Source organism: Natranaerovirga pectinivora (genome assembly GCF_004342165.1).
GTDB lineage: Bacteria > Bacillota > Clostridia > Lachnospirales > DSM-24629 > Natranaerovirga > Natranaerovirga pectinivora.
Window position 1 is genome coordinate 1 of the sequence record NZ_SMAL01000001.1, and the last position, 115,343, is coordinate 115,343.

The window sequence follows — 115,343 nt, forward strand, 5'->3', positions numbered from 1 at the left end:
TTAAATAAGATGTTTTTTCTACTATTAACATGTAGCTTTATTAAGTGCACCCTAAAATGCGTATTATATTATAGAATACAAAAATAGCTCTAAAGCCAAGAATGGAGGGGAATTGAAACCAATCCCCCCCAACTATTGACAAAGAGCCTATAATGTAATAGGGTACTAATTATTCTTCATCTTCGAATTCAAAGTCTTCGCCTTCTTCAGCCATCATTGCCATAAATACCTCAGATACTTTTTCATATTCATCTTCAGAATCTATGTTATCTAATTGAATTTCTCCATCTTCTAGTTCTTGATAGCAATATAAGAATACTTCATCTTCATCAGTAGGTAACAAAGCTATATATTCTTTATCATCAACTTCAAAAATACCTACAACGAAACATTCAACTTCTTTACCATCGTCAAGTGTAAGTGTTATAGTTTGATGCTCGTCATGATCATGGTTACAATTTTCATCATGGATATGTCCATTATTACTCATAATAAAAACCCCTTTTCCTTTAAGATATGATACAACTGTAACAGAACAATTTCAAAAATGCAAGGTTATTTTTGGTAAAATTTTCATATTGATAAATTTAAGTTAATTAGAAGGTATAAAAGGTTCTAGTGTTTTATTTAATATGCCATTAACATAAGCAATAAAAACACCATAATTAACAATTGGAACATTGCTTTCTTTGGCTTTATGGATTCTATATAAAACTTCCTTTCTATTTAACATACAAGATCCACAGTGAATAATTAAAGCATAGTCAGATAAGTTTTTAGGGTACTCATAACCGCTCGTAAAATCAATAATAATATTTTTGCCTGTATATTTTTTTAACCAGTTAGGAATTTTTACAGTTCCAATATCATCTTTTTGGCGATGATGGGTACAGCCTTCTGAAATTAAAACACGATCCCCTTCTTTTAAGTTCTCTATCCATTGGGCACCTTTAACCAATTCTTTTAGATCCCCTTTGTACTTTGCAAATAATATAGAGAATGAAGTTAACATCACCCCATCTGGAACGATTTTTGATACTTTATCAAAAACTTGAGAATCAGTGATTATTATTTTGGGATTTTTATTTAAGGACATTAAGGTTTCTTCAAGTTCATTATCTTGGCATACCAAACAGATACCGCCTTTATCTAAGACTTCTCGTAATACTTGTTGTTGAGGTAAGATAATTCTACCCTTTGGCGCAGCACTATCTATGGGAATAACTAAAACAACTATATCTTTAGGAGAAACCAGGTTATCTAGAATTGTTATATCCATGTCTGAAGGAACTGCTTTTATAATACTTTCTTTAATTTCGTTAATGCCATATAAAGTTTTAGCAGAAGCTTTTATTAACGCTACATTCAATAAGCTTTCTAAGTCATAAACAATAGAAGGATCAGAGATCAAATCCATTTTATTTATAATACAAACAAAAGGCAAGTTTTTTTCTTTGATCATAGCAATAAGTTCTTTTTCGAATACATCAGCACCCTCTACTGGGTCTATAACAATTAACGCAATATCCGTTTTATTTAAGACCTCTAATGTTTTTTCTTTTCTTAAATGGCCTAATGGTGTGGAATCGTTCAATCCAGCAGTATCTATAATAACCACTGGTCCAAGGGGTAGTAATTCCATTGATTTATACACAGGGTCTGTGGTTGTACCATTAATTTCAGATACTAAGGATATATTCTGTCCAGTAATTGCATTGATAATACTTGATTTACCAGAATTGGTTTTCCCAAATAAAGCTATATGTAATCTATTACTTCTTGTAGTGTTATTATCTAAATTCATAAATACCTCCTTTAAATAAATTATAATTAATTAAAGTATACAATGATAAAAGTAAAAACAAAAGGATATTCTTATAAAATGTATATATATAATGCTACAAGGAGATAATACAATAAAGTAATATGAAAAATTAAATTTGGAGGTTTAATGATGACAACACCAAATAACGAAAAAAATGAAAAAGTAGATAATTTAGTAACATTAGATAGTGGTGAACGGGTGACATTGGATGAAGCCATTAATTCTGTTCAAAATGGTTACTTGGATAAAACAAATACTGGAAGTGGAAAGTATGAGAGAGAATATTTGAGAGATGAAGAGAAACAGAGTGAAAAAGGCAGAAAATAATTAATACTATATAAATATAGAAGATACAAAGACAAAGAGGTATATATAGAGACTATTATATATTTGACAATAAATAACCGTTCTAGTATAAATAATGTAAGAGCATTTTTTATACCTAAAGGAGGTAGAATTGGATGACAAAAAAAGTTTGTATTAGTGGAATGACTTGTGATCACTGTAAAGCGCATACCCAAACAACATTGGAAAATATTAAAGGTGTTGTAGATGTAAGTGTGAACTTAGAAGAAGGCTTTGCTTTAGTAGAAGCAGATTATTTAGATGACGATTTAATAAAAGAAAGAATTGAAGAAGCAGGATATGAAGTTACACATATTGCTCATATTTAGAATTAAATAGAATCTAGGTTAAAAAGCCTAGATTTTTTCGTTAATAAAACTTCATATTTAACAAATTCCTTCCTTGTATAAGTCCCCTTTTTTAAGTATAAAATATTTAAAAATATTTTATGAAAAATATTGACATTTATATTGAAGTTTGTTATTATTCAATTTGCAGTTTAGCAATAATAAACATATAGTTTAATATATTAAACAATAATTTGAGTTTGAATTGAATTCTAATATAAGATTATTTGTATTATAAATGCTAATTATTATATAATTAGGTATAATTATACTAATTAATAAATTAATATCCTGGGTATTAAAGGATACAATATAACTGCAACGCTATTACTGTAAACTTAATCAAATAAAGGAGCTGAAATAATGAATAATAATCCTTCTAAATTAGAATTACACGGATTTAATAATTTAACAAAAACACTAAGTTTTAATATTTATGACATTTGCTATACTTCTTCAGCAGAAGATCGTAAAAGATATATTGACTATATTGATGAGCAATATAATTCTGAAAGATTAACTGAAATATTAAAAAATGTTACAAATATGATTGGTGCAAGTGTTCTTAATGTATCAAAGCAAGATTACGATCCTCAAGGAGCAAGTGTAACTATTTTAATTAGTGAAGAAGAAGTTCCTTTATATTGTATAGATTCATCTTGTAATAGAGGTATATTAACGCCAATTCCACAACATATTGCAGGACATTTAGATAAGAGTCACCTTACAGTGCACACTTATCCGGAAAGTCATCCAGTTCATGGAATCAATACATTTAGAGTAGATATTGATGTTTCAACTTGTGGTCAAATATCCCCACTGAATGCATTAAATTATCTTATAGAAAGTTTTGAATCAGATATATTAGCACTTGATTATCGCGTTCGTGGATTTACTAGAGATAAAGATGGGACAAAACATTTTATTGATCATAATATTGGATCTATTCAAGACTATATTGATAAAGATATATCTAAAAGATATAATCTAGTAGATACAAATATGTTGCAACAAAATATTTTCCATACAAAAATGATGGTAAACGATTTTAAATTAAATGATTATTTATTTGAAATAAAAGAAGAAGATTTAAGTAAAGAAGAAGCTTTAGAACTTAGAAAACTGGTATACAATGAAATGCTAGAAATTTTCTATGGAACTAACTTTGAATATAAATACTAAACTAGAGGTTTATAATTACATAAATTTGAATTCTTAATATGAAAGTGTATTTTGCAAGAAATTGGCATTACATTTTCAGTGAAGTTTATATCTCTTAACGTAATAAGAGGCATAAGGTGAGTTAAGAATTCAAATTTAATTATTAAATCTCTTTTGTATATAATACTAAATAATTGGGTGATAAGAATGTATTTAAATCAAAATGAAACACCAATTGCAACAGGATTAAAAAATTATGCAAAAAAGAATGTAACGCATTTTGATGTGCCAGGACATAAAAAAAATTCAGAGTTAGGGTATTTAGCTGATTATTTTGGTAAAGATGTTGTTAATATAGATACAAATTCATCTAAAATAGTAGATTCATTAAGTCATCCTACAACAATAATCAAAGAGGCTAGTCAACTAATGGCAAATGCTTATGGTGCAGACCAAGCATTATTTTTGGTGAATGGTACGACAATAGGTGTACAAGCTATGATGATGAGTGTTTGTGGACCAAAAGATAAAATCATTTTACCAAGAAATGTGCATAAAAGTGCTGTTAACGCATTAATATTATGTGGGGCAACACCAATCTATGTACAACCTGAAGTAGATGATGAATTGGGTGTTATTACAGGTATGTCTTATAGCTCCATTGAAAAAGCAATGGCAGAAAACCCTGACGCAAAAGCAATTTTCTTATTAAATCCTACATATTATGGGTTTACTACAAATATCAGAGATATTGTTAATTTAGCACATAGACATGGGATGGCAGTATTAGTAGATGAAGCCCATGGCGCTCATTTGCCTTTTCATGATGAATTACCTATTCATGCTATGGGAGCAGGAGCTGATTTGGCTGTAACCAGTTTGCATAAAACAGGGGGGTCATTAACACAAAGCTCCGTATTATTTATAAGAGAAGGCATCGTAAATCCTAAAACTGTTCAGACAACTTTAAATTTACTTCAGACGACGTCAGCTTCATATTTATTATTAAGTAGTTTAGATTTAGCTAGAAAGAATCTTGTAATGAATGGAGAAGAAACCATCGATAAAGTACTAAAAATTGCCAGAAATGCTAGGTTAAAGCTTAAAGAATACGCTAACCTATATGTTTTTTCTGATGAGTTTAAAAACGGTGATACTGTTTTTGATTACGATGAAACAAAGTTTTGTATAAACGTTTCTAAGACAGGCTATACAGGATTTGAAGTATATGACATATTATTAGATAAGTATAATATTCAAGTGGAAATCGCAGATGCTAATAATATAATGGCAATATTAAGCATTGGCGATACACAAGAGAATATGGATAAATTGGTTGAAGCACTAATTGATATATCAACTCATCCAAAAGAAAAAACAGCTAAAAAACATAAGCTTATTGATCTAAATCCACATGTGGTTGTAACGCCAAGAGATGCGTTTTTTGCTCATAAAAAAGCAGTTAAGATACAAGATGCTGTAGGTGAAATTAGTGGTGAATCCATAATGGTTTACCCTCCTGGTATTCCAATTATAAGTCCAGGAGAAAAGATTACAAAAGAAATGTTAGAGTATATTGATTTTGTAAAAGAACAAAACTGTGTTATTACGGATTTAGCAGATCCGTCTATTGAATATATAAATATTTTAAGTTTATAGGAGGTTTTAATATGATTGATTTATGGTATACAGAATCACATACGGAAAATGTGAGATTTTCAATTAAAATTAATAAACATTTTCATAGCGAAACATCAGAATTTCAAAAAATAGATTTTTTTGAATCTACAGAGTTTGGTACATTTTTTACACTAGACGGATTAATGATGGTAAATGAAAAAGATGAATTCGTTTATCATGATATGATTTCACATGTGCCATTGGCTGTTAATCCATCTGTTAAGAAAGTTCTTGTAATTGGTGGAGGAGATGGCGGAACAGCTAGAGAATTAACAAGATATGAATCTATTGAAAGAATAGATATGGTGGAAATTGATGAAGCTGTAGTAAGAGCTTGCCAAAAATATCTACCTTTAACTGCTTCAAAATTAGAAGACTCAAGAGTGAATTTGTATTTTGAAGATGGTGTAGCATTTGTTAAAGATAAAAAAGATGAATATGATCTTATTCTTGTAGATTCTACTGATCCAATTGGACCAGGAGAAGGATTATTTACAAGAGCTTTCTACCAAGATTGTTTCGATGCATTAACTAAAGATGGCATTCTTGTTAATCAACATGAAAGTCCATATTATCAAAGAGATGCAATTGCAATGAAAAAAGCACATAGTAAATTAAAAGAGATTTTTCCAATAAGCAAAGTATATCAATTCCATATGCCAACTTATCCATCAGGGCATTGGTTGTTTGGTTTTGCATCAAAATCATTTGACCCAATAAAAGACATTAAAAAAGATGAATGGAATAAATTCGGATTAAAAACAAAATATTACAATACAGATTTACATGTTGGTTGTTTTGCACTTCCTACTTATGTTAAGGAGATGTTAGACAAAAATGAATAAAAATATATTTACTTTTATAAGTTGTGACTCTAATTATGATGAGGCAGATGTGGTTTTATTTGGGGCACCTTATGATGGTACTACTTCTTTTAGGCCAGGAACGAGATTTGGTCCTGACACTATAAGAAAAGATTCAGATGGATTAGAAACATATAGCCCTTATTTTGATAAAGATTTAGCTGATTATAATGTAATGGATGCAGGTGACGTACAAATATCATTAGGCAATACTCAAAAAGTATTAGATGAAATTTATCACTTTACAAAAAACATCGTTAATGACAACAAGGTGCCATTTATGATTGGTGGAGAACACTTAGTAACACTTCCATCTTTTAAAGCTGTATATGAGAAATACAATGATATTAAAGTGATTCATTTAGACGCCCATACAGACTTAAGAGATGAGTTGTTTGATGAAAAATTGTCTCATGCAACAGTTATTCGTAGAATATGGGATCTAATCGGAGATGGTAAGATATATCAATATGGAATACGATCAGGTGAAAAATATGAGTTTGATTGGGCGAAAGACCATACGTATTTAACACCATTTACTTGTAGACCGTTATTAGAGGACTTAGAGAAGTTTGGTGATACACCAATATACTTAACCATTGATTTAGATGTATTGGACCCTTCTGTATTTCCTGGAACAGGAACACCAGAGCCAGGTGGCATTAATTTTCATGAAATATTAGATATTATTAAAGGGATTTCATCATTAAATATAGTTGGTTTAGATGTTGTTGAATTATCCCCACATTATGACGCAAGTGGTGTATCTACTGCAGTAGCTTGTAAAATAATAAGAGAATTGCTAATTGGAATACTTAGTAATCAATAAGTTAGAAAAACACAGGTAACCCATACCTGTGTTTTTTGTACAAATAACATATTCCTTCTAGTTCTCAAAAAGACACAGGCTTCATTAAAATCAGGATGTTCAAATTCTTGGGAGCAATTTGGAAATTATACTTTCTATGCTTCTCACTCCGTAAGAGTCACAAGCTTTGTTGAAAGCATGATTTTTAAATCCTTGCAAGTAAGTTTGAAAATCATGCTTTCAAAATAATAAAATTATTATTAGGTGCTAAGAATATAATAATTATAAAGTTTCTTTTGGAGGTTTATTAGATGAATCAAAGATATGTAATCATTGGAGCAGGAATTGCTGGTATGTCAGCAGCTGTTAAAATTAGAGATTTAGTGCCATCTGCAGAAATAGTATTGATAAGCGAAGAAGAATATTATCCATATTATAGAATAAAGTTATCAAAAACCCTTTTGTCTTCTATAAAGGAAGAAGACTATTTAATAAAAGAAAAAAAATGGTATGCTGAAAAAAATATAAAAATCTATAAAGGTTATCAAGTCAAATCAATAGATTTTGCAAATCAAATAGTCAAATTTAAAAATTGTGAAATTAGTTATAATAAAATACTAATTGCAACTGGTGGAAAAGAAAAAAAACCAAAGATAGAAGGCATTAACAAAGATAATATTTATGGTCTTAGAACCATTAAAGATAAACATAGCATTTCTAAAGCAAGTCGTGACGCCCATAATATTTTAATTATAGGCGGTGGTATTCAGGGGTTAGAAGTGGCCTATGAGTTTGTTAAACAAGGAAAAAAAGTTATAGTCTTAGAAATAGCTAATAGATTATTGCCAAGACAATTAGATGAGGAAACATCTCAAAACTTTAAGGAATTGGTTAAAAGTAATGGGGTAAAAATATGTCTTAATACGGAAATAAAGGCTATTAAAGGTAAGAGCAAAATAGAAAGCATTATAACTGCTGCGGGAGAGGAATATCCCATTGATCTTGCAGTTTATTCTATTGGAATTTCACCTAATATTGAACTATGTAGGGGTAGTGATATTAATATTAATAAAGGCATTATTGTCAATAAATATATGGAAACCAATATTAAGAATGTCTATGCTGCAGGAGATGTTTGTGAATATAAGGGGAATTTATTTGGCATGTGGAATATAGCAAAAGAACAGGGTGAAATTGCAGGAGAAAACATGGTAGGTAATAAAGTAGAGTTCAAAGATTATGAGTATCCAACCCTTTTATCTGCTTTTAATACAAAATTATGTAGTATAGGCAGTCTAAATGATATGATAGCGTACAATACTATAAAATCTGGAAAAATAGAAAACAACGATTACAAAAATTTAATTTATGATAATGATAGGTTGGTTGGTGCAATTTTAATAGGAAATATAAAAGATATGAACCTGTTAAAAAGTAAAATAAATGAGTTGAAATTCCCGATATATAATTAAAATATCAAAGTATGATTGTAATTATTCAGACATATATATACTTAAATTTAACGGTAGAATTAAAGTAGAATATAAAGGTAAAAAAAATTAAAAAAATTTATAAATAATTAGAGCAAACATATTGACATTATTCATAAAATGAATAAAATATAAATTATGAATATCAATATGAGAGGAGCAACACTTGTGGCGGCTATAAAAGAAACTCAGCCAGATAAGTTAGAAAAAATTAAAAGGTTTGAAAAAGAAAAGAAAGCAATGCAAAAAAAACAGGAGGGAGCTACTAGTCGTAATATTGCGAAGACAGCTGCAAAAAATGGTTCCAAGCAAAAAAGGAACAACAAAAATTGGACAAAAGTCTATGAAGACGATTTGGTTGATGAGTATGATTTAGATTATAATATGTAATATATTGTTTATATATATTAAAAAGACATCTGTATAACAGATGTCTTTTTTAGTACCATTTATTTATTATCATTTTCAAAGCTTCCACAATCAGTTGCTTCTACAGTTTGTGCATTATTATGATGTTGTACGACCATAATATTGTCTAAACTACAGTATTGTTGGTCTTTTGCATGATATTTACAGGTTGTAACTTCACAGCCAATGCTTTTGTTAATATTCATATTAAATCACCTCCAATAATAGTATTTACAAGTGCACGATATTAATTCAAAAAAACAATACCAAATTAAATTCTCAATTATTCGAATTGCAAATACACATAATTATATTGTGTAATAACAATTAAAACTTAATAATTTTTATGATATATTTATAGTTACTAGAAGTTTTAAAAATAAAACTAGAGGAGGATTATATGGAAAAACAAAATGTGATTTCTCTAATTGTTGATAACATTGAGAAGGTTATTATTGGAAAGCGAAAAGTAATAGAAAGAGTTGTAATTTCATTAATTTGCGAAGGACATGTCCTTATAGAAGATGTGCCTGGTGTTGGAAAAACAACCTTAATTTCTGCATTATCAAAATCAATTTCAGCAAGTTACAATAGAATACAATTTACTCCTGATGTTATGCCTTCGGACATAACAGGTTTTTCAATGTATAATCCCAAATCCCAAGAATTTGAATATAAAAGTGGTTCTATTATGAGTAATATTATATTAGCGGATGAAATAAATAGAACTCCTCCAAAAACCCAGTCAAGTTTATTAGAAGCAATGGAAGAAGGTCAGGTTACTATTGACGGCAATACATATAAGTTGCCTAGACCTTTTTCTGTCTTTGCAACACAGAATCCAATCGAATATTTAGGGACTTATCCTTTGCCTGAAGCTCAGTTAGATAGATTTATAATGAAAGTTTCTGTAGGATATCCTGATCAAAAGGAAGAGGAGTTTATATTAAGGACATATAATTTAGAAAGTCCTTTAGCTCAATTAAAGGGAGTGGCAACTAAAGAGGATATTGTTGAAATGCAACAGGAAATAAAATTGATTTATATTAGTGACGAAATAAGAAGATATATCGTTCAACTCGTTTCAAAAACAAGAAAAGAGCAAGATGTTGTACTGGGGGCTAGTCCTAGAGGGTCATTGTTTTTAATGAGTGCATCAAAGGCTTGGGCCTATTATAAAGGTCGTCATTTTGTTACCCCTGATGATGTTCAGGAGCTATACTTACCTGTAATAGCTCACAGAATTACTTTAAGGCAAGAAGCCAAGTTAAAAGAAATTACCCCAGAGTACATACTAAGAAAAATACTAAGAGAAACTGAGGTGCCAACGGGGGTTAATAATGAAGAAAAATAGAATAACATATCTATGTTTATTAGGTTTCTTTTTATTAATGAGTATAATAAAACACAGTTATTTTTCGAATATAATACTATATACTTTATTGTTTTTGCCTATATTTTCATTGATACACATTATATTTACTTATTTTAACTTTAGGTTCAGCCATCAAGTAGATGAAAGAATTATTGTAAAGGGTGATTATATACAATACACCTGTGAAATCTATAATTCTAATAAAATACTTGTGTATTGCCCTATGAAAGTCAAATTTATAAATGAAAATCTCTTTTATAAAGAGGGTTCTAAAAGTCATTTTTTTACCTTATTTCCCGGGCAAGTTGAAAAAATTCAAATCCCCATAGAATGTAAATATAGAGGAAATTATAATATAGGCGTTAAATCTATTGTCATTATGGATTATTTTGGTCTTATTCATATAAAATATGATTTCATTGAGACCATTAAACTTCTAGTTTATCCAAACATAGAAAAGATAAGATACTACCCAATAAAACCTGTAATTTTTGAGAATTCCTTATCCCTACAAAAAAATCTTTTCCAAGACAAAACGAATATTTACGACGTTAAAGATTACAGTCTTGGAGATCCATTGAATCAGATACATTGGAAGTTAAGTGCAAAATACAATGAACTAAAAACAAAGCAGTATAGTAGTTCCTTGCAAAAAAAGACTTTTATTTTTTTAGACAATCAAAAGTTTGACAAGGATTCAGAAACTAATATTGTACTAGAAGATTTAATAATTGAGGCCCTAGTTTCAATTAGTGACTATCTTCTCAAACGACAGATACCCGTAGAATTATACTATCATGACAAAGATAATAATTTATTTGAAGGCATTAACTACAGTGATTGGGATACAATATATGAAGTTTTAGCAAAAGTTCAATTTTTGGCTAAAGCAGACATAGAAAGATTAATTAAAAATTTTTCTTTAGCCTCAAAATATTATAGTGATAACCATGGTGCTAATATTATATTTGCAAGCAATAGATTATCGGAAAGTATAATAGAACTTTTAAATGGTTTGAAGTTACAAGGATTTGAAATTACCCTTTTATTGGCAGTGAAGGAAGAAAAAATAGAAAATTCATTATTAGAAAAGATAGAAGATCTTAAAATTAAGATATTTACTTTAAAACAAGGAAAGACATTACAAACAATTATTGAAGGTGATTATTTTGTGTCTTGAGGAAAGAAAAAATAATAAAAAAAAAATATCATATGGCATTGTTAATTGGATATTAGCTCTTGCTATTATATTTCCTACAGTTTATGGATTTGTTCTTGCTTTTGGGTACTCATTAACCACTTCACAAGTATTATTTATATCCATTCTAGGTTTCTTAATTATAAATCTATTAGGTAAAAATTTTAAGGTTTTCATTATAGGCATTGTCTTATTAAGTATAATTTTGTTAATAAGCTATTATATAATAAATGATTTATTACAAGTGATAGATATAAATAAAAGACTTATAAAGTACTATCATGAGATATATATTTCTCTGAAAGGGTTGGAGTATATTAGTTTAGAAGTAGAAATTGCCATAACTTTTTTTGTCACCTTAGTGAATGGGTTTGTTATAAATAGGATATGGGTGAAAAGGAATGATTATATTAAGATCATAGTAATATATTTGACGTATTTCTTTTTATTGACACAAATTCGCTCATTTGGACTATATGGCAATAGAAATTTTTTGTTTTTTATATTTATTATGATAATCAATTATTATTTTTACTATCTTAAAAAATATGATTATAACACTTTGAATAAAAAATCAATTCAATATCTAGGTACAGCACTATTAGCAACTTCTTTATTAGTAATAACTGTTACTAATTTCTATAACTACTTACCTGATCCATTTTTTATATTTAAAGAAGTTATAGGTACTGGGATTGTAAAAGATGATGAAGATACGTTAAAAGATAAAAGTAGAACCCATTCAGAGTATGTAGCATTTGATAATAAGGAAGTTGATATTAATGAAATACCAGTGTTTTCTGGTCAGCAGATAGCTGTAGTAAAGGCAAAACATAAAGTATATCTAAGAGGTTCTGCCTTTGATACATTTGACGGAAGATATTGGATCAATACTTATGAAGAAAGCATAAAAAGCATTAATGAAGTAGGGAAAAATACCTTTGAGAATGATGAATTAAGTAATGTGTTTGAAAACATATTGGGATTGACGTTACTAAACATAGAGAAAGAAAAGGATATAGAGGCTACTTGGTTAATAAATGATTTTTTTTATGAAGATATTATTAGAGTCTCAAATAGTAGTATTCGTAGTAATACATTATTTGCACCATTAAACTTTAGGGAGATTAACTATCATAATCTATATAAATTTGATGATATGATCTTTACTAAAGATGAAATACTAATGAATAATAGAGTGATTAGAGAGAATTTTATTTATTATATAGATACATACATTCCCATATACAGCAATCTAGAAGAGCTATTAAGACAGAGTGAATTTGGATTGTATAAGCGTTATGAAGAGATTATTCCAGAATTCTTTCTTAATAAACAGGAAAATGTATATGGTATGTACACACAAGTGCCTAACAATCTTGATAAAAGAATTATAGGTCTCACAATGAATTTAATAGAAAATAAAGATAATAATTATGATAAAGCAAAGGCCATCGAAAGGTATTTAAAATCTAATTATGTATATACACAACAGCCATTAATAAATGATTACTATGATTTAAGCTATTTTTTATTTGAATCTAAAGAAGGCTTCTGTACTAGTTTTGCAACTGCTATGGTGGTAATGTTACGAAGTATTGGAATACCATCTAGAATTGTTAGTGGGTATGTGGCATCCACAATCCATGATTTGCAAAATCCTCAAGATAATCAAAAAATATTTGTGGTTAATGACAACAATGCTCATACCTGGGTTGAAGTTTATTTTGAAGGATTTGGGTGGGTGCCTTTTGAACCCACAAGTGGTTTTGAAATACAAGAGCTTAATGGTCCAATTACAGACATTGAAAAAGTAGAGTATAATATACCTGGTATTGATTTTAACTTTAAGATAAATTATTCAAGATTACTATTAGTAACAAGTATTATGCTTGTGGTCATATTAAGTATGATACATGTATACTTCTATAATAAGAGAAAGAAAAGATTGAATAATATAGAGTTAAATGAGATCTTTCAGGAGTATTATAAGATTATATATGAACTTATAAAATATATGGGTTATAAAAAGGAGCCACAACAGACCATCAATCAATTTGCAACAGAATATAACGAAAGGTTAAAAACAAAAAAGTTCTCATACGCATATATTAGCAATTTATATGAGGAAATCTATTATGGAAATAAAGTTGTAACAGAGGAGGAGTTAGAGAGTATAAAAATGTATTATAATGAATTGTCTAAAGATGCATGGCAATATGGGAATAAAGTGAAGTATTTTTGGTATTTATATTTAGGTAAAATCATCAGAATTAAGTGAGTGATATATTTAAGTTGTAAAGGCTATAATAGTTGATAATAGATAACTGGATTCTTAGTCTATAGATTAAAATGACTTCGTCACTCTCAAAAACACTTATTAACTTCTTGTCTAAAGTCATCTTTGTTCTTGCGCAACAAGCTTTTTCTAACTTAATCAGCTTTTTACCTATAAAGTAAAAAAGGGCTATCTCAACAAACAGAGATAGCCCTTCAAATTTAAAATATTAGATGTGCAATGGCTACTATAATTGGTAAAGTGATTAAAGTTCTTTGAATAAATATTATAATAAGATCTTTAAGGTTAATTGGTAATTTAGAACCAAGAAGTAAGCCGCCAACTTCTGACATATAAATAAGCTGTGTTACAGAAGTACAAGCAATTACGAATCTTGTAAGTTCACTTTCTATGCCGCTACCAATTAATGCTGGTAAAAACATATCTCCAAAACCAACTACAAATGTCATAGCTGCTTCACTTGCCTCAGGTACGCCTAGTAGATTTAGAATAGGAACAAAAGGGTAACCTAACCAAGTGAATATAGGTGTGAATTCTGTTATAATCAATGCAATTGTACCAAAGGCCATAACAATTGGCATTACGCCTAGCCACATATCTAACACGTTTTTTATACCACCAATGAAGAATGAAGAAATACTAGTGTTTTCATCGGCTTTTTGAGTTGCTTTTTTAATTCCCCAATTAAACATATTATAACCTGTTGGAATTTCTTCAGAGTTATTTGATGTAGACTCATCAATATAGGTATTGGCTTTTTTGGACAAAGGACGTATACGTGGAACAATTAATGCAGCTACAACGCCGGCAAAAGTAACAGTTAAGTAAAATGGAACGAAATAATTACCTAAACCAACGGTATTTATTACTACTAAACTGAAAGTTATAGATACTGCAGAAAAAGTAGTTGCAATAACTGCAGCTTCACGCTTTGTATAATGACCTTCTTCATATTGTTTGTTTGTTAAAAGAATTCCTAATGTACCATCACCTAACCAAGATGTAATACAGTCAATAGAAGAACGACCTGGGAGTTTAAAAAGTGGACGCATTACTTTAGTAAGAAGGGTTCCAAAGAACTCTAATAATCCAAAGTTTAATAGTAGTGGCAATAGTAATCCTGCAAAAAGGAATACTGAGAATAAAGTAGGAATTAATTCTTCTAATAGTAGGCCACCTGTATCTGCAGACCATACAAAACTTGGTCCAATTTCTAATAAAGTTAAAACTGCAAAAACCATCCCAAGGATTCTAAAAGTTAACCACATAGGGGATACACTAAATAAGTTGTTTAGGAACTTATTTTTTTGTATAATAGCTGGTTTAAAAAGAGTAGCTACAATACTTAGTAATACGGCAATAATAATAATAATAGTTGAAATCGCTGGTAAAGAGGCTTCAAAAGTATTTATTATGTACTTTGCTACAATAGCAATTGGAACAGTAATACCATCGTCATAAGGGATTGGTATCATAAATAAAAGTATACCAATTACTGATGGGATGATAAATTTTAGTAGACTTGTAAAGCTGTTTTTTTCTGGTGTTTGATTCTGAGGATTGTTAAAATCAATTTTCTTTTCTTCCATACTCATATCCAAGAACTCCTTTTAAATTATATTTTTATAAAATTACATTATAAACTTATTTTAATACATCTAGGCCTAATATGCAATGCAAAAGTAACAGTCAGATTATTGGTGAAATGTTGGTTAAATTGCAATATTTGCAATCAAATAAAAAAGAGTTATACCGTAGTAGAATATCAAGTGTTATCTTTAACAAAAAAACTTTCTAATACATTTAAATAAATATAAGAAGTTAAAAAAACTAAACACAAAAGACAAAATATGGTATGATATTCATAAGTCAAATAAAGGGGTGTGATGTAAAATGGCATGGTGTCCAGAATGTAAAACTGAGTATGAAGATGGTGTTTTAAAATGTTTTGATTGCGAAAAAGAATTGGTTGAAGATTTACAAGATGATTCATTGTATTGGATGGATTTAGTAGAGAGTAAAAAAGAAGAAGAAATAAATGAATTAAAAGCTTTTTTAGAATATAGTAAAATAGAAGATATCAATGTTATTGAAGATGAAGATCAGTTTATCCTTCAAGTTAAAAAGGATAGATTTGATGATGCAAGAAAATACGTAAATGTATATTTATATAATAAAAAGTTAGAAGATAAAGAAGAAGAGGAAGTTGAAGAGAAAATCCAACAACCTAAAAAGTTAGTTTATGAAGATAAGAATAAAAAAGTTGAAGATCTGAAGTCATCTGCTTTCGCTTTTATAACAGTAGGTATCTTAGGAATGATATTTGTGGGATTGGTCATGTTAGATTATATTTCTTTAAATATGGATCCAACATACAAAAATATTTTCTTTGCTTTCTTTTTCTTAGTAATGTGTGTATTTATAGGCGTAGGCATTATGTCGTATGTAAAAGTAAAAGAAGCTAAAAAAACTGCATTAGATTTTCAGAGTGAAGTAGAGGCCATTAAAAGTTGGATTTTATCCAATATAAGTTTTGCCCAAATGGAAGAAAGCATAGAAGATGAGTCGTCAGATGAAGAATTAAAATATTTTAATAGAGCAGAATATATAAAAGAACGTATAAACAGCCAATTTAATGATTTGGATGAGACTATTGTAGATGGTATCGTAGATGATTTATACGATGAGATTTTTGATAGAAATAATTAAAATGATTATTATAAATTAAGAATCTCAAAATGCCATTGAGATTCTTAATTTATTAAAATAAATGCTACCCTTTGATTAAGTCAATAAAAGCTTTTGCTGCTTGAGAGAGAGGGATTTGATCACTATAGGATAACCCAATATGCCTTTTAGGGACATCTTCTTTTACTTTTATTGTGAATAATTCGTTAGATTCAGGTGGTAAACAATAGTCCGGGATAAAAGCGATGCCTAAGCCAATCTTTGCTAAATCTATTAATAAATCGTTACTACTGATTTCTATTTCTGGTATTAAATCTAATCCATATTGTTGAAAAAGATTGTGTAAATATTCACTAGTAGTACTATTCTTATCTAACATTAGTAAAGGATATTTTTGAAGTTCTGCTAATGTTAATAAAGAATCTTTAAGTTTTAGATATTTAGACCCTCCGATAAATACATCATAGAATTCCTTTAACATTATGGTTTTCGTGTTATCCTGAAGTCTACGATTTGGAAAATTGGTAACAATAAAGTCAACACTACCATTTTCAAGTAAAGAAACACATTCTATAGAAGTACTATTGGTAACTTTAATATGTACATTAGGGTATTTTTTATGAAACTCATTTAGAAATGGGACTAATAAATAACGACATATTGTATCACTTGCACCAATTCTTAATTGACCACCATTTAATGTATGGGTTTCCATTAGATGATTTTCACCGCGCATAATTAGGTTAATGGCAGGTTCTATATGCTTAAAGAGCATATTGCCTTCAGGTGTTAATTGTACCTTTTTGGTGCTTCTTATAAATAAATGTTGGTTAAGCTTTTTTTCCAAAGTTTTAATAGATTGACTTACTGCAGATTGTGATATATATAACTCTTTAGAAGCTTCAGAAAAGCTTAATGTTCTAGCTACAAAATAAAACACTTTATATAGTTCATAATTAATATCCATCATTAGCACTCCTTATAATTGGTATTAATATTATTAATTTTATTTCTTAATTCTAACATGGTAATATAAAAATGTAAACTAAAAGATCGATATAATATATGATATTTCAAATTTATTAAGTAAAAAAAGACGGAGGACTGTCAAATGCAAGTAAAAAGAGTATATGTTGAGAAGAAAAAGGACTATCAAATCTTATCTTTAGAACTTTTTCATCAAGTTAAAGAATATTTAGAAATTAAAAGTGTTGAATCTATAAGAGTTTTAACATGTTACGATATAGAGAATATCTCAGAGGATACTTATAATAAAGCATTGGTAACAGTTTTTTCTGAACCACCACTTGACTATGTTTATGAAGAGTTTTTTCAAATAGGTGATGATGAAGTAGCTTTTGGTGTAGAGTTCTTACCTGGACAATTTGATCAAAGAGCAGATTCAGCTGTTCAATGTATGAAATTATTAAATGAAAATGAAGAACCCATAATCAGAAGTTCAATGATCTATGTTATAAAAGGACAAGTTTCTAAAGAAGAAATTGAAAAGATTAAAAATTACTGTATCAACCCAGTAGATTCAAGAGAAGCTTCATTAGAAAAACCCACATCATTGGTTCAAAATTTTGTTGAGCCTGATGCTGTAGAAATTATTGATGGTTTTATATTAAAGGAAAAAAAAGAAATTGATGCATTGTATAAGTCTCTTAATTTAGCAATGACTTATGATGATTTTGAGCATATATACAATTATTATAAAAATACTGAAAAAAGAAATCCTTCAATCACTGAAATTAGGGTATTAGATACTTATTGGTCCGATCATTGTAGACATACAACTTTTTTAACAGAATTAAAGAATGTAACTTTTGAAGATGGTTTTTACAATGCACCTATTAGAGAAACTTATGAAAGTTATTTGAAAGCTAGAAAAACAGTATATAAAGATAGAGCTGAAAAAGACATCTCCTTAATGGATATGGCTTTAATGGCTATGCGTGAATTAAGATTGGCAGGAAAACTTGAAGATTTAGAAGAATCAGATGAAATTAATGCATGTAGTATCATTGTACCTGTAGAAATTGATGGAAAAACTGAAGAATGGCTAGTGATGTTTAAAAATGAGACACACAATCACCCTACAGAAATAGAACCATTTGGTGGGGCAGCTACTTGTTTAGGTGGTGCCATAAGGGATCCTTTGTCAGGACGTTCTTATGTATACCAAGCAATGCGTGTTACTGGAGCGGCAGATCCTACTGTAGACATTAAAGAGACTTTAAGTGGTAAATTACCACAAAGAAAAATCACGACAGAAGCAGCAGAAGGATATAGCTCATATGGTAATCAAATTGGGTTAGCGACAGGTCTTGTTTCTGAAGTATATCACCCCAACTATGTGGCTAAAAGAATGGAAATTGGAGCAGTCATAGCAGCAGCACCAAGAAAAAATGTTATTAGAGGAAAAGCAGAGCCAGGAGATATGATCATCTTACTTGGTGGAAGAACGGGAAGAGACGGTTGTGGTGGCGCAACAGGTTCATCTAAAGTGCACACAGAAGAATCAATACTCGCTTGTGGTGCTGAAGTTCAAAAAGGGAATGCACCAACAGAGCGAAAAATTCAAAGATTATTTAGAAAAGAAGAAGTAAGTCAACTCATTAAAAAATGTAATGACTTTGGTGCTGGTGGTGTTGCTGTTGCCATTGGTGAATTAGCAGATGGTTTAAATATTAATTTAGATTTAGTACCTAAAAAATACGAAGGATTAGATGGCACAGAATTGGCTATATCTGAATCACAAGAGCGTATGGCAGTTGTTGTAGATAGAGAGAATGCTGAGCAATTTATTGCCTTTGCGGAAAAAGAGAACTTAGAGGCAAAAGTAGTGGCTCAAGTAACAGAAGAGCCAAGATTGGTAATGACATGGAAAAATAAAATAATTGTTAATTTAAGTAGAGCTTTTTTAGATACCAATGGTGCCCATCAAGAAGCAGAAGTGGAAGTACTATTACCATCTGAAAAAGAAAATTACTTTGCAAGTAAAGACATTAACAATGTTAGAGAAGAATGGTTAAAGACTGTTAGCGATTTAAACGTTTGCTCACAAAAAGGAATGGTTGAGCATTTTGACAGTTCTATTGGTGCTGGATCTGTTTTAATGCCTTTTGGAGGAAAATATCAGAGAACGCCAGTTCAAGCTATGGTAGCAAAAGTACCTGTATTAAACGGGGAAACCACAACAGCAACCATGATGAGTTATGGATTTGATCCTGCACTTAGTTCTTGGAGTCCATACCATGGCGCAATGTACGCTGTAATAGATTCAGTTGCTAAAATCGTTGCAACAGGTGGAGATTATAAAAATATTAGATTTACTTTCCAAGAGTATTTCAAACGCCTCAATAACGATCCAAAAAGATGGGGAGAACCATTTAGTGCATTACTTGGTGCATACAAAGCACAAAAAGCATTTGAATTGCCATCTATTGGTGGAAAAGACAGTATGTCAGGATCATTTAATGATATAGATGTACCACCGACATTGGTTTCTTTTGCAGTAACAACAACCCATATCGATAATATAATAACACCAGAATTAAAGGAAGCGGATCATAAATTAATAAAAGTAACATTAATTAAAGACAACTATGATTTACCAGACTTTGAAGAACTTAAAAAGAATTATGATGAAATCGTTAAATTAACTGCAGGTGGAAAAGTTTACGCTGCTTATGCTCTAGGATATGGTGGTATCTGTGAAGCAATTAGTAAAATGGCTTTTGGTAATGAAATTGGTGTTACACTTAACGAGGCAATTGCAGGGAATAGATTATTTGAAGCAGATTACGGTTCAATTATTCTAGAAATAGATGAAACAACATTAGAATTATTAAATGAAGTATCTTATGAAGTCATTGGAACAACTATTAATGAAAAAGTAATTCAGTACAATGATATGATTATTCCATTAGATGATGTGTTAAATAAATGGGTAGAAACACTTGAAGAAGTTTTCCCAACAAAATCATCAGATAATAAAGAAATATTAGATACACCTGTATATGAGGAAAAGAGAGTAAACATTGGCAATCCTGAAAAAGGGAAGCCACAAGTATTTGTGCCTGTATTCCCAGGAACCAACTGTGAATATGACACCTTAAGAGCTTTTGAAAAAGCAGGGGCAAATGTTAAAACCGTCGTATTTAAAAACTTAAACCCAAGTGACATTAGAGAGTCAATTGAAACATTTACTAATAGCATAAATGAAAGTCAAATATTAATGATACCTGGTGGCTTTAGTGCTGGGGATGAGCCTGAAGGATCAGGAAAATTCATTGCAACGGTTTTTAGAAATGAAAAAGTAAAAGAAGCGGTTATGACTTTATTAAATAAAAGAGATGGTTTAGGACTAGGAATTTGTAATGGATTCCAAGCATTAATAAAATTAGGTTTAGTTCCATATGGTGACATTAGAGATCAAAAAGATGATTCACCAACATTGACTATGAATACAATTGGTAGACATATATCATTAATGGCCAATACTAAAATTGTGTCTAATAAATCGCCATGGTTTAGCAATTGTAAAGTAGGAGATATTCATACAATTCCATTATCACATGGTGAAGGAAGATTTGTTGCTAGTAAAGAGTGGATTGATCAATTATTTAAAAATGGTCAAGTAGCAACACAATATGTTGATTTTGATGGAAAGCCAACAATGAATGAAACGTTTAACCCAAATGGTTCATACTATGCAATAGAAGGTATAACAAGTCCAGATGGTAGAATATTAGGTAAAATGGGACACTCAGAAAGAATTGGAACAGGCGTAGCAAAAAATATAATAGGCAACCAAGATCAAAAGATATTTAAATCTGGTGTAGAATATTTTCTGTAAATAGTATACAATAGAATATGAACAATTAAAAAAGACACTCAATTAAAAAGAGTGTCTTTTTTAATCCAATTAATTTTATGGTTTGTTTTGAAAATAAAATTAATAACGATGATTGTAGGAGAAAATATTAAAGTGCAATAAAATTAATAGGATTATTCTAGGGGGGGCTTATGAAAAAGAGATTATTATTGATGATTTTTGTAATACTTATTTTATCAAGTTGTTATGGCAGGGGAAATAATAATATTCAATATAGAGGTCGTACTTATGGGTTAGAGAAAGTGACTAATAATTCGTATGTATTTAAAAGTAGCTCGGGAGGAGGGGCTATTACAATTAATACTTTTGATAGATCTTCTTCAATGAAACGGTATGATGTATATATAGGAAGTAATGTATACATTCTAAATGGTGATACAAATAGAATTAATGTCATATACCCGAATGGTCAAAAAACTTTTGCTATGAGAAATGGTGGTGCTGGTAAGCTTGTTGAGGGTTACCCTTGGCCAATAGATTTTATGCATTTAATTATTAGTTTTGAAGAAATGATAAATAGGCCAAAAACAAATAATGAACATTTTTTTTATGGTATTATTTTTATAGGAATAGGGATTTATTCTTATAAAAATCCTGAATTAGGTTGGTATCTAAAGCATGGATGGAAATACAGGAATGCAGAACCAAGTGATTTTTATATTGCTGGTATTAAAGTTTTATGTGTTATTTTAGTGCTTATAGGTTTGTTTTTATTTATTAATGGCTTAGGCATTATTTAGATTTTTTGATGAATCAGTTGTGAAAGTTGGGGTTATTCTTAAGGGGTAACTTATGCTAACCCAGTAGCAGGATTTCAGTGGAATTTCGGCTGGATATATAAAAATGCAGAACCAAGTGATTTGTATATAGAAGTTACTAAATATAGTGGAGTTGCTGTAATAATAATAGGTATTAATATTTATAGCAGGGATTTTATAAGGTTGTGTAAAGAAATTTTACACTAACGTAAAAATAATGGGGGATTATAAATGAAAAAGCTATTGATTTGGGCAATGTATGCATATCCAGAATTTGGATGGGAATTAAACCATGGATGGAAATATAGGAATGCAGAACCTAGTGACTTTTATATTGAATCCACTAAATTTTTTGGTGTTTTAACAATGATTGTTTCTACAATACTTATCATCATAGGTCTGTTTTAATAATTAGATTCATTTACATTATAATTAAAATGATAGTTTGAGGTGCTTATGAAAAAAATAGTTATTTATCTAATATTATTAACAATTTTAATTTCGGGATGTTCTAAAAGGATTCGATCTTTTGAATACAGGGGCGTTAATTATAGGTATGAGGAAAAGCTTCATGACGGTACATTGGTATATACGGCGGAAAATGAGAACAAATCACCTATTACCATTAAGCCTGGCCATAATGAGAATTATGACCGAATGTATGAAATTCAGATTGAGAATGAAGAGTACACTGTTACTAAAAGAATAAGTGGAAAAATAGATATTAAATATCCAAATGGTCAAGAAGGTTATTATCATAGAACTGAAAAGGGGATACAAAGGCAAGGTGTTACAGGGTATGAAACGCCTGATACAATAGTTAGGTTTGTAGTGAAAGATCAAGAAAAATCAAGAAGAAGTATTATTAAAATTAACTGGCAATTCCTTTTTTATGGATTAATTACAACAGGGGTTGGGTATATAGCTTATGTTTGTCCAGAAATTTTTTGGTATTTAAATAGTGGATGGAAATACAAAAATGCAGAACCAAGTGACTTCTATAAAACATTAACGAGCACTTGTGGCATTTTAGGTATGGTTGTTGGAGGATTAATGTTTATAATAAGTTTTTTTACATAAATATTGTGGCGCTAAGTTAAATGAATGATACTAGAGGTAAGAAAGAGGTAGGGTGTTATATGAAAAATTTAAAAGTATGTCCAAAATGCAATGGTATAGATATAATCAGAATTCCAGGGAAAGCAGGAGCCTATGGAACAGGCAATAATATTATGACAGGATCAACGATATTTAGTGCAGTAAAGGTAACAAGATATTTATGTTGCGACTGTGGGTATACAGAAGAGTGGATTGATAATAAGGAAGATATAAATAAGCTAAGGAAGAGTTTTTAGAATAACCAATAAAATAAAAAAGAATTTCTATCTTGACTAAAGCATATTATTAGGATTATAATAATATTAAATAAATTAAGTCATAGTAAATAATAATAATAAAAGACAATGGAGTCTTTTTCAGTTTGTTAACTGAAAAGGGCTCTTTTTTGCTTTCTTTTTATAGAATGGTGTTGATCACATGTATACAGTAGGTATTTTAACAGCAAGTGATAGTGGGTTTAAAGGAATAAGAGAAGATCTAAGTGGATGTTTAATTAAAGAGTTTATGGCTCAAAGAAACTATGAAATTCAATATTATAAAGTATTGCCTGATGAGATAGAAGGGCTAAAAGACACAATGATATATCTTTGCGATACGCTAAAAGTAAATTTAATACTGACAACAGGTGGTACTGGATTTAGTAAAAGAGATGTGACCCCAGAAGCAACAAAAATGGTTATTGAAAAAGAAGCTATGGGAATTAGTGAAGCAATAAGATATTATGGCCTTTTAAAAACCTCTAGAGCGATGTTATCAAGAGGGGTATCTGGTATAAGAAAAAACACATTAATAGTTAATCTACCTGGTAGTCATAAGGCTGTTAGAGAATCATTAGATGCCATAATGGACGGATTACACCACGGTTTAGAAATACTAAATGGAGATGTAAAAGAGTGTGGACAAAATAAGTAGGTGATTACTATGAAAGACAGTTATGGAAGAGAAATCAATTATTTAAGAGTTTCAATAACAAATCGGTGCAATTTGAAATGTCGGTATTGTGTACCAGAAGGAGAAATATTTCAAGAAAAAGAAAGCAATCTATTAACCTTAGATGAAATGTACTGTATTATAAAAGCTTTTACAAAAGTAGGTATCAATAAAGTTAGAATAACAGGTGGAGAACCTTTAATAAGACCAGGAATTATAGAATTTGTAGAAAAGATATCTAAACTAGAAGGCATAAAAGATTTAGCAATGACAACCAATGGTATTCTTCTTAAGAAATATGCAAAAGACCTAAAAGAAACAGGATTAAGTAGATTAAATATTAGTTTAGATACTTTAAATGCTCAGGATTATACTTCTATAACAGGAGGGGGTCAACTAGAGAAGGTATTGGATGGGATTAAGGAAGCAAGGGCTGTGGGTTTAGGTCCTATTAAGATCAATACCGTTCTTATAAAAGGGTTTAATGATCATATGATAGAAGAATTTGTGGAATGGTCCATAAAAGAAAAAGTTGAACTAAGATTTATTGAGCTAATGCCAATTGGACATGGTATTTCATGGGCAAAGGAAAAGTTCATATCGGCAGAAACCGTATTAAAGACCGTACCAGACCTTAGAGAAATAAATTCTACAGATAAGTCCTCTCCAGCTCAATACTATGAATTATCCGATGGAAAAGGTAAAATAGGGTTAATAAAACCTGTATCTTGTAAATTCTGTAATCATTGCAATAGAATACGAGTAACCTCTCAAGGAGATATAAAATTTTGTTTGCTTAATAATGATAAGGTTAATATAAAAGACATACTTAGAAATTCTACAGAAATACGTAGAATAGAGGATATTATAGAATATTCAATTATGGAAAAACCAGAGTTTCACCAATTAGAAAACAATCAATATATGAAAACCAACATGTATAATATAGGAGGGTGATAATGATGACATTTACTCATTTTAACAAAGAGGGTAGAGCAAGGATGGTAGATGTAAGTGGAAAGGAAGATACAACAAGGGTTGCAATTGCTCAAGGTATTATTCAAATGAAACCGTCCACCATCCAAAGAATAAAAGATGGTTATATAAAGAAAGGTGATGTCCTTTCTGTTGCACAAATTGGGGGCGTAATGGGTGCAAAACAAACAGGACAATTAATCCCTATGTGTCACCCCCTCTTTCTTTCAGGAGTAGATTTATCTTTTGAATTAAAAGAAGAAGAAATTATTATTGAAGGAAAAGTTAAAACTGTTGGGAAAACAGGTGTTGAGATGGAAGCATTAACAGGGGTGTCTATTACAGCTTTAACTATTTATGATATGTGTAAATCAGTTGATAAAGATATGGTGATAAAAGAGGTTAAATTAATAAGTAAAACTGGCGGAAAATCAGGGGACTACATAAGGAAGTGATAAAATGAAGGAAAGAATAGGAAAAGTCATTTCTATTAATTATAGTGATAAGAAAGGCATTTTAAAAACACCCACTCATCAAGGCATCTTCAAAGAAAATTTTGGATTGCTAAATGATGCCCATGGGGGAGCACCTATTAGACAAGTAAGTTTACTCGCCAAAGAAAGTATTGAAAAAATGGAAAAAGAACTTGGTAAAAAATTGCCCCTTGGTAGTTTTGCAGAGAATCTAACCATAGAAGGAATAGAACTATTTACATTGCCCATTGGGACCAAAATGATCATTGGTGACACCATACAAGAGGTATCACAAATAGGAAAAAAATGTCATAGTGCTTGTGAAATAGGAAAACAAGTCGGTAAATGTATTATGCCCATAGAAGGTATATTTACGATTGTCAATAAAGGTGGTACGGTTAAAGTAGGTGATGTTATAACCATTGTAGAGGCATGAGAGTAGGTGATGATATGAATTCAGATATAGAAGGTGTTATTCTAGCAGCAGGTTTTTCTAGTCGTGCCAATGCTTTTAAAATGGCTCTTGATTTTGATGGGAAAAGCATCTTACAAAGAAATATTGAAGTGATGTATCCTTTTTGTAATCGGATCATTGTTGTAGGTGGTTATAAAGTTGAAATCATCAAAGAATTAATAAAAGATTATGATAAAGTAGAGTTGATATACAACGAAGAATACGAAAAAGGTATGTTCTCATCAGTAAAGGCTGGTATTGCCAAGGTAAAAAGTGCTAGGTTTCTTTTTACACCTGGAGATTACCCTTTATTATCCGAAAGAACATATAATTCTTTATTAGAGGTGGATGGAGAAGTTGTTATTCCTATTTATAAAGGACGAAAAGGTCATCCAATAGTCCTTCATAATAAATTGATTCCTTTAATACTAAAGGAACCAATGGATTCAAACTTAAAAGCCTTTATCCAAAATAGAGAAATTCAATTGGTAAAAGTAGAAGAAAAAGGAATCTTAATGGATGTTGATACAATAGAGGACTATGAAGCAGCTAAAGCCTATTTTGATAAGAACAATTGAGTTATTGACAAAGTACATCAAGATAAATTATAATGTGATTAAACAAATTTTACTTATACTAAAATATTTGGGGCAAAGAGGTCCTATACCAAAGAAAACCTTTGGCTATAGGATCTTTTTGTTTTTTAGACTTAATGTATTTAAGTATAGCAAAAGGATAATAAAAATTCATTATAAAATTTAGGAGGCGTAAGAATGGATAAGAAAATAAAATGGGTAATGAATTCTATTAAGGAAAGTAAAGAAGATAGTAATAATCAGTTGATGAATTCAGAGATAAGTGAGGAAGTTATAAACTATCATAAAAGTTTTGAAGAATATGAAGTAACGCCTTTAAGGGATTTAAAGCATTTATCTTCATACTTAGGGTTAGGTGGGATTCTTGTAAAAGATGAGTCTTATAGATTCGGTCTTAATGCTTTTAAAGTACTTGGAGCAGCATATGCTATGGGGAAAACCATTGCAAAAAGGTTGAGTAGATCCATTGATGAATTGCCTTTTTCAGTATTAAAGTTATCAGAAATCAAAGAGCAATTAGGAGATATAGCATTTGTTTCAACAACTGATGGGAATCACGGCAGAGGGGTTGCTTGGACAGCCAATCAACTTGGTGTTAAGGCAAGTATATTCATGCCCAAAGGATCAACACAAAATCGACTGAATCACATACTAGATTTAGGTGCTACAGCAGAAATAAAAGAATTTAACTATGATGACACAGTACGTTGGATGGTAGAAGAAGGAAAAACAAAAAATGTAGAAATCATTCAAGATACGGCATGGGAAGGTTATGAAGACGTACCACGTTGGATTATGCAAGGATATTCAACGGTGGCAAAAGAAATATTAGACCAGTTAGAAGGTAAAAATCCAACTCATATATTTTTACAGGCTGGTGTAGGGGCATTTGCAGCAGTAATGACATCTATTTTTGTTGAGGCATACAAAGAAAATACTCCTAAAATAGTTATATTAGAAGCTGACAAAGCAGATTGTTTTTATAGATCCATCTGTGAAAATAAGGTAACCCCTGTATCAGGTGATCTTAACACTATAATGGCAGGTCTTGCTTGTGGAGAACCCAATCCGTTGGCTTGGGAAATCCTAAGTGTTTATGGGGATATGTTTTTATCTGTACCAGATTGGGTAAGTGCAAGAGGGATGCGTATCCTAGGAAATCCTTTGGGATTAGATGAAAAAATTATATCAGGAGAATCAGGGGCTGTTGGTGTAGGTGTGTTAAGCCTTTTGAATATGGATGAGTATAAAGAATTAAAAGAAGCTCTTGAGATAGATGAGACTTCTGTAGTGTTGAATTTTAGTACTGAAGGAGATACAGATGCAAACACATACAGAGAAATTGTTTGGGACGGTAAATATCCTATGGAATAGAAAGAAGGGAATGATATGATGGATAGTAAAGTTCAAGAACTAATAAGCGTATGTCAAAAGCTCATCAAAATACCAAGTTATTCAGGTGAAGAAGGTGAGTTGGTAAAAGAATTAGTGGATATGTTTTATACATACGGTTTTGATGAAGTCGTTGTTGATGAGTATGGCAGTGTTGTTGGTAAAATTATTGGTAAAAAGCCAGGTGCGAAAGTACTGTTAGATGCCCACATAGACACAGTGGTTGTTCATGACCCAAGTAAGTGGCAATACAATCCCTTTGGAGGAGAACTCTCAGAGGGAAAAATTTTTGGTAGAGGAACATCTGATATGAAAGGCGCTCTTAGTGCTATGATAATGGCAGGTGTTTATTTTATAGAAGTTCTAGAAAAAGATTTTAAAGGTGAGATTTATATTGCCGGTGTGGTCCATGAGGAATGTTTTGAAGGGATTGCAGCAAGGAAAATAAGTGAAAGATTTAAACCAAATTATGTCATAATAGGTGAAGCATCTGAGTTAAATATCAAATGTGGTCAAAGAGGTAGGGCAGAAATAGTTGTTGAAACTTTTGGTAAACCGGCTCATTCTGCTAACCCTGAAAAAGGGGTGAATGCAGTTTATGGTGCATCCCAATTGATTAATGAAATTAGAGAAATCCCTTATACAACCCATGACATTTTAGGCAAAGGGATTCTAGAACTTACGGATATTATTTCATCACCATATCCAGGAGCCTCTGTAGTGCCTGATTATTGTAGAATTACCTATGATAGAAGATTATTAGTAGGAGAAACAAAAGAAGAGGTTATAGGGCCAATTAAAGAAATTATAGAGAAATATACCCATATTAATGGAAAAGTGCAATTTGCAGATGGAGAAGAGTTATGCCATACAGGTAATAAAATAAAAGGCACTCGTTTTTTCCCAGCTTGGTTATACGATGAAACTTCTGACTTTATACAACTGTCTCAAAAGGGATTAAAAGACATAGGGATACCTGCAACTATTACCCAATATTCATTTTGTACGAATGGTAGCCACTATGCAGGTGAAGCAGGTATAAAAACTTTAGGATTTGGTCCTTCAAAAGAAAATCTTGCTCATACCATTGATGAATATATTGAAATTGACCAATTAATAGGAGCATATAAAGGTTATATCAAGTTAATTGAGACTTTGACTTCACTTGTTTAAGGGAGGAGGATGTCATATGAAAACTAAAATTGAAAATGCCTACATTGTTGATGGAACTGGGATGCCAGGATACCTGGGAGAAATTACCATAGAGGACGAAAAAATAAAACTAATAAGCGATCATATTGATGGTATATACGATAGAATAATTGATGCAAATGGTTGTGTGGTTGCACCAGGGTTTATTGATACTCATAGTCACTCTGATTTGCAAATTTTGATTGACAATTATATAAGCCCTAAAATACATCAAGGGATAACAACGGAGATTTTAGGGCAAGATGGTATTTCTATGGCACCTTTACCAATTGAATATATTGAAGATTGGAGAAAAAATATTGCAGGATTAGATGGTGAAAGTGAGTCCATTAATTGGGAGTATAAAACAACCCAAGGTTACTTTCAAGAGCTAGAAAAAAAAGGTCTTATTACCAATGTGGCATATTTGGTACCCCATGGCAATATTCGTATGGAAGCTATTGGTTTAGTAGATAGAAAAGCTACAAAAAAAGAAATTCAATTGATGCAAGATATTTTACAAAGGGAAATGGATTCAGGTGCAATTGGATTCTCTAGTGGATTAATATATATTCCTTGTGCCTATGGAGATATTGAAGAACTTATTGAACTTAATAAAATTGTTGCCAAAAATGATGGCGTGTTTGTGGTTCACCAAAGAAGTGAGGCTAATACAATTTTAGATTCTATGGAAGAAATCATTGAAATTGGAAGACAATCTAGAGTTAAAATACATTTTTCACATTTTAAAATATGTGGTAAAAACAATTGGAATAAGATGGATAAAGTTCTAAAAATCATTGATGATGCAAAAAAAGAAGGGATATTTATATCTTTTGATCAATACCCTTATACTGCTGGAAGTACGATGTTAAGTGTGATTTTACCTCCTTGGGCCCATTCAGGTGGAACCAATAAGCTTTTAGGTAGATTAATAGACAATACAATAAGAAAACAATTAATAAAGGATATATTAGAAACCAATTGTGATTGGGATAATTTTGTAGAATTCGCAGGTTTAGATGGGATATATATTACCAGTGTAAAAACAGAGAAAAACAAATCTCTAATAGGTAAAAATCTTAAAGAAATTGGTCTTATAAAGAATAAAGATCCTCTTGAAGCTGCATTTGACTTATTGGTTGAAGAGGAAAATGGCGTTGGAATGATTGATTATTATGGTAGCGAAGAACATATTACTAAGTTATTAAAAAGACCAGAGCAAAATGTATGTACAGATGGATTGTTAGGTGGAAAACCTCATCCAAGAGCTTATGGGGCATTTCCTAGAGTGATTGGAAAATATGTAATGGAAGAAAAGGTATTAAGATTGGAAGATGCCATTTGCAAAATGACTTCAAAGCCTGCAGAAGTCTTTAAATTAGAAAAAAGAGGCAAGATTCTATCTGGCTATTACGCAGATTTGGTTATCTTTGAAAAATCTGAGTTTAGAGATATTGGAACCTATACAGAACCAGACCGATATCCAAAAGGGTTAAAACTTGTCATGGTAAATGGAAATATAGTTCTTGAAGGCAATACTGAATTTAGAGTAATATCTGGACATTGTATCAAAAAGCCAAAAAGATAGGGAATGAATTCTTTCAACAAATTAATATCTCCATAAAGAAAGGTATACTAATTTAGAAAGTGAGTTGGAAGAAGATGAAAGCTTTAATTAATGCAGATTTATTTGATTTTGAAACGTATAAAAAAAATCAGTATGTACTCTTTGATAAAGAGATTATTGACGTTGGTTCTATGGATAACTGTCCAAATGTAGATAGGGCATACGATTGTAAAGGCAGTATAGTTACGCCGGGATTGGTTTTAGGTCATTCTCACATATACTCTACTTTTGCTAGAGGTTGGATTACACGTATTACACCAAATAGCTTTGAGGAATTATTACAACAAATGTGGTGGAAATTAGACAGTGGATTGAATCACGATGCCATATTTTATAGTGGCTTAGTAAGTGGCATAGAGTTTATTAAAAATGGTATCACAACGGTTATTGATCATCATGCAAGTGGTAAGGATATTTTAGGAAGCTTAAACAAATTAAAAGAAAGCATATGTGATGAAATGGGACTAAGAGGTATTTTTTGTTTTGAAACCAGTGATCGGTTTAATATTTCAGAATGTATAGAAGAAAATATGTCTTTTAGTGAAAATAAAACAGATCAATATGCAGGTTTATTTGGTATGCATGCTTCTATGACTTTATCTAATCAAACATTAAAAAGAATAGCTAGTGACACAAAGAATCTCCCAATACACATCCATGTGGCAGAAAGTATAGAAGATCAAATTCATAGTTTAGAAAAATATAGAAAAAAAGTGATCTACAGATTAGAAGAGTATGATTTGTTAAGGAAAGAATCTATTTTATCTCATTGTATTCATTTAGATGAAAATGAGATGGATGTCCTTGCTAAAAAGGATATTGTAATCGCTTTAAACCCTACTTCAAATATGAATAATGGGGTTGGATTACCAAATTATAAACGAATGAAAGAAAAAGGGTTAACTTGTATCCTTGGAAACGACGGCTTAGGGTATAACTTTACACGGGAATTTCATAATTTTTTCTATTCAATGCACCATAGAGAGTTAAGTCCTTTGGCAATTTCTTTAGAAGATATAAAAATAATAATTCGAAATCAGTATACCTATGCAGAGAAAATATTAGGATGTTCACTAGGAAGATTTGAAAAAGGTTATAAAGCAGATTTTATGGCTATTCCATATATAGCACCAACAGAAATTACCAAAGAGAATATAATGGGGCATTTTTTCTACGGTGTGTGTGATAATTTTAGACCAAGAGACTTATGGTGTAATGGAATATTGAGAATGAAAGATTATGAAATAAAAACAGATCAAGAGGAAATATACGATTCGGCAAGAAAACTGTCTAAAAAGTTATGGGAGGAGGTTCTATAATGAGCCAAAAATTAAAAACAACCCTAGCAGGAATTACTTTAGAGAATCCACTAATGCCTGCATCAGGGCCATTGGTAGGAGATCATAAGAAAATGATAGCAATATCCCAATTCAAAGTAGGAGGTATGGTTACAAAAACCATATCTCAAGGAGCTGCAAAGGTACCAAGACCCTGTATATATGGTGGTAGAGATTTTATTATGAATGCAGAATTATGGTCTGAATTTGGACCTGATGCCTGGGTTAATGAATTTTTACCCCAAGTAAGGGAAGGTATTGAAATACCTTTATTTATAAGTGTTGGGTATACGAAAGAGGATATGGAAGTATTAATCCCTAAATTAGACCCCTTTGCAGATGCATTTGAAATATCTACCCACTATGTTGGTAAAGACTTAGAGGTTATTGCAGAAACAGTTAGAATGATTAGGTCAAAAACAGAGAAACCCTTTTTTATGAAAGTAAGCCCACATCTGCCAGACCCAGTTGCTTTTGCAAGGATGGTTTTAGACAATGGTGGTAATGGTGTTGTGGCCATTAATTCACTAGGACCTACAATGAAAATAGATTTAATGAAGAGAAAAGTCTTGGTTGGCAATGAAAAGGGGGAACTATGGTCATCAGGACCTGTTATAAAGCCTTTGGCATTAGCCTTAGTACATAGAATAAAAAAAGAAGTGCCTGAATGTACAGTTATTGGCGTTGGAGGTATTTCTACAGCTGAAGATGTTTTAGAGTTTTTACTAGCAGGAGCAGATGGTGTACAAATGCTATCTGCAGCAATGTTACAAGGCAAAGACCTATATAAAAAAATCATAAAAAATCTACCTAAAGCATTAGATAAATATGGTTTTAAATCCATACAAGAAGTCATCAGTACAAGATTAGAATCAAGAACTGTTGAATACAACCTTGTAAATTATCCTAATATTATAAAAGATAAGTGTATCCTATGTAAAAAATGTGAAAAGTTGTGTCCATATTTTGCTATTAAATATGTAGATGAGAACATATATATAGATAAGGATGAGTGTTTTGGTTGCGGTTTATGTGAATCTCAATGCCCTGTCAAAGCTATAGAAAATATTTTTTAATCTGACTAAACATTTTTTATTGACATTTAAATTTATTGATATTATAATAAATATATTATTATAAAAATAAATACAAAGATGTATTAAAAGTGTACCCGCTTTTTTAGGCAAAGGAGCCTTATTCTTAGAAGATGATTCTAAGAATAAGGCTCCTTTTTCTTTTTATAAAGCAAAAAGTTGTTTGAAAAGGGGCGTTATTCTTACAAAGTTAGAAAAACTTTGATGAGAAGGAACAAAGTGATCCTTAAAGATAAGGATAAATTAGCTTAAAGAAAGAGAGGAGAAAAAATGAAAAATTTCATAAGTACTCCTATAAAGAAAACAGATCATAGGGTAAAAACAGAAGGCAGTATTCAATACATAGCTGATATTAAATGGGAAAATATGTTGTTTGTTAAAACCTTAAGATCAACAAGAACAAGAGCTTATATCGAAAAGATTCACATACCCACAATGCCAGAAGGTTACTTTGTTATAGATTACAAAGATATCCCAGGTAAAAACATTTTAAAGGTAATTGTCAATGACAATCCAGTTTTAGCAGAAGATAAAGTGAATTATATTGGAGAGCCTATATTGTTAGTCGTAGGTCCCAAGAAAGATATGGTTTTGAAAATTGTTGAAAGTATTGTTGTTACATATGAAGATAGAATGCCTATTTTAAATATAGAGGATGCTTTAGATAATACTATAGAGCCCATTTATGAAACAGATAATTCCTTTGCAAAATACCAATATGAAAAGGGTGATTGTAATGACGTATTTCAAAAGGCCTATGAAATATTTGAAGAATCATTTGAAACAGGTTACCAAGAACATGCGTATATTGAACCACAAGGAATGGTTGCAGTGTATGCAGAAGATAAAATATCTGTGTATGGATCGATACAATGTCCTTACTATGTGAAAAATGCTGTAGTTCACGCCCTAGGATGTTCTGAGAACAAAGTTAGAATTGTACAATCCACAACAGGTGGTGGATTTGGTGGTAAAGAAGATTATCCTTCATTACTAGGATGCCATGTGGCTTTAGCCGCACTTAAAACAAAAAAAACAGTGCAACTTATAATGGACCGTAAAGAAGATATGGAAGTGACAACCAAAAGACATCCAGCTAAACTAACTTATAAAACGGCTTTAGATAAAGAAGGTAATATTTTAGGAATGGATATAGATATAAAACTTAATGGTGGTGCATATGCCGGGTTGTCAAGTGTTGTAATGCAACGTTCACTTATATGTGCAACAGGAGTTTATAATATACCTCATCTAAAAGTAAAAGGGAAGGCATTAGCAACGAATACAGTACCTACAGGGGCCTTTAGAGGATTTGGTGCACCACAGAGTTTTTTTGCAATAGAAATGCATATGGGTCATATTGCTAAAAAATTAGGATTAGACCCATTGGAATACAAGAAAAGATATATGGTTAAAACAGGAGATTCAACTTCTACAAGTGGTTTTTTTAGGGATACTATATTGCTACCAGAAATGCTTGAAGAGATAGAGAACCTATCCAATTATAGTGAAAAATATAGAACTTACAAAGAAGGAAAATGTATTACAAATAAAGGCATTGGTATTTCTTTGTTTTTACATGGTTGTGGATTTACAGGAAGTGGAGAAAGAGATCATATTAGAGCCACAGTGAAGTTAAAAAAATATTCTAATGGCATAGTAGAAATATTGGTATCTAATGTAGATATAGGTCAAGGGTTGCAAACCACTTTAAATAAAATTGTTTCAACGGTTTTAGAGGTACCCATAGATAAAGTTATATATGCAAATCCAGATACAGATAGAGTCCCTGATTCAGGACCAACTGTTGCATCCAGATCTCTTATGATCGTTGGCAAGTTATTAGAAAGAGCAGCAGAACATCTAAAAGAAATATGGGTTGATGGTAAAGAACAAGAGATTACTGAACATTATAAGCATACTGAATTTATTCCTTGGGATGAGAAGAAATTTACTGGAGATGCTTACCCTACTTATTCTTGGGGGGTAAATGTAGTTGAAGTTGAAGTGGATACCATAACAGGGCAAATACATTTGTCAGGGATATGGTCCGTATTTGATGTGGGAATAGCCATTGATGAAAGAATTATTCAAGGTCAAATAGAAGGTGGGATGCTTCAAGGTTTAGGCTATGGCTCATTAGAAGTTATGGCATCAAAAAAAGGTAGTATCCAACAAAAAACCATAACAGATTATATTATTCCCACAGCAAAAGACGTGGTGAGGATGGAAAATAGATTAATTAAAAATCCTTATAAAGAAGGGCCTTTTGGAGCTAAAGGAGCAGGTGAACTTACACTTATTGGCGGTGCACCAGCATTAATAGCAGCAATAGAGAATGCCGTTAATGGCCAATTCTATAAAACACCAGTAACCCCTGAGGATTTAATGGAGGTGTTAGAGGATGTATGACCTATTCAAATTAAGATTAAACGATGATGTAATAGATGTAAAAGCACATCCTTCTAAAAGATTGTTAGACGTGTTAAGAGATGACTTAGGAATAACCAGTTGTAAGGAAGGGTGTGGAGAAGGAGAATGTGGTGCTTGTGCAGTTTTAATAGATGGTAATCTTATTAATTCTTGTTTGGTACCTATAGGTTCTATAAAAGACACACAGATTTATACAGTTGAAGGGTATAAAAAGACAAAAAGATTTGAGATGTTAAATGAATGTTTTGCAGAAGCAGGAGCTGTTCAATGTGGCTTTTGTATACCAGGAATGATAATGGCAGCAGAAGGTTTATTATCAAAAAAGCCTAACCCAAGTGAAGAAGAGGTTAGAGAAGCAATATCAGGTAATTTATGTAGGTGTACAGGTTATAACATGATTGTTGATGCCATATTGTTGGCAGCTGAAAAAGGGGGATATCTATGGTAAAAGTGTATTATCCTAACACCCTTGAAGAGGCCATTTGTATTAAAGACAAGAGCAAATCTATTCTTATTGCAGGTGGGACAGATATTATGGTTAAAAAGAAAAATGCTTCAGGTTTGCTGCCAAAATTTGAAAAGTCTATTGAATTCATAGGTCACATAAAAGAATTACAATACATTACTGAAGAAAAAAACAATCTTATTATAGGGGCAGCCTGTACATATGCTCAAATTATTGAGGACCCAAGGGTGCCAGAAATATTAAAAAAAGCCATAAAAGAAATTGCTTCTCCAGCAATACGAAATATAGGAACACTCGTTGGTAACATTGTTAATGCCTCACCAGCAGGGGATACATTACCTGTATTATACAATTTTAATGCAAGTATAAATATTGTAGGAAAAGAGACATCTAGGGATATACCTATAATGGACTTTATAGTAGGGCCAGGTAGAACCCTTTTGAAAGAGGAAGAATTGGTTAAATCAGTAGAGATACCTCTTAAAGACTTTTCTTATACTTATTACAAAAAAGTTGGGGCTAGAAAAGCAGATGCTATATCCAAATTATCTTTTGTAGGCCTTGCCAATATTAAAAACAAAACAATCTCTGATATAAGGATTGCCTTCGGAGCAGTGGGGCCAACGGTAATCAGATGTGAAGAGGCAGAAAGAAGACTTATAGGCAAGAAGATTGATGAAGATCTATTTGATGTGGTAAAGGATATTTATAGGAGTAGTATCAAACCTATAGACGATCAGAGATCAAGTGCAAAATACAGAAAAACGGTTTCCATTAGAATATTAAAAGATTTTCTTATGAATTGTAAGTAAGTGTGTAATGAATACATTACTTAAAATAAATAAATTGAATATAGGGAGGAATTAAAAATGAAAAAATTATTATTAGTCATTACGATTATACTTAGCTTATCAATTATCTTTGCTGGTTGCAGCAGTGAATCTGGGCAAACACCAGCATCACCAGTTGGTTCACCAGCACCAGACCCAGTAGAAGCACAAAGTGGGGATGAAGAATTTGTAGTTGGATTTATATATGTGAGTCCAGCTGGAGATGGTGGTTGGAGTACGTCTCATGATAATGGACGTAAAATGTTAGAAGAAGAATTAGGAGTAAAAACAATTTATAGAGAAAATGTACCAGAAGATCAGCAAGTTGAAATTGTTATAAGAGAAATGGTTGATCAAGGTGCAAAAGTTATTTTTGCAACAAGTTTTGGTTATATGGACTATGTGCTAAAAATGGCAGAAGAATTCCCTGAGGTAAAATTCTTACATGCCACAGGTTATAAATCATCACAAAATGCTATTAATTACTTTGGTAGAGCATATCAAGCAAGATATTTAACAGGAATTGTAGCAGGGCTTAAATCAGAAACAAATAAAATAGGATATGTTGCAGCTTATCCAATACCAGAAGTTATTCGTGGGATTAATGCCTTTACACTAGGTGCCCAATCTGTCAATCCTGATATAGAAGTATCTGTACGTTGGACATATACTTGGTACGATCCAGCAACAGAAAAAGAAGCAGCAATTGCTTTGTTGGATCAAGGTGTTGATATTATTGCACAACATCAAGATACAGCAGGACCTCAACAAGCAGCAGAAGAAAGAGGTGTGTGGTCAGTTGGATACCATGCAGATATGACAGCAGTTGCGCCAGATGCCCATATGACATCGGCTGTTTGGAATTGGGGACCATTCTATGTTGAACAAGTTCAAAAAGTAATGGATGGTACGTGGGTAGCAGAAAACTATTGGGGTGGTATGGATGCAGGAATTGTTCAATTATCACCTTTAACAAAAAATGCGCCAGATGGAGCAGCAGAAATAGTAGAACCAATTAAACAACAAATTATTGATGGTGACTATAAAATATTTGTAGGACCAATATATGATCAAGAGGGTAATTTAAAAGTAGAAGAGGGGACTGTCCTTACAGATGAAGAAATGTTAAGTATGGGATGGTTTGTAGAAGGTGTAATTGGTGAAATACAGTAGTCGCTAAAGGGGTATGCCTATGTGTGAACAAGAAGTAGTTAGAATAAAGGATATAACAAAAGTCTTTGGAAATGTTATAGCCAATGAAAATGTAAATCTAACATTAAAAAAAGGTGAAATTCACGCTATATTAGGTGAAAATGGCGCTGGAAAGAGTACATTAATGAACATGTTGTCAGGGATATATACCCCTGACAGCGGTTCAATATTTATTAATGGAGAAGAAATCAAGTTTAGATCGCCTATGGAATCCATTAAAAATGGAATTGGTATGATTCATCAACATTTTAAATTGGTCAATGTGTTTACTGCTCTTGATAATATAATTGCAGGAAAAAATGGGAAAATTCTTATAAGAAAAAAAGAGGCTAAAAAAAATGTGATGAAGCTTATGGAAGAAATTGGATTAGACATGAATCTAGACAAAAGTATATATGAAATGTCAATCAGTGAAAAACAAACAGTGGAGATTATTAAAGCATTGTTCCGAGGGGGTAATATTCTTATATTAGATGAACCTACTGCAGTTCTAACACCCCAAGAAACAGTGAAACTATTTGATTTACTTAAAAAGATGAAGGAAAAAGGATGTACCATTGTTATTATTACCCATAAACTTAATGAGGTAATGGATATAAGTGATGTGGTTACGATATTACGACATGGTAAGACCATAAAAACAGTTAAAACCATTGATACATCGCCAAAAGAGTTAACGGATTTAATGGTAGGAAAAAAAGTTGTTTTAGAAATAGAAAGAAAAAGCGTAGAAAAACAAGAAGAAATATTAAAGGTTGATAATATTACTTTAAAAGATATCAATAAAGTAAAAAGATTAGATAATATTACATTTGCTTTAAAAAGTGGTGAGATATTAGGCATAGCTGGTGTAGCTGGAAGTGGACAAAAAGAATTGTGTGAAGTTTTAGCAGGATTAATACAAGTTGATGAAGGAGAAATAACGTACAAAGGCGACAAGATTACTGGTCTTAGCCCAAGAGAGCAATACAATAAAAACATTCGTATTGGTTTTGTTCCAGAAGATAGGTTAGGGATGGGATTAATACCAAGTATGGATATAGTGGAGAATCTCCTTTTAAAAGAATATCAAAAAGAAAAAGGGTACTTAATAAAGAAGAAGCCCATTATAAAAAAAGCAAAAAAATTGGTTGATAAATTAGAAATAAAATGCCCTGGTATTAAGGATTATCCAGTAAAAATATTATCCGGTGGTAATATTCAGAAAGTACTTATTGGTAGAGAAATCGATGCACAACCAGATATATTAATTACTGCATATCCAGTAAGGGGTTTAGATATAGGCGCTTCATTTACCATATATGATTTGCTAAATGAGGAAAAGTCAAAAGGTGTAGGCATTATTTTTGTAGGTGAAGACTTAGATATCCTATTGTCCTTAGCAGATAGAATTTTAGTTCTTTGCCAAGGCAAAGTAATGGGAATTGTGGATGCAAAAAAGGTGTCAAAAGAAGAAATAGGATGGTTAATGGCAGGAGAAGTTTTAGAGGAGGCGATACAGCATGCTTAATATTGTGAAAAAGACAGAGTGTCCTAAATGGAAGACTTCTATAATTCGATTTAGTGCTGTATTACTAGCACTAATAACAGCATCTTTATTTTTAGTATTAATGGGTTTTAATCCTTTGGATATTTATAAAGGAATGTATGATGGTGCATTTGGAACAGAGCATCGTATAAGAGAAACTATTATTAAAACAATTCCTTTGGTCATTACATCAGTGGGTATTGCATTGGCATTTAAGATGAAGTTTTGGAATATTGGTGCAGAAGGACAGATTATAATGGGGGCCTTTGCTGCCACATATTTTGGTCTTAATTATGATCATTTACCTAAACCACTTTTGCTTACCATAATGATAATCGCTTCCATGATTGCAGGCGGAATATGGGCATTTATTCCTGCTTATTTTAAATCAAAATGGCATACAAATGAGACCATATTTACTCTAATGATGAATTATATAGCACTAGGTTGGATTACATATCTACAATATGGTCCTTGGAAAGATCCTACAGGGTTTGGATTCCCCAAAATCCCTAGTTTTACAGCTAATGCAATTCTACCAAGGGTTTTTGGTATACATATAGGGTGGATTATGGCACTTGTAATCGTTATAGGGGTCCATTTATTCATTACTTATACAAAAAAAGGCTATGAGATTTCAGTCATAGGAGAAAGCCACAATACTGCTAGATATGCTGGTATTCCCGTTGATAAATTGATGGTAACCATGTTATTTGTCAGTGGAAGTATTATTGGGTTAACTGGTATGATTCAAGCTTCAGCAGTAAGTAGGACATTAAATGTAAATATTACAGGTGGTGTTGGCTTTACAGCAATAATAACAGCTTGGTTATCAGGGTTAAAAGCCCCTTCAATGATTATTGTGTGTTTGCTCTTTTCAGCAATGTTATCGGGGGCTAGTTTTATTCAAACAGCATTTCAAATCCCTCAATCCGCAGCAGAAGTTCTTCAAGGACTTATATTGTTTTTTGTGTTAGGGAGTGAGTTTTTTATTAATTATCGCATCAAATTATCCAATAAGTTATTTCGAAAATTGGAGGTGTAAATATGATCAGTTTTTTAACAGCTTCAGTAATAGCAATGACACCTCTTTTGTTTGCAACATTAGGTGAACTTCTTATGGAAAAATCAGGAAATCTAAACTTAGGTGTTGAAGGTATGATGTTAATGGGTGCTGTGATTGGTTTTTATGCAGGTTTTCAAACAGAAAATCCTATTATGGCATTATTAGCTGCTAGTGGTGCAGGGGCATTAGGTGCTCTAATATATGCCATTTTAACAGTAACATTAAGGGCGAACCAAGTTGTATCCGGGTTGGCATTAACTATTTTTGGAACAGGATTTGCTAATTTTTTTGGAAGACTTTTAGTGGGAAAATCTATTCCAAGAGGGATAACCAACTTTTTCTCAAAAAAAACAATACCTCTTCTTGGAGATATTCCGTATATTGGACCTGTGTTTTTTAGGCAAGATTTATTTGTTTATTTAGGCTATCTATTAGTCATACTAATTGGTGTATATCTTTACCATACAAGAAAAGGTTTGAATTTAAGAATGGTAGGAGAAAATCCAGCAGCAGCAGACGCTATTGGTATACCAGTAAACTTATACAAATATATTCATATACTATTTGGTGGAGTGTTATGTGGCCTTGGTGGAGCGTATTTATCCTTGGTATATGTTCCTGCTTGGCAAGAAGGTATAGTAGCAGGACGAGGGTGGATAGCAATTGCATTGGTTATATTTAGCCAATGGAATCCATACAAAGCATTTTTAGGGGCTTACTTATTTGGTGGATTGCATATTGCTGGTTTTAGGTTACAGAGTTTTAAATTACCTATTTCACAATATTTTATAAACTTACTGCCCTATATAGTTACTATTATAGTATTGGTTATTGGCTCTATTAAAGAGAATAAGAAAAACAATGCGCCAGAAGGACTGACCATTCCATATTTTAGAGAAGATAGATAGCAGAAAGGATGTTAGCTTATGGAACATATTAAAATATTTAAAGGTGATATCATTTTTACAGAAAGGCCAGAAGTATTTACAACATATAAAGATGGGTTTGTAGTTGTAAAAAATGGTACCATTTTAGCCGTTTATAAAGATATTCCAGAAAGCTATAAAGGGTTACCAGTTGAAAATCATAGGGATAAATTAATTATACCTGGCTTAGTGGATCTACATGTCCATGGCCCTCAATTTGATCAAGTTGGTCTAGGTATGGATAAGGAATTAATTGATTGGTTGAATATTTATACATTCCAATTAGAAAGTAAATTCAAAGATGTAGAATATGCAAAAGAAGTTTATACAAGATTTGTTGAAGCATTAGTAAAAGGAGGCACTACAAGAGTTTGTATTTATGCCACCATTCACAAACAAAGTACAGAGCTACTCTATGATTTGCTAATTCACAAAGGTATAGGTGCTTATGTAGGAAAAGTCAATATGGATCAAAATGGTGGTATTAATCTACAAGAAGACACACTAGAATCTATAGAAAACACAGAAGCATTAATTAAGAAATATAAAAATCATTCAATGGTAAAACCAATTATTACACCAAGATTTGCACCTAATTGTACAACAGCATTATTAAAGGCATTAGGAGATTTAGCAGCAAAGTACAATATACCTGTCCAATCACATCTTTCTGAAAATAAAAAAGAAGTTGAGTGGGTAAAGGAACTCTTTTCTGATTGTTCATCCTATGGTGATGTTTATAACAAATACGGCTTATTTGGTCAAAAACCTACTTTGATGGCACATGGTATTTACTTAGTAGAAGAAGAAATTGAAATGTTAAGAAATCAAGAGGTTACAATTGTACATTGTCCAGATTCTAATATGAATTTGGCTAGCGGCATAATGCCAACTAGAAGATGGTTAAATGAAGGTATAAACATAGGATTAGGCAGCGATGTTGGCGGTGGACATTTGTTGTCAATGACTCAAACAATGGTTAGAGCAATTCAAAACTCTAAGGTGCTTCAAAGTATCACAGGAGAAAAAAGTTTATCTACATCAGAGGCTTTTTATATGGCTACAAAAGGTGGAGGAAGTTTTTTTGGAAAAGTTGGAAGCTTTGAAAAAGGATATGTATTTGATGCATTGATTATAGATGATGAAAAATGGACAAAAGAAAGATTAACAATACAAGAGCGGCTTAATCGTTTTATTTATACAGGTGATGATCGAAATATAATATCCCGCTATTGCAACGGATTTTATATAAAGTAACTAAGGAATATAAAAAATTCATTATGAAAAGGAGAGATAATTATGAGTTCAAAAGCATTAACATCCGTTTATGACATTGATGGAAAACCACCTATTAAGGAAGCGGTACCACTAGCATTTCAACATGTTTTGGCTATGTTTGCGGGTAATGTAACAGTGCCAATTGTAGTTGCTCGTGGTATAGGGGTAGATGGAGAAATTGGTTTTTTAATTCAGTGTGCTATGTTAGCAGCAGGTATAGCGACACTAATTCAGGCTTTTAAAATATGGAAGCTAGGTGCAAAATTACCTATTGTTATGGGTACTAGTTTTGGATTTGTTTCAACAGGTATTATTATTGGTAACACTTATGGTCTATCAGGTTTATTAGGTGCTTGTCTTATTGGGGGGATATTTGAAGCCATATTAGGATTCTTTATAAAGCCTTTGAAAAAGTTTTTTCCACCAATTGTTACAGGAACAGTGCTATTAACAATAGGGCTTTACCTATTGCCAACTGGAATTAACTATGTAGCAGGTGGTGTTGGTAATCCAGAGTTTGGGGCATTTAAATACTTAGCTTTAGCTGGTGTTACTTTAGTTACCATTGTCTTATTTAATCAATTTGGTAAAGGCATTGTAAAAATGTCTGCCATTTTACTAGGTATTATTGTTGGTTATATTGTTGCAATACCATTTGATATGGTTGATTTTACAAGAGTTGCTAATGCAAATTGGTTTGGTTTTCCAACCCCACTAAGATATGGTCTTAGTTTTCATTGGGAAGCTATTAGTGCAATGTTAATTCTGTACATAGTTACAGCAGTAGAAACAGTGGGTGATATCTCAGGTATAACCATTGGTGGGGCGGGAAGAGAAGCAACTGATGATGAGTTATCAGGAGGTGTAATTGCAGATGGGGTAGGAAGTATTATTGGAGCATTCTTTAATGCTTTACCTAATACATCATTCAGTCAAAATGTAGGGATTATATCTTTTACAAAAGTAATGAGTACCTTTGTTGTGAAGATTGGTGGTGTTATTTTAATACTGGCTGCTTTGGTTCCAAAATTTGGTGAAGTGATTGCTGTTATGCCAGCTAGTGTTCTTGGTGGTGCAGCGGTTATTATGTTTGGATCTATTGCTGTAATGGGTATTAAACTAATTAGTTCACAACCGTTAGGGAATAGAGAGGTATTAATCCTAGCCATTGCTCTTTGTCTGGGATTTGGATTCGGAACTGTTCCAAATGCTTTAAATGCATTTCCACAATCTGTTCAAAATATATTTGGAGGATCTGGAATTGTTATTAGTTTCTTTGTAACAGCTATATTAAATGCCATACTTCCAAAAGAAGATTCTAAAGATGGTTTTGATATAGGAAAAACATTAGATCATAGTGCATAATAGAATAATGGCTTAAAGGAGGCAAACTTATGAAGATTACTATTTCTATTACCGTTAATGGTATACTATATAATAAAGAAGTCGATGAAAATTTGTCTTTGCTTAGATTTTTAAGGGAAGATTTAGGGTTAATTGGAACTAAAAATGGTTGTGGAACTGGACATTGTGGTACATGTACTGTTATCGTCAATAAGGAAGCAAAACGCTCTTGTATCGTAAAAATGGGAAAAATAAATAATGGAATTGTTGAAACCATTGAAGGTGTGTCTTTAAATGATAAATTAAATTATATACAACAAGGTTTTATTGATGAAGGTGCAGTACAATGCGGTTTTTGTACCCCAGGAATGATAATGGCAACCAAAGCATTATTAGATAAAATTGATCATCCAACAGATGATGAGATTAAAGAAGCCCTAAAACATAATATTTGTAGATGTACGGGTTATATAACTATTATTAAAGCCGTTCAAAGAGCTGCGTTTTTAAAACAACAAATGGTTTTAGAAGAATTAATAATAACTTCAGATAATTATATAGGGAAACCTGTTCTTCGTAAGGATGCTTTAAGTAAAGTTAAAGGTGAGCGTGTATTTGCTGATGATTATAGTGAAGAGGATATGTTGTTTGGTAAGCTTGTATTTAGTAAGCACGCTCACGCTAAAATTATTTCTATAGATGCTAAAAAAGCTAAGATTGCACCAGGTGTTGTAACAATATTAACAGGCAAAGATGTACCAGGGATTAATGCTTTTGGGTTATTTGAATCTGATCAGCCTGTTATAGCAGAAGATGAAGTGAAATTTTTAGGCGAAGTTGTTGCTGTTGTGTATGCAGAGTCAAGTGATGAGGCTGAAAATGCAGCAGGTTTAATAGAGGTAGAGTATGAAGTTTTAGAGTCAGTGTTATCACCATTAGAAGCATTTAAAGAGGATGCTCCGTTAATACATAAGGATAAGAAGGATAATGTTATTCATTATGTTAATGTTAGGAAAGGTGACATAGATAAAGGATTTGAAGATGCTGATGTTGTAGTGGAAGGGTATTATTATACACCTGCTATAGAGCATGCTTATTTAGAACCAGAAGCTTGCCTTGCAAAACCTGAAAGTAATGGGACGTTGACAGTATGGACTGGTAATCAAGGGTCCCATGCTTATCAAGAAATGATTGCTAGAAATCTTAATATTCCGTTAGAAAAGGTAAGAGTAATATATACCCCTTGTGGTGGTGGCTTTGGAGGTAAGGAAGAACCAACGGTTCAAATTCACGCTGCACTTGGTGCCTATAAGTTAGGTAGAGCAGTAAAAATGGTTCTTACTAGAGAAGAATCAATAAGAATGAGTACAAAGCGCCATCCAATGCATATCTGGATGAAGCATGCTGCTACAAAAGAGGGGAAACTTTTAGCAATGGAATCTAAAGTTATTGCTGATGCAGGGGCATATATTTCCCAGACAAAACCAGTTATTTTTAGATCAGCTGTTACAGCTACAGGACCATATGTTATTCCGAATGTAAAAGCAGATTCATATGGTTTATACACACATAACAATCCTAGCGGTGCATTTAGAGGTTTTGGCAGTACCCAAGCTAGTTTTGCAGCAGAGATTCAAATGGATAAAATTGCTAAAGAATTGAATATAGATTCAGTTCGTTTAAGAAAGCTAAATGCTTTTGAGAAAGGAAAAGTCACAAGTACAGGGCAAGTACTAAAAGATGGTGTTGGGTATTTAGGAACTTTAGAAGCAGCTGAAAAAGCCCTATTAAAAATGAAAAAAGAATACGAAAAGATTTTTGTCCCAGCCCATAAAAAAATAGGATTTGGAATTGCAAGCTCTTATAAAAATGTTGGTATTGGTACGGGTAAACTAGATCAAGCTGGTGCTATCGTTAATGTAGAAGAAAACGGAAGAGTAACTGTAAAAATGGGTGCTACCGATATGGGCCAAGGCGCAGATACAATAATGGCTCAAATTGCTGCAACAACCTTAAAAGTACCCTATGAAATAGTGGATGTCATTGCATGTGATACCCTTATTTGTCCAGATGGAGGGATGACAACAGCCTCTAGACAAACCTATGTCACAGGTAATGCAGTAAAGAAAGCATCAGAGATTCTTAAAGAAAAGCTGATAAAGTATACAGATGGAGAAAAAATTACTCAAGAGGCATTGAAAAATGCGTATATAATAGCCAATGAAAAGAAAGACCATTTATTGGTTGAAACAGACTATCGACCACCAAAAACATATCCCCATGAAGCCGATGGAAATCATGTGCCAGGCAAGCCCTTAGAGGCATATGATATTCATTATTCCTATTGTTTTGCGTCTGTTGCTGTAGCTGTTGAAGTAGATACCCTATCAGGGGAAGTAAAAGTTTTAAAAGTAAGTGCGGCACAAGATGTTGGAAAGGCAATTCATCCTCAGAATGTTACAGGGCAAATAGAAGGTGCAGTGGTTATGGGAATGGGTTTTGCATTATCAGAAGAGTTTTTACAAGACGATAAAGAAATAATAACCAATAACTTAAATAAATTAAAGATACCCAAAATTAAAGATACCCCTGATATTGAAGCTATTATTGTTGAGGTCCCCCAATTAGAAGGACCATTTGGTGCAAAAGGAATGGGTGAAGTAGGTCTTAACCCTATGGCGCCAGCTATATCTAATGCAATTTATGATGCGGTAGGGATCAGACTTCAATCTTTACCGATGAAAAAAGAAAAGGTATTAGCAGCATTGAAGGGATAGGGATTTTATGTTATAATGTATCAAAAAATTCGTAAAAAGGAAGAAAAATTATGATTGGTGCAAAAATAAGAGATAAAAGAAAAGAAGTTGGATTAAGTTTAAAAGAATTGGCTGAGAAAACAAATTTGACCCCTGGATTTTTAAGTCAAATAGAAAGAGATTTAGCAGAGCCATCTATTACATCTTTAAGAAAACTCTCAGAAGCCTTAGGGGTAGCTGTCTTTTATTTTCTTATGGACGATTTGCATAAAAATCCTGTTGTTAAAAAAGGTGAGGGGAAGATACTTAACTTTAGACATTCACATGTGAATTATGAGTTGTTATCCCCTGATCTTAACCGTCAAATGGAAATGTTTAAAGCGGAGTTAGAACCTGGTGCTATGACTTGTGAAGAACCACTGTGTCATCCAGGAGAAGAGGTGACTCATGTTCTCCAAGGGAAGATGCTGATCATTATTGGAGATCAGGAGTATACCCTTGAAGAAGGAGACACTATTTATTATTTTTGTAGTATTCCCCATAAGATTGTTAGTGTAGGTGATGTGAATTTGATTTTTATTTCAACGATTACGCCTCCTGAGTTTTAGAGTTGATTTTTAAAAGAAATATATAAATACAACTGCCGTTAAGTATATTAGAAAAGGGTTACATTTTACAATCCATATTCTTGAACCTTAAACTCTATTGGAGCAATTAGTTAAGGTTCTTTAGGGAATATGGATTTTTACTTTAAAAGACTAAATTATTGTTTTTTAGAATGGAGTGGTTTTTATGAAAGTTGTTTCTGTAGAGGATGCTGTTGGGATGGTTTTGGCTCATGATTTAACTAAGATTGTTTCAGATGAGTTTAAGGGTGCTGCTTTTAAGAAGGGGCATATTATTAGAAGTGAAGACATTGAGTCATTGAAAAAGATGGGAAAGTTTCATATTAATATTATTGAGTTAGGTGATAATGAGGTTCACGAAGAAGAAGCTGCTTTTCGTATTGGTAAAGGGGCTTGTGGTGAAGGGGTTTATTTAACAGAACCTTCTGAGGGAAAAGTGAGTTTGAAAGCAATGAAGAGAGGTCTTCTTAAAGTAAATAGAATATGTCTTGAAAGTATAAATGAAATAGAAGATATTATTTTGTCTACTAGGCATAGCGGTACCATTGTTGAAAAGGATCAGTTAATTGCTGGTACTAAGATAATTCCTTTGGTAACAGATAAAGATAAGGTTGAATTAGCAGAAAGGATTTGTAAAGAAATAGGTTCAGTAGTTAGTGTAAAATCTTTATTTTGTCTAAAGGTAGGGGTTGTTGTAACAGGTACTGAGGTTTATAATGGTATTATTGAGGATAAATTTGCACCTGTCTTAGAGGAAAAGGTTAAAGCTTTAGGTGGGAATTGTTTGGATGTAATATTTGTTCCTGACGATGAATTTCTGATTAAAGAGGCAATTAATAACCAGTTGAATAATGGTGCGGAGTTGGTTATGGTTTCAGGTGGAATGGCTGTTGATGCAGATGATATTACGCCAGTGGCCATTAAAGATTTAGGAACAGAAGTGATTTCTTATGGTTCACCTGTTTTACCAGGTGCTATGTTTATGATTGCTTATAAAGGGGATATACCCATATTAGGGATCCCAGCATGTGGGATGTTTAACAAGATTACTGTTTTAGATATTGTATTACCAAGAATATTTGCTAAAGAAAAAATAACAAAAAAAGATATTGTTGCATTGGCACATGGTGGTTTGTGTTTGGCATGTGAAGTGTGTAGATATCCCATATGCCCAATGGGAAAATAGAAAGGAGATGCCATAATGACTATTTTTGAAGAAATTGTACAACTACAGAAAAAAAATATATGTTTTGCTGTGGCAACCATACTATCATCCAAGGGTTCAACGCCTAGAAATATTGGAAAGATGATTGTTGAAGGGGATGGAAGGATTAAAGGAACCATTGGAGGAGGTTTAGCAGAATCCTTTGTTATTAAAGAAGCTATTGAAGCCATTAAAAATAAACAATCAAAAACCGTTGAATACACTTTAAACAGTGATGCAAAAGATGGTATAAAAATGTATTGTGGAGGGTCTTTATCTGTGTTTATTGAAGTGATTCCCCCAAGACCAAGATTAGTTATAGTTGGTGCAGGTCATATAGGACAGGCAGTTGCACGTTTAGCGGCTACTTTAGATTATCAAATAGTGGTAGTAGATGATAGAGTAGAATTTGCCAATAAAGAACTTTATCCTATGGCAGAAGAAGTTTATGCAAACCCTGATATTTTAAAGGCTATTGATGAGGTTCATATGGATGCCAATACCTATATTTTGATTTTTACAAAAGACTCTGATGAAACAGTTTTACGTTATGTGATCAATAAAGAATTGGCTTTTTTAGGTATGATTGGTAGTGGTAGAAAAGTTATAAAGACCTTAACAAAACTAAAAGAAGAAGGTATTTCAGAAGAAGCCATAGATAAGGTTCAAGCGCCACTAGGTTTAGACATCGGTGCAGAGACCCCAGAAGAAATTGCAATTAGTATTATTGGTGAAGTAATGAAGTTTAAAAATGGTACATCGGGCAATTCTTTAAAAGAAATAAAAATAAAAAACATATAGGTGATTACTTTGTCAAATAGTACATTAAAATGGATAGCTATTATTTCAATGTTAGTAGATCATATGGGGGCAGTTTTATTTCCACAGGTTATAGTATTTAGAGCTATTGGAAGATTAGCTTTTCCGATATTTGCATTTCTTATAACAGAAGGATTTATACATACACAGAACATTAATAAATACATAATGAGATTAGGTGTTTTTGCTTTGGTTTCGGAGATTCCATTTAACTTAGCTTTTTATGGGAGATGGTTTTATTTGGGGCATCAGAATATTTTTGTTACCCTTTTTTTAGGGCTATTGGCTATAACATTATATGAGAAATATAGAGTTGTAGATAAACAAAAAGCTGATGGGTATTTGTTTTTAATGTTATTTGGTGCATTTATTATTAACTCGGATTATAGTATTTTCGGTGTGTTAATGATTTTTGTTTTTTATATTTTCAAAAAGGACTTTAAGAAGATTGTCATTTGGAATGTAATTATTGTATTAAGTATGGTTTTACCAAATTGGGCGGCTAACGCTTTTATATTAAATCCATGGTTAATCCTTCAGCTAGGTGCATTGGTGTCATTGTATATAATACATTTATACAATGGTAAGAAAGGTAAACAGATTAAGTATTTATTTTACATGTTTTATCCAGTTCATTTAATCTTTTTATATATAGCTTCATTGAATTTCTTTTTTTAATAAAATGCTTTCATAATCTCTATACATAAAAATATAATTAAATTAAAAGGTGATGTATGAGGTGAAAGAATGAAAACATATATTAAATATTTTAATTTTATTACATTTGTATTAGTATTAATTGTTAATTATTTAATAGGGTTTAATCAAGATACATTTAATAATATTGAAAGGACTTCCTTAGTACCTGCTAATTATACTTTTTCGATTTGGGGATTAATATATCTATTATTATTAATGTTTGTAATATACCAGGGATTGCCTTCGAATAAGGAAAAAGGTCTTATTATTGAAAATATCGGATTATTATTTGTGTTAACATCCATGTTAAATATAATATGGCTCTTCACATGGAACAATCAAATGATATTATTAAGTTGGCTAGTATTATTCATGTATTTTTTCCTTTTGGGAATGATCTATTTTTCTTTAGATATAGATTATTGTCAGGTATCTATATGGGATAGGATTTTTATACAGATACCATTTTCTACATATTTTGCGTGGATTAGTGTTGCATTTTTTTTAAACACATCTATTTTAATTAAAAATTACGATCTTTTTACTGCTATAAGTGAAAATAGCATTACCATACTTTTTATGATTATCATTTTAGTCATCAGCTTTTTAATTACCAATTCAAACAATGATATTGTATTTTTATCTGTAATTGTTTGGGCTCTGTTTGGTGTTATAATTAATCAATTAGATAATGAGAATAACATTAGTTTAGTAGCAGGGGTTGGGGTAATTTTATTGTTGTTACAATGGATAGATAAATATAAAAAATACCTGTGTAAGTAAAGTTGCTAAGAATCATTACTAGATGAATTAAAAACTTCTTTCAGAGACTTCTTATTGAAAATGAAAATAATGGAAACAGGCCATAATACAGTATTAATTAAATGACCTAAAACAGCTTGTATGATTACAAGTTGTTTTGTTATTTCTGAATAATCAGAAGGTGTTATATCACCGAAGCCTATTGTAAAAAAGGTAGTTACGCTGAAGTATAAAGCGTCTAAATGAGATGTAATAATCGTGTCTGATTCTAAGCCTTCATTAAAGACATTGCTTAAATATTTATATAGAACGCCAAAAGACCTTAGTACCCCATAGAGAATGAAAATATATAATAAAAATAGACATACAAGTCGAATTAAAGTCATATTATTTGAGTTTATGCGTCCAGATTTCATATTGAAGGCCAAACACATAAAGTTAATAATGGACATAAATAATATCCAACATATAATAAATACTGTTAAAGGGGTGTTCATACTATTTAATAGAAATTCATTAAAAAAGAGCAATACCGTTGGTAGTAAAAGCAAAAGAAGTGCATTTAAAATAAAAGCAATAAAATAAGAAGTTATTGCTATAGAAAAAAAAGAAGCTGTTAATGACAATATAGAAACTAGATAAAAAAAAGTAATTTTAGTAAAGAATCCTATTATCATTGTTATTAAAGATATAATTAGAAGGTTAATACTGTAATTTAGTTTTTTCAATTTAAACACCTTTTATATAAAATTAGAAAAGAATTCACTATACCTGTTTAACAAATATAGTGAATCTTTTAAGGTAGATTATTCTTCATTATTGTCCATTATTCTATCATATAAATCAAGTTTACAACGACCATCTCTTTCGTCTAAATTGACACAGTTTAAACAACTAATTCTATCACCTACAGAAGCAGTGAAAGCGCCATTTGGGTTATCAGGTTTATAACTGCTACATAAATGTGCAACAAAGCTATAATCATCAAAACTAGCTCTCATAATTATCTAGACTCCCTTCATCTGTATGGACTTCATTGTTATTATTTTCTGTATTTAGATTTGTTTCAGCAAGTGGAAAGTAAAAGAAAAAAAGGTCGTCGGCAAAGTTTTCAAGGCTATTGGTTTTAGGATACCTATTTAATTTAGAGTTTGAATCTTCAAATCTCATAAAACAACCTCCCAATTTTATTCTTGATAATACAACATCATTAATGTGACTGTATTTATTATCTCCAAATTGTATAAAATTATGTAAGAGAGGAAGTTGTAGTTGATTTTCTAATCATTTAATGGATAGGTAAGATTTTCTTCATTAATAACATAAACCACTTCTTCTAAAAATTTTTTTGCTTCATATTTTGACATTGGTGGGTTCATATCTAAGTAGTTACCGCAATCTCTTGCAGTTGCACCTGGAATGTCTTCTTTAAAGTCAACAACAAATTCAAACATTTCTTTAACGATGGTTACAACATCTTTAGATTCTAAATCTCCCTTAAGGATTAAATAAAATCCAGTGCGACAACCCATTGGACCAAAATAAATGGTTTGATCTTTATAAGTATCATGGTTTCTTAAAAAGGTAGCAATTAAATGTTCCATACTGTGCATTTCACCAGTGTTCATAACTGGTTCTAAATTAGGTCTTTTCATCCTAATATCAAATGTGGTTATTGTTTCATTGCCAATAGTATCTTTTCTTGATACATATATGCCTCTTAATAAATCAATATGATTAACTGTAAAAGATGATATTTTTTCCATAGTTTAAATCCTCCTAAAGCTTTTAATATTAGTATTATATCATTTGTAAGAAATATAACAAATAAAATAAAAATCTTTTAGCCTTGACAATAAAAAGGTAATTATTTACAATTAATATGTAAATGCATATCATTTGCAATTAGAAATTATATTTGAGGAGGGGTATTATGAGTCATCTTCATGTTCCAGATGGAATTATGCCTTTTTATGTTTGGTTTGGGGGCTATGTACTTACTTTTGTTATTATATTTATAATAACAAAAAAATTGATTGTTAATGAAACAAGAAAGAAAATACCTTATACTGGAGTGGCAGCAGCATTAATGTTAATTACTATGTCAATACCATTAGGTATTATACCAGTCCACCTGGGGTTAGCAACCTTAACAGGTATTCTTGTAGGGCCATCTTTAGGGTTTCTTGCTGTTTTCGTAGTGAATATGCTTTTAGCCTTTATTGGACATGGTGGTTTGACAGTTGTAGGACTTAACACACTTGTTATTGGTTTGGAATTAGTAATAGGCGTCTATGTATTTAGGTTTTTAGTTAAAAAATATTCTACTAGTCTAAGTGCATCAGTGGGGACAGCATTGGCAATATTGGTTTCTCTTGCTTTTATGTTTGGTATTGTTGGTAATGCGGTAGGATTTGTTGAAACAATACCACATCACCATAATGAGCATAATGAAGTAGAGAATGGCGAAAGTATTCAAGAAGAAACATTTGCTGAAGCTGTAAGCGAGGTTAAATATTTTATTTTTACAGGGTGGACTGCCTTAGTATTAATTTTTGCTGCAGGTATATTGGTTGAAGTACTTATTACAATAGGTATCATTCGATTTTTTATGAATGTTAGACCTGATATTATAAAATCGAGTCATCGTTTCACTTAAAGTTAGGAGTTGACAATTTAATGCATATTGCAGATATAGACTATATATCTACTTTTGGACGGAGCTTTTTCCATAAAGCCCGTCCTATTTCAAAAGTTATTTTCTCTATTTTGTTATTGTTTTCTATGATAACAACGGATTCAATTTATTACATACTAAGTATTATCGGATTGATGATTGTTTTTACAGGGCTTGCTAGAATCCCTTTTAAACAAATGATCCATTTATTAGGGTATCCATTGTTTTTTAGTATTATTTTTGCATTGGTTTTTATTGGACAATCAAGGGAAATGATGTTTTTGATTATGGGAAGAGCAGTTGGTGCGGCCTATATTCTTGTATTTCTTATTATGACAACCTCCTATACGGAGTTGTTTGGCTTTTTCTCTTTGTTTATGCCTACTTTATTAGTAGATGTATTCATTTTTACCTATCGTTCCTTATTTATTCTATTGGAAGCCACAAGTAAGCTATTTAGATCTATCAAATTAAGAGGTGGTTATCATCCACTGAGAATTGTTATGAATATGAAAAATATGGCCTCGATGATAGGGGTTTTAATAATACATTCTCTTGAAATGAGTGAAAGGATGTACAATATTTATTCTCTAAGAGGATATAAAGGTGCAGTGAATTTAAGAAGAATTACAATATGGCCTTTGGGATGGAATGATTATTTTGTTTTATTCGCAGGTTTGGCTAGTGTTGCATGGAGGTTTATTATATGGAAATAGTTAAAGTGTGCTGTTTAAAACATATATATCCAGATAAGACAGAAGTGAATTTATGTGGATTAGATTTTGTTGTTGAAAAGGGAAAAAAGGTAGTGGTGCTAGGCGCTAACGGATCTGGTAAAACGACCTTATTGGCCCATGTTTTAGGGTTGTTATCCCCTGTGGAAGGTATTGTAGAAGTAATGGGAAAACAGCCTCACAAAGAGTTTAATGAAGTTAGAAAACATCTAGGTGTGGTTTTTCAAAATGTTGATGAACAAATTATTGGGCCTACAGTTTATGATGATATGGCGTTTACTGCTAGAAATGATAAAATGCCTAAAAATGAAATAGATACTAAGGTTAAAGAGATTGCTAAGACATTAAGAATTGATGAATTGTTGGATAAAATCCCTCATTATCTGAGTGGGGGGCAAAAAAAGAAAGTTGCATTAGCAGGGGCTATGGTTACAAATCCTGAAATATTGATTTTAGATGAACCTTTTGACGCTCTAGATCCAAAGTCCAAATGGGAAATGGTAGAGTATTTGAACTTGCTTAATAAAGAGAAAGGGACGAGTTTGATTATAACGACCCATGATATTAATGTTGTGCCACATATTGCTGATGTTGTATATGTTATTGATAAAGGGGTTTTTACATTAAAAGGTTGTTCTGAGGAAGTATTTAATGAAATAGATTTATTAAAGGAAGCTAATTTAGAAGCGCCTTTGTTTAATGAATTGTTTAATCGATTGAAGAAAAGAGGGTATGATCTTGGGTGTCCTGTAACTGTGGAGGATGCTGAAGCCCAGTTGCTTAAGCTTTTAGAGGGGCATTAAATTTAGTTGTTATAATTTATATTGTAAGGGTGATTTTTTGAAGGTTGATATTATTTCTGGTTTTTTGGGAGCGGGAAAGACCACTTTGTTGATTAAGTTGTTGTCAGAGATTTTTTCTGGTGAGAGAGTTGTTGTTATTGAAAATGAGTTTGGGGAAGTTGGCATTGATGGGGCTATTTTAAAAGAATATACAATGAATGTAAAAGAGTTGTATTCTGGGTGTATTTGTTGTAGTGTTGTTGGTGATTTTGTTGAAGCCTTACATGGAATAATAGTAGATTATAAGCCTGAGAGAATTTTAATTGAACCTTCTGGTGTTGCTAAGCTTTCGGATATAAAAAAGGCTTGTGGGAAGTCTAAGTTTTCTATGGACATGGATCTGAATATGATATTTACAGTGGTTGATGCTACTAAGTATGAGGTGCATAATAGGAATTTTGGTGAGTTTTTTAGAGATCAAATTAAGCATGCCAATACACTTTTATTAACGCGTGTGGAGAAATTATCTGAGGAAGAATTAAATGATTTAGTTGAAGAATTAAAAAAGAAAAATACATCGGCAAATATTATTAGTCAACCATTGGATCAATTAAAGAGTGAAGATATTGTTCATATTGGGGAAAACTATGAACTGCCAAAAGGGAAAATAAGAGCAGTGCTGAACTCAAAAAGTACAAGTGCCAATGATGCTTTTGAGAAATGGGAAAGAAGAACAAGTAAGTGTTTTAATAAGAACGAAATAAATCAAATTTTAGTTAAAATAGATGAAGGTTTTGGTGGGAATATTCTTAGAGCCAAAGGGTGTTTTAAAACCTATTCTGATGAATGGATTCAGTTTAATTATGTTTCTAAAGAATTTAAAATTCAAAATATGACACCTCAAAAAGAAGGACAAATTTATATCGTTGGTAATAATTTGAAAAATGATGTTTTGGAAGATCTTTTCGGTTGTTAGGGGGAGGACTTTGAAGGTTAAAGTAGATATTATAACAGGCTTTTTAGGTGCAGGTAAAACGAGCTTTTGCAATGAATATCTTCAAACAAAAGAATTTAATCAAAGGAATGTATTATATATTCAGCTTGAACAAGGAGAAATAAACCTAGAAACTAAGGAAGGCATCCTATTCAAAAGTATTCCTAATGAAGATGGGTTGTCATCTTCTTTGTTATTACAGTGGATATATGAGTATCAACCTGACTATATTATTATCGAAGCAAATGGAATGAGATACTTAGATGAAATATTCAAGGTGTTTAAGGGTCCGGAAGTGAAAAAAAGAACCTTTATACGTCATATCTACAATTGTATAAATGGCAAACAATGGGAAATCTATATGCGTAATTTTAAGGACTTGTTCTTTGATCAGTTTAATAACAGTGATATCATAGTATTAAATCAAAGGGACTACACAGATAAAGAAGAAATAAATATAGTAAAAGCAGAGTTAGCCAATTTGAAATCAGGCTGTAAAATATGGGAAATAACAGATGCTGACAATTTTAATTCTAGTGGGGACGATTTAGAGAATGATAACATAGATAGACACCTAGAAGGTATATTGCCTTTTGTTTTAAGTATTTCAATGATATACATATTATTTACCCTTATAAACCCATACATAAATTTATCTTTATATGGTACGATTTTTGTAGGCTTATTGTTAGAAGCCATTCCCTTTCTTTTAATTGGTTCTATGATTTCTGCATTGATCCAAGTTTTTGTATCTGAAGAATGGATCACCAAATGGTTTCCTAAAAATAAAACAGTAGGCTTTTTAGTGGCATTAGGTGCAGGCGTGTTTTTTCCTGTTTGTGATTGTGCCATTATCCCTATTATGAGGCGATTAATTAAAAAAGGCATACCTATTTCTATTGCCATTACCTTTATGTTAGCAGCACCTATTGTTGATCCAGTGGTTATTTTATCTACCTTTTATGCCTTTTGGTCAAATACGATGGTTGTCTATTATAGGATTATTCTGGGCCTAATTATTGCTTTATTAGTGGGACTCATTTTTTCTCTTGTACAAAAGAAAAAGGATATTTTAAAGGAAGATGTGAATTTGTTTTTGTGTCAATGTGGTTATTGTCAATTAGAAACAACTAGACCCTATCCTTTAAAAGATAAAATTAAAGCAGTTTTTCAACATGGTGGCTCTGAATTTTTAGGAATCGGTAGATTTTTTGTTATAGCCGCGATGGTATCCACTGCAATACAATTGTATCTCCCAGATAATTTAGTAGAGCAATTAAGCCAAAAAGAAGGTCTTTCTTTGATTATAATGATGTTAGCAGCTTTTATTATGTCTATATGTTCCACATCAGATGCTTTCTTAGCTCAAAGTTTAGGAAGTGTTTTTCCTATATCATCTATTATGGGATTTTTAGTATTTGGCGCATTATTAGATATAAAAAATCTTATGATACTTTTAAGTTTGTTTAAAAAAAGGTTTGTAATAAAATTAACAAGTATAATAACGTTGGTTTCATTAATTGTTCTTTCGATTTTTGTAGTATTATTGTAGATAGGAGGTTTCAATGAAATTAGATAAAAAGCAACCCTTAAATATTTATGTGGTATTACAAAGTACATTAATAGCACTTTTTCTTTGTGGATTTTTATACATTTTGTATCAAGGCTGGATACTTAAGTATTTGCATCCTAGAATGATCAAATATGTTTGGATCGCTATATTTACATTTATAGGTATTATAGTTGCTTATCTAAAAAACTTTTTATCCTTTAAAAAAGCTGGCCGAATGCCATATACCTACTTTGTATTCTTAATTCCAATAGGTTTTATGTTCTTTTTACCTCCTGTTACATTAGATTCTTCCTTTGTTCAAGGTTCTAGAATTAATCTTTATAAAAATGAAAAAGATAATGAAAATAATATTGAAGATAAACTTTCGGTAAAAGAAGATAAAAAACTATTATCAAATATCTTGCAAGAAACCCCTTTAAGGACTTATTTTTTAAATGAAGAAGATGGTTATATTATTATAGAACAAGAGAATTTTTACTCTAGTTTAATGGCATTGCACTTTTCTAAGAATCAATATATAGGAAAGTCAATCGTTATTGAAGGGTTTGTTTATAGTGATGCCTCTTTTTTAGAGAATGAATTTATTATTAGTCAATTTCTGATGTCTTGTTGTGTGGCAGATGTCCAGTTAATCGGACTAATTTGTCAGTATGAAGAGGAAACAGAGATTCAAGTAGATCAGTGGTTTAGGGTAGAAGGCATACTTGCTGAGGGTGAAGGTCTTAATAATGGAATGACTATGGTTGTTGTTGAAAAGATGACATCAATAGATGAACCAGAACACATCTACATTTATCCATATTAACGAAGCCTAATATCCAAATCTTTGCAAGGAAGTTTGCAGAGTAGGATGCAGGTTCGATGTATAAACTAATAGAAAATTGTGATTAAAGCATTGAATAATTATGTTTATAGTGATAAAATATATTTAGAAAGTTATATTTACGAGTTGCAAAGGCGCGATGTTTTTCATCGTGCCTTTTTTCATGTCGTTAAACAAAACAAAACTTATGACTTGAGCGTAGGGATAGGCATGGGTTTAAGCTAAGAAGAAAGGGGTAAGTATTATGAATTTGAAGATCGGAGTTGTACTAGACCAACAAGGGTATACAATACCATTTGATGAAGAAGGATTAATAAAAGTTTTTGAGAAAGACAATAATCGGTGGATTGTATCTAAGGAAATACCTATATCTATAAATAAAGAAAAAGGGATGAAGGGGATAAGAGAAGAAATAGCCAATATAGCTGATGCTATTCAAATGTGTAAAATCATAGTGGCTAAAAAGGCAATAGGCCTATTTTATACTGTATTGGAAGTCAAAGGATTCAATATTTACGAATTAGAAGGGAAACCAGAAGAATTTCTGGATTTTGTTTTAGAAAATGAAGCAACAGATTCATATTATGATATAGATACAGCAAATGAGATTAAAGAAGTAAAAAAAGAGAATGAAGCAATTGTGATTCACATGCCACAAAAAATTAATGAAAATGGAGATTATTATTTGAATTTAAAAGAAGAACAATGTGGAAATGGAGGATTTACATCCAAACAAGTATTATTGCCTTTTTTTAAAAAAGCAATGTTTTATCAATTAGAAATCATATGTAGCCATATACCACCTTGGTTTGATCGTGAATTTGAGTCCCTTGGATTAGAAAAAGAAGTGGAACAAATAAATGATAATGAATATAAAGTTATGGTTACTAGAAAAATCTGTGACTAAGATAAGAAGGAGAGTTTCTATGGAGACAATAACAACTAAGTATGGAAAATTAAATGGCATCGTTTCGTCCCAACTGTACGACAATGGCCAAGTTAAAGAATGTCGATTAAATCAATACAATACAATTACGACTCAATTCGGGACATTAATTCCACATTATACAGAAGATGAAGTTAGGCGAAAGTATATTAAGGCATTGTCTTTTTTTCAAGATGGTAATGTAAAAAGCATTTCATTAGAAGAACAAATCATAGTTAATACAAGTATTGGATTAATAAAGGCTGAATATATGTCCTTTTACGAAGAGGGGGCTTTGAAAAGAATTTTTCCTCTAAATGGAAAATTAACAGGATATTGGACGGAAGAAAATGAGTATGAATTGGCAGATGAAAACAATTTTAACTTTTCTTTTGGATCATTTAATACTAAAATTATAGGTATTTTATTTTATCCTTCAGGTGAGGTTAAAAGTCTTACATTTTGGCCTAGGGAATTGGTAATGGTAGAAACCTCAATAGGGACTATAGCAGTAAGAATTGGAATATCCCTATATGAAAATGGCGCGCTCAAATCTTGTGAGCCATCAATGCCTATTCGTGTTGTTACCCCCATAGGCAATATACTTGCATACGATATAAACGCAGTTGGCATTAATGGTGATGATAATTCATTGAAATTCAATGAAGATGGTAGCGTTAAATCTTTAGTCTGTTCAACGGATGAGATAGAAGCAATATCTAAAAAAGCAGGTGAAAAAATAATAGTGCGACCGAATCTAACACCTAATATGTTTGATTACGATGCGATGGATGTTATTCCATTTACAATTTATTTTTATGAGGATAAAATTACTATTCAAGATAATAAAAAAGAGTATGACTTCCAATTAGAGGAATGGGAATTTACAATAAAAAATAATGTTCAAAAACCCATCTCAAAATGTAGCGATTGCTCTAGTTGTACAATGGTATGCGGATAGAAAGGGGTAAGCTTAGTACGGCTTACCCCTTATTAGCGTCCATAAGAAATATTTCTTCCGGAGGAATGTAAATGGTTATTGAATCATTTGTGATTTTTAATGAGTCACTTTTGGGAATTTCAATTGTTAAGATGCATCCAGATGCATCGACAATTACTGTGGTAGAGAAAATACTGTCTGTTTTTTCTAATATATGACAAGAAAACATATTCTCTTTTAATACTGTATTTGAAGGGAATACTTTTATGGTATGAGCTCTTATACCAGCATAGACGCTGCTACTTTTAAGCGTGTGTTTTTTTGTAGATTTAAAAATAAGAGCATTTGATTTTAAGGTATAATACCCATTTTCTTCTTTTACTACCTGAGTTTTGAAGATGTTTTTACAACTTGTCATTTGAGCGACAGCTACACTTTTTGGAGAGAATATAATATCATCTTTGGTACCTATTTGAATAGTTTTACCTTTATCTACAACCATTATATGATTACAAAGTCTATAGGCTTCTTCCATATTATGGGTTACTAACAAGACGATGCCATCATAATTTTCTTTTATGATATTTAAGAGTTCTTTTTCAAGAAGATGCTTAATATGACTGTCTAAAGCAGAGAAAGGTTCATCAAGTAATAGTAAACTTGGTTCAGTAATTAATGTGCGAGCCAATGCGGTTCTTTGTTGTTGTCCCCCAGATAATTGGGATGGATAATGGTTTTCAAGGCCTGCTAACTGCATTTTCTGAATCATATGGACAACCTTTTTCTTTTGTGTATCTTTATCTAAATGTGAAATGCCATATGCAATATTCTTAAAGACCGTTAAATGAGGGAATAGGGCATAGTTTTGAAAAACATAGCCAATATTTCTTTTTCTAGCAGGGAGATTGATTTTAGATTCAGATGAATACAGTATTTGACCATTTAGGGTTATAATACCCTCATCAGGTGTAGAAAGGCCAGCCAGGGATTTTAGGGTTAAGCTTTTTCCACATCCTGATGAGCCTAGTATACCTAAAACACCTTTATGGGCTTTGAAAGAGGTATCCAGTGTGAAATTTCCTAAAGTTTTTTGTATAGATACTTCAAGCATATGATCAACCTCTTTTCATTTTCCGTTCTAACCAATTAATGGTAAATAAGACTATAATGGCAATGCAAGTCATAACAAAAACAAGTAAATTCGCCAATTCTTTGTTTCCTACTTGTAGGGCATCATAGATGGCTATTGGCATCGTCATTGTTTTGCCAGGAATGCTCCCTGAAACCATCAATGTGGTACCAAAATCCCCAAGTGCTCTAACAAAAGTCATTGTGACACCTGCCAAAATCCCACGCCAAGCAATGGGGATTACAATGGTGAAGAAAATATTTATTTCACTCCGCCCTAACAATCGTGCAGCATTTAGATAATCTTTATTGATTTCTATAAATGATGCTTTTGAAGACTTAATTAGAAAGGGGATAGAAACAATAGTAGCTGCTATGATGGCACCAGTTGGGGTGAAAACAATCATAGTATTAAAGTGTTTTTCTAAAAAAATTCCAATTGGAGATTGTCTCCCCAGTAGAATTAGAATATAGTATCCTAATACTGTAGGAGGCAATACAACAGGAAGATTAGTAAGTGTGTCAATAAAATCAATAATTTTTCCATTTCCTTTACTTAATAAATAGGCAATGGGAAGACCGATGATAATTCCAATTACAGTGGCTGTTGTTGCTACACGAAAAGACAAATACAGAGGAAACAAATTAAGTGTTCCCATACCTATTCCTCGGGCGAAATAAGGCCATACTTGCTCATTATTTCTTGGCCTTCCGTACTAATTACGAAGTTTATAAAAGAACGGGCAAGTTTTTCATTTTGAGCATTTGTTGTAACAGCCATGGATTTATATAAAGGCGTGTGGAGGTTATCATCTATTATATTAAAATTTAATTCTTCGTCCTTAAGTGATAAGGCAATAATACCTACTTCAGCATTTCCAGTAGTTACAAAGGTTAAAGCCTCTGAAATATTTTTGCCATATACTATTTTTGATTCTAAATGATCCCATAAACCAGAAGAAACTAAAGCTTCTTTAGCAGCTAAACCATAAGGCGCATGTTCTGGCGTGGCAATAGCAATTTTTACGATTTCCGGTTTTAGCAAATCATCTAAAGTGTTGATATGTATTAGATTTTTTTTATTAGATACAATGCCGATTCGACCTATAGCATATAGGTTAATTGAATCAGCGTATATAAAGCCTTTTTGATACAAATTTTCAATAGATACTTCATCAGCTGCAGCAATTATATCATAAGGTGCACCATTTCTGATTTGTTCTGATAACATGCCTGTTGAGCCAAAAACAAAAGAAACTTTCACATCATTGTGTTGCTCAAAAGCTGCTCCAAGTTCTGTAAATGCATTTGTAAGGCTACCAGCCGCAGCTACAGTGATTGCTGGAGAAGCATTCTTAGCATTGGATGTATTAATACTACAACCTGAAAAAATAAATAAACATAAGAGTAAAAATATAAAGTTTAATTTCATAAAAAACACCCCTTTTATTAAGAGTCGAAGAAATATGGATTCAATGGTGGAACCATAATTTTATGTAATGTTAAGTATATTATAGTACTGTTTCATCATGGTGTCAATGTGAAACGTGACTTAAAATTGCTAAACATTATGAAACGTGATATAATATTAGAAATAAAATTATGGAGGATGGTATTATTTATGGATAAAAATACTGCTCTAACAACACAAGAAGTTGCAGATATGCTTAAAATTGCAAAAAATACAGTTTATGAGTTAATAAAAAGAGGAGAGTTAAACTCTTATAGGGTTGGTAGAAAAGTACGAATAGAGTTAAAGGATGTTGAATCGTATATTTCAAATTCTAAGACTATAAAAGAACCTAATGAAACGGATGAAAATAATGAATTGCCAACAGGGAATACATCATCTAAAGTGATTCATAACCCTTATGGAGGGTTGGTGATCTGTGGACAAGATTTAATTCTAGATATTTTATCAAATTACATTAAGGAACATCCTAAAGGGGCACAAGCACTTAGAGCTTATATAGGGAGTTACAACAGTTTAACAGAACTTTACTATGGTAATGTCCAAGTGGCTACGGCTCACTTATGGGATGGAGATACAGGGGAATATAATATTCCATATGTAAGAAGATTGTTGCCTGGTATTCCTGCAGTAATAATACACCTCACTTATAGAATGCAAGGGTTTTATGTTGCAAAAGGGAATCCTAAAAATATTAATACTTGGAGTGATTTAAGTCGTCAAGATATAACCATTATTAATAGAGAAAAAGGGGCAGGATCTAGAGTTCTCCTTGATGAACACCTTAGATTATTAGGAATTAAGGGAAATACAATAAAAGGTTATACCCGTGAAAGTCATTCCCATCTTACAGCTGCAAGCACTGTTGGAAGAGGCGGGGCAGATGTAGCAGTAGGTTACGAAAAAATAGCAAGTCAAGTCAATAGTGTTGATTTTATTCCTTTGCAAAAAGAAAGATATGAACTTGTTATAAAAAAAGAAGATATGGAGACACCTGGAATTATAGCAATGTTAGAAATTCTCAATTCAGATAAATTTAAAATGGAATTCAAAGATATTGGTGGATATGAGATTAGTGAGATGGGTAATGTGGTGGCTGAAATATAATTTGGATTTTAAGAGTGGTACTTCTATTGAATAAAAACCCATATTATGCTAAACTTATCTACTAGAGAAGTTGTATAACAAAAGGAAAAAAGGAGAATAAAAATGGCTGATGAAAAAAAAGTTATTTTTAGTGGGATGCAAGCAACAGGTATTATTACCTTAGGAAATTATATAGGGGCATTGAAAAACTGGGTCTCTTTACATGAACAATACAATTGTTTGTTTTCAGTTGTTGATATGCATTCTATTACAGTAAGACATAATCCTGCAGAATTAAGAAAAAGGTCAAGAGATTTATTAACATTATATATTGCGGCAGGACTAGACCCAGAAAAAAACATTATATATTATCAATCTCATGTACCAGCCCATGCTGAATTGGCTTGGATTTTAAACTGCTATACTTATATGGGTGAATTAAATAGAATGACCCAATACAAAGAAAAATCACAGAAACATGAAGACAATATAAATGCAGGTCTTTTTACGTACCCAATTCTCATGGCTGCAGATATTTTATTGTATCAAACAGACGTAGTTCCAGTAGGAAACGATCAAAAACAACATCTAGAACTGGCAAGAGATATTGCAACACGTTTTAATAATATTTATGGAGATGTGTTTAAGATTCCAGAACCATACTTTGGAAAAGTTGGTGCAAGGGTAATGAGTCTTCAAGACCCAACTAAAAAAATGTCAAAATCAGATGAGAATACCAATGCTTTTATTTCTTTGTTAGATGAGCCTGATGTGATAATGAAAAAGGTTAAAAGAGCGGTAACAGACTCAGATAGAGAGATTAGATATTCTGAGGACAAGGCTGGTGTTAAAAACTTAATCGATATATACAGTGCTATGACAGGCATGGGAATAGAAAGTGCTGTTGCTAACTTTGAAGGAAAAGGTTATGGGGACCTAAAAAAAGAAGTTGGTGAAGCCATTGTAGAAGGGCTAAGACCTTTACAAACAAGATTTAAGGAATTAAGTGCAGACAAAGAATATATTAACCAAGTGATTAAAAACAATGGAGAAAAAGCCAGTTATTTAGCCAATAAAACATTAAGAAAAGTAAAGAAAAAAATTGGATATCCAGAGTAAAAAAGCATCCTATGACATTTATCTATAATGTTATAGGATTTTTTTGATGTATTTTATTAAGATGACACATACTATATATAACTTTTTTAAGACTACCTAAAAGATAGGTGGAATTTGTTTTTGTATAGTAGGTGGAATTATGTTATTTAACTCTTTTGGGTTTATTATGTTTTTTTTAATTGTAATGGCGTTGTATTTTACATTAGATTTTAAGTATCGATGGCTATTGTTATTAATAAGTAGTTATTATTTCTATATGTCTTGGAATCGTATATTTATTGTTTTGATTATTTTTTCCACCTTGGTAGATTACAGTGTCGCATTGAAAATGGGTGAAACAGAAAATAAAAGAGAAAGAAAAAACTATCTTATAGTTAGTCTTGTAGTAAATCTAGGATTGCTTTTTATCTTCAAGTATACCCTCTTTTTTAATGAGTCACTAAGTAGAGCTTTTTCGTTTTTTAATGTAACCTATCCCATTCCTACTGCATTTAACATTGTTCTTCCAATGGGAATATCTTTTTATACTTTTCAGACCCTGAGTTATACAATCGATGTTTATAGGGGAAGAATTAAACCAGAAAAACACTTAGGTATTTTTGCTCTTTATGTGTCTTTCTTTCCACAGCTAGTAGCAGGTCCTATTGAACGATCAGATAAATTATTACCACAATTTTTTGAAAAACACAAATTTGAATTTGACCGAGTTTTATCTGGTCTAAAACAAGTTTTATTAGGTTTTTTTAAAAAGGTGGTTATTGCAGATAGAGCAGCAGTGGTTGTTAATGAGATTTATAATAACCCTTATAATTATGAAGGGTTATACTTCCTCATTGCTACATTTTTATTTGCCTTTCAAATTTTTTGTGACTTCAGTGGGTATTCTGATATAGCCATTGGAACAGCAAGAATCTTAGGAATCAATTTAATGACTAATTTTAAAAGACCTTACTTTGCAAAGTCTATAAAAGATTTTTGGAGACGGTGGCATATTTCTCTATCAACTTGGTTTAAAGATTATTTATATATACCTCTAGGTGGCAGCAGAGTAGCTGTTCCTAAATTTTTGTTTAACGTATTTATAACTTTTTTAATTAGCGGATTATGGCATGGTGCCAATTGGAATTTTGTTATTTGGGGTGCAATACATGGTATCTATCAAATTATTGGATATCTTACAATACCAATAAGAAAAAGTATAATAAAAAGATTGAAAATTAATAAAAATAATTTTTGTTTTAAGGTAATGCAAAGTGGTTTTACATTTGTGTTGGTTGGCTTTTCATGGATTTTTTTTAGAGCCAATACCTTTACAGAAGCAAAATTTATTATAAATAACTTTTTTAATAATTGGGTTTTATGGTTTGATCTAAATTATCTTTATGAAATATTAACAAACCTTGGTGTTACCTTATGGTATATAATTGTTCTTGTTAGTGCAATATTATTATTAATTGTTATTGAATGGTTAAGTCGAATAGAGAGTTTGGATAAGCGGCTTCTAAAAAGTAATTTAGTGGTCCGATGGTCCTTTTATTATATGTTATTGATTATTGTTATAACGATGGGAGTTTTTTATGATGCCAGCGAATTTATATATTTCCAGTTTTAAATGGACGATAAAACTGATTCTATTTGTTATTGGCATTTGTTTTATTGTTTACTTAGTAGGAGAGTACTTTGAAAGCATTGCTTTAAAAAATAAAACGATGTCTTATACTATAGCAAGATTTCAGGAATTTTATGAATTAGAAGAGAACACATTGGATATGGTTTTTATAGGGTCTTCTCATTCTTATTGTTCCTTTGACCCTGAAATATTTGATGAGGCATTAGAAATTAACTCTTTTCAATTAGGTACGCCGTTGCAGCATCCTGATACAAGTTATTTTGTTCTAAGAGAAGTTTTAAATTATCAAAAGCCTAGTATTGTAGTTTTTGAGATTTACTGGGATATGCTAGATGAGCCTTTTAATTTACGACAGGTAGATATGTTTTTTGAAGCACTAGATAATGATGCATTAAAAGAGGCGTATATACACGAGGTTTTCCCCTTGAATGAAAAGGTGAAGTATTATATTAAAGCAATTCGATATCAGGGGGATTTTTTTGCTTATTATAATCAGAGGATTTCTGAGTGGTTAAATAGAAATGAGATAATAGAAGATATTGATTTAATAAAGGAACAAATAGGGACAGAGTTTTATAGGTCTAAAGGGTATGTGGTTGCTGATTATGTGATTACAAGGGCGAAGATGGAAGAAGAAAATCAGTTTAATGGGTTTGATGGGAGGCAGTGGATGCCTCATCCTAATCAGTTAGAGTATATTGATAAGTTTATTCAGTTATCTATTGAAAATGATATTGAGGTTATTTTGGTAACAGCACCAGTTGCTAATATTTCAATGGAGCGGATAGAGAATTATGATTATATACACAAAAAGATTAGTCGATTGACTGAGGGGTATGAATTGCCTTATATTGATTATAATATTGTGAATGTGGATGAAGGTATTTTTGTGAATGAACACTTTAGGGATGATGCCCATTTGAATCATCAGGGGGCGGAGGTTTTGAATGATCATTTTATTCGGTGGGGGGTTGAGAATGAGTTGTTTGATAGAGTTTTGAATTAATTTAAGTGTGTCCTTGGATTTACCATATATATGAGCTTCAGAAACCCACAACCATCCTTGGTTGTGAGGGTTTCGCTACGCCATCCTTGGCTACGCTATTACGCTCATATATACGGAAAATCCTTAACGCTAGCGTCAGTATAAGCAAGACCAAGTGACTTCGTCACATTAAAAAAAGCCCATCTGGGCTTTTTTTAATTAAATACTTTTTTAATTAAATCCATTCTTGAGGTCATGCTTTTTAGTAGTAGGTCTACTAGTGTTAGGGCTACCATTGCTTCTACGACTACTACGGCTCTTGGTACGATGATTGGGTCGTGGCGGCCGTGGATGTTGATGTCTATTTTTTCGCCGAAGCTGTTGATGGTTGGTTGTGTTTTTTCTATGGATGGGGTTGGCTTTATGGTTGCTTTTAGGAAGATTTGGCTTCCGTCTGTGATACCACCAACGATTCCACCTGCGTTATTGGTTTGTTTTACAACATTGTCGGATTCTATGTCATAGAAGTCGTTGTGTTCAAAGCCAGTCATTTTTGATGCATTGGTGCCACTTCCTATTTCGACTGCTTTTACTGCACCGATTGACATTATAGCTTTTGCAAGGAGGGCATCGCATTTATCAAATACAGGTTCCCCTAATCCTTTTGGAACATTGTTGACGATACATTCTATGGTGCCACCAGATGAGTTTTGGTCTTTCATAATATCAATTAAGTATTGTTCTGCTTCTTTTGAAGCGTCTACATCAGGCATATAGAATGGGTTTTTTAATATTTCTGATTTATCGAATTTGTCACGATTGATGGATATTGGACCTACAGATGATGTATAGGCAGTAATTTCTACGCCTAATGAGGCTAGTAGTTTTTTTGCGATGGCACCAGCTGCAACCCTTCCTGAGGTTTCTCTTCCTGATGCACGTCCGCTGCCTCTATAGTCTCTAAAGCCATATTTGTTATCGTACACAAAATCAGAATGACCAGGACGGTAGACATCTTTTATATTTGAATAATCTTTAGAGCGTTGATCTTGGTTAAATATAACTAAGGATATAGGTGTTCCTGTGGTTTTACCTTCAAATACACCAGATAATATTTCAACTTGATCACTTTCTTTTCTTGGTGTTGCAAAAGATGATTGACCAGGTTTTCTTTTGTTTAAGTCAATTTGAATATCTTCTTCAGTTAACTCAAGACCTGCTGGACATCCATCTACAACAACGCCTAGAGCTTTTCCGTGGGATTCTCCCCAAGTAGAGATTTTAAATAAATCTCCGAAATTTGAACCTGCCATAATATAGTACCACCTTCCAGAATTTATATAAAATTTAAATTAAAACTCAAAATTAAAACTTATATTTACTAGCAAGAGCCATCTTACTTGTATAATGTTTAAATAATGGTATTATTATATATAATATAAAAAGGAATGGCAAGTTAAAACAACTTTGTCTTGAAAATTTGGTACAATAAGGGTATACTTCTTATTGAAAAGGAATGGTGATTTTTTAATGTACAAACTTCATAATATAGATGGTAAAGCAAAAAGAGGAGAGTTACATACTGTACATGGTGTAATACAAACTCCTGTTTTTATGAATGTAGGTACGGCTGCTGCTATTAAAGGTGCTGTGTCTACAGAAGATCTAAAACAAGTAAAATGCCAAGTAGAATTATCTAATACATATCATCTTCATGTAAGACCAGGTGATGGTGTGATTAGAAAATTAGGTGGTTTGCATAAATTTATGGTTTGGGACAAACCAATTTTAACAGATTCAGGTGGATTTCAAGTGTTTTCTCTCACTAGTCTTAGAAAGATTAAAGAAGAAGGTGTATATTTCTCTTCTCATATTGATGGTAAAAAAATATTTATGGGACCAGAAGAAAGTATGCAGATTCAATCCAATTTGGCTTCTACAATTGCTATGGCATTTGATGAATGTCCACCATACCCAGCAACAAGAGAGTATATGAAAGATTCAGTTGATCGAACCACAAGATGGTTGGTTAGATGTAAAGATGAATTAAATAGATTGAATGGATTAGATGATACAATCAATAAAAACCAATTATTATTTGGCATCAATCAAGGTGGTACTTATGAAGATATGAGGATTGAACATGCAAAAGTCATATCTGAATTAGATCTCCCAGGATATGCTATTGGTGGTTTGGCAGTAGGTGAAAGTCACCATGAAATGTATAGAATATTAGAAGCAGTTGTGCCCCATTTGCCACAAAACAAACCAACTTACTTAATGGGCGTTGGAACGCCACAGAATATTCTAGAGGCAGTTGAAAGAGGCGTAGACTTTTTTGATTGTGTTTATCCAACACGAAATGGTAGACATGGACACGTGTATACTAATCATGGTAAAATGAACATGTTAAATGCAAAATTTGAACTGGATGATCGACCAATTGAAGAAGGTTGTGGATGTCCAGCGTGTACCACTTATAGCAGAGCCTATATAAGACATTTATTAAAGGCCAAAGAAATGCTTGGTATGAGATTGTGTGTTCTTCATAATTTATATTTTTACAATAGTATGATGGAAGAAATCAGAGAAGCTATAGAGAACAATCGATATAGTGACTATAAAGCAGAAAAACTTGAAAGATATAATAATGGGAACTAGATTGTAACGCAAGTACAGTAGAGTATCCTAAAAAAATATAAATTAAGAGGAGGATAAAAGGATGGCTAATTTTTTAACACTATTAGGAGCAGGCGTTGAAGCAGGAGCTGAAGCAGGTCAAGCAGGAGGTGGATGGTTAGGAATCATTGTTATTTATGGTGGTTTCCTAGGATTATTATGGTTTATAATGATTCGTCCACAAAAAAAACGTCAAAAAGCAGTTATGGATATGCAAAGCAGTATTAAAGTTGGGGATTCAGTGTTAACAACAGGGGGATTATTTGGTAGAGTTGTTGATGTAGTAAACAACACATTAATCGTTGAATTTGGTACAAACAAAAGTGTAAGAGTACCAATATTAAAAGATGCTGTAGCATCTGTAAGAGAACCTGAATTAACAATAGTAAGAGAAACAGAAGAAATTGATAAATAGTTGGATGATGACCTCACTAATATACTTGGTGAGGTTTTTATATTGTGAAATATATTTCACCAAATTAATAAAAGTATAAAAATAGAAATAATACGTAGTGTTATTAAAAAGAAACTAGGCTTCTCTAATTAAAGGGCTAATATAACCTGAATTATTTACGGAACATGCCTAATATGACCAAGAGACTTGATTCTATTAGGGTTCATAGGCAAGATGTACTCGGGTAGTCCATCAATCAGCCTATGGATTCTAAGAGGGTTAAAGGTCGTAGGTCTGATTTGGTATGCTTTCGTGAATAATTCAGGTATAATATACTTGGCGTCGACCGGCTGAAAGGAAAGGCAGCCAAGTATATTATATAGCCCTTTAATTAGTATCACAAAGTCACTTATATCAAACTTAGTTTTAATTTTTCTAACACTGCATCTGGCACTAAAAGCTTCCCTTTACCAACACCTAAATCAATAAAAGGCTTATTACTACCATGAAAATCAGAACCCCCAGAAATAAGAAGATCATATTTTTTAGCCAATTGCTTTATATAACTTTGTTCTGAGCCAGAATGTAGGGAATAAATAGCTTCAATACCATCTAAACCTTCCTCTTTTAAATGTTCAATAAGCCCTATCAAGCCTTTAGTACTTAAATCATAGAGAAAAGGATGAGCTAATATTGAAATACCGTTGTACTTTTTTATAAGGTTAATAGCTGATTCAGGAGTGACTTTACTTCTAGGAATAAAAGCAGGACAATTGTCCCCAATATATTTTTTAAAAGCCTCATCAATTTTTTTTATATACCCTTTTTTTAGTAACACTTTAGCAAAATGTGCACGAGTTATAACACCATCACAAGATTCATTTGATAAATCTTCATTTGAGATATCAATGCCCAATTCATTAAGACGCTCTATCATCATCTCATTCCTATCACTACGGGATTCTTTAAAAGCATCTAGTTCGTCAATAAAACCTTTGTTGTTCTCGTCAATAAATAAACCTAAAATATGAACATCTTTATTGTTATAACTTGTAGAAAGTTCTATACCACTAATAACTTCGACACCTAAGGCCGCACCAACTGCTTTAGCTTCTCTTACCCCGTTAATTGTATCATGATCTGTTAATGCAATTGCTTTAATGCCTTTGTTTTTTGCATAAGTAACCAATTCAGTTGGTGTCATAGTGCCATCAGAAGCATTTGAATGAACATGTAAATCTATCATAATTTTTCTTCCTTCCTTATATTTACTAATATTGTAATGAAACCTCCACAAACAATCATAAATAATAAATTACCATCGTATAATATTATATAATGAAGTTGGAGGGGAAACAATGCATAAATCAAGAAGTAGAGTGAATGTAGTTGAAAGATCCAAACCATTATCTGTAATAAAAGGTGTTTTATGGGGCTACATATTTACTGCAATAATGATCTTATTATTAACATATCTTCTATTCAAGTTTGATATTACAGAAAGTCAAATATACATAGGCATAGTGGTAACTTATATTTTTTCAACAATTATTGCAGGGTGGATTACAGGAAAAAGTATTAAAGATAATGCTTGGATTTGGGGAAGTTTAGCTGGATTTATTTATTTTATTCTATTAATAGTTGGATCAGTAATCATTAATCAACAAATAGGAGCGGTGAAAGAAATATTTACAATGCTAGCCTTATGTGTTGGTGGAGGCACCCTAGGCGGGATGTTTAGTTAGAATTGGGTTATGTTTCAAATTCATAACTTATCAATATTTTTCTTTGAAAATGGAGAATAGTGTGGTATAATAATCCAAGTTAAATGGTAAAGGAGGATATTGAAAATGAAACATATAAAAACACTTAATACTTCAACATTAAATGAAAGCCTTAAAAAGGGTGGTTGTGGAGAATGTCAAACTTCTTGTCAATCAGCTTGTAAAACATCTTGTACAGTAGGAAATCAAAGTTGTGAAAATACAGATCGTTAATTAATGAAGCAGTGACAAGTGTCGCTGCTTATTATCTGTAACGGGTCGCTATTTGGATGAAAGGAGAATCATTTTGATTCATCAATATAAAAGCAATGGGATTAACATCGTCTTAGATGTATGTAGTGGATCTATCCATATTGTTGATGATATGGTTTATGACATTATTGGTCTTTTTGAAAAAGAAAATGAGGATAGTATTGTCGCTAAATTAAGTCAACAATACAATAAAGCAGATGTTATTGAAGGTATAGAAGAAGTAAAAGAATTAGTAAATGCCCAGTTGTTGTTTACGGAAGATACATATAAGGAACATATACCAACAATTAAATCAACTGAAAAAGTCGTAAAGGCACTATGTTTACATATAGCCCATGATTGTAACTTAGCGTGTAAATATTGTTTTGCAGGTGAAGGGGAATACCATGGTGGCCGTTCTATGATGTCTTTAGAAGTTGGTAAAAAAGCCATAGATTTTCTTATTAAAAATTCAGGGAAGCGTAAAAACCTAGAAATTGATTTCTTTGGTGGAGAACCATTAATGAACTTTGATGTGGTTAAGAAAATCGTTGACTATGCAAGAAGTAGAGAAAAAGAACATAATAAGAATTTTAGATTTACAATGACGACAAATGGTATTTTACTCAGTGAGGAAGTACAAAACTACTTGAATGAGAATATGCACAATGTTGTATTAAGTATTGATGGTAGAAAATCCATTAATGATGCAATGAGACCATCTACAAATGGTAAAGGGAGTTATGAAATAATCTTACCTAAATTCAAAGAGTTCGTTTCTAAAAGAGGACAAAAAGATTATTATGTAAGAGGAACATTTACACATCATAATTTGGATTTTGCAGAAGATGTATTGCATTTAGCAGATGAAGGATTTAAACAGATTTCTGTAGAACCTGTTGTTGCACCTGATGAGATGCACTATAGTTTGAAAAAAGAAGACTTAGAAACTTTATTTGCAGAGTATGATAAACTAGCTTTAAAAATGATTGACCGATTTAAAGAAGGACAAGAATTTAATTTTTTTCATTTTATGATTGATTTAAACCAAGGACCTTGTATTTCTAAAAGATTAGCAGGATGTGGCTCAGGGAATGAGTATCTAGCAGTAACACCTTGGGGTGATTTATACCCTTGTCATCAATATGTAGGGTTGGAAGAATTCTTAATGGGTAATCTTGATACTGGTGTAACCAATAAGGAAACTCAGAAGGAATTTAGCAACTGTAATGTTTATACGAAAGAAAAATGCAATAATTGCTGGGCAAAATTTTATTGCAGTGGTGGATGTAGTGCAAATTCTTATCAATTCCATGGGAATATCTATGATGTATATGATATTGGTTGTGAATTGGAGAAAAAAAGAATTGAGTGTGCTATCATGATGAAGGCAAAATTGTCTGAATAGGTTGTTATTGGTATGCATTAATTCTTGACTAATGTGTTCATAGAACCTATAATTGAATGGAACATAAAAAAACAAAGACATATTATTACTTAAGGAGGAAGTTTTTTATGAAGGGGAAAAGTCTATTAGGTCTTCTATTAGCTTTAGTAATCATTGCTAGTAGTATATTTGTAGCGGTATCTGGAATAGGTCCAGATAAAATTGGGAGTGCAGAAGATATAAGGTTAGGGTTGGACTTAGCTGGTGGTGTGAGTATTACTTATGAAGCTGTTACAGAAAGCTTTACAGAGCAAGAAATGGCAGATACCATTTATAGATTACAAAGACGTGCAGATAGATTCAGTACAGAAGCAGAGGTTTATAGAGAAGGTAGAACTAGAATCAATATTGATATTCCTGGTGTTTCAGATGCCAATGATATTCTTGAACAATTAGGAAGACCAGGGGCATTAGAATTTAGAGATGAAGATAATAATATTATCGTAACAGGAGCAGATGTTGTAAATGCTACGGCAATTACATCTCAAAATAATATTGGTCAATTAGAGTATTCTGTATCTCTTGAATTTAATCAAGAAGGTGCAAGAAAATTTGAAGAAGGAACAAGAGCCAATGTTGGTAAAAGAATATTTATATATTATGATAATGCGTTAGAAAGCATGCCTATTGTTCGTCAGCCTATAGCAGGTGGGAATGCAAGTATTTCAGATATATCAACATTTGAAGTAGCAAGAGACTTGGCATCAACCATTAGAATAGGGGCATTACCTATTGAATTAAAAGAATTACGTTCTAATATTGTAGGTGCAAAATTAGGACAAGATGCAATAGATGCAAGTATTTTAGCAGGGTTAGTTGGTTTAGCCTTAGTGATATTATTTATGATTGCTATGTATAAAGTGCCTGGTGTTGTAGCTGGTTTAGCTTTATTATTATACGTATCATTAATGATTATCTTTATTAATTTATTTAATATTACATTAACATTACCTGGTATTGCAGGTATTATCTTATCTATTGGTATGGCAGTAGATGCTAATGTTATTATTTTCTCAAGAATCAAAGAAGAATTGGCTGCAGAAAAAACATTAAGATCATCTATTAAATCAGGCTTTAATAAAGCAACATCTGCTATATTAGATGGGAATATTACAACCCTTATAGCTGCTATCGTTTTATTCTGGCAAGGAACAGGTCCAATTAGAGGATTTGCTCAGACTTTAGGGCTAGGTATTATTTTATCTATGATTACAGCTTTATTGGTATCTAGAGTATTAATGAACTTATTTATGCAAGCTGGTCTAAAAGATAGAAAATTATATGGCATACAAAAAGAAATTAAGGTATTTGATGTTATTAAAAATACAAAAAGATGGTTCGTTATTTCTATAGCAGTTATCCTTGTTGGATTGGTTGCTATGCCAATTAATTTAGGTACAATGGGAGATATCTTAAATTATGATATTGAATTTGTTGGTGGGACTTCTACATTAGTTGAATTTAATGAAGAAATGACCTTTGATCAAATAGAGCAAAATGTAAGACCACTTGTAGCTGAAGCTACAGGGGACAATAATCCTCAGCTTCAAAGAGTTACAGGTACTAGCCAAGTTATTATTAAAACAAGAGAATTAGGTGTGGCAGAAAGATCTGCGCTATATGAAATACTTGGTGAAAACTTTGGAGTAGAGGCCAATGCAATTACAAGTGAAGGTATTAGTGCAACAGTTAGTAGTGAAATGAGAAACGATGCAATTATAGCAGTGATTATTGCTGCAATAGCAATGTTAATTTATATAACAATAAGATTTAGAGATGTTACATTTGGGGCAAGTGCAGTAGTAGCATTATTACATGATATTCTTGTTGTATTAGCTGTTTATTCTGTGTTTAGAATACCAATTAACAACTCATTTATTGCGGCAATGTTAACAATAGTAGGTTACTCTATCAATGATACCATTGTATTATTTGATAGAATAAGAGAGAACAAAGTTGATATGAAACGTGGAGACTATAAAGGACTTATTAATTCAAGTATAAGTCAAACAATAGGGCGTTCCATCAATACCTCTATTACAACATTCTTAATGATATCTATGTTATTTGTTATAGGTTTTGGAATTACATCATTAAGAGAATTTGCACTACCATTAATGGTTGGTATATTAAGTGGTACTTACTCTTCAATCTTTATTGCAAGTCCACTTTGGAATATATTAAAGAAAAAAGAAGCGAAAAAAGCTTAATAACTAGATAGTGAGTAATATGGTAGCGGAGAATTTATTCTCCGCTACTTTCAAGTCTATCCCTTAGTTACTATGAAGTGTTACTATTGGTTTTAAATGTGAAGAAGTTTTTAGGAGGTTAATATGGTACCTAAAAAAACCATCTGGGAGTTTAAACAAACAGATAGTCCTATAGAAAAAATTATGCAGTTTGCCAAAGTCCCTAAGCCTATAGCTACTATATTGGCTAATAGAGGGATTGACGACAAAGATAAACTAAATCTATTCTTAAATCCTTCAAAAGAACAATTTCATAACCCTTTTTTATTAAAAGACATGGACAAGGCAGTAAATAGGATTCTACAAGGCATTGATTTAAATGAAAAAATATGTATATATGGGGATTACGATGTTGACGGCATTACAAGTACAAGTACTTTATACCTATTCTTAAAAAAAGAACTGGGTGCTAATGTGATTTATTATATACCCAATCGATTAGAAGAAGGATATGGCATCAATACAGGGGCACTAAAAGCCATTAAGGAAATGGGTGTTGATCTTGTTATAACCGTTGATACAGGCATTACTGCCATTGGAGAATGTTCTTATGGTAGAGAAATTGGTTTAGATATGATCATAACAGATCATCATGAATGTCAAGAGGGTATACCTGAAGCCATTGCTGTTGTTAATCCTAAACGAAAAGATTGTAATTACCCATTTAAAATGCTAGCTGGTGTTGGTGTTGTTTTTAAGCTTATACATGCCTTAAGTATTGAAGCTTCTAATATTTCAATGGATACAATATGGAAATACCTTGATATTGTGGCAATTGGGACAGTGGCAGATATTGTACCTTTAGTGGATGAAAATAGAATTATTACATTCAATGCCTTTAAGACCATTCCAAGCACATGGAATATTGGATTAAAATCATTGTTGGCTATAAGTGAGTATAAGCCAGAGAATAAAATGACAGCAGGATTTATTGGTTTTAGATTAGCCCCTAGGTTAAATGCTGGTGGGCGTATAGGTGATGCAAAGAGGGGCGTAGAATTATTTATAACAGAGGATTATAACCATGCACTAGAAATAGCAGAAGAACTTAATAAGGAAAATAGATTGAGGCAAGAATTAGAAGAAAAGATATTCAATGAAGCTGTTAAAATAATTGAAGAAGAACACGATGTTGAAAATGAGAAGATTTTAGTTGTTGCATCTTCCCATTGGCACCATGGCGTAATCGGTATAGTATCCTCTAGAATAACAGAAAAATATTATAGACCAAGTATAATATTATGTATTGAAGAGGGTATTGCCTCAGGATCTGCAAGAAGTGTTGAGGGGTTTAGTATTTTTGATGCCCTCAGTAGCACAAAACATCTCATGAATAAATTCGGTGGACATGATATGGCTGCTGGTATGTCATTGGATGAGGATAAAATTCCATTATTAAGACAAAATTTAAATGAATATGCTTTAAAAGAAATGACAGAAGACACATTAATTCCTAAACTAAAGGCTGATATGGCCATTGGTATTGAAGAAGTAACTTTATCTCTAGTAGAGAAAATAGAGGCTTTGGAACCCTATGGGTTAGGTAATCCAGAACCATTATTTGTGGTAAAAGGTGTAACCCATACTATAAAAGCAATAGGTAAAGATAGTACCCATTTAAGAATTGATGTAAAAGAGAAGGATAAGAGAATCAATGGTATTGGATTTAATATGGCCAATTTTTGTGATTATTTTGAGGAAGGTAGTCATTTGGAAATTTTATGTGCTTTATCAATTAATGAGTGGAATGGGTTAAAAAGTTCCCAAATGATGATAAAAGATATACGACATCCTGAAAAATTAGTAATGGGGCTAAAAAACAACATAAGTGATTATAATAAAACCAAAAAAACAGGAGATAATGAGCTAAAGGATTTATTAATTAAATATGGATTAATCAATGTTTCAAGAGGTGAATTTGAACTCATCTATAAAAAGCTAAATTATTTCTATAAGATAGACAAGAAAAGTATTACAATATTTAATTTAATTAATAAATACGAAGATGATGAATTTATAAAGGTGTTAATTGTATTAGATGTCTTTATTGAGTTAGGTATAGTAACATTAAAGCTAGATTTACCATATATTACTTTCGACTTAATTAAAAACAAAAAAGTTGAATTAGAAAATTCAATATTGTACAACTTAATAAGAGAAGCTTAAACTAATAAAAGTTTTGCCTTATAAATAAAACAATGATATACTTAGTAAGGATTAGCATATAAGGAGCGATGAAGATGAATTTAAAAAAACTAATTAGAAATGTCCCTAACTTTCCTAAGGAAGGTATTATATTTAGAGATATAACAACTATTTTACAAAGTCCAGAAGGATTAAAGTGGGCAATAGAGAGTATGGAAAAATCTTTAGAGGGTCTTGAGTTTGATTACATAATTGGGCCTGAATCTAGAGGGTTTATTTTTGGTGTGCCACTAGCTTATAATTTAGGTAAAGGGTTTATACCAGTAAGAAAAGAAGGTAAATTACCTTATACAACAAAAAGCAAAGCTTATGACTTAGAATATGGTACAGCAACTATCGAAGTGCATACAGATGCATTTACACCAGGACAAAAAGTTGTTATAGTAGACGATTTATTAGCAACTGGTGGAACTTCTAAAGCCATTATTGACTTAGTTGAAGAAATGGGTGGCGAAGTAGTAAAGTTAGTTTACTTAATTGAATTAGACTTTTTACAAGGTAGAAAAGTTTTAGGGGATTATAACGTAACATCATTAATAAATTATGATGATGAAGAATAATATATAAAAGATAAAATGAGACACATAGTGTTTCTTAATGAGTGTCGATTAGTGTCGGCACTCATTTGTAAATTTAAAATTTAAAGAAGTTGCTTTGTGAATATTATAAAATATGATAGGGCTAGGGATTTCTTAATAAGTAATAACCAGTAGACACCCATCCTATATAGAAGGATTTTTGATTTATAAGAGGGTTTTGAAAGGCTGTTATGTTTTTAATATCCTGTTATATATGAAAAATTCTAATTGACAATTTAACAATAATTATCTAAAAGGCGGCGTCTTTTCTTGCAATTTATTATAAAAAAAACTATAATATATTAAAATATGACTTTAATTAATAGAAATCACGGGTGAGTGCTTATGCTAGAGGCATTATATGAACAATTATTAGAAACTGTAAAAAAATATCATCCTTCAGATGATTTTACAATGTTTGAAAAAGCTTATAAAATTGCAAATGATGCACACGGACAACAATTAAGAAAATCAGGTGAACCCTATATAATTCACCCTATTTCTGTTGCAATAATACTGGCTGAGTTAGAGTTGGATAAAGAATCTATTGTAGCAGGTATTTTACATGATGTGGTGGAAGACACATTATTGACCCATGAAGAAATTGCAAAAGAATTTAGCGAAGAAGTTGCATTATTAGTAGATGGCGTTACAAAACTAAGTCAAATTCCCTATGCATTAGACAAAGAAGAAATTCAGGCTGAAAACTACAGAAAAATGTTCTTGGCTATGGCAAAAGACATAAGAGTTGTTTTAATTAAACTAGCAGACAGACTACACAATATGAGAACTTTAAAATTTATGCCAGAGCATAAACAAAAAGAAAAAGCCAAAGAAACATTGGATATTTATGCACCATTAGCCCATAGGCTTGGTATATCAAAAATAAAAGTTGAATTAGAAGATTTATCTTTTAGATATATGAATCCAGAAGCTTACTATGAGTTAGTGGATAAAATCGATAGAAAAAGAGATGAAAGAGTCAATTATGTTGAAAATATCGTAAGTGATGTAAAAGAACAATTAGCTGATCTTGGTATTGAAGCAGATGTAGATGGACGTCCTAAACATTTCTTTAGTATTTATAAAAAAATGGTTAGTCAGAATAAAACCCTTGATCAAATTTATGATTTGTTTGCGGTAAGGGCAATTGTAGAATCGGTTAAAGATTGTTATGGCGTGTTAGGGGTTATACATGAGATGTATAAGCCTATTCCTGGTCGTTTTAAAGACTTTATCGCTATGCCTAAACCTAATATGTACCAATCCCTACATACAACATTGATTGGTCCAGAAGGAGAACCTTTTGAGATTCAAATTAGGACGTATGAAATGCACAGAACTGCAGAATTTGGTATAGCAGCTCATTGGAAATACAAAGAAGGTAAAACAGGAACGACAAAACAAGAAAGTGAAGAGCAAAAACTATCTTGGCTTAGACAAATATTAGAATGGCAAAGAGATCTCTCAGACAATAAAGAGTTTATGGATACGCTTAGAACGGATCTAGATGTTTTTACCGACCAAGTATATTGCTTTACGCCTACAGGTGATGTTATCGATTTACCTGCTGGTTCTACGCCAATAGATTTTGCATATCATATTCATAGTGCCGTTGGTAATAAAATGGTTGGTGCTAGGGTAAATGGAAGAATAGTAACCATAGACTATCAAATTAACAATGGGGACCGTATTGAAATTATAACAAGTCAAAATTCTAAAGGACCAAGTAGAGATTGGCTCAAAATAGTAAAAAGTTCACAGGCTAAAAATAAAATATCTCAATGGTTTAAAAAGGAATTTAAAGAAGAAAATATTACAAAAGGAAAAGAACTATTAGAGAAATATGCACGCTCTAAAAATATTGTTTTATCAGATATATTAAAACCTGAATGGATGAAAATTGTTCAAAGAAAATACGGTTTTCATGACTGGGACTCTGTTTATGCATCTATTGGACACGGTGGATTAAAAGAAGGTCAGGTATTAAACAGATTACATGAAGAATATAAGAAAAAACAAGTCAAACATATAACAGATGAAAGTATATTAGTGAACCTTCCTGAGAAAGAAAAACCTGAACCAAAGAAAAAATCAAAAAGCGGTATTGCAGTTAAGGGTGTTCATGATGTTGCAGTGAGATTCTCCCGATGCTGTAATCCTGTGCCAGGAGATGAAATTGTAGGCTTTATAACTCGTGGTAGAGGTGTATCTATTCACAGAACAGACTGTATCAATATGATAACATTGCCTGAGATGGAAAGACATAGATTAATTGAATCAGAGTGGGAAATTGATACTGAAAGTCATAACTTATTATACCAGGCTGAGATTCAGATATATGGAACAGATAGAACTGGTTTACTTGTAGACATATCAAAAGTTTTAACAGAAGAAAAATTACCTGTTAAATCTTTAAATGCTAGATCAAGTAAAAAAGGTGAAGCAATATTCAATATCACTGTAGAAATCAACGGTATACCTCAATTGAATAAGTTAATTAATAAAATAAGTAACTTAGAAGGGGTAAAGGATATCATAAGAACAAGTAGTTAGGAATGATAAAATGAGAGCAGTTATACAAAGGGTAAGTAAAGGCAGTGTAAAAGTTAATGGAGAAATTGTTGGCAAAATAGATAAAGGGATTTTGGCATTAATTGGTATTAGTGATTCCGATAATGATGAAACAATCCAATACATCATTCAAAAGATACTTGATTTAAGAATATTTGAGGATGATAATGACAAAATGAACCTGTCATTAAAAGATATCAAAGGGGGGCTATTGGTCGTACCTAATTTTACATTATATGGGGACTGTAGAAAAGGAAGACGTCCAAGTTATGCTTCAGGGGCCAGTGTTGAAAACGCTAGGTTAATATTTGAAAAGTTTATGACTCAATTAAAAAACAGTTATGATTTAGTAGAGCAAGGTGTATTCCAAGCAGAAATGCAAGTAGAATTACTAAATGATGGTCCTGTTACACTTTTAATTGATAGTGAACGTAATTTCTAAAGAAGGTGCTTAATAATGGAAGTGAAAACGTTAATATTAGGAGAATTACAGACAAATTGTTATTTAATTATTAACGATAAAAGTAAATCTGTAATGATAGTAGATCCTGCTACAGATTTTAACAATGAAATAGATGAAGTAATTCTTAAAAATCAATTAAAACCTGTTGCAGTATTATTAACCCACGGGCATTTTGATCATATAGGTTCTGTTGGGTACTTAAAAAATAAGTATAATGTGCCTATTTATGCGTCGAAATATGAAAATGATCTTATGTCAAATAGCGCATTAAATTTATCAAAAAGCTTTTTAAATATGAGTATTACTGGGGAAGCAGATATTATTATTAAAGACAATGCGGTAATAGAGCTAGATGGTATTTCAATTAGATGTATAGAAGTACCAGGTCATACAGAAGAAAGCATATGTTATTATATAGAAGCTGAAAACCTACTTTTTTCAGGAGACACATTATTTAGAAACAGTGTGGGTAGATCAGATTTTTATAATGGACCATCTAATACATTGCAGGAGAAAATAAAAGAAAAATTATTGGTATTGCCTGAGGAAACAAATGTATTTCCTGGACATGGCTTTGCAACAACAATAGAAGAGGAAAAAAGGAATAATAGTTACCTAAGGTGAGTTATATGAATCTAAATATTAAAGGAATAGATAATACCTATGATATTGAAATGCTCTTATCTGCTTTTTATCCTTTAGATAAAATTATTAAAAATCAAGAAACTCATAGTGATACATTATGTGTTGATATTGAGGTTGAAGATAAGATTACTATAAGCATTACGGAAAATAAGATAGAGGTCTATAAGACATCTCTTTTACAAGAAGAGGATTTTAAAAATACTAAGTTGAAGATCAAAAGGGTACTCTTTAATGCATTAACCAATATGACTAAGAAAGAATTGCCTTGGGGAACATTAACTGGCATTAGACCTGTTAAAATAGCAATGGATTTAATAAAAAAAGAAAAAAATGAAGAAGCAATAAAAACCATATTGAATGAAAAGTATTTACTCTCAGATGAAAAAATGAATTTAATGATGGAGATAGCAAAAGAAGAATTAAAAGTTCTTAACAAATACACTGAAGATGATTATAGTGTGTATATTGGCATACCTTTTTGTCCAACGAAGTGTTTATATTGTTCATTCACTTCTTTTTCTATGAATAAATATGAAGATTTATCAGATAAATATCTTGATGCATTAGAAAAAGAAATTGAATACACGTCATATAAATTTAAAGATAAGAGATTAAGAACCATTTATATTGGTGGAGGAACACCTACAGCATTATCTGAAAGACAACTGAGTCGGCTAATAAAAATGGTAGAAAAGTATTTTAATCTTACGGATTTAGATGAATATACAGTAGAAGCAGGGAGACCTGATTCCATTACTAGAGAAAAATTAGAAATATTAAAAAATAAAAATATAACAAGAATCTCTATCAACCCACAAACAATGAATCAAAAAACCCTTGATACAATTGGCAGAAGTCACTCAATTGAAGCTGTAATAGAGGTATATAACCAAGCAAGGGCATTAGGTTTTAATAATATAAATATGGATGTTATTTTAGGGTTGCCAAATGAAACAGTAGAAGAAGTAAAGAAAACTTTTGACTATGTGAAAGAAATGAAACCCGATAGTTTAACAGTTCATACTTTAGCAATTAAAAGAGGTTCAAAACTAAATATTAAAACAAACAATTACGAAGATGTAGCCACTAAAGAAGCAAATGAAATGCAAAAAATAAGCAGTGATGCTGCAAAAGATTTAGATCTAATACCTTACTATTTATACAGACAAAAAAACATAGTGGGTAATCTAGAAAATATAGGATATGCAAAAGAGAATAAGCTTTGTATATACAATATTTTAATAATGGAGGAAGCACAGACCATTATAGCACTAGGTGCAGGGGCTATTAGTAAAATTATATTTCCTAACAATAGAATCGAAAGAATAGAAAATGTAAAGAATGTAACAGATTATATAGATAGAATCGATGATATGATTAATAGAAAAGAATTGTTTTTTAAGAAGGAAGAAAGCAGATAACACATTGGTTCTTTTCAATTTATATTAAAAGGGGTAAATAATGATAAAAGAAGAAGGGCATATTATTGAAGAAATGGATAACATAATTGAACATGGTATAGAAGTAAGTCAATTATCTTATTTAGTTGGGAAAGAATTAGGCCTTAGCAAAGATGAGTGCTATGAACTAGCAATTGCAGGAGTGGTACACGATATAGGGAAACTTAAGTTAAATAAATATATTTATGATAAATATGAGGATTTAACAAAAGAAGAAAGAGTTCATGTTAGATCACACTCAAATATTGGGTATGATATATTAAAAGGCTATGATTTTTCTGATAATATTAATAAGTGGATTTTATACCATCATGAAAATTATGATGGGAGTGGCTATCCAGAAAACTTAGTAGGGGATCAAATTCCTTTAGGTGCTAGAATATTAAGGATTTGTGATACTTACTCTGCTTTAACATCTAATAGGGTATATCGAAAAGCCTTTGATTATGAAACGGCCATGAAGATGATGATAGATGAAATAAAAATTTATGATTTGGAAGTATTTATTGTTTTTCAAAAGATTATCAATGAAATGAATCTTTATGGTGAAGAAAAAAAAGATGCTTGAATTACTACTTGACAAAATAAGGAAACTTGAATACAATCAATAAAGTAGAATACTGTATATTAGTAGAAGATTTGAGTAAATAATATAATAAAGCAGTGATGAGGAAAAGTAATTTATTAGTTCTTTTACAGAGAGAGAAACCTTGACTGGAAGTTTCTTAAAGAATAATAAGTGAAAGACACCTTAGAGTGATTGGCTGAAGTGAGTAGGCTAATACGGTTCGTCGCCGTTATATGACTATAAGAGGGTTTTTAAAACCAAACAGGGTGGTACCGCGGGTATAGAATTATAACTCGTCCCTGACATTTTGTCAGAGACGGGTTTTTTTGTGTCTTAATTTATATACATTTTATTTTTGAGTACGTTTCATATGGAATATATAATAAGTCTGGCTGCCTTTCCTTTCAGCCTGTCGACGCCAGACTCATTATATATTCCATATGAAACTATGTGCAATTGGGAAGTGTATAAATAACATTAGTTTGTTTTAATTAAAGTTTAAAAATTAGTTATGAGATAGAGATTAAGGAGGGATTTTATGCTTACTCAAGCGCCTAGAGGCACTAAGGATTGGTTTGGTAAAGATATTTTATTGAAAGCAAAGATTGAAGAGTTTGCTCGTGAGATTTGTAAAAATTATAATATTAATGAAATTGCTACACCAATGTTTGAGCATACTGAGTTGTTTTTAAGAGGTGTTGGTGAGACAACGGATGTGGTTCAGAAAGAAATGTATACTTTTGATGACAAAGGTGGTAGAAGTATTACATTAAAGCCAGAAGGTACTGCAAGTGCTGTTAGGGCTTATTTAGAGAATAATATGTATGCGGAAGTGCAGCCTACAAAGTTATTTTATTTTACACCAGCTTTTAGATATGAAAAGCCACAGTCAGGTAGATTTAGACAGCATCACCAATTTGGTGTGGAATTTTTTGGTTCAACGGAACCTCAAGTGGAATTAGAGGTTATATCGGTAATCAAAGAATTATTAAATAAACTTGGATTAAAAGATGCGAAACTTCACATAAATAGTATTGGTGGTCCAGAAAGTCGTAAGAAGTATAATGAAATTTTAATGAATTTCTTTAATCAGAATAAAGATAAGTTCTGTAAGACTTGTTTAGAAAGAATGGAAAAGAATCCCCTAAGGGTTCTTGACTGTAAAGTGCCAACATGTAGTGAGTTGGTTAGAGAGGCACCTAGAACAATTGATCATTTAGAAGAAGATTGTTATAACCATTTTGAAAAATTAAAGGGGTTATTAACAGCTCTTGGTATTGAATATGTGGTTGATCCTAATGTGGTTAGAGGATTAGATTATTATACAAAAACAGTTTTTGAATTTATCAATTCAGATGGGTTGACACTATGTGGTGGTGGAAGATATGATAATCTAGTTAAAGAAATAGGGGACAAGGATGTTCCTGCAGTTGGTTTTGGAATTGGTATTGAGAGAATCATTTTATTTTTAGAAAATGAGAATATTGACTTGAATGTTGAAAAACCAATAGAAATCTATGTAGGTGTTATGGGTGAAGCTGTTATAGCTGATGCATATAAAATTGTTAAAGATTTAAGAGAGAATGGCATTAAAGCAGAAACAGATTACTTAGGAAGAAGTGTAAAAGCTCAAATGAAATATGCCAATAAAATTGGTGCTAAGTATTCAGTAGTAATCGGTGAAAATGAAATTAAAGAAAATAAAATCACAGTTAAACATATGGAAACTGGTGATCAAGTAGAATTAAAAATTGAAGAGATAACTGATTTTATGAAAAAAACGATACTTTAAGAAAAGATTTATGGAGGGATACACAATGGGTGAATCAATGCAAGGCTTGAAAAGAAGCCATCGTTGTACAGAATTATCAATGGAGAACATAGACCAAAAAGTTTTGGTTATGGGATGGGTACAAAAAAGAAGAGATTTAGGTGGTGTAATATTCTTAGATTTAAGAGATCGTTCTGGGGTATTACAAGTTGTTATTGACACAAGTACCATAGGTGCTGATTTATTTAAAAAAGCAGAAAAAATAAGAAGCGAATTCGTTGTAGCCATTGAAGGTGTTGTTGAAAAACGTTCAGATGAAACGATCAATAAAAATATTGCAACAGGAGAAATAGAAATAAGAGCCAATGATTTAAGATTGTTATCAGAAGCAGAAACGCCACCATTCCAAATAGAAGAAAACAGTAACGTAAAAGAAGAATTAAGATTAAAATACCGTTACTTAGACTTAAGAAGACCTGACTTACAAAGAAATCTTATAATGCGTAATGCAGTTTCAATACTTACAAGAGAATTCTTAAATCAAGAAGGCTTTTTAGAAATAGAAACACCTATGTTAACAAAAAGCACACCAGAAGGAGCAAGAGATTACTTAGTACCAAGTCGTGTACACCCAGGTAATTTTTATGCGTTACCACAATCACCACAGATTTTTAAACAATTATTAATGTTATCAGGCTATGATAGATATTATCAAATTGTAAAATGTTTTAGAGATGAAGATTTACGTGCAGATCGTCAACCAGAATTTACACAAATCGATATGGAATTATCATTTGTTGATGTAGATGATGTGATTGAGATCAATGAAAAGTTATTGCAAAAAATGTTTAAAGAAGTATTAAATGTAGATATTACCCTTCCAATTGAAAGATTAACTTATGAAGACGCTATGAATCGTTTTGGTTCAGACAAACCTGATACACGTTTTGGATTTGAGTTAGTGGATTTAACAGAAGTTTTAAAAGACTGTGAATTCAAAGTGTTTAAATCAGCTATTGAAAGTGGCGGCAGTGTAAGAGCTATTAATGCAAAAGGTTGTGGAGACTTCCCAAGAAGAACCATTGATGCATTAGGTGAATATGCAATGACTTTTGGTGCAAAAGGAATGGCTTGGATTGTTATCAATGAAGATGGCAGTTATAAATCTGTTATAACAAAATTCTTAAAAGATGAAGAAATACAAAATATAGTAAAATCAGTAGATGGTCAACCAGGGGACTTAATATTATTTGCAGCTGATAAAAATGATATTGTATACGATGTTCTTGGTAATCTAAGATTAGAAATAGCAAGAAGACTTGAAATTCTTAATAAAGATGAATTTAAATTTGTATGGGTAACAGAATTCCCATTACTTGAATGGGCACCAGAGCAAAAAAGATATGTAGCAAAACATCACCCATTTACAATGCCGATGGAAGAAGATTTACACTTGTTAGAAACTGATCCAGGAAAAGTAAGAGCTAAAGCTTATGATATCGTATTAAACGGTACAGAAATTGGTGGAGGAAGTATAAGAATCTATCAAAAAGATGTACAAGAGAAAATGTTTGAATGCTTAGGATTCACGAAAGAAGAAGCATATGAAAGATTTGGATTCTTATTAAATGCCTTCAAATATGGAGTTCCACCACATGGTGGCTTAGCTTATGGTCTAGATCGTATTCTTATGTTAATGACAGGCTCAGATAGTATTAGAGACGTCATTGCATTCCCTAAAATCAAAGATGCGTCTTGCCCAATGACAGAGGCACCAGGTACTGTAGAAGGGAAGCAATTAGAAGAGTTAAGTTTAAAAATTGATATGATAGAAATAGATTAAGTTGAGCGAATAATATAAGATAATGTTCAGGATGATATGTATGATCATCCTGAATTTTTATATTAGGGTATGATATTTTTTATGAAATGAATTAGAAATGTCACTTCTTTAATTAGTCTTAATATAAGTGATAAAGAATAGGGTAGCAGTAACAATGATTAAAAACTGGACTAGAAGTCCATAATTATGATAAACTGAAGATAGGGTTTAAGTAATTATAATATAATGAGGTGATCCAATGAATAATTCAAGATATACATATGGGTTTTTATTGATTATTATTGGTTTTTATGTTCTAATGAATAATTTTATTAATATAAGCATTGGAAGAGGAATACCTTTTATTATAGCATCCATTATTTTATTTGTTCTATATTTTAATAAAAAGGAAAAATGGCTTTTGTCTATGTCTATAATATTTCTTTTTTTGGGTCTGCTTAGGTTTGTTCCAACACTTCCTATTATAGGTGTTTATTTAGAAGATAGTATTTTTTATTTATTTACCGGCGTTGTATTAATGAGTTTGTATTTTAAAAGAAAAGGTTCTTTTAGTTTAGTATTAGGTTCCTTTCTTTTGTGGATCGGTATAGGAAGAGTTATATCGGTAATACCAATTTTAGTTGAAATAAATTCGGGAATATTTTTGATAAGTCTAGGCATGGCCTTCTTAACAATTTATCTAGTACGGTTCAAGAAATGGTTGCTTATACCAGCAGGTGTTTTAATTACTTTAGGTGTATGGCATATTATTGATTATTATTATGAATTTAAATTGGGGAACATAAGTATATCTGCAATTATAATAGCCTTCTTATTAATAAGCATAGGAATTAACTTGTTAATTGGAAAAGACAAAAAAACTAATAGTGATCATAAAATTAATAACAATATGAGAAATCATAATAAAATAGATGATGAAATTATCATTGATTTATCCGATGATGATGTTCAAGATAAGTAAATATAAAAAGTAGGTGATTTAGTGGAAGAAGTAGGTGTAGTTGTAGCAGAAAAAGGAAAATTCATAGTAGTTAAAATGGAAAGAAAAGAAGCCTGCTCTACCTGTGGTGCTTGTTCATTAGGAAGAGAAGACAAGGAAATGGTTTTAGAGGCAGAAAATAGATGTTATGCAAAAGTAGGAGATTTGGTTTCTGTACAATTAACTCAAGAAAAGTTTTTAAGTGCAGTATTGATAATGTACACAATACCGCTAATTTCGTTATTAGCTGGTTTAGGTGTTGGATACTTAATTGGATTTGTATTTGATATAGGGATGGTTGAATTTATTAGTGTGATTTTAGGATTCATCTTTTTAGTTATATCGTATATTGTTATTCGTAAAAACGAAGAAAAATTTCAACAAAAAAAATTCAGACCTCAAGTTACTAATGTTATAAAGCAAGATTAAATTATAAAAGTTGGAAGCTAGGCTTCCAACTTTTTATTATATTATTGTTCTAATAGTTCATTATTAATAGTAGGATCATCTTTTTTAGATGTCTCTATGGTTTCATCTACAGCTTCATTGCTAATTTCTGCAGTTTGAATATTTTCTCCTTTTGATTTTGCCGTTAGAAATTTTATTTCTTCTTTTAACTTTTTAATATCCATTTCTGCTTTTGTATATTTATTTCTCCACTTTTTACCTTCATCTTGTAATTGTTTTGCAAAATTAGTTAATTCGTTGTACTGTTGAACAATGGTGTCTTGAATTTCTATTAGAGAATCAATATTTTCAATATTATCACTTTGATCAGGGTTTGTTGAAGCAGCCATTAAAGTTGGTTGTTGTTTTTGTAAAAGGCTATTTAATAATAAGGATAATTCTCGATTCATACTTTGATTTAATAATATGTTTTCTAAATCAATTTGACTTAAGACTAAAAGATTTATATTTTGATTGATAAAACCATAATATCTTTGACCATATAATTGATCAACGATATTTGTAAAGTGTATTTTATCTATATTATCTTGTTGAGAGGAACCCTTTGTTACATCACTAAAACTTATACCATTATTAGTAGAGAAGGTTAATTTACTCGTCTTTAATTCAATCCAGTTAATCCATATGAGCTCTTGGTACTTAAAAATAATTGGCTCAATAGTATTAGGAGATGTATATATTAAACTAGAGACATCATCTTTGGTGTTGAGATAATACAATTGATTCTGACCAAATTGTTCACACATATACACTATATGAAGACAAGAATTATCATTGCATAAGCTTGAATATGTCAGTGGATTATTTTGTTTTTTTATAGATCTTTCTAGGCCCCAATCCTTGTTAGTGAAATCATATGAATATAGACCTAATTCATACTCTTCATTTTTGGTGGTACACATTAAAATTAGTTTATTATCGCTAATGGTCAAATCATATTTTGAGTCTAATCTTGGAAGTGACAACAAAGACTGTGGTGAAGAATTTGTATCATTTAAATGGTGAAATATCAAATCATAAGATTCGTCATAAGGATTATTGGCAGTATAAAATAAATAGATATCCTCTTTATGACATATAAATTGTAAGTTAGAAATATTATAAGTGTTTTGCCTATCATCTAAAATAATATCTCTTGTATAATTATCATTTTCTTCCTTAACATGAATGATCTTATTGTCTTTGCTTTTATATATGATGTGAAGATTTTTTTGTGAATCTAGTGATGCAAAATAAACAGATGTACAGTTTCTAGCTATTGGTACAATTCGACTATTATATTTGCTTGGAATAGCTTTAGAATAAATGCTTTCATTCATAAAAGATATGTAAGTGATATTCTGACTATCCTTTTTTAATAAATATGACACGAGTCAACCCCCTAAAAATTCTATTTTATAAAAGTATATTCTGACAGAAAATTTATATGATAAATTAATCTTGTACATTGTAACGAAAAAGGGACTTAATTCATAATATATATTGAAATAAAAAATATTTAAGGGGGAAGTTACCTTGTCTAATTGTAAAATTTGTTTTGATAAAAGCGGTGGAAAAGTTATGGGTAGAGCAGTAGATACTGTTTGTCCTGCATGCAGACCTGAACCAATATCTCCATTAGAAGACGCATGTGTATGCCCACCATTAGGTGAGCCAGAATTATTAACAATCGTAGCTCCAGCAGTATTTGATGAATGTGGTATTAACTTATGTAAAGTAGTAAGTATTCCAAATTGTGTGTTGGCAAATTATCCTTCACTTGCAGCAATAGACGTTGAAATTATTGACATCGACTTTAAAGTTGGTTGTCCAGAAGGCTCTGAAGTGAACTTTATTCCTAGAAGACACAATTGTATTAGAGTAACATTATCTAATATCTGTGTAAGATTCGCAGTAAAATTATTAGATCCAGAGTGTAGAATACTTGATACTTTCTGCTTCAGTACTGAATATTTACCATCTAGTCCAGAAGATCCAGATTTTGATGAAGAAACTAATCCAACTTCTATAACAGTTGACTTATATGCGCCTTATGGTGTTTCTTATATTGATTGTGCTGGAGAATGTTTACCAACTATTAACTTCTTAGGATTTGTAGAAGACAATGAATGTAGAAATAATAGCTTAAGACAGGGACTTAATGTTCAAGGTTTAGCAAAAGTAATTAAAGCTGATTTTGAAGAAGGCTTAGTTGCACTAGGTATTACTTTATATCTAAAAACAGTATACTTCGTTCAATATAAGATTAGACACGCAGGATTATGTGTACCACCAAAATGCGTACCAATCGGGCCAATCATTGATGATGCTTGCTTGAAATTCGTAGAAGGTGACTTATTAGAACAAAGTATTCAACCATTAGAACTTTGTCAAAAACCAAAATCATTCAAAAAATCTTTCCCAGTGGAAGATCCAACACCTTCATTAGAAGCTCCAATAGCTGCTCCTAAAGGACCAGTTTCACCAGTAGGAGATAGAAGACACTGCTAATAATTCTTTTTTTAGAGACGGTAGAGATACCGTCTCTTTTCTACGATACAGCACAGATTGGAAAAATAAGGAATAAATTCATTACTTTAGATGAATTAACCTAACTAAATACTATTAGTTTAAGTAGAGTTAAATGATTAAACTTCAATAATAGTTAAAAGTTGGAAAGTTTATTTTAAAGTGTAAGAAATGTGTAGGTCTAATTGTTATATATATATAAGAGTTTTATGAAGTGAAAAATATTAATATTTTGTAATCTAAAATAAGAAAAACATAATAAGAAATACATAAATTGTAGGAGAGATACTTTTTGAAATTCTTATTAGAATAGCACAGAGTATATTAGTCATTGTATTTGGTTTTTATTATTACTATTCATTGGAACCTAAAATGAATATAAGTAGTATTATGGTTGGAAATTTACAAAGGAACAATACACAGATATAACACTACAAAAGAGGGGATGTATAATGGATATTAACTTAAGTTTTTTAGAGTATATTTTAAGTGAAATTAATAATGTGTATGATCAAAATTCTAAGAAGACAATAAGATTACTTGATTATTCACCATTAGTGCATTCAATTACCGATGACCTTATGGAGAGAAAAGAACATAAAATGTTAGCAATTGTTTTTGAAATGTTTGGATCTCTAGAGCAATCCTTTTTTAGAATTGAAAATCTATCGAAGAAACAAAAAAGTACTTATGCAGATATGGCTCCATATTGGACTTTTGTTTTCATAAATATTAGCAGTATGTATTATTGCTTGAATGGAAACAAACAATATGGATTAAATTTAGCTAGGAATAATTACTTTAACCAATTAGAAAATCTTGATTATCTAAGTAAGAAAGAATACATTAATAGTAAAGTTGCAAATTATTGTAAAAATCTGTATAGACCTTATTATACTGAATTGTTAGGAGATACTTGTCTCTTATTTGATTATAATATGGCTAAAGATTATTATGAAAAAGCAAAACTTCTATTTGTAGAGGTAGATGAAGATGAACAAGCTGGAATGGCCAATGATTATCACTTTTCAGGCGCAACTTATATATTGTATAAGCATCTTAGCTATTGTAACTTTATCAAAGCATTTTTTGATGACTTTAATGGGATAAGCGCATAGAACAGAAAGAAAGATTAGCTAGTAAATTGTATAGTATTTAGTGCAGTAGATCCCTTAAATTATTATAAGGGGCCAGTTAAATTAGGAGGGTGAAATGAATAAGCGTACTATATTTGGCAGTATAGTTATTTTAGTTTTTTTCTTATTGGTAATTTGGTACTATTTAACCCAAGACAAACCAATGTTGATTAGGTCTGATACAATATTAAATTTAAAACGTGAAATGCTAGCATTAAATAGGATGGAAGCTAAAGAAATGGGTATATTAACCAAGTCTACTGTTGAAATTCAAGAAATTAATATTAATTCAACAAAAATTACTATTCAAGGTGAAGTTAAGTATAGTGGTAAAACAGATTTATTTAACCTAGTTGGCGATTTAAAAAAGCAAGATGATCATATTGTGGTTGGAGAATTAAAAGATGAAAAAAATAATTTTATTGTTCTATACAATAGTTTTGTTTTGGGAAAGTTAGATGAATTACCTGTGTATGATTTTGAAAAGAAGTATAATTCGAATACAAATCTGATGTGTTTATATTTACTTAAGAAGGATAGTAATGATTTGACAATTATGGAATGGTATAACCATAATGTTGAAATTGATTTTGAACAAAACTATTTACCAGCAAGCCAAGAAGATACTCAAATGATGTGGATGTTAAAATTACCAATGGACTTATAAATCACTTACAATGGCTTTTAATGATTATGGGTGGTGTTATAATTGGAGGCATACTTAATAAATTAGTAAGATTTTTCTTCAAGAGATATTAAAATAGAAGTATAAACAATAATTGAGTTATCAATAAAAAGAAAATAGTATCAAATCTTTAGATATGGATAGACTCTTAAGTAAACTTTGTTTTATAAGGAGTCTATAAAAATGATAATAAACCCATATGATAACATTCTCGGAAAATCAAAATCCATCTTAGAAAGTAGATATCCAACCGCTTTAGAAAGATATATTATGCCAACGAGTGTTTATTGTTTTGATAGATTATTTATAAGAAAGAACCGTAAAAAAGCGATTGAATACTTAAAACAAAAAGAATTTCCTTTATTTAAAACCATTGAAATAGAAACTATTAATAGGTGTAATGGGACATGTTCTTTTTGCCCAGTAAATAAAAATGCTGATCCAAGACCATTAAAATTAATGGATGAATTATTGTTTATATCCATAATGAAAGAGTTAAGAGGCTTAAATTATTCTGGAAGTATAGGATTATACTCAAACAATGAACCATTATTAGATAAGAGACTTACACACTTCTTGCAGATTGCTAAAAGTTTTGTACCTAATGCTAAATTGTATTTATTTACCAATGGTAGCTTGTTAACCATTGAAAAGTACAAAGAATTGATGAAATACCTTGATTGGATAACCATCGACAACTATAATGATCGTCTAACATTAAATGAAGCAACAAAAAAAGTATATCAATATGCTATTAGTACACCACATAAAGCCAAAACTCATATTTATCTTAGAAAAGAAAATGAAATATTAACCAATCGAAGTGGGCAGGCTAATAATCGAAGTAAAAATAATATTGGTTTAAAATCAGTATGTATGTACCCTTTTGAACAAGCAGTTATTCGTCCTGACGGTAAGATGAGTTTGTGTTGTAATGATGCCACAGGTAAAGTGACTATGGGAGATTTAACTCAACAATCTTTATACGAGATATGGCATAGTAAAATATACAATACCATTCGGTACAATTTATTAGAAGATAGGAAAAAGAATCATTTATGTAACCAATGTGACATAGTAACGGCAAAGTTAGACGTAGGTTCTAATTTCAAAGTGAAAAATATAATTAAAATGTTTAAGGTATAGGTGGTGACATCTATATCTTTTTATTATCCTTTGTAGCAGACTAACTTGTATTAAAAGCGATATATTGATATAATTCAATAACAATCACTATGATAGCAAAAGAGGAGGAAAAAAATGGAACTTATATTATTGAGTATATTAATACTATTAACCCTTATAAACTTAATATTGGTTTATAAAAATTTAACCCAAAATAGCCAATCCAATAATGACCAACAAACCATTTTGTATTTGGATAAAGAATTATCAAGACTAGAAAATTCTTTTAAAAATGAGTTCAATAGAAATAGGGATGAAATACATAGAAATGGCTTAGAAAGCAGAACTGAGTTAAGCAATTCATTAAAGGGGTTTCAAGAGTCTGTTTTACAAAGAATGATGGAAATTGCCAATTTACAAAAAGGACAGCTGGATACTTTCTCTAATCAATTGACCTCACTAACGAGAATGAATGAAGAAAAGCTGGAGAAAATGTCTCAGATTATAGAGGCAAGATTAACCAATGTACAAGAACAGATTAATAATAATGCTAAGGAAAATCGTGAAGAAGTAAGTAAATCTCTAAAATCATTTGAAGAAATATTTACATCGGATATCAATAAATTTAGCGAATTACAGAATCAAAAGTTTAGTGAATTAAGCAACAAGCAAAATGAATTAATCGATAAAACAGAAGCCAAATTAGATAAAATGAGAGAAATTGTTGAAGGTAAATTAACATCTCTACAAGCAGACAACAACAAACAACTTGAAAAAATGCGTGAAACCGTTGATGAAAAACTACATAAAACATTGGAAACAAGATTAGGACAATCCTTTAAAATGGTTAGTGATAAATTAGAACAAGTTCACAAAGGTCTTGGTGAAATGCAAAGTCTTGCCAATGGTGTTGGTGACCTTAAAAAAGTACTGTCGAATGTAAAAACAAAAGGGGTACTTGGAGAATATCAATTAGAAAATATCCTAGAACAAATATTAACACAAGAGCAATATGGAAAAAATGTAAAAACCAAAGAAGGAAGTAATGCCATTGTTGAATTTGCAGTAAAACTGCCAGGAAGACACGATAACAACAAAGCTGTATGGTTACCAATGGACTCAAAATTCCCAACAGAAGCCTATCATCTGTTAATTGATGCTTATGATCAAGGCAATACAGTTTTAATAGAAGAAACAAAAAAACAATTAGCCAATACAATAAAAACATTTGCCAAAGACATAAGGGACAAGTATATAGATCCGCCAAACACAACAGACTTTGGTATTATGTTCTTACCATTTGAAGGGCTATATGCAGAGGTATTAAGATTAGGTTTATTCGAAACATTACAAAGAGAATACAAAATCATAATAACAGGACCAACAACAATATCAGCATTACTAAACAGTTTACAAATGGGCTTTAAAACATTAGCCATAGAAAAACGATCCAGTGAAGTATGGCAAGTACTAGGGGCAGTTAAAGCAGAGTTTAGTAAATTTGGTGAAGTCCTAGAAAAAACTCAAAAGAAACTAAACGAAGCAAGTAGCGTTATAGAAAAAGCAGGCGTAAGAACAAGAGCCATAGAAAGAAAACTAAGAGATGTAGAAGAATTACCACAAGAACAAGCAATGGATTATCTAGAGGATAATATAGTATAAGCAATAAGAAAAAAATGATTTAATTATATATTTTAGAACAGAGAAAAGTAAGATGTAAAAAAGAAAGAGTTTACTTGAGGGCTATATACAGTTTTGGCGTCGACCGGCTGAAAGGAAAGGCAGCCAAAACTGTATATAGCCCTTAAGTAAACGACTGACCCAACGACATAAAAAGAAGATTTGATAAAACTATCTTTTAACAACAATAATCTTATTAAAAGTATCCAACAATATGATTGCAATTGCAATCACCCCAGCAATTTGTAAAGTCTCTAACCCATATTGGGTAGACATTGTAAAATCATCAGTAATGATATAAAAAACAGTTCGATACATCCCAGCACCTGGAACCAAAGGAATAATTCCAGAAATTAAGAAAACCGTTACAGGGGTTTTCTTTTTTTTAGCAAGAATATGTGCAGTAAAAGCAACTGTCAATGCACCAAAAAAAGAAGATACAACAACGGTGAGGGAAAAATTCATACAAATAAAATAAACACCCCATCCAATTGCTCCAGTAATACCACAAGGAATTAAATGTTTTTTAGAGATATTAAAAATAATAGCAAAAAAATAAGTGGCAAAAAAAGCAGAAACAACTTGAACAATCATCTAAAAAACACCTCCCAAAAAGGCAGAAAAAACACTTAACCCGATACCAACGCCAACAGCGATAGAAATAGCTACGATTAATGCTTCCACTGCTCTAGATACCCCAGACACCAAATCACCTTGTATGGTATCACGAATTGCATTTGTAATGGCAACTCCAGGAACAAGGGGCATAATAGAACCAATAATGATAACATCTAAGTTATTCCCTATAGGAATATATTGAACAAATATAATGGTTAAAATGGCTAAAATAAAACTACTAGATAAATCTAAGAAGAATCTAGAAACTTTATATTTTTTTAAGAAAATTTGTATGGAAGCTATTGCAATACCATTGATGACAGAAACAATAAAGTCAAAAAAATGTCCACCAAATACAATGGTAAAAAAACCAGAGGCCAAAGCAACAGCACTAATCATAATCAAATTATTATAGGGCTTGGAAGCTTTAACCATTTGTAGTTGCTCATAAGCAGACTCTAAAGAAATTTGATCTGTACATAGTTTCCTTGAAATATCATTGGTTTCTACTACTTTGCTTAGATTAATCTTTCTGTTACTTACTCTTTTAACAAAAGTAATCATTTCAATACTTGGGTCATCTAAAGTGGAAAAAATACCTGTAGGTGTAACAAATGACTCAATAACCTTAAAATGAGATAAGGATAATATTCTATTAATTGTGTCTTCAACTCGATAGGTTTCAGCACCATTTCTTAACATTAATTCTCCAGCAAGTAATGCTGTATTAAATAGCAACTTATGATTCATAGGACCACCTTATAAATATATTATATATTTTAATCAACTAAAGTCTAAAATTAGTTTATAATAGATATTGTCGTATAAAGTAACAGTATAATTATACTACATTTGGTGAAAAAATACTTAAAGATAATAAAATTACTTTGGTACTTTAGAAAAATAAAGCATTCCAATATTTTTCAAAATATGGTATAATACTTCAAAAAAGCGAACGGAGGACAAGTAATAATGTATAGTTTTGATATTATTAAATCAGCAGATCCAGAAGTAGCAAGCGCTATGGAAAAAGAAATAGGTAGACAAAATAGTCATATAGAATTAATCGCTTCAGAAAACTTTGTAAGTAAAGCGGTTATGGCGGCAATGGGAAGTCCATTAACTAATAAATATGCAGAAGGATACCCAGGAAAAAGATATTATGGTGGATGTGAATTTGTTGATGTCGTTGAAGATTTAGCAATTGAAAGAGCTAAAAAATTATTTGGAGCAGACCATGCTAATGTTCAACCTCATTCAGGTGCTCAAGCTAATATGGGTGTTTTCTTTGCTGTATTAGAGCCAGGAGATACAGTTCTTGGAATGAATTTAGCACATGGTGGTCATTTAACTCACGGTAGTCCTGTTAATATTTCAGGAAAACACTATAATATTATACCTTATGGCGTTAATGATGATGGTTTTATTGATTATGATGAATTAAGAAATAAAGCAGTAGAAAGCAAGCCAAAGCTTATTATAGCAGGAGCGAGTGCTTATCCTAGAAGTATAGATTTTGCTAAGTTTAAAGAGATTGCTGATGAAGTTGGCGCATACTTTATGGTGGATATGGCTCATATTGCAGGTTTGGTTGCAGCAGGTCTTCATCCAAATCCAGTGCCATATGCTGATTTTGTAACAACAACAACTCATAAAACTCTTAGAGGACCAAGAGGTGGAATGATTCTTTGTAAAGAAGAACATGCCAAATTAATTGATAAAGCAATGTTCCCTGGTATACAAGGTGGTCCATTAATGCATGTTATTGCTGCAAAAGCTGTAAGCTTTGGTGAAGCATTAGAGGATTCATTTACAGTATATCAAGAGCAAATCTTAAAAAATGCTAAAGCATTAGCAGAGGGTCTTACAAAAAGAGGATTTAATCTTGTATCAGGTGGTACAGACAATCACTTAATGTTAGTGGATTTACAAAACTTAAATATTACAGGTAAAGTAGCTGAAAAACAATTAGATGAAGTGCGTGTCACTTGTAATAAAAACTCTATACCAAACGACCCACAAAGTCCATTCGTAACAAGTGGTGTTAGACTTGGAACACCTGCTGTAACGGCAAGAGGTATGGTAGAAGAAGATATGGATGTTATTGCAGAAGTGATTCACTTAACATTAACTGACTTTGAAAATAACAAAGAAATAGCAATTAAAAAAGTAGAAGAATTAGTTAGTAAGTATCCGTTATATTAATAAATAAACAAAGGGAAATCATAAAAATGATTTCCCTTTGTTATTGAATTAATAGCCCAATTCTTCTCCAACAAGTATCACATGAATACGATCTTTTTCTCTTGAATATCTAGTCGTTACAACAGCACAACATATACAAGATTCCGTTAAACAGTTTTCGCATTTACCTGTTTTTGAACAGGGGGTATTAATATTTAATCGAATCGTATTTGGAGGTGATGCTATATTATGTACACGTCTAATGGCATCATCCACATTTGTTGTGAGTTTGTTCATACCAACAACTAAAACAACCTTTTTAGGTCCATAGATAAGAGCGGCAACCCTATTGCCGTAGCCATCAATATTGACCAATTGACCATCAAGAGTAATGGCATTAGAACTCATAAAATACACATCAGCATGAAAAGCATCTTTATATACTTTATCTTTTTCTTCTTTGGTCTTAGCCTTATTTTTGCTTAATATATTGTATTTTGCCGTATCGATTTCATCTATTAAACCAATTTCGTTTAAACTCACAGAACCCCCATAAGATATAAGATCACCTTCATTGATAAAACTAAGGGCTTTTTCTAAAGCGTCTTCCTTTGTGTCACAATAACAAGCAGTAATATTTCTCTTTTCAAAATTTCTAATAAGAGTTTTGGATACATTTTGATAATGTAGTTTTTTACCTAACATTATTAATCCACCTTTCTAAAGTAATCTTTTTTCTAGTATATCATTTTTGATGTTTTAAATAAAGAATGCTAAGAGGGCCATATTAGTTTTTACCTGAGGTAGGCATATAATTTATAAACAAGTATTGGATTGTTAGATAGGGATATTGGCTATAATAGTAATATATTGTATTTGTCATAACCTTAATGGCTTTGGAAGTCAGGTATTTTATTTAATGTAAGATTTAGGATAATTTTTCTTTTAAAAAATGTGAGGCTTATGTTATAATTGTATTTGCTTTGTATAAAGGAGGTTTTAAAACATGTCTGATTTCCAAGTAATATCTGACAGTTCTTGTGATATACCTGATGAGATTGTTAAGAAGTACAATATTGAAATAGTACCTTTTTATGTCTCTTTTGATCAGGTAGAATACTATAAAGAGAAGGTAGATATAAGCATCACGGATTTTTATAGTAGATTAACAAGTGAAGAAGTTTTTCCAAAGACATCTTTGCCGTCAGTTCAAGATTATATTAATGTTTTTACAAAATATATAAAAGAGGGCAAAGATATTCTATGTCTTTGCTTATCAGATAAATTCAGTGGTTCTTATCAATCAGCAGTAAATGCAAAAAATATTCTTGAGGAAGAATATGAAAATGCTAAAATTTCAGTTGTTAATTCTATTTTGGCCACAACAGGACAAGGGTTGCTTGTTATAGAGGCTGCAAGGATGAAAGAGGATGGATTATCACTAGAAGAAACTCTAGAAAAAATAGAGATATTAAAAGAAACAGCAAGGGTAATGTTTACAGTGGGTACATTAGAGTATCTTCAAAAAGGTGGCCGTATAGGTAAAGCAAAGGCATTAGCAGGAACAATGCTTAATCTAAAGCCTTTATTGGTTTTAAAAGAAGGCGAACTTTTTCCATACGGTACAATTAGAGGTCGTAAAAAATCTTTAAAGAAAATTATTGAGATGACTAAAGAGTATTTTGAAGAGATTAAAGAAAATTTTAATGAGTATAACTTTGCCGTAACAACAGGTACTTTCTTTGATGAAGCAGTAAAAGTTAAAGAAGAATTGGAAGAAGAATTAGGTGTTAAATTAGACAATCCAATATTTAGTGTTGGTGTTACCATTGGTACCTATACAGGTCCAGATCCAATAGGCATATGTTTTGTTAAAAAGTATGAAAAAATATAATGAATTGAATATATGGGTATGAGTTATTAAATAGCTTATTATTACATATAATAAGACAAGTAGATATACTTTAATATCAAGACTTTTACTACAGACTAGTAAAAGTCTTGTATTGGGTTAGAAGAAATTAACTTTACTAAGAAGAGGTGGATTATCATTAGTCAGTATATTCCTTATTTATTATTTGTAGTTGGTTTTTTTATGATTATTAAAGGCAGTGATTGGTTTGTTGATGCTACAATATGGATTGCAAAAGTCTTAAGGATTCCTAATATTATAATAGGCGCTACTTTGGTTAGTTTATGTACAACTCTGCCTGAAGCTATGGTTTCTACAAGTTCAGCATTAAAGGGAAACCCTGATATCGCTTTTGGTAATGCAATAGGATCCATTGCTTGTAACACAGGACTTATATTAGCAATAACAATTATTCTTACTAGACCTACATTAGGGGATAAGAAAAGAATTTTTGGTCAAGGATTTTTTGTTTTAAGTTTGCTTGGTTTTATAACAGTAACGGGTATGATTACAGGTTATATCTCTTCATTAATAGGAAATCTTTTATTAGTTTTACTAGGTGTTTACATACTATACAATGTTGCTTCATCTTACAAAATGAAGAAAAAGACACCACAACGTGAAGAAAGAGTAGATGTAAATGGAAAATTAATATTGCAAAATGCTTTCTTGTTTATTATTGGCTTGGTACTAACTATATGGGGCGCAAACCTTTTAGTTGAGAATGGAGAAATAATTGCAAAATTATTAGGTATCCCAGATGTAATTGTTGGATTAACGCTTACAGCTTTTGGTACATCATTACCCGAATTAGTTACTGCTATTACAGCAGTGGTAAAAAAAGCACAAGATATATCCATTGGAAATGTATTAGGTGCTAATATCTTAAATATATTATTAGTAATTGGAGTGGCATCAAGCATACTACCTATACCTATGCAACCAGATTGGATATCATTCCACTTGCCTTTTGTAAGTCTTATTGTTGGATTGGTTGTTGTGTATGCTTTAATGAATCAAAAACGGTTTAATAGATGGAACGGTATTGTTATACTGAGTACCTATGCTGTTTATTTATTCTTTACAATTTCAAGCACATTCTAAAAAATAAAACCCACTTTTCAAAGTGGGTTTTATTTTTTTTTAGTAATTATTCATATTCGTTGAACTATTATAAACAGAAGAAGGGATATAAGTGTTTTCTTGATATCTGTTTTGACTCATATTACTTTGTTGATTTTGATAATTTGAGTTGTTGTTTACATATCCATTTTGCATAGAAGAAGCATTGTTATAAACAGAAGAAGGTATATATGGGTTATGGTGAATGTTTTGGTTCATACCACTTTGTTGATTCGGGTAGTTATTGCTGTAACTATTTTGCATACTACTTGAATTACTGTAAACAGAAGGTGGTATATAAGAGTTAGAATGTGTCGTATAACTCATAGTGTTTGGTTGAGGACTATAAGAGTTATTTGTCATACTAGGTTGGATATTTGAATTACTGTTATAAACAGAAGAAGGTATATATGAATTAGTATGATAATTTGACATATTACTTTGTTGAGTTGGATAGCTATTTGGCATAGGGCTATTTGTATTATTATATACAGTAGACGGTATATATGAATTTGTATGATAGTTTTGATTCATAGTGTTCATTGGTGATGAAGTATTGGTGTAAGTGGAAGATGGTATATACCCATTTGAATTATTATATTGGTTTTGATTTTGGTAATTTTGTTGATTATTATTTGTGTAAGTTGATGCTGGAATATATGAGTTTGAATACATTTGTATTTCCTCCTAAAATGATAATTTTTTTTGGGACAATTATATTATTCGTTCTAATTTAGATTTTATACTTGAAGATGATGAATGATAAAAACTGTTATAAATAGATTATAGTGTATTTTTTATTTCTAATAGGTAAAACTACAGTTAGAAATAAAAAAAAATAATAAAGGAATGATAAAGTTATGATTCATAATAATCCAGATTTAAACAATACATTAAAAAACAATAACCAACCTACATCAAAACCGTATATGGGAAACTATACATCAGCAGAGATTGGCAATATGGCAAGAATGGGATTGCTTGGAGGAGAACTTAATAAATCATCCCAAAAACAAGAAATGAAGCTAAATAATGAAGATCCTCAAAAATTCTTTTAGGGAGATGAATTATGGATTGGGTAAGAAATTATTTTGTTCAAGAAAATGAAAAGGGTGAACTTGAATTAATCGTATATTTAAATGAATACGATATTGAATTTGGTTCACTAGAAAATATAAATAAAAATAAGGATATTCTTATTTCTAAAGTCAATGCGTTTGTAGAAGAAAAAGTACCTCATCTTAGGGTGAAATCAGTTAAGGTTGTATTAGGAGGCGTGCTGTTAGCTACAATGCCTTTTGCATCAATACAAAGCATACATGCATCAGCAAATCAAAATAATCAAACCACTCAAACCACCAGCTATCAAGTTAAATCTGGTGATAGTTTATGGAAAATTGCAAATCAATTTAACATAAGCGTAGATAGTATTAGATCCCTTAATAATTTGAACTCAGATACAATACTTGTAAATCAAGTATTAATAATTCCATCAAACAGCGCTCAAAAAAGTACCCATACTGTTGTATCAGGAGATACTTTATGGAGAATTGCTAATAACTATAATACAACAGTCAATGCTATTAAAAATCTTAATAACTTAACTTCAGATACTATTCATCCAGGCCAAGTTTTAATAATTAATCAACAAAATAACAATACTGGTAGTTCAAATACAGCCAATACTTCTTATACTGTAAAAAGTGGGGATACACTTTGGAAAATTGCCAATAATTTTAATACAACGGTAAACGCTATAAAAACAGCTAATAATTTAACCAGTGATGTCATTAGAGTGGGACAAGTTTTATCCATCTCAGGTACACAAAGTAATACAACTACATCTCAAACACCAACAAAACCTTACGTAACATATACAAATCATACTGTAAGAAGTGGAGAGAATTTTTGGAGCATTGCCCTAATGTATAGAATTCCTATGAACGAAGTATTAGAAGCGAATAATATGAATCAGAATTCCCAACTGTCAATAGGACAAGTTCTTAGAATACCGGTACATCATATTCCTGTAAAAGAAGTTGTCAGCAGTAAACATGGAGAACTTTTAGATTGGTGGACAGAAGCACAATATGTTTTTGCAACAAACGATATAGCAACTGTTACAGATTTTCAAACAGGGAGAAGTTTTCAGGTCAAAAGAACGACAGGTGCATTTCACGCAGATTGTGAACCCCTAACAGCTAGGGATACAGAAATTGCAAAATCTATTTGGGGTGGTTTTTCTTGGGCGTCAAGACCAGTAATTGTTAGTGTAAATGGTAGAAATATTGCTGCATCCATGTCTTATATGCCTCATAGTGTTCAATACATTCAAGGAAATAATTTTGATGGGCATTTTGACATACATTTTCTTAATAGTACAAGACATGTAGATAATCAAATCAATCCACAACATCAAAGAGATATAAGAGTTGCGGCAGGACTAGAACAATTATAATATAAAAAGGTAGAGGATTAAAGTGAGAATTATTTTTATAGTGGAAGAGTTATATGGTATATTAACAAACTTTATTTTTAGATGTCTAAATCCATTCAAAAAAATTATGATAAAAACCGAAGCCAAAGTTCATAAATTTAATAACAAACAAGCTGTATTAATTCTTAAAGAGAATGGCTTTACACAAGAATATTATTTGTTTAAGTATTATTTACTGTATATTAATAATGGGTCTTTATGGGCAGACCTAGACTTTAAAAGTTCTAGTCATTTTTATAGTCCATTTATAAATAAAGGCTTATTTGGGCAACCAAATTCAAGAAGAACAGCTAATAAATATTATGACAAGGCGAAAAAAGCCTGGAAGAAACAAAACTTTGAAAAGGCAATGTTTTATTTAGGAGCATGTACCCATATCATTCAAGATTTAACGGTTCCACAACATGTGGTTGTTAAATTACTTGATGATCATAGACCTTATGAAAACTATGTTAAATTTACCTATAAAAATGTTGCTGAGTATAAAACCATAAAAGAGCCAATTATTCTAAGCAATGTAGACAACTATTTGAACTTTAATGCATTAAAAGCAATTAAATCTTATAAAAAATACAGACACTTAGGAAAAAGAAGTAAGTTTCATATGTGGTCAATTCATAATTTGCCTTTGGCCCAGAGAACAACAGCAGGATGTTTTATAACATTTCTTGAGGATGTAGGGTACTATAACTGATTTTTAGTGATTTGAAAAACAAGTTGTCATATTTGCCAATACCCATAATATAAATATAATAAGTAAAAATATGAGCTAAGAAGATATATATCTTTATTAGCTCAAATTTATAATGGGGTATAATATGTTAGATTATAATGAAGATATTAAAGTCTCGTTTCAGCGAGTTAAAAGGTATTGGCAATTATTTGATATGAGCTCTTCTTTTGGTGATAATATGTTTATCCTAAGAACCATTGAAGGGGAGTTAAAGGAGCTTTATGAAAAAATGCTATCCTATAATGCTCATATTGAATGCAATAAAATGACCCAAGAAAATGAAATGTTAAATGTCAATGAAATTGAAGGCTGTAGTTCAAGATAATAATAAAAATATAATAGGGGGATATGTGGTGATGGAAGATAATTTGTTTGAAAAGATTTTTGAAGGGGTAGCATCTTTATGTGAAAGACAGGGGATTAAAAAATTAAAAAAAATAGAGTTAATAGTTAATAAAGATAGTAATATAACAGAAAGTAAATTAAGAGAAGATTTGAATATAAAACTTCCTACATACGTAAACAAAAAAACAAAAGTGATTTTAAATACAGATGATATAGGTGTTAGAGCTATTATTAAAAATGTAGAGTAAAATGTTGAACATATATAGAACTATCAAATAGGGTAGTTCTTTTTTTATGTATAGGAAATAACTATTTCCTATACATAAAAAAGTTAATTAAAAGCTTCATTCCTAAGAACTAAGGTGACTTAGATAAGTAATTAATAAATGTTTTTAGTTTGATGGAGTTACTTTGTTCTATGATAAAAAATTATAAGTATTTTTAAAGGGTAGAAATTTTTCCAAAGTTTGATGTACACAGGTACAAATTCGTATATTTTTTATATTATATATATAAGGAAGGTAAAGAAATAGGGGGAGTTGAAGTTGGAAATAGCAAGAGGTTGCCCAATTGGAGCAATGCCATATACGATTAAAGAAGGAGATTCTTTATATACTATTGCCCAAGAACATAACACTACAATCGATATCTTGTTAAGAATTAACCATGGATTAGAGGAAGATTTCATACCAGCAGGCGTTACCATCTGTGTGCCTATGGATATAGAAATATGTCCTGGTGAGTTATATGAAGTTCAAGAAGGCGATCGATTGTATGAGATTGCAGAGAGATACAACCTTAGGGTTATTGATATAATTAGAAACAATCCATTTATTGATGTTTATAATTTAATGATAGGAACAAGACTTTGCATTCCAATACCTACACAAGATTGTCAAGAGGGTGATAGAATATACATTTATCAAGAAGGAGATACAATTACGACTATTTTAGAGAAATTCGATTTAAGTTTTCAAGAATTTTATAGAGCCAATGAGCATTTGGACTTGCCAAGGCTTACAATGGGAGATAGGATTTGTATTCCTGATAAGAAAGGATTTAATGTATCAAGAAGTGGAAAAGAATATATCATTGGTATGGGTGAAGATATCTATGGTTTGTCTTCAAGATTTAGAGTTAGTGTAGGAGAATTGCTAATAGATAATCCAAAATTTAGTCCGTCAGATTTTATAAGTGGCAGAGTAATAAGTTTGCCAGTAAGAGCTAGAGAGGTATTTTAATCTCTACAGATGGAAAACATACAGTTTATTAAACTGTATGTTTTTTTTATTGAAATATATAAAAAGTTAGTTGCATTGTTTACAATAGCCATAAAGTTCAAGTTTATGATCAGTCAATGTAAAAGACTTGCTTTCTGAAAGATTTTCTAAGATTTTAATTGGACAGTAATCTATCACTTCCATTTTCCCACACCCTTTACAGATAAGGTGATGGTGATGATTTTCAATACATTTAAGTTTATAATGTGCAGTACCGTCATCAGAAATAACTTTATGAACTAAATCAAATTCATTCAGTAGTTCTAGATTTCTATAGATGGTCGTTATATTCGTATTTTTTTTATGCTTTATACATTCTAAGTTTATACCTTGAGCTGTAAGCAAATTATCTTTTTGCTCTAGTAAGACAGTAAGTATTGTTTTTCTTTGGGGGGTTGTTTTGTAACCTTTTTTCTTAAGAAGTATTAATAGTTGGTCTAAGTCCATATCGATACTCACTCCTATTATTGATAGAATAATAATATCAAATTCATAATTCAGGTGCAAGGGAATTATTCTGTAGGTCATGTTGGTTGACTTATACCCTTTAATAAGGTAAAATTCATAGTGAACTAGTGGTGTGGACTCCAGTGAAATTAATAAAGAGATAGGAGTTTTATATGAAATTATTAAATAAATTAGAGAGAAAATTTGGTAAGTATGCAATACATAACTTAATGTTCTATATTGTTATACTGAATATAATAGGGTTTATTCTTATTTACCTTGATCCAAGAAATATTGTAAAATTATATTTAATACCAGAGATGTTTTTTGCAGGGGAATATTGGAGAGTTTTTACTTTTCTAATGATTCCGCCAACAGATAGCATTATTTTCTTTGCATTTGTATTGTATTTTTACTACCTAATAGGTAATACTTTAGAGTCCAATTGGGGTACCTTTAAATTTAATGCTTATTATTTTATTGGCGTATTAGGAACAATTACTGCAGCTTTAGTATTTAAGTATCCAATGACGACGGTATATTTGAATTTATCTTTATTTCTTGCATTTGCAAAACTTTTTCCAGACTTTACAATTAACCTGTATTTTATTTTACCAATTAAGATAAAATATTTAGCTTGGATTCAATGGGGATTTTTCATATATACACTGATAATGGGTAATAATATAGAGAGAATAGCTATTACAGTAGCTTTAGTAAATTATTTTCTCTTCTTTGGTAAAGAATACTTTAGCAAGCAAAAAGCTTATTCTAGAAAACAAAGTTTTCAAAAGAAAGCTCAACCAAGTAAACACACAATTCATAAATGTACAACTTGTGGAAAAACGGAAAAGGATGACCCTAATTTAGAATTTAGATACTGTTCTAAATGCAATGGTCATTATGAATATTGTTCTGAACATTTATTTTCGCACAATCATAAAAACTGATTAAATAAATTATATTGAGAAGTTTACTGTAAGTTCCAACAAATTAAATGTAAAAACATACAAAAAAATATAAAATTTAACAAAAAATAAATTGATTAATTGTGCAAAGTTAATTATAATCTAATAAGGCTGGAGTTTAATTTTTTAGGTAAACTCTTTAATAATGTTTTCTATACCATAATAATGGAAAAGCTATAAATTATAAGATAAAAATACAATGGAGGATTATATGAAAAAGACTAAAATAATATGTACGATTGGACCTGCTAGTGAAAAAGAAGAGGTTCTAGTTAAATTAATGGAAAACGGAATGGATATTGCTAGGTTGAATTTTTCTCATGGTGATTATGAAGAGCATTTAAACCGTATCAATATTATTAAAAAATTAAGAAAAGAGACTGGAATTCCAACAGCTATTCTTTTAGATACAAAAGGACCAGAAATTCGTACTGGTGAATTTGAAGGTGGAGAAGCTGTTTTAAAAGCAGGTGAAGAATTTGTTATCACAACAAAAGAAGTTGTAGGAAATGACAAATTAGCTTATGTAACTTATGAAAACATCACTAAGGATGTAAAACCAGGAAATACAATCTTAATTGATGATGGTATTATTGTACTTACTGTTAAAGAAGTAAAAGAAACAGAAGTAATTTGTGTTATTAAAAGCGGTGGAGAAGTAGCTAACAGAAGAGGGGTTAATATACCTAATGTAAATATTAGTTTGCCTCCAATCACTGAAAAAGATAAAAACGATATTATCTTTGGTATTAAAAATGATATTGATTTTATTGCAGCATCATTTGTAAGAACAGCAGGAGCGGTAAGAGAAATTAAACAAATATTAAAAGATCACAATGCAGAGCATATTCAAATAATCGCTAAAATTGAAAACCAAGAAGGGTTAGATAATTTAGATGCTATTATAGAAGAAGCTGATGCTATAATGGTTGCTAGAGGAGATTTAGGTGTTGAAATTCCAACAGAACAAATCCCTAGAGTACAAAAAATGATGATTGAAAAATGTAATGAAGCGTGTAAACCAGTAATTACAGCAACACATATGCTTGATTCTATGATTAGAAATTCAATTCCTACAAGAGCAGAGGTTACTGATGTTGCTAATGCTATTTATGATGGAACAGATGCAATTATGTTATCAGGAGAAACAGCTAAAGGTAACTATCCATTAGAAACTTTACAAACTATGGTTAGAATTGCTGAAGCTACAGAAGAAACTTTAGATTATTCTTTAATGTTAAAAATTAGAAAAATGGCAAGAACTGAAAATATTGCTAATGCAGTGAGTTTTTCATCTTGTGCAACAGCTTTAAATCTTGATGCAAAAGCTATTGTAAGTGCTACTTTCTCTGGATTTACTGCAAGAATGGTATCAAAATTTAGACCAAAAGCACCAATTATTGGTGTATCACCATTGGAAACAGTTCAAAGAAAAATGCAATTATACTGGGGTGTAGTGCCAGTTGTTGTAAATGAAGTAGATTCAATTGATAAAATAATTGATTTAGCTGTAGAAGAAATAAAAGTACGTAAATATGTAAACCAAGATGATCTAGTTGTTATAACGGCAGGTGTTCCAGCAGCAACGCCTGGAGTAACAAATATGATGAGAGTAGAAAAAGTTAAATAATAGATAAAAATTAGTTAAGGTAGGCATGTAATTATTATATGCCTACCTTTTTTAACGTGTATTTAGTTATTTAGTTTTAGTTATAACTTAAGAAACATATGTCTTTGGTCGTTTCTGCATCAAGGTTAAACTGGTCTGTTAAGGTCTTAAGATACATTGTTAGATTCACTAAATTTTGATTGGCTTTAATCATACTATCAATGATACAGGTTTGATCTTCAGTAGTTGCTGCAACTTCTTGAGCACATGATGCATTTTCTTCTGCAATGCTAGATAAGTTTGTCATTATACAAGAAATTTCATTTTTCATACTATCCATTTCCATACCTATAGAGTTAATTGTTTTTACAATTGATTCAGCTTCTTTTATTACACTAGCTATATGTTGGTACTTTTTTTCAGATTCAGAGACAGAGTCTATTTGATGCTGAATGACTTTAGTAGATGCTTGTATTGATTTAACGACTTCTTTTGAATTTAATTGTAATTCGGTAATAACCTTATTTATATCATTTGCTGATTTTGAAGATTGTTCTGCTAACTTTCTTATCTCATCAGCTACAACAGCAAAGCCTTTGCCATGCTCCCCAGCCCTAGCTGCTTCAATAGCTGCATTTAGAGCTAATAAGTTGGTCTCTTCAGATATATTGTTAATTAATATACTGGCCTCATTAATTCTATTTGCACTTTTATCAGTTGCATACACGAGTTTGGATATTTTATCAAATAATGCATTTGTTGATTCAGTGTTTTTGTATAATAAGGACATGGTACTTAAACCATCTTGTATCTCAGAATTAATAGAAGTAAAAGAGTCATTTAATTCATCTAAATAATCATGCTGAGAATCAATATTATTGCCTAGTAGGTTGGTTTTGTCTTTTCCTAAAATAATTAACTCAGCTTGTTCTATAGAGCTATGAGAAATTTGATTAATAGAATGATTAATATCAGTTAAGGCAGTTATATAGTTTTCAGTGGAAGATTTCAATTGATGCGTATCATCAGAAACTTCTTGAGTCGTTTCCTTAACTTTACCAATAATTAAAGAGATATTTTTCGTAATTTCATTAAATATATTGCTTAATAAGCCTAGTTCATCTCTTCTGTTTGTTAAATGTGAATCTAGAGTTAAATTAATATTACCTTTTGATACAGGCGCTACCTTAGTAGCAATTAATCTAATGGGGCGAGTTAAGTAATTGCTTATGATGAGTGTAAAAACAATGGATATTATTAGAACAAGAGTTGAAACAATAACAAGTAGAAATATTAAATGTTTTAAAGAATATAAAACATCCTTGGAATCAAATATCATACCAAAGTACCAGTTATTATAATTTAATGGATTAAAATTTATATAATATGAATTATTGTCATTGTTTTTTACTATTGGCTCAGTGCTACTTATAGATAACAGTTCATTATAAAAACTTTGGTCTAAAATAGTATTTCCTTCAGTTATAATAGAATTAGGGGTTATAATAAAAGGCAGAGAAGAACTGTCTGAGGTATCAAATGTCATCATATCATAATATTTTGATAATGTATTAAAAACTACAAGATAACCCATAATATTATTCCGTCTTTCGATAGGAACAATGTAAGTAATAACTGTTTCACCTGTAAGGGTATCAATAAATGGTTCAGAAATAACAACCCCTTCAAAAAGAGCATTTTGGTAAAACAACTCACCTATAAAACTAATTCTATCGTCACTATTGTTGTATTTTCCATAATGGTCTCTGCCTATATAACCAATTCTTAAATAATTATCTAGATTAACTGCATTTTCAAAACTTTTTAGCTTGGCTTCTAGCCTGTCAGTTATGTTTAATTCTTTTGCAATGGTGTTAAGTGTTGTTAAGTCATTATTGATTTTTTCATTTATTAAATTAGATGTTTGTCTTGTAAAAATTTCTAAAGCGTTAAGTTCATTTTTTATTAACAATTCTCTTGTTGTAAAAATTACGATACTGCTTAAAGCGCCAATAGAAAAAATTATTAATAATGAATATGCTAATATCATTCTGCCACGTATGCTTTTCATTTTCATTAACTCCTTTTTGTCATATTAAACCAAATTATTACATTATTTGATTTAATGATTATTAAGAAGAAGTTAATTTGATGTAAATTTTCTTTAATATTATTTAAATAATTCATCTTCTAATGCATCTAAATTCATAAGACGTATGGTAGATTTATCAAAATCTATTAAACCATCATCTTTCATTTTTACAAGTTCTCTTGATAAAGAAGGTCGTGGAATACCTAAAAGTTCCGCCCATTCGCTTCGTGTTATTTTTATATTTAGATAAATATTTTTCTGATTTTTGTAAGTGTTAAACAAAAAATGAATAATTTTTTGGCGTATAGACTTAAAGGATAAATTTGTAATTTTTTGGTTTAGCAATAAAATTCTATCTGAGAAGGCTTGAAGTAAATTTTTATAAATTTTCGGGTAGTAATCACACATAGCAATAAATTTGTTTTTCTCAAATAGTAAGACGGTGCAATCAGATGCTGCTATTACAGTGGACGGGTATATGCTATGATTTGAAAAAAGGATAACTTCACCAAAAATATCGCCTTCTTCTAATGTTGTAACAGAAACTGTACGCCCACTGGGGTAAATTTTACTTATGCTTATGGATCCTTTTATAATTAAACCTAGTTGAGTGCAAGGTGTAGATTCAAAAGCAATGATTTCTTCAGCTGAATAGTGTTTTACTTCATATTTTGAAATTTTTAAAGCATCAACCAAAATCGTAGCATCTAAGTCTTCGAATAGAATAAAGTTTTTTAAATTAGTAATAAGTTCTTGCATATTATCGCTCCTTTGGTAACCGCTGTTACAGACTAATCAACTCTATTCTAATATAATATGGTTAACAGGTCAAATAATGTTTTGAAAGGGGAAGATAGAATGTTTGCAAAAGTGATTCAAATAGATGAAGACAAATGTATCGGATGTGGATTATGTGCAAATGCATGTCATCAAAGTGCCATACAGGTAATTGATGGTAAAGCAAAATTAGTTAATGAATCTCATTGTGATGGGTTAGGGATGTGCTTACCACAATGTCCTACAGATGCTTTGCAATTGGTTGATAGAGAAATTGAAGAAAAGGAGCCTAAAAAAATGAAAAAAGAAATGGGTCACGGAGGGGGATGTCCAGGGACAAGATCCTCTGTAATAAATAGAGAAAAAGCAGTAGAAATAAAAGAAGATAAAGTGGAGGAAGTTAAAGAATTGGTTTCCCAATTAAATCAATGGCCAGTTCAAATTCATTTAATAAGTCCAAATGCACCTTACCTTGAAGATGCTGATTTATTGATAGCTGCTGATTGTACCGCTTATGCCTATGCAAATATACACAATGAATTTATAAAAGGTAGAATAACTCTTATAGGTTGTCCGAAATTAGATGACAATGATGCTTATAAAGAAAAGTTTAAAAACATCTTAAAATCAAACAATATTAGAAGTATTACTGTTTTAAGAATGGAAGTACCTTGTTGTGGCGGTATCGTCTCCTCCGTAAAAGGTGCTATGTTAGAAAGCGAAACAATTGTTCAATACAATGAAGTTATAATAGGTGTTGATGGTAGTAAAAGATAAATAATAAGAAAAAATTGGATGTTCATTAGTAATATAAAGTACTAGTGAACATCTTTTTTTGTTGTTATAATATTTACGTACCTTATTTTTTAGAACATGGTTATCGTATATCTATAACGGATTTGAGGTGATGACATTGTATAACCAAGAGTTTCTGGAAAGAATTGAAGAATCTAAAAAAAATGAATTAGAATTAAATAAATTATTAATGGAGTATAAGCCTTTTATTAAAAAAGTCTTGTCAAAAGTGGTTGGAAGATATATTGATGAAAGTGATGATTTATTTTCTGTAGGATTACTTGCATTTAAAGATGCGGTTATGGACTATAAACATGATAAAGGAAAGTTTATTCAT

111 protein-coding genes, 1 pseudogene and 1 other annotated feature (1 of these 113 running past the window's edge) are annotated in these 115,343 nt (G+C 31.2%); of the genes and pseudogenes, 90 read left to right on the forward strand and 22 right to left on the reverse strand.

Features of this window, described 5'->3' with window-relative positions; translation table 11 throughout:
- Positions 1 to 169: 169 nt before the first annotated feature.
- Both EDC18_RS00005 and hydF read right to left on the reverse strand, forming a co-directional pair.
- On the reverse strand, positions 170 to 490 hold the full coding sequence (locus EDC18_RS00005) for a DUF1292 domain-containing protein (protein WP_132249048.1): 321 nt from the start codon (positions 488 to 490) through the stop codon (positions 170 to 172).
- 102 nt (positions 491 to 592) lie between these two features.
- On the reverse strand, positions 593 to 1,804 hold the full coding sequence (gene hydF / locus EDC18_RS00010) for a [FeFe] hydrogenase H-cluster maturation GTPase HydF (protein WP_132249049.1): 1,212 nt from the start codon (positions 1,802 to 1,804) through the stop codon (positions 593 to 595).
- Positions 1,805 to 1,951: 147 nt separating this feature from the next.
- On the opposite strand from hydF, the gene EDC18_RS00015 reads away from it, so the two are divergent.
- The 8 genes from EDC18_RS00015 to EDC18_RS00050 all read left to right on the forward strand — a co-directional run bounded on the left by EDC18_RS00015 (position 1,952) and on the right by EDC18_RS00050 (position 8,909).
- Positions 1,952 to 2,152 (forward strand): DUF3892 domain-containing protein, encoded by a 201-nt coding sequence (locus tag EDC18_RS00015; RefSeq protein ID WP_132249050.1) that lies wholly within the window; start codon positions 1,952 to 1,954, stop codon positions 2,150 to 2,152.
- Positions 2,153 to 2,286: 134 nt separating this feature from the next.
- Entirely contained in the window at positions 2,287 to 2,499 is a 213-nt protein-coding gene (locus EDC18_RS00020; RefSeq protein WP_132249051.1) for a heavy-metal-associated domain-containing protein, read from the forward strand.
- A 381-nt stretch (positions 2,500 to 2,880) separates the two neighbouring features.
- A complete protein-coding gene (speD, locus tag EDC18_RS00025) occupies positions 2,881 to 3,699 on the forward strand; it encodes an adenosylmethionine decarboxylase (protein WP_132249052.1) in 819 nt (272 codons plus the stop codon).
- A 186-nt stretch (positions 3,700 to 3,885) separates the two neighbouring features.
- Positions 3,886 to 5,337 (forward strand): aminotransferase class I/II-fold pyridoxal phosphate-dependent enzyme, encoded by a 1,452-nt coding sequence (locus tag EDC18_RS00030; protein ID WP_132249053.1) that lies wholly within the window; start codon positions 3,886 to 3,888, stop codon positions 5,335 to 5,337.
- Positions 5,338 to 5,351: 14 nt separating this feature from the next.
- Positions 5,352 to 6,203 (forward strand): polyamine aminopropyltransferase, encoded by an 852-nt coding sequence (gene speE / locus EDC18_RS00035; protein ID WP_132249954.1) that lies wholly within the window; start codon positions 5,352 to 5,354, stop codon positions 6,201 to 6,203.
- Positions 6,196 to 7,050, forward strand: a complete 855-nt coding sequence (speB, locus tag EDC18_RS00040) for an agmatinase (protein WP_132249054.1) — start codon at positions 6,196 to 6,198, stop codon at positions 7,048 to 7,050. The genes speE and speB overlap by 8 nt, the downstream gene beginning before the upstream one ends.
- Positions 7,051 to 7,340: 290 nt before the next feature.
- A complete protein-coding gene (locus EDC18_RS00045; protein ID WP_132249055.1) occupies positions 7,341 to 8,501 on the forward strand; it encodes an NAD(P)/FAD-dependent oxidoreductase in 1,161 nt (386 codons plus the stop codon).
- Between the two features lie 186 nt (positions 8,502 to 8,687).
- Positions 8,688 to 8,909: a hypothetical protein gene (locus EDC18_RS00050; RefSeq protein ID WP_132249056.1), complete on the forward strand. Its 222-nt coding sequence runs from the start codon at positions 8,688 to 8,690 to the stop codon at positions 8,907 to 8,909.
- A gap of 59 nt (positions 8,910 to 8,968) precedes the next feature.
- On the opposite strand, the gene EDC18_RS00055 is transcribed toward EDC18_RS00050, so the two are convergent.
- Positions 8,969 to 9,133 (reverse strand): DUF1540 domain-containing protein, encoded by a 165-nt coding sequence (locus EDC18_RS00055; protein WP_132249057.1) that lies wholly within the window; start codon positions 9,131 to 9,133, stop codon positions 8,969 to 8,971.
- Positions 9,134 to 9,327: 194 nt separating this feature from the next.
- On the opposite strand from EDC18_RS00055, the gene EDC18_RS00060 reads away from it, so the two are divergent.
- Genes EDC18_RS00060 through EDC18_RS00070 form a run of 3 tightly spaced genes read left to right on the forward strand, consistent with a single transcriptional unit; the run spans position 9,328 to position 13,781 of the window.
- Positions 9,328 to 10,281, forward strand: a complete 954-nt coding sequence (locus EDC18_RS00060) for an AAA family ATPase (protein WP_132249058.1) — start codon at positions 9,328 to 9,330, stop codon at positions 10,279 to 10,281.
- Positions 10,268 to 11,482, forward strand: a complete 1,215-nt coding sequence (locus tag EDC18_RS00065) for a DUF58 domain-containing protein (RefSeq protein WP_132249059.1) — start codon at positions 10,268 to 10,270, stop codon at positions 11,480 to 11,482. The genes EDC18_RS00060 and EDC18_RS00065 overlap by 14 nt, the downstream gene beginning before the upstream one ends.
- Positions 11,472 to 13,781, forward strand: coding sequence for a transglutaminase-like domain-containing protein (locus EDC18_RS00070; RefSeq protein ID WP_132249060.1), 2,310 nt, complete (start codon positions 11,472 to 11,474; stop codon positions 13,779 to 13,781). Before EDC18_RS00065 ends, EDC18_RS00070 begins: the two co-directional genes overlap by 11 nt.
- 218 nt (positions 13,782 to 13,999) lie before the next feature.
- On the opposite strand, the gene EDC18_RS00075 is transcribed toward EDC18_RS00070, so the two are convergent.
- Positions 14,000 to 15,394 carry a YjiH family protein gene (locus EDC18_RS00075; protein ID WP_341472688.1) on the reverse strand — a complete coding sequence of 465 codons (1,395 nt, stop codon included), beginning with the start codon at positions 15,392 to 15,394 and terminating at the stop codon, positions 14,000 to 14,002.
- Positions 15,395 to 15,692: 298 nt separating this feature from the next.
- Between EDC18_RS00075 and EDC18_RS00080 the strand changes: the two genes are divergently transcribed.
- A complete protein-coding gene (locus EDC18_RS00080) occupies positions 15,693 to 16,508 on the forward strand; it encodes a hypothetical protein (protein ID WP_132249061.1) in 816 nt (271 codons plus the stop codon).
- Positions 16,509 to 16,572: 64 nt separating this feature from the next.
- Here EDC18_RS00080 and EDC18_RS00085 read toward each other — a convergent pair whose 3' ends face one another.
- Positions 16,573 to 17,454 (reverse strand): LysR family transcriptional regulator, encoded by an 882-nt coding sequence (locus tag EDC18_RS00085; RefSeq protein WP_132249958.1) that lies wholly within the window; start codon positions 17,452 to 17,454, stop codon positions 16,573 to 16,575.
- Positions 17,455 to 17,598: 144 nt separating this feature from the next.
- Here EDC18_RS00085 and EDC18_RS00090 point away from each other — a divergent pair, with 144 nt between their 5' ends.
- The 31 genes and pseudogenes from EDC18_RS00090 to EDC18_RS00230 all read left to right on the forward strand — a co-directional run bounded on the left by EDC18_RS00090 (position 17,599) and on the right by EDC18_RS00230 (position 51,309).
- The gene (locus EDC18_RS00090; protein ID WP_132249062.1) at positions 17,599 to 21,351 is read left to right on the forward strand and encodes a phosphoribosylformylglycinamidine synthase; all 3,753 of its coding nucleotides are present in this window, start codon (positions 17,599 to 17,601) and stop codon (positions 21,349 to 21,351) included.
- 170 nt (positions 21,352 to 21,521) lie between these two features.
- Positions 21,522 to 22,130, forward strand: a complete 609-nt coding sequence (locus EDC18_RS00095) for a DUF6199 family natural product biosynthesis protein (RefSeq protein ID WP_132249063.1) — start codon at positions 21,522 to 21,524, stop codon at positions 22,128 to 22,130.
- A 63-nt stretch (positions 22,131 to 22,193) separates the two neighbouring features.
- Positions 22,194 to 22,355: pseudogene (locus EDC18_RS15015) on the forward strand (DUF6199 family natural product biosynthesis protein); the annotation flags it as partial.
- Between the two features lie 24 nt (positions 22,356 to 22,379).
- On the forward strand, positions 22,380 to 22,556 hold the full coding sequence (locus EDC18_RS14420) for a DUF6199 family natural product biosynthesis protein (protein WP_165878405.1): 177 nt from the start codon (positions 22,380 to 22,382) through the stop codon (positions 22,554 to 22,556).
- A gap of 48 nt (positions 22,557 to 22,604) precedes the next feature.
- Positions 22,605 to 23,228 (forward strand): DUF6199 family natural product biosynthesis protein, encoded by a 624-nt coding sequence (locus EDC18_RS00100; RefSeq protein WP_132249064.1) that lies wholly within the window; start codon positions 22,605 to 22,607, stop codon positions 23,226 to 23,228.
- A 59-nt stretch (positions 23,229 to 23,287) separates the two neighbouring features.
- Positions 23,288 to 23,503, forward strand: coding sequence for a hypothetical protein (locus EDC18_RS00105; RefSeq protein WP_132249065.1), 216 nt, complete (start codon positions 23,288 to 23,290; stop codon positions 23,501 to 23,503).
- Between the two features lie 181 nt (positions 23,504 to 23,684).
- The gene (locus EDC18_RS00110) at positions 23,685 to 24,179 is read left to right on the forward strand and encodes a MogA/MoaB family molybdenum cofactor biosynthesis protein (protein WP_132249066.1); all 495 of its coding nucleotides are present in this window, start codon (positions 23,685 to 23,687) and stop codon (positions 24,177 to 24,179) included.
- A gap of 9 nt (positions 24,180 to 24,188) precedes the next feature.
- Positions 24,189 to 25,154 (forward strand): GTP 3',8-cyclase MoaA, encoded by a 966-nt coding sequence (gene moaA / locus EDC18_RS00115; RefSeq protein WP_132249067.1) that lies wholly within the window; start codon positions 24,189 to 24,191, stop codon positions 25,152 to 25,154.
- 2 nt (positions 25,155 to 25,156) lie between these two features.
- Positions 25,157 to 25,627: a cyclic pyranopterin monophosphate synthase MoaC gene (moaC, locus tag EDC18_RS00120; protein WP_207669135.1), complete on the forward strand. Its 471-nt coding sequence runs from the start codon at positions 25,157 to 25,159 to the stop codon at positions 25,625 to 25,627.
- A gap of 4 nt (positions 25,628 to 25,631) precedes the next feature.
- Entirely contained in the window at positions 25,632 to 26,081 is a 450-nt protein-coding gene (locus tag EDC18_RS00125) for an MOSC domain-containing protein (RefSeq protein WP_132249068.1), read from the forward strand.
- A gap of 14 nt (positions 26,082 to 26,095) precedes the next feature.
- Positions 26,096 to 26,677 (forward strand): nucleotidyltransferase family protein, encoded by a 582-nt coding sequence (locus EDC18_RS00130; protein WP_132249962.1) that lies wholly within the window; start codon positions 26,096 to 26,098, stop codon positions 26,675 to 26,677.
- A gap of 195 nt (positions 26,678 to 26,872) precedes the next feature.
- Complete coding sequence (gene dpaL, locus EDC18_RS00135) at positions 26,873 to 28,069, forward strand: diaminopropionate ammonia-lyase (RefSeq protein WP_132249069.1); 1,197 nt, start codon at positions 26,873 to 26,875, stop codon at positions 28,067 to 28,069.
- Positions 28,070 to 28,084: 15 nt separating this feature from the next.
- Positions 28,085 to 29,260: a YgeY family selenium metabolism-linked hydrolase gene (locus tag EDC18_RS00140; protein ID WP_132249070.1), complete on the forward strand. Its 1,176-nt coding sequence runs from the start codon at positions 28,085 to 28,087 to the stop codon at positions 29,258 to 29,260.
- Positions 29,261 to 29,276: 16 nt separating this feature from the next.
- Positions 29,277 to 30,869, forward strand: coding sequence for an N-acyl-D-amino-acid deacylase family protein (locus EDC18_RS00145; protein WP_132249071.1), 1,593 nt, complete (start codon positions 29,277 to 29,279; stop codon positions 30,867 to 30,869).
- 74 nt (positions 30,870 to 30,943) lie between these two features.
- Positions 30,944 to 32,227 (forward strand): amidohydrolase family protein, encoded by a 1,284-nt coding sequence (locus EDC18_RS00150; RefSeq protein ID WP_132249072.1) that lies wholly within the window; start codon positions 30,944 to 30,946, stop codon positions 32,225 to 32,227.
- Positions 32,227 to 33,321, forward strand: a complete 1,095-nt coding sequence (locus tag EDC18_RS00155; protein ID WP_132249073.1) for a 4Fe-4S binding protein — start codon at positions 32,227 to 32,229, stop codon at positions 33,319 to 33,321. The genes EDC18_RS00150 and EDC18_RS00155 overlap by 1 nt, the downstream gene beginning before the upstream one ends.
- 288 nt (positions 33,322 to 33,609) lie before the next feature.
- The gene (locus EDC18_RS00160; protein WP_132249074.1) at positions 33,610 to 35,751 is read left to right on the forward strand and encodes a xanthine dehydrogenase family protein molybdopterin-binding subunit; all 2,142 of its coding nucleotides are present in this window, start codon (positions 33,610 to 33,612) and stop codon (positions 35,749 to 35,751) included.
- Positions 35,744 to 36,220: a (2Fe-2S)-binding protein gene (locus tag EDC18_RS00165; RefSeq protein ID WP_132249075.1), complete on the forward strand. Its 477-nt coding sequence runs from the start codon at positions 35,744 to 35,746 to the stop codon at positions 36,218 to 36,220. Before EDC18_RS00160 ends, EDC18_RS00165 begins: the two co-directional genes overlap by 8 nt.
- A complete protein-coding gene (locus EDC18_RS00170) occupies positions 36,214 to 37,050 on the forward strand; it encodes an FAD binding domain-containing protein (protein ID WP_132249076.1) in 837 nt (278 codons plus the stop codon). Before EDC18_RS00165 ends, EDC18_RS00170 begins: the two co-directional genes overlap by 7 nt.
- A 57-nt stretch (positions 37,051 to 37,107) precedes the next feature.
- Positions 37,108 to 38,241, forward strand: a complete 1,134-nt coding sequence (locus EDC18_RS00175; protein WP_132249077.1) for a BMP family ABC transporter substrate-binding protein — start codon at positions 37,108 to 37,110, stop codon at positions 38,239 to 38,241.
- 19 nt (positions 38,242 to 38,260) lie between these two features.
- On the forward strand, positions 38,261 to 39,790 hold the full coding sequence (locus tag EDC18_RS00180; RefSeq protein ID WP_132249078.1) for an ABC transporter ATP-binding protein: 1,530 nt from the start codon (positions 38,261 to 38,263) through the stop codon (positions 39,788 to 39,790).
- Entirely contained in the window at positions 39,783 to 40,853 is a 1,071-nt protein-coding gene (locus EDC18_RS00185) for an ABC transporter permease (protein WP_132249079.1), read from the forward strand. Before EDC18_RS00180 ends, EDC18_RS00185 begins: the two co-directional genes overlap by 8 nt.
- Positions 40,854 to 40,855: 2 nt before the next feature.
- Positions 40,856 to 41,782 (forward strand): ABC transporter permease, encoded by a 927-nt coding sequence (locus tag EDC18_RS00190; protein ID WP_132249080.1) that lies wholly within the window; start codon positions 40,856 to 40,858, stop codon positions 41,780 to 41,782.
- Positions 41,783 to 41,800: 18 nt separating this feature from the next.
- On the forward strand, positions 41,801 to 43,057 hold the full coding sequence (guaD, locus tag EDC18_RS00195) for a guanine deaminase (RefSeq protein ID WP_132249081.1): 1,257 nt from the start codon (positions 41,801 to 41,803) through the stop codon (positions 43,055 to 43,057).
- Positions 43,058 to 43,099: 42 nt separating this feature from the next.
- Positions 43,100 to 44,443, forward strand: a complete 1,344-nt coding sequence (locus EDC18_RS00200; RefSeq protein ID WP_132249082.1) for a uracil-xanthine permease family protein — start codon at positions 43,100 to 43,102, stop codon at positions 44,441 to 44,443.
- 29 nt (positions 44,444 to 44,472) lie between these two features.
- Positions 44,473 to 47,199, forward strand: coding sequence for a molybdopterin-dependent oxidoreductase (locus EDC18_RS00205; RefSeq protein ID WP_132249083.1), 2,727 nt, complete (start codon positions 44,473 to 44,475; stop codon positions 47,197 to 47,199).
- A gap of 50 nt (positions 47,200 to 47,249) precedes the next feature.
- Positions 47,250 to 47,786, forward strand: coding sequence for a helix-turn-helix domain-containing protein (locus tag EDC18_RS00210; protein ID WP_132249084.1), 537 nt, complete (start codon positions 47,250 to 47,252; stop codon positions 47,784 to 47,786).
- A gap of 184 nt (positions 47,787 to 47,970) precedes the next feature.
- Positions 47,971 to 48,990, forward strand: a complete 1,020-nt coding sequence (locus tag EDC18_RS00215) for a molybdopterin-binding protein (RefSeq protein WP_132249085.1) — start codon at positions 47,971 to 47,973, stop codon at positions 48,988 to 48,990.
- Between the two features lie 15 nt (positions 48,991 to 49,005).
- Complete coding sequence (locus tag EDC18_RS00220; RefSeq protein ID WP_132249086.1) at positions 49,006 to 49,809, forward strand: XdhC family protein; 804 nt, start codon at positions 49,006 to 49,008, stop codon at positions 49,807 to 49,809.
- Positions 49,810 to 49,818: 9 nt separating this feature from the next.
- A complete protein-coding gene (locus tag EDC18_RS00225) occupies positions 49,819 to 50,505 on the forward strand; it encodes a TraX family protein (protein WP_243115030.1) in 687 nt (228 codons plus the stop codon).
- A 69-nt stretch (positions 50,506 to 50,574) separates the two neighbouring features.
- Entirely contained in the window at positions 50,575 to 51,309 is a 735-nt protein-coding gene (locus EDC18_RS00230) for a TspO-related membrane protein (protein ID WP_132249087.1), read from the forward strand.
- Positions 51,310 to 51,314: 5 nt separating this feature from the next.
- On the opposite strand, the gene EDC18_RS00235 is transcribed toward EDC18_RS00230, so the two are convergent.
- The 4 genes from EDC18_RS00235 to EDC18_RS00250 all read right to left on the reverse strand — a co-directional run bounded on the left by EDC18_RS00235 (position 51,315) and on the right by EDC18_RS00250 (position 53,054).
- Positions 51,315 to 52,016, reverse strand: a complete 702-nt coding sequence (locus EDC18_RS00235) for an ion channel (protein WP_132249088.1) — start codon at positions 52,014 to 52,016, stop codon at positions 51,315 to 51,317.
- A gap of 78 nt (positions 52,017 to 52,094) precedes the next feature.
- Positions 52,095 to 52,289: a hypothetical protein gene (locus EDC18_RS00240; protein WP_132249089.1), complete on the reverse strand. Its 195-nt coding sequence runs from the start codon at positions 52,287 to 52,289 to the stop codon at positions 52,095 to 52,097.
- Positions 52,279 to 52,458, reverse strand: coding sequence for a hypothetical protein (locus EDC18_RS00245; RefSeq protein ID WP_132249090.1), 180 nt, complete (start codon positions 52,456 to 52,458; stop codon positions 52,279 to 52,281). The genes EDC18_RS00240 and EDC18_RS00245 overlap by 11 nt, the downstream gene beginning before the upstream one ends.
- 110 nt (positions 52,459 to 52,568) lie before the next feature.
- Positions 52,569 to 53,054, reverse strand: coding sequence for an S-ribosylhomocysteine lyase (locus tag EDC18_RS00250; protein WP_132249091.1), 486 nt, complete (start codon positions 53,052 to 53,054; stop codon positions 52,569 to 52,571).
- 167 nt (positions 53,055 to 53,221) lie between these two features.
- Between EDC18_RS00250 and EDC18_RS00255 the strand changes: the two genes are divergently transcribed.
- The 8 genes from EDC18_RS00255 to EDC18_RS00290 all read left to right on the forward strand — a co-directional run bounded on the left by EDC18_RS00255 (position 53,222) and on the right by EDC18_RS00290 (position 60,757).
- Complete coding sequence (locus EDC18_RS00255) at positions 53,222 to 53,947, forward strand: energy-coupling factor ABC transporter permease (protein ID WP_132249092.1); 726 nt, start codon at positions 53,222 to 53,224, stop codon at positions 53,945 to 53,947.
- Between the two features lie 20 nt (positions 53,948 to 53,967).
- Complete coding sequence (locus EDC18_RS00260; protein ID WP_132249093.1) at positions 53,968 to 54,681, forward strand: energy-coupling factor transporter transmembrane component T family protein; 714 nt, start codon at positions 53,968 to 53,970, stop codon at positions 54,679 to 54,681.
- Positions 54,672 to 55,502: an energy-coupling factor ABC transporter ATP-binding protein gene (locus tag EDC18_RS00265; RefSeq protein WP_132249094.1), complete on the forward strand. Its 831-nt coding sequence runs from the start codon at positions 54,672 to 54,674 to the stop codon at positions 55,500 to 55,502. The genes EDC18_RS00260 and EDC18_RS00265 overlap by 10 nt, the downstream gene beginning before the upstream one ends.
- Positions 55,503 to 55,539: 37 nt before the next feature.
- On the forward strand, positions 55,540 to 56,457 hold the full coding sequence (locus tag EDC18_RS00270) for a GTP-binding protein (RefSeq protein ID WP_132249095.1): 918 nt from the start codon (positions 55,540 to 55,542) through the stop codon (positions 56,455 to 56,457).
- A 10-nt stretch (positions 56,458 to 56,467) separates the two neighbouring features.
- Complete coding sequence (locus EDC18_RS00275) at positions 56,468 to 58,027, forward strand: permease (RefSeq protein WP_165878406.1); 1,560 nt, start codon at positions 56,468 to 56,470, stop codon at positions 58,025 to 58,027.
- A gap of 13 nt (positions 58,028 to 58,040) precedes the next feature.
- The gene (locus tag EDC18_RS00280; RefSeq protein ID WP_132249097.1) at positions 58,041 to 58,853 is read left to right on the forward strand and encodes a TIGR03943 family putative permease subunit; all 813 of its coding nucleotides are present in this window, start codon (positions 58,041 to 58,043) and stop codon (positions 58,851 to 58,853) included.
- A gap of 262 nt (positions 58,854 to 59,115) precedes the next feature.
- Entirely contained in the window at positions 59,116 to 59,778 is a 663-nt protein-coding gene (gene anfO / locus EDC18_RS00285; RefSeq protein WP_132249098.1) for a Fe-only nitrogenase accessory protein AnfO, read from the forward strand.
- A gap of 19 nt (positions 59,779 to 59,797) precedes the next feature.
- The gene (locus EDC18_RS00290; protein ID WP_132249099.1) at positions 59,798 to 60,757 is read left to right on the forward strand and encodes a hypothetical protein; all 960 of its coding nucleotides are present in this window, start codon (positions 59,798 to 59,800) and stop codon (positions 60,755 to 60,757) included.
- Positions 60,758 to 60,779: 22 nt separating this feature from the next.
- On the opposite strand, the gene EDC18_RS00295 is transcribed toward EDC18_RS00290, so the two are convergent.
- Genes EDC18_RS00295 through modA form a run of 3 tightly spaced genes read right to left on the reverse strand, consistent with a single transcriptional unit; the run spans position 60,780 to position 63,296 of the window.
- Positions 60,780 to 61,847, reverse strand: a complete 1,068-nt coding sequence (locus tag EDC18_RS00295; protein WP_132249100.1) for a sulfate/molybdate ABC transporter ATP-binding protein — start codon at positions 61,845 to 61,847, stop codon at positions 60,780 to 60,782.
- Positions 61,848 to 61,851: 4 nt separating this feature from the next.
- Positions 61,852 to 62,523, reverse strand: a complete 672-nt coding sequence (gene modB / locus EDC18_RS00300; protein ID WP_132249101.1) for a molybdate ABC transporter permease subunit — start codon at positions 62,521 to 62,523, stop codon at positions 61,852 to 61,854.
- 2 nt (positions 62,524 to 62,525) lie between these two features.
- Positions 62,526 to 63,296, reverse strand: a complete 771-nt coding sequence (gene modA, locus EDC18_RS00305) for a molybdate ABC transporter substrate-binding protein (protein ID WP_132249102.1) — start codon at positions 63,294 to 63,296, stop codon at positions 62,526 to 62,528.
- Between the two features lie 189 nt (positions 63,297 to 63,485).
- Between modA and EDC18_RS00310 the strand changes: the two genes are divergently transcribed.
- From EDC18_RS00310 to EDC18_RS00325, 4 genes are all read left to right on the forward strand, one after another.
- Positions 63,486 to 64,442: a substrate-binding domain-containing protein gene (locus EDC18_RS00310; RefSeq protein WP_132249966.1), complete on the forward strand. Its 957-nt coding sequence runs from the start codon at positions 63,486 to 63,488 to the stop codon at positions 64,440 to 64,442.
- A 102-nt stretch (positions 64,443 to 64,544) separates the two neighbouring features.
- Positions 64,545 to 65,540: a tryptophan--tRNA ligase gene (gene trpS / locus EDC18_RS00315; RefSeq protein ID WP_132249103.1), complete on the forward strand. Its 996-nt coding sequence runs from the start codon at positions 64,545 to 64,547 to the stop codon at positions 65,538 to 65,540.
- Positions 65,541 to 65,679: 139 nt separating this feature from the next.
- Positions 65,680 to 67,152, forward strand: coding sequence for an MBOAT family O-acyltransferase (locus tag EDC18_RS00320; RefSeq protein WP_132249104.1), 1,473 nt, complete (start codon positions 65,680 to 65,682; stop codon positions 67,150 to 67,152).
- Positions 67,118 to 68,176 carry a hypothetical protein gene (locus tag EDC18_RS00325; protein WP_132249105.1) on the forward strand — a complete coding sequence of 353 codons (1,059 nt, stop codon included), beginning with the start codon at positions 67,118 to 67,120 and terminating at the stop codon, positions 68,174 to 68,176. The genes EDC18_RS00320 and EDC18_RS00325 overlap by 35 nt, the downstream gene beginning before the upstream one ends.
- A 194-nt stretch (positions 68,177 to 68,370) precedes the next feature.
- Here the strand turns inward: EDC18_RS00325 and aroC are convergent, their stop codons facing one another.
- On the reverse strand, positions 68,371 to 69,468 hold the full coding sequence (gene aroC / locus EDC18_RS00330; protein WP_132249106.1) for a chorismate synthase: 1,098 nt from the start codon (positions 69,466 to 69,468) through the stop codon (positions 68,371 to 68,373).
- A gap of 217 nt (positions 69,469 to 69,685) precedes the next feature.
- Between aroC and tgt the strand changes: the two genes are divergently transcribed.
- Together tgt and yajC are read left to right on the forward strand one after the other, a co-directional pair.
- Positions 69,686 to 70,816 (forward strand): tRNA guanosine(34) transglycosylase Tgt, encoded by a 1,131-nt coding sequence (gene tgt / locus EDC18_RS00335; RefSeq protein WP_132249968.1) that lies wholly within the window; start codon positions 69,686 to 69,688, stop codon positions 70,814 to 70,816.
- Positions 70,817 to 70,877: 61 nt separating this feature from the next.
- Positions 70,878 to 71,249, forward strand: coding sequence for a preprotein translocase subunit YajC (gene yajC, locus EDC18_RS00340; protein WP_132249107.1), 372 nt, complete (start codon positions 70,878 to 70,880; stop codon positions 71,247 to 71,249).
- 388 nt (positions 71,250 to 71,637) lie between these two features.
- Here the strand turns inward: yajC and EDC18_RS00345 are convergent, their stop codons facing one another.
- Positions 71,638 to 72,474: a PHP domain-containing protein gene (locus EDC18_RS00345; protein WP_132249108.1), complete on the reverse strand. Its 837-nt coding sequence runs from the start codon at positions 72,472 to 72,474 to the stop codon at positions 71,638 to 71,640.
- A gap of 112 nt (positions 72,475 to 72,586) precedes the next feature.
- Between EDC18_RS00345 and EDC18_RS00350 the strand changes: the two genes are divergently transcribed.
- The 15 genes from EDC18_RS00350 to EDC18_RS00420 all read left to right on the forward strand — a co-directional run bounded on the left by EDC18_RS00350 (position 72,587) and on the right by EDC18_RS00420 (position 90,454).
- The gene (locus EDC18_RS00350; RefSeq protein WP_132249109.1) at positions 72,587 to 72,973 is read left to right on the forward strand and encodes a TIGR04086 family membrane protein; all 387 of its coding nucleotides are present in this window, start codon (positions 72,587 to 72,589) and stop codon (positions 72,971 to 72,973) included.
- A 105-nt stretch (positions 72,974 to 73,078) separates the two neighbouring features.
- Entirely contained in the window at positions 73,079 to 73,225 is a 147-nt protein-coding gene (gene scfA / locus EDC18_RS00355) for a six-cysteine ranthipeptide SCIFF (RefSeq protein WP_132249110.1), read from the forward strand.
- A gap of 73 nt (positions 73,226 to 73,298) precedes the next feature.
- Complete coding sequence (gene scfB, locus EDC18_RS00360; protein WP_132249111.1) at positions 73,299 to 74,651, forward strand: thioether cross-link-forming SCIFF peptide maturase; 1,353 nt, start codon at positions 73,299 to 73,301, stop codon at positions 74,649 to 74,651.
- Between the two features lie 107 nt (positions 74,652 to 74,758).
- Positions 74,759 to 76,900: a protein translocase subunit SecD gene (secD, locus tag EDC18_RS00365; RefSeq protein ID WP_132249112.1), complete on the forward strand. Its 2,142-nt coding sequence runs from the start codon at positions 74,759 to 74,761 to the stop codon at positions 76,898 to 76,900.
- 123 nt (positions 76,901 to 77,023) lie between these two features.
- A complete protein-coding gene (gene recJ / locus EDC18_RS00370) occupies positions 77,024 to 79,105 on the forward strand; it encodes a single-stranded-DNA-specific exonuclease RecJ (protein ID WP_132249113.1) in 2,082 nt (693 codons plus the stop codon).
- Between the two features lie 74 nt (positions 79,106 to 79,179).
- Positions 79,180 to 79,704 carry an adenine phosphoribosyltransferase gene (locus EDC18_RS00375; protein WP_207669136.1) on the forward strand — a complete coding sequence of 175 codons (525 nt, stop codon included), beginning with the start codon at positions 79,180 to 79,182 and terminating at the stop codon, positions 79,702 to 79,704.
- 363 nt (positions 79,705 to 80,067) lie between these two features.
- Positions 80,068 to 82,278, forward strand: coding sequence for a RelA/SpoT family protein (locus tag EDC18_RS00380; protein ID WP_132249116.1), 2,211 nt, complete (start codon positions 80,068 to 80,070; stop codon positions 82,276 to 82,278).
- Positions 82,279 to 82,288: 10 nt separating this feature from the next.
- Complete coding sequence (gene dtd / locus EDC18_RS00385) at positions 82,289 to 82,738, forward strand: D-aminoacyl-tRNA deacylase (protein ID WP_132249118.1); 450 nt, start codon at positions 82,289 to 82,291, stop codon at positions 82,736 to 82,738.
- A gap of 15 nt (positions 82,739 to 82,753) precedes the next feature.
- Positions 82,754 to 83,383 (forward strand): MBL fold metallo-hydrolase, encoded by a 630-nt coding sequence (locus EDC18_RS00390; protein WP_132249120.1) that lies wholly within the window; start codon positions 82,754 to 82,756, stop codon positions 83,381 to 83,383.
- 5 nt (positions 83,384 to 83,388) lie between these two features.
- Positions 83,389 to 84,825 (forward strand): coproporphyrinogen dehydrogenase HemZ, encoded by a 1,437-nt coding sequence (gene hemZ / locus EDC18_RS00395; RefSeq protein ID WP_132249122.1) that lies wholly within the window; start codon positions 83,389 to 83,391, stop codon positions 84,823 to 84,825.
- A 40-nt stretch (positions 84,826 to 84,865) separates the two neighbouring features.
- A complete protein-coding gene (locus EDC18_RS00400; RefSeq protein WP_132249124.1) occupies positions 84,866 to 85,432 on the forward strand; it encodes an HD-GYP domain-containing protein in 567 nt (188 codons plus the stop codon).
- 86 nt (positions 85,433 to 85,518) lie between these two features.
- Positions 85,519 to 85,736 (forward strand) — a binding site (T-box leader).
- Between the two features lie 234 nt (positions 85,737 to 85,970).
- On the forward strand, positions 85,971 to 87,224 hold the full coding sequence (hisS, locus tag EDC18_RS00405; RefSeq protein WP_132249126.1) for a histidine--tRNA ligase: 1,254 nt from the start codon (positions 85,971 to 85,973) through the stop codon (positions 87,222 to 87,224).
- A gap of 25 nt (positions 87,225 to 87,249) precedes the next feature.
- Positions 87,250 to 89,046, forward strand: a complete 1,797-nt coding sequence (gene aspS / locus EDC18_RS00410) for an aspartate--tRNA ligase (RefSeq protein WP_132249128.1) — start codon at positions 87,250 to 87,252, stop codon at positions 89,044 to 89,046.
- 238 nt (positions 89,047 to 89,284) lie between these two features.
- A complete protein-coding gene (locus tag EDC18_RS00415) occupies positions 89,285 to 90,007 on the forward strand; it encodes a hypothetical protein (RefSeq protein ID WP_132249136.1) in 723 nt (240 codons plus the stop codon).
- A gap of 21 nt (positions 90,008 to 90,028) precedes the next feature.
- Positions 90,029 to 90,454 (forward strand): SoxR reducing system RseC family protein, encoded by a 426-nt coding sequence (locus EDC18_RS00420; RefSeq protein WP_132249138.1) that lies wholly within the window; start codon positions 90,029 to 90,031, stop codon positions 90,452 to 90,454.
- 41 nt (positions 90,455 to 90,495) lie between these two features.
- On the opposite strand, the gene EDC18_RS00425 is transcribed toward EDC18_RS00420, so the two are convergent.
- Positions 90,496 to 91,863 (reverse strand): hypothetical protein, encoded by a 1,368-nt coding sequence (locus EDC18_RS00425; RefSeq protein WP_132249140.1) that lies wholly within the window; start codon positions 91,861 to 91,863, stop codon positions 90,496 to 90,498.
- 145 nt (positions 91,864 to 92,008) lie between these two features.
- Here EDC18_RS00425 and EDC18_RS00430 point away from each other — a divergent pair, with 145 nt between their 5' ends.
- The 5 genes from EDC18_RS00430 to EDC18_RS00450 all read left to right on the forward strand — a co-directional run bounded on the left by EDC18_RS00430 (position 92,009) and on the right by EDC18_RS00450 (position 97,609).
- On the forward strand, positions 92,009 to 92,983 hold the full coding sequence (locus EDC18_RS00430) for a hypothetical protein (RefSeq protein ID WP_132249142.1): 975 nt from the start codon (positions 92,009 to 92,011) through the stop codon (positions 92,981 to 92,983).
- Between the two features lie 470 nt (positions 92,984 to 93,453).
- Positions 93,454 to 94,119 carry a hypothetical protein gene (locus tag EDC18_RS00435; protein ID WP_132249144.1) on the forward strand — a complete coding sequence of 222 codons (666 nt, stop codon included), beginning with the start codon at positions 93,454 to 93,456 and terminating at the stop codon, positions 94,117 to 94,119.
- Between the two features lie 94 nt (positions 94,120 to 94,213).
- Positions 94,214 to 94,804 (forward strand): hypothetical protein, encoded by a 591-nt coding sequence (locus tag EDC18_RS00440; RefSeq protein ID WP_132249146.1) that lies wholly within the window; start codon positions 94,214 to 94,216, stop codon positions 94,802 to 94,804.
- Positions 94,805 to 95,005: 201 nt separating this feature from the next.
- A complete protein-coding gene (locus EDC18_RS00445) occupies positions 95,006 to 95,968 on the forward strand; it encodes a radical SAM/SPASM domain-containing protein (RefSeq protein ID WP_132249148.1) in 963 nt (320 codons plus the stop codon).
- Positions 95,969 to 96,082: 114 nt separating this feature from the next.
- Positions 96,083 to 97,609 carry a DNA recombination protein RmuC gene (locus EDC18_RS00450; protein ID WP_132249150.1) on the forward strand — a complete coding sequence of 509 codons (1,527 nt, stop codon included), beginning with the start codon at positions 96,083 to 96,085 and terminating at the stop codon, positions 97,607 to 97,609.
- A gap of 189 nt (positions 97,610 to 97,798) precedes the next feature.
- On the opposite strand, the gene EDC18_RS00455 is transcribed toward EDC18_RS00450, so the two are convergent.
- Together EDC18_RS00455 and EDC18_RS00460 are read right to left on the reverse strand one after the other, a co-directional pair.
- The gene (locus EDC18_RS00455) at positions 97,799 to 98,221 is read right to left on the reverse strand and encodes a threonine/serine exporter family protein (RefSeq protein ID WP_132249152.1); all 423 of its coding nucleotides are present in this window, start codon (positions 98,219 to 98,221) and stop codon (positions 97,799 to 97,801) included.
- On the reverse strand, positions 98,222 to 98,995 hold the full coding sequence (locus tag EDC18_RS00460) for a threonine/serine exporter family protein (RefSeq protein ID WP_132249154.1): 774 nt from the start codon (positions 98,993 to 98,995) through the stop codon (positions 98,222 to 98,224).
- Positions 98,996 to 99,217: 222 nt separating this feature from the next.
- On the opposite strand from EDC18_RS00460, the gene glyA reads away from it, so the two are divergent.
- Positions 99,218 to 100,450 (forward strand): serine hydroxymethyltransferase, encoded by a 1,233-nt coding sequence (glyA, locus tag EDC18_RS00465; protein WP_132249156.1) that lies wholly within the window; start codon positions 99,218 to 99,220, stop codon positions 100,448 to 100,450.
- A 48-nt stretch (positions 100,451 to 100,498) separates the two neighbouring features.
- Here glyA and EDC18_RS00470 read toward each other — a convergent pair whose 3' ends face one another.
- Positions 100,499 to 101,134: a lactate utilization protein gene (locus tag EDC18_RS00470; RefSeq protein WP_132249158.1), complete on the reverse strand. Its 636-nt coding sequence runs from the start codon at positions 101,132 to 101,134 to the stop codon at positions 100,499 to 100,501.
- A gap of 301 nt (positions 101,135 to 101,435) precedes the next feature.
- On the opposite strand from EDC18_RS00470, the gene EDC18_RS00475 reads away from it, so the two are divergent.
- Positions 101,436 to 102,323, forward strand: a complete 888-nt coding sequence (locus EDC18_RS00475) for a DegV family protein (protein ID WP_132249160.1) — start codon at positions 101,436 to 101,438, stop codon at positions 102,321 to 102,323.
- Positions 102,324 to 102,491: 168 nt separating this feature from the next.
- Positions 102,492 to 103,445, forward strand: a complete 954-nt coding sequence (locus tag EDC18_RS00480) for a calcium/sodium antiporter (protein ID WP_279230890.1) — start codon at positions 102,492 to 102,494, stop codon at positions 103,443 to 103,445.
- 39 nt (positions 103,446 to 103,484) lie between these two features.
- Here the strand turns inward: EDC18_RS00480 and EDC18_RS00485 are convergent, their stop codons facing one another.
- Positions 103,485 to 104,138: a hypothetical protein gene (locus EDC18_RS00485; RefSeq protein WP_132249164.1), complete on the reverse strand. Its 654-nt coding sequence runs from the start codon at positions 104,136 to 104,138 to the stop codon at positions 103,485 to 103,487.
- A 185-nt stretch (positions 104,139 to 104,323) separates the two neighbouring features.
- Here EDC18_RS00485 and EDC18_RS00490 point away from each other — a divergent pair, with 185 nt between their 5' ends.
- The 6 genes from EDC18_RS00490 (at position 104,324) to EDC18_RS00515 (ending at position 108,279) form a co-directional block, all read left to right on the forward strand.
- A complete protein-coding gene (locus EDC18_RS00490) occupies positions 104,324 to 104,521 on the forward strand; it encodes a hypothetical protein (RefSeq protein ID WP_132249166.1) in 198 nt (65 codons plus the stop codon).
- Positions 104,522 to 104,532: 11 nt separating this feature from the next.
- On the forward strand, positions 104,533 to 105,921 hold the full coding sequence (locus EDC18_RS00495; protein ID WP_132249168.1) for a LysM peptidoglycan-binding domain-containing protein: 1,389 nt from the start codon (positions 104,533 to 104,535) through the stop codon (positions 105,919 to 105,921).
- Positions 105,922 to 105,943: 22 nt separating this feature from the next.
- A complete protein-coding gene (locus tag EDC18_RS00500; protein ID WP_132249170.1) occupies positions 105,944 to 106,654 on the forward strand; it encodes a zinc dependent phospholipase C family protein in 711 nt (236 codons plus the stop codon).
- A gap of 124 nt (positions 106,655 to 106,778) precedes the next feature.
- On the forward strand, positions 106,779 to 107,018 hold the full coding sequence (locus tag EDC18_RS00505) for a hypothetical protein (protein WP_132249172.1): 240 nt from the start codon (positions 106,779 to 106,781) through the stop codon (positions 107,016 to 107,018).
- 28 nt (positions 107,019 to 107,046) lie between these two features.
- Positions 107,047 to 107,286 carry a hypothetical protein gene (locus EDC18_RS00510; RefSeq protein WP_132249174.1) on the forward strand — a complete coding sequence of 80 codons (240 nt, stop codon included), beginning with the start codon at positions 107,047 to 107,049 and terminating at the stop codon, positions 107,284 to 107,286.
- A gap of 297 nt (positions 107,287 to 107,583) precedes the next feature.
- Positions 107,584 to 108,279, forward strand: a complete 696-nt coding sequence (locus EDC18_RS00515) for a LysM peptidoglycan-binding domain-containing protein (RefSeq protein ID WP_132249176.1) — start codon at positions 107,584 to 107,586, stop codon at positions 108,277 to 108,279.
- 66 nt (positions 108,280 to 108,345) lie between these two features.
- On the opposite strand, the gene EDC18_RS00520 is transcribed toward EDC18_RS00515, so the two are convergent.
- A complete protein-coding gene (locus tag EDC18_RS00520) occupies positions 108,346 to 108,765 on the reverse strand; it encodes a Fur family transcriptional regulator (RefSeq protein WP_165878407.1) in 420 nt (139 codons plus the stop codon).
- 173 nt (positions 108,766 to 108,938) lie between these two features.
- Here EDC18_RS00520 and EDC18_RS00525 point away from each other — a divergent pair, with 173 nt between their 5' ends.
- Positions 108,939 to 109,715, forward strand: coding sequence for a rhomboid family intramembrane serine protease (locus tag EDC18_RS00525; protein ID WP_132249180.1), 777 nt, complete (start codon positions 108,939 to 108,941; stop codon positions 109,713 to 109,715).
- Positions 109,716 to 109,944: 229 nt separating this feature from the next.
- On the forward strand, positions 109,945 to 111,363 hold the full coding sequence (pyk, locus tag EDC18_RS00530; RefSeq protein ID WP_207669137.1) for a pyruvate kinase: 1,419 nt from the start codon (positions 109,945 to 109,947) through the stop codon (positions 111,361 to 111,363).
- Positions 111,364 to 111,439: 76 nt separating this feature from the next.
- Here the strand turns inward: pyk and EDC18_RS00535 are convergent, their stop codons facing one another.
- Positions 111,440 to 113,413 (reverse strand): methyl-accepting chemotaxis protein, encoded by a 1,974-nt coding sequence (locus tag EDC18_RS00535; RefSeq protein WP_165878408.1) that lies wholly within the window; start codon positions 113,411 to 113,413, stop codon positions 111,440 to 111,442.
- A gap of 99 nt (positions 113,414 to 113,512) precedes the next feature.
- Positions 113,513 to 114,193 (reverse strand): Crp/Fnr family transcriptional regulator, encoded by a 681-nt coding sequence (locus tag EDC18_RS00540; protein WP_132249186.1) that lies wholly within the window; start codon positions 114,191 to 114,193, stop codon positions 113,513 to 113,515.
- Between the two features lie 99 nt (positions 114,194 to 114,292).
- On the opposite strand from EDC18_RS00540, the gene EDC18_RS00545 reads away from it, so the two are divergent.
- Positions 114,293 to 114,988, forward strand: a complete 696-nt coding sequence (locus tag EDC18_RS00545; RefSeq protein WP_132249188.1) for an ATP-binding protein — start codon at positions 114,293 to 114,295, stop codon at positions 114,986 to 114,988.
- Between the two features lie 136 nt (positions 114,989 to 115,124).
- A protein-coding gene (gene sigI, locus EDC18_RS00550; RefSeq protein ID WP_165878409.1) for an RNA polymerase sigma-I factor crosses the window boundary here: on the forward strand, positions 115,125 to 115,343 show its 5' portion. The gene runs 465 nt beyond the window's last position; 219 of the gene's 684 nt are visible here — the first part of the coding sequence; its start codon is at positions 115,125 to 115,127; its stop codon lies off the right edge, out of view.

Bases quoted from the DNA above. Each gene is read 5' to 3' on its own strand.
- EDC18_RS00005 (WP_132249048.1), bottom strand. From the start codon at position 490: ATGAGTAATAATGGACATATCCATGATGAAAATTGTAACCATGATCAT.
- hydF (WP_132249049.1), bottom strand. From the start codon at position 1,804: ATGAATTTAGATAATAACACTACAAGAAGTAATAGATTACATATAGCT.
- EDC18_RS00015 (WP_132249050.1), top strand. From the start codon at position 1,952: ATGATGACAACACCAAATAACGAAAAAAATGAAAAAGTAGATAATTTA.
- EDC18_RS00020 (WP_132249051.1), top strand. From the start codon at position 2,287: ATGACAAAAAAAGTTTGTATTAGTGGAATGACTTGTGATCACTGTAAA.
- speD (WP_132249052.1), top strand. From the start codon at position 2,881: ATGAATAATAATCCTTCTAAATTAGAATTACACGGATTTAATAATTTA.
- EDC18_RS00030 (WP_132249053.1), top strand. From the start codon at position 3,886: ATGTATTTAAATCAAAATGAAACACCAATTGCAACAGGATTAAAAAAT.
- speB (WP_132249054.1), top strand. From the start codon at position 6,196: ATGAATAAAAATATATTTACTTTTATAAGTTGTGACTCTAATTATGAT.
- EDC18_RS00045 (WP_132249055.1), top strand. From the start codon at position 7,341: ATGAATCAAAGATATGTAATCATTGGAGCAGGAATTGCTGGTATGTCA.
- EDC18_RS00055 (WP_132249057.1), bottom strand. From the start codon at position 9,133: ATGAATATTAACAAAAGCATTGGCTGTGAAGTTACAACCTGTAAATAT.
- EDC18_RS00060 (WP_132249058.1), top strand. From the start codon at position 9,328: ATGGAAAAACAAAATGTGATTTCTCTAATTGTTGATAACATTGAGAAG.
- EDC18_RS00065 (WP_132249059.1), top strand. From the start codon at position 10,268: ATGAAGAAAAATAGAATAACATATCTATGTTTATTAGGTTTCTTTTTA.
- EDC18_RS00075 (WP_341472688.1), bottom strand. From the start codon at position 15,394: ATGAGTATGGAAGAAAAGAAAATTGATTTTAACAATCCTCAGAATCAA.
- EDC18_RS00080 (WP_132249061.1), top strand. From the start codon at position 15,693: ATGGCATGGTGTCCAGAATGTAAAACTGAGTATGAAGATGGTGTTTTA.
- EDC18_RS00085 (WP_132249958.1), bottom strand. From the start codon at position 17,454: ATGGATATTAATTATGAACTATATAAAGTGTTTTATTTTGTAGCTAGA.
- EDC18_RS00090 (WP_132249062.1), top strand. From the start codon at position 17,599: ATGCAAGTAAAAAGAGTATATGTTGAGAAGAAAAAGGACTATCAAATC.
- EDC18_RS00095 (WP_132249063.1), top strand. From the start codon at position 21,522: ATGAAAAAGAGATTATTATTGATGATTTTTGTAATACTTATTTTATCA.
- EDC18_RS14420 (WP_165878405.1), top strand. From the start codon at position 22,380: ATGAAAAAGCTATTGATTTGGGCAATGTATGCATATCCAGAATTTGGA.
- EDC18_RS00100 (WP_132249064.1), top strand. From the start codon at position 22,605: ATGAAAAAAATAGTTATTTATCTAATATTATTAACAATTTTAATTTCG.
- EDC18_RS00105 (WP_132249065.1), top strand. From the start codon at position 23,288: ATGAAAAATTTAAAAGTATGTCCAAAATGCAATGGTATAGATATAATC.
- EDC18_RS00110 (WP_132249066.1), top strand. From the start codon at position 23,685: ATGTATACAGTAGGTATTTTAACAGCAAGTGATAGTGGGTTTAAAGGA.
- moaA (WP_132249067.1), top strand. From the start codon at position 24,189: ATGAAAGACAGTTATGGAAGAGAAATCAATTATTTAAGAGTTTCAATA.
- moaC (WP_207669135.1), top strand. From the start codon at position 25,157: ATGATGACATTTACTCATTTTAACAAAGAGGGTAGAGCAAGGATGGTA.
- EDC18_RS00125 (WP_132249068.1), top strand. From the start codon at position 25,632: ATGAAGGAAAGAATAGGAAAAGTCATTTCTATTAATTATAGTGATAAG.
- EDC18_RS00130 (WP_132249962.1), top strand. From the start codon at position 26,096: ATGAATTCAGATATAGAAGGTGTTATTCTAGCAGCAGGTTTTTCTAGT.
- dpaL (WP_132249069.1), top strand. From the start codon at position 26,873: ATGGATAAGAAAATAAAATGGGTAATGAATTCTATTAAGGAAAGTAAA.
- EDC18_RS00140 (WP_132249070.1), top strand. From the start codon at position 28,085: ATGATGGATAGTAAAGTTCAAGAACTAATAAGCGTATGTCAAAAGCTC.
- EDC18_RS00145 (WP_132249071.1), top strand. From the start codon at position 29,277: ATGAAAACTAAAATTGAAAATGCCTACATTGTTGATGGAACTGGGATG.
- EDC18_RS00150 (WP_132249072.1), top strand. From the start codon at position 30,944: ATGAAAGCTTTAATTAATGCAGATTTATTTGATTTTGAAACGTATAAA.
- EDC18_RS00155 (WP_132249073.1), top strand. From the start codon at position 32,227: ATGAGCCAAAAATTAAAAACAACCCTAGCAGGAATTACTTTAGAGAAT.
- EDC18_RS00160 (WP_132249074.1), top strand. From the start codon at position 33,610: ATGAAAAATTTCATAAGTACTCCTATAAAGAAAACAGATCATAGGGTA.
- EDC18_RS00165 (WP_132249075.1), top strand. From the start codon at position 35,744: ATGTATGACCTATTCAAATTAAGATTAAACGATGATGTAATAGATGTA.
- EDC18_RS00170 (WP_132249076.1), top strand. From the start codon at position 36,214: ATGGTAAAAGTGTATTATCCTAACACCCTTGAAGAGGCCATTTGTATT.
- EDC18_RS00175 (WP_132249077.1), top strand. From the start codon at position 37,108: ATGAAAAAATTATTATTAGTCATTACGATTATACTTAGCTTATCAATT.
- EDC18_RS00180 (WP_132249078.1), top strand. From the start codon at position 38,261: ATGTGTGAACAAGAAGTAGTTAGAATAAAGGATATAACAAAAGTCTTT.
- EDC18_RS00185 (WP_132249079.1), top strand. From the start codon at position 39,783: ATGCTTAATATTGTGAAAAAGACAGAGTGTCCTAAATGGAAGACTTCT.
- EDC18_RS00190 (WP_132249080.1), top strand. From the start codon at position 40,856: ATGATCAGTTTTTTAACAGCTTCAGTAATAGCAATGACACCTCTTTTG.
- guaD (WP_132249081.1), top strand. From the start codon at position 41,801: ATGGAACATATTAAAATATTTAAAGGTGATATCATTTTTACAGAAAGG.
- EDC18_RS00200 (WP_132249082.1), top strand. From the start codon at position 43,100: ATGAGTTCAAAAGCATTAACATCCGTTTATGACATTGATGGAAAACCA.
- EDC18_RS00205 (WP_132249083.1), top strand. From the start codon at position 44,473: ATGAAGATTACTATTTCTATTACCGTTAATGGTATACTATATAATAAA.
- EDC18_RS00210 (WP_132249084.1), top strand. From the start codon at position 47,250: ATGATTGGTGCAAAAATAAGAGATAAAAGAAAAGAAGTTGGATTAAGT.
- EDC18_RS00215 (WP_132249085.1), top strand. From the start codon at position 47,971: ATGAAAGTTGTTTCTGTAGAGGATGCTGTTGGGATGGTTTTGGCTCAT.
- EDC18_RS00220 (WP_132249086.1), top strand. From the start codon at position 49,006: ATGACTATTTTTGAAGAAATTGTACAACTACAGAAAAAAAATATATGT.
- EDC18_RS00230 (WP_132249087.1), top strand. From the start codon at position 50,575: ATGAAAACATATATTAAATATTTTAATTTTATTACATTTGTATTAGTA.
- EDC18_RS00240 (WP_132249089.1), bottom strand. From the start codon at position 52,289: ATGAGAGCTAGTTTTGATGATTATAGCTTTGTTGCACATTTATGTAGC.
- EDC18_RS00245 (WP_132249090.1), bottom strand. From the start codon at position 52,458: ATGAGATTTGAAGATTCAAACTCTAAATTAAATAGGTATCCTAAAACC.
- EDC18_RS00250 (WP_132249091.1), bottom strand. From the start codon at position 53,054: ATGGAAAAAATATCATCTTTTACAGTTAATCATATTGATTTATTAAGA.
- EDC18_RS00255 (WP_132249092.1), top strand. From the start codon at position 53,222: ATGAGTCATCTTCATGTTCCAGATGGAATTATGCCTTTTTATGTTTGG.
- EDC18_RS00260 (WP_132249093.1), top strand. From the start codon at position 53,968: ATGCATATTGCAGATATAGACTATATATCTACTTTTGGACGGAGCTTT.
- EDC18_RS00265 (WP_132249094.1), top strand. From the start codon at position 54,672: ATGGAAATAGTTAAAGTGTGCTGTTTAAAACATATATATCCAGATAAG.
- EDC18_RS00280 (WP_132249097.1), top strand. From the start codon at position 58,041: ATGAAATTAGATAAAAAGCAACCCTTAAATATTTATGTGGTATTACAA.
- anfO (WP_132249098.1), top strand. From the start codon at position 59,116: ATGAATTTGAAGATCGGAGTTGTACTAGACCAACAAGGGTATACAATA.
- EDC18_RS00290 (WP_132249099.1), top strand. From the start codon at position 59,798: ATGGAGACAATAACAACTAAGTATGGAAAATTAAATGGCATCGTTTCG.
- EDC18_RS00295 (WP_132249100.1), bottom strand. From the start codon at position 61,847: ATGCTTGAAGTATCTATACAAAAAACTTTAGGAAATTTCACACTGGAT.
- modB (WP_132249101.1), bottom strand. From the start codon at position 62,523: ATGGGAACACTTAATTTGTTTCCTCTGTATTTGTCTTTTCGTGTAGCA.
- modA (WP_132249102.1), bottom strand. From the start codon at position 63,296: ATGAAATTAAACTTTATATTTTTACTCTTATGTTTATTTATTTTTTCA.
- EDC18_RS00310 (WP_132249966.1), top strand. From the start codon at position 63,486: ATGGATAAAAATACTGCTCTAACAACACAAGAAGTTGCAGATATGCTT.
- trpS (WP_132249103.1), top strand. From the start codon at position 64,545: ATGGCTGATGAAAAAAAAGTTATTTTTAGTGGGATGCAAGCAACAGGT.
- EDC18_RS00320 (WP_132249104.1), top strand. From the start codon at position 65,680: ATGTTATTTAACTCTTTTGGGTTTATTATGTTTTTTTTAATTGTAATG.
- EDC18_RS00325 (WP_132249105.1), top strand. From the start codon at position 67,118: ATGATGCCAGCGAATTTATATATTTCCAGTTTTAAATGGACGATAAAA.
- aroC (WP_132249106.1), bottom strand. From the start codon at position 69,468: ATGGCAGGTTCAAATTTCGGAGATTTATTTAAAATCTCTACTTGGGGA.
- tgt (WP_132249968.1), top strand. From the start codon at position 69,686: ATGTACAAACTTCATAATATAGATGGTAAAGCAAAAAGAGGAGAGTTA.
- yajC (WP_132249107.1), top strand. From the start codon at position 70,878: ATGGCTAATTTTTTAACACTATTAGGAGCAGGCGTTGAAGCAGGAGCT.
- EDC18_RS00345 (WP_132249108.1), bottom strand. From the start codon at position 72,474: ATGATAGATTTACATGTTCATTCAAATGCTTCTGATGGCACTATGACA.
- EDC18_RS00350 (WP_132249109.1), top strand. From the start codon at position 72,587: ATGCATAAATCAAGAAGTAGAGTGAATGTAGTTGAAAGATCCAAACCA.
- scfA (WP_132249110.1), top strand. From the start codon at position 73,079: ATGAAACATATAAAAACACTTAATACTTCAACATTAAATGAAAGCCTT.
- secD (WP_132249112.1), top strand. From the start codon at position 74,759: ATGAAGGGGAAAAGTCTATTAGGTCTTCTATTAGCTTTAGTAATCATT.
- recJ (WP_132249113.1), top strand. From the start codon at position 77,024: ATGGTACCTAAAAAAACCATCTGGGAGTTTAAACAAACAGATAGTCCT.
- EDC18_RS00375 (WP_207669136.1), top strand. From the start codon at position 79,180: ATGAATTTAAAAAAACTAATTAGAAATGTCCCTAACTTTCCTAAGGAA.
- EDC18_RS00380 (WP_132249116.1), top strand. From the start codon at position 80,068: ATGCTAGAGGCATTATATGAACAATTATTAGAAACTGTAAAAAAATAT.
- dtd (WP_132249118.1), top strand. From the start codon at position 82,289: ATGAGAGCAGTTATACAAAGGGTAAGTAAAGGCAGTGTAAAAGTTAAT.
- EDC18_RS00390 (WP_132249120.1), top strand. From the start codon at position 82,754: ATGGAAGTGAAAACGTTAATATTAGGAGAATTACAGACAAATTGTTAT.
- hemZ (WP_132249122.1), top strand. From the start codon at position 83,389: ATGAATCTAAATATTAAAGGAATAGATAATACCTATGATATTGAAATG.
- EDC18_RS00400 (WP_132249124.1), top strand. From the start codon at position 84,866: ATGATAAAAGAAGAAGGGCATATTATTGAAGAAATGGATAACATAATT.
- hisS (WP_132249126.1), top strand. From the start codon at position 85,971: ATGCTTACTCAAGCGCCTAGAGGCACTAAGGATTGGTTTGGTAAAGAT.
- aspS (WP_132249128.1), top strand. From the start codon at position 87,250: ATGGGTGAATCAATGCAAGGCTTGAAAAGAAGCCATCGTTGTACAGAA.
- EDC18_RS00415 (WP_132249136.1), top strand. From the start codon at position 89,285: ATGAATAATTCAAGATATACATATGGGTTTTTATTGATTATTATTGGT.
- EDC18_RS00435 (WP_132249144.1), top strand. From the start codon at position 93,454: ATGGATATTAACTTAAGTTTTTTAGAGTATATTTTAAGTGAAATTAAT.
- EDC18_RS00440 (WP_132249146.1), top strand. From the start codon at position 94,214: ATGAATAAGCGTACTATATTTGGCAGTATAGTTATTTTAGTTTTTTTC.
- EDC18_RS00445 (WP_132249148.1), top strand. From the start codon at position 95,006: ATGATAATAAACCCATATGATAACATTCTCGGAAAATCAAAATCCATC.
- EDC18_RS00450 (WP_132249150.1), top strand. From the start codon at position 96,083: ATGGAACTTATATTATTGAGTATATTAATACTATTAACCCTTATAAAC.
- EDC18_RS00455 (WP_132249152.1), bottom strand. From the start codon at position 98,221: ATGATTGTTCAAGTTGTTTCTGCTTTTTTTGCCACTTATTTTTTTGCT.
- EDC18_RS00460 (WP_132249154.1), bottom strand. From the start codon at position 98,995: ATGAATCATAAGTTGCTATTTAATACAGCATTACTTGCTGGAGAATTA.
- glyA (WP_132249156.1), top strand. From the start codon at position 99,218: ATGTATAGTTTTGATATTATTAAATCAGCAGATCCAGAAGTAGCAAGC.
- EDC18_RS00470 (WP_132249158.1), bottom strand. From the start codon at position 101,134: ATGTTAGGTAAAAAACTACATTATCAAAATGTATCCAAAACTCTTATT.
- EDC18_RS00475 (WP_132249160.1), top strand. From the start codon at position 101,436: ATGTCTGATTTCCAAGTAATATCTGACAGTTCTTGTGATATACCTGAT.
- EDC18_RS00485 (WP_132249164.1), bottom strand. From the start codon at position 104,138: ATGTATTCAAACTCATATATTCCAGCATCAACTTACACAAATAATAAT.
- EDC18_RS00490 (WP_132249166.1), top strand. From the start codon at position 104,324: ATGATTCATAATAATCCAGATTTAAACAATACATTAAAAAACAATAAC.
- EDC18_RS00495 (WP_132249168.1), top strand. From the start codon at position 104,533: ATGGATTGGGTAAGAAATTATTTTGTTCAAGAAAATGAAAAGGGTGAA.
- EDC18_RS00505 (WP_132249172.1), top strand. From the start codon at position 106,779: ATGTTAGATTATAATGAAGATATTAAAGTCTCGTTTCAGCGAGTTAAA.
- EDC18_RS00520 (WP_165878407.1), bottom strand. From the start codon at position 108,765: ATGGACTTAGACCAACTATTAATACTTCTTAAGAAAAAAGGTTACAAA.
- EDC18_RS00525 (WP_132249180.1), top strand. From the start codon at position 108,939: ATGAAATTATTAAATAAATTAGAGAGAAAATTTGGTAAGTATGCAATA.
- pyk (WP_207669137.1), top strand. From the start codon at position 109,945: ATGAAAAAGACTAAAATAATATGTACGATTGGACCTGCTAGTGAAAAA.
- EDC18_RS00535 (WP_165878408.1), bottom strand. From the start codon at position 113,413: ATGAAAAGCATACGTGGCAGAATGATATTAGCATATTCATTATTAATA.
- EDC18_RS00540 (WP_132249186.1), bottom strand. From the start codon at position 114,193: ATGCAAGAACTTATTACTAATTTAAAAAACTTTATTCTATTCGAAGAC.
- EDC18_RS00545 (WP_132249188.1), top strand. From the start codon at position 114,293: ATGTTTGCAAAAGTGATTCAAATAGATGAAGACAAATGTATCGGATGT.